Consider the following 115,343-nt stretch of genomic DNA (forward strand, 5'->3'; position numbering starts at 1 on the left):
GACCGTACCCCAAACCGACACAGGTGGACTGGTAGAGTATACCCAGGCGCTTGAGAGAATGGTGTTGAAGGAACTCGGCAAATTGCCCTCGTAACTTCGGAAGAAGAGGGCCCCGTTTTGGCGCAAGCCAAGGCGGGGGGCACAGACCAGGGGGTAGCGACTGTTTACTAAAAACACAGGGCTCTGCGAAGCCACACAAGGCGACGTATAGGGTCTGACGCCTGCCCGGTGCCGGAAGGTTAAGAGGAGAGGTGCAAGCCTTGAATTGAAGCCCCGGTAAACGGCGGCCGTAACTATAACGGTCCTAAGGTAGCGAAATTCCTTGTCGGGTAAGTTCCGACCTGCACGAATGGCGTAACGACTTCCCCGCTGTCTCCAACACCAACTCAGCGAAATTGAACTCTCCGTGAAGATGCGGAGTTCCCGCGGTCAGACGGAAAGACCCCGTGCACCTTTACTACAGCTTTGCAGTGGTGCTAGGGACTTCATGTGTAGGATAGGTGGGAGGCTTGGAAGCCTGGGCGCCAGCCCGGGTGGAGCCAACCTTGAAATACCACCCTTGAAGTCTCTGGCATCTAACCGTGGCCCGTGATCCGGGTCCGGGACCCTGCATGGCGGGTAGTTTGACTGGGGCGGTCGCCTCCCAAAGTGTAACGGAGGCGCGCGATGGTGGGCTCAGAGCGGTCGGAAATCGCTCGTCGAGTGCAATGGCATAAGCCCGCCTGACTGCAAGACTGACAAGTCGAGCAGAGACGAAAGTCGGCCATAGTGATCCGGTGGCTCCACGTGGACGGGCCATCGCTCAACGGATAAAAGGTACGCCGGGGATAACAGGCTGATGACTCCCAAGAGTCCATATCGACGGAGTCGTTTGGCACCTCGATGTCGGCTCATCACATCCTGGGGCTGGAGCAGGTCCCAAGGGTTCGGCTGTTCGCCGATTAAAGTGGTACGTGAGCTGGGTTTAGAACGTCGTGAGACAGTTCGGTCCCTATCTGCCGTGGGTGTCGGAGTTTTGCGAGGATCTGTCCCTAGTACGAGAGGACCGGGATGGACATACCTCTGGTGCACCGGTTGTCACGCCAGTGGCATGGCCGGGTAGCTAAGTATGGACGGGATAACCGCTGAAAGCATCTAAGCGGGAAACCCACCTCTAAACCAGAGCTCCCTTGAGAGCCGTGACAGACCATCACGTCGATAGGAGGCATGTGGAAGGGCGGCGACGCCTGAAGCTAAGCCTTACTAATCGCTCGATCGGCTTGATCCCAACCCCACACAACCGCGCCATGCGCAGCAGCAAGTCTGCTTGACGCAAAAAAAGCCGGTTCGATACATCCTCATCCTCACTTGCACGTTCAAGCATATGCCTTGTTGGAAGGAGCGTCGGTCTTGTGCCTCGGTGACCTGGTGGTCATGGCGAGGTGTCAAACACCCGATCCCATCCCGAACTCGGCCGTGAAAAGCCTCCGCGCCAATGGTACTGCGTCTTAAGACGTGGGAGAGTAGGTCGCCGCCAGGTCGCTCAGGCACAAGAGACAATCTTTCCAAAAACAAGCCGCTTGCATCTTCACACTCCATCATCCAATAACGAGAGACATCCGCGGGGTGGAGCAGCCCGGTAGCTCGTCAGGCTCATAACCTGAAGGCCGCAGGTTCAAATCCTGCCCCCGCAACCACCATTAGCGAACGCACCTGTTCGCGAAGGCCGGCCGCTCCCGTAGCGCCGGCCTTCGCTGCGTTTGGGCTCAGCCCGAGGCTGAGCAACGCCACCAGATCGCCTTCCAGCTCGATCTCGACGCCGCGGGTATCGGCTGTGCAGAAACGCACCGCCACCCGCTCGATCAGCGGGCGCAGGCGATCGCGCGCTTCAATCCGGTGGTCCGGGTCCTCCAGTGTCGCCGCCAGATCGGCGATCCGCTCCCGATAGAGGGCCGCCAAATTGTCGGGCAGGACCACTGCCGGCGGGGGAGGGGAGGCCAGTGCCGCCTCCAGCGTCTCGAGCTTCACTTCCAAGTCGCGCATCAACCGGTGCAGCCGGTCGGTCAGCCGGCCCTGCCGCGCGGTCGCATCGAGCCCATCGAGATCCTGGCGCACCTTCCTCAGCTCGGCTTCCATCCGCCGCTGTTCAGCAGACTGTTCCTGTCCATCCGTCCGAACCGCCTCTCGGAAGGCAGCGATGAAGGCTGCCACCATGTCATCCTGCATCAGCCGGTCACACAGAGCGTCCATCACCAGCTTCTCCAGCACGCTCCGCCGGACGCTGCCCTGGTTGGAGCAGGAGGCCGACGACAGTTTGGCGGTGTTGCAGGTGAGATAATCGCGACCGGCGTTGCCGAGCGACGTTTTGCAGCCGGCGCAGACAGCGAGGCCGGTGAGCAGATGCTGGCGGCGGTGCTCCCACGGACGCACGTCGCGGATGGCGCTGGATGCTGCGCCGTTCCGGATGTTCTGCAGCCGCTGCTGGACCCGGTCCCACAGAGCCTGCGGGAGGATGGCCAGTTCCGGCCAGGGCACGCGCACCCAATCGGACTCGTCATTGAGGCTGGCGACGCGCTTGGCATCGTCCGCCGGGTTGCGGCTGAAGCTCTGGCGGTTGAACACCAACAGGCCTATGTAGAGCGCGTTGCGCAGGATACCGCTCGCCCGCTGGTGATGGCCGCGGATCGTGGTATCACGCCAAATGCCGCCGCGGGGACCGGGAACGCCGCGGTCGTTGAGGTCGCGAGCGATCTGCTTGGGGCTGTGGCCGCCGGCGAAAGCGGTGAAGATATCGCGGACCACCGCCGCCTGCTCCTCGACGATCTCCCAGTGCCGGTCGACCAGTGTGCCGTCCTCGGCATGGACCTTGACCACCCGGTACCCGTAGGCGAGGCCGGTGATGATCTCGCCCTTGCGGACCTTGTCGAGGATCGAGCGCCGGGTCTTGAAGGCGACCGCCTCCAGGTAGAGGGCGTTGGAGATGCCGCTGACGGCGACGTGGATGTTGCTGACCTCGCCTTCGGCCAGGGTGACGAGACGAACGCCCCGGTGCTTGAGCCGTTTGAAGAGGGCGTGGCTCTCCTCCGGATCGCGGGTCAGGCGGTCGAGCGCCTCGGCGAAAACGATGTCCGCCCCGCCGGCATCGACGGTGCGCAGCATGGCCTGGTAACCCTCCCGCGCCTTGGTCGCGCCACTGATCATTGCATCGGTGAACTCACCGGCCACCTCCCATCCCTTGGAAGCGGCGAAATCCTGGCAGAGTGCCAACTGGGCCTGGATGGAGGATGGGTCCTGCTTTTGATCGGAGTAACGGGCGTAGATGACCACCCGGTCACCGATGGTGCCGTTGGGCCGGCTGGATCTCGGCTTGCGTCTCATGAGGGCGTGTCCTTTCCGGGGCAAGGGGGGTCAGGAGAGGGACGCGGCGATGATGCCGATCGTGATGATCAGGCAGATCAGGGCGATCAGCAGCAGCAGCCGGAGGTCGGTGATGCCGCGGGAGGACCGCAGGAAGCGGCGGGCCTCGGTACGGGCGATCAGGCGCACCAAGTCCAGCAAGGTCTCTTCGACGCGCTGGAGGCGGTGGTCCACTTCCAAGGGCGAGGATTCGGCGGGCACGGGGATGGCCGGTTCGATTTTGCGGAGGGATACTGGCATGAAGAGCTCCTGCAGTAGTAGATCGGAGACGCTTCCGATCCGGCTGCAGAGCAGCGTGCCGCACCTGTGCTCCTCCTGGTCTCCGCGTTTGCCTCGGAGGAGATGCTCGTGGAAATAAAGTTCTTGACACGCGCAGCGTATGGCGGTGCCGGCATCGCCACATGTCCAAGCCGTGCTGCGGAGACGCAGGTGGAGCAGATCACGCTGGATACTGGCGGCCTCATGTCGCCGTCTGCCCAGCTACTCGCCGCTGATCTTGTTGGAATTTCCAGGGCAAATGCAGCTGATCTTCTCGGCACTCAAGATAATCGGCGCTACCTTTGCCGCGTGCTCGCCTTCATGCTCGAACACCAATCGAAAAGGTCTGGAAAGGTCCCGAAAGATCGTTATGAGATGCTGATATTTACGTCCTATTCATTCGAATTTCTTGTGATCAGATATCATCCTTGCGGTGCTTTGAAATCGCTGCGGCGTCACGCATAAGCTGATGGGCAGTCGCTTGTGGTGGTACCGGTGCTGGAACCCAATGCGTGACGTCATCATCTTTCACAAATGACTTAAAATCGTCCACCCAATAGCCGATCTGTTCGATCCAACGTACAAAGATGCAGTAATCGTCCTTTGGTTCGCCCCATGTCTGGTGCTTCATGTAGTCATCCGACATCGCGACGAGGATCCTCGACCCGTCGCGCGGAGCCGTTTCAATCGGTTGCCAGTCAGTCATTGAGTAATCTCCCAGGTGATGAGATTCCGGTTTAAAGGCCAGCAAGCGCCAACATCACCCTATCTCCAGCTCATATTGTTCAAAGGCGCAAGCGGAGCAGGTCATGCTGGATACTGGTAACGAGAAGAGCGAGCAGCATCGTCTCGGGGTCGGCCGTGGTGGCTGCCTGGCGCAGTCGAACGGACAAGATTATTAACTTCGCGTCAACATCGGCCCAGTTGTTGGCTGGCAGCTTCGTCAGGCTTTCCAAGGAATCGACTAGGCGGTCGCAACGGTCGGCGATTTCCTGTTCACTCTCGTGATGGTTACCTGGACCACTGTCGGTCAGCCATCGCCGGGCGAGGCGTCCGACCGGCGTTTCCGGCCGATCGGCGGGATCAGGGTGCGGCGTGGCAGGGTGGTCCATCATTTCGCCTCTTCCCCATCATTGACGCAGGCTGAGCGTGGTGGTCGATACCGCGGCCGCCCGGCCCTCCTCGTCACGACAGATCGATTGCTGGACATCGATCGTCATCGTCAGATTGACGCCACGGGCCAGGGGCATCGCCCAATCGAGGATTTCCGAGGCGTCGGTCAGAAGGCGGTGTATCTGCGTGTAGCAGTCATATTGGCTCACCAGCGGCTTCCATGGTTGCGGTGCGTTCCGCCGGGCCGCGACGACCAAGAGGTGGGCGTCGTCGAGTGCTTCGGCGATCGCTCCCAGAGCGCAGAGGACATGGTCGTCATCGACCTGATGTTGCCAGACCACGAGATCGGCGGTCACGACAGGGACAAGATCGGCTGTTTCAATCACCGCTTTTGGTCCGTCCGTGGGTGTCGTGGCGAAGAGCCGGACTTCGAAGGCATTGAGGGTGGCGGAGAGAGGATCGGTGGCCAGTGCGGCCTTGCCCGGCGGGAGCATGAGATCGGTCGAGGTCATGTGGAAATACCTCCAGGGCTGAAGGGGGATGGGAGTGTTGTGTCCGGCCTTCGCGGAACCGCAGATCAATTCAATGCTTGCGAGAACCGAGCGGCGATCGGTGTCTATCGAGGGACGCGGCCGTTACGAGGTCCGGTCGAGCCAGTCCAGTTGGCCGGCGATGGCCTCATCGTCCAGCCCGGCAGCGGCAAGCAATGCAGCCAGCTGCATGCGTCCATGAGCGCTGCGGGTCAGATCGAGGATCCGCTTGGCCTGCCGCTCTGCGGCCGTCTGCGACAGGCTGATGTCCACCTCTCCGAACCCGGCAGCCGCGAGTGCCGCGCGGATGTCCTGGAATACAGCAGCGACACGGGGCGGATAGGTCAGAGGGTCGGGGGCGGTGGTGCTGTAGGTCACGACGACATTACCGAAGCGGATGATCCGCCACGGTAGGATAGCGGGAAAGGGAGCATCATCGATCCGAACCCACAACCGGCCATTTTCGACATGCGAGCTGATGGCGACGACGAACCCCTGCGGGACCACGGCGCGGACGATGCGGAGGGCCGCGTCCCGATCCGTACCGCTGTAAGAGCGGGGCATGGGCTGGTGGCCTCCCGATATGAGTCGCCGTCCCCTGTTTGGCCATCGGGACGGCAGCAGGGTCAAATAGGTGTCGGGATCGAGAAATTGTGGCCGCCGTCGCATGAGTATGCTGCCGCAGCTGCTACACAGTGCAAAGGTTTCGGGGTCGCCAAGCGGCCCCACAAGGAGCCAGGTTTCGGGACCGGCGCGGTCCTGGTCGTGCCAGATGCCGCAGCGTGCACAGCGGCAGGTCTCGGCCGTCGATGGCACAGTCTTCATCCGAGATGGCTTCGTCCGCTGCTTCCTCATCAGATGTCCCCACTCTGTTTGCCGGAATTCACCGGGCGAGCCGCAGCGCCGAGGATGGGGAGCAAACGGAGAAGTGCCGTTGCCCTGTTGCTGACACCGAGCGTCCGATAGACCGCGGTGAGATGGATCTTGACCGTTCCCTCGGTCATCCCGAGCGTGGCAGCAATGACCTTGTTGCTGTGGCCGTGTACAAGCTCCGCCGCAACCTCCCGCTGCCTTGCGGTCAGGGCAAGCGCAGGGTCTAGGGCGCTTGGCAAAATCCTGTTCTCCTCTGGACCGATTGCTGCTGCGGGCCAGCAACTGCAGCCGGCAAGAGCCAGTTGGAATAGGCTGTTACACAACGCTGGTGTTTCCTTCCCGGTCAGGAGCCCGCATGCTCCTGCACTCCGCAGCGCTGCTAAGCCGCTGGCCCCGCCGTTCCCAGCAGCAAGGAGAGCTCCCGCCTGTCGGCGCCCGACCAGCGCCGTCACCCACGATGTATTCAAGCCAGCGGTCCCGGCATGCACGATGATGAGAGCCGCGGTCGGTCCGGCCATCGCCGTGTCGAGGCTGTCATGTGCCTCGACGGTGCCGATAGACGCGACCTGCCCAAGCAGCGTGACCATGCCCTGCAAGGCAAATTGATCACTGGCGACAATGATGGCGGTTCTTGGCGTGGGCAGCGGGCGATCCTCGAAAGCAAATGGCGTTTCGCTGGCTGGAACCGGGAGGCCAAGCAGGGGAGTGTGCATCGCGACCTCATCTTTGATCGGGAAGTATTTTGGTGACGGGTGTCGGGGAAACCGAGGCGGGTCAGCCGACGACATGCGAAGCGTCATCCGCGCCGTCGATGCGGGCGATCAGATCCCGGGCTTGGCGGATCAGCCACCCCGGCGCATATTCGGGGTCATCGTTGCCTCGATCGACGATCGTCTCCGCTTGCTCTCTCGCGATGTCGAGGTCACCGGCCGCATGGTGGTGCAGCGCCGCGCGCAGGAGCAAGTCGGGACGCCCGCCGTTGGCGGCACAGTCCCGTTCAGCACGTTCAGCAATCCGACGCAGCCGGGAAATGCGGGCTGCAGCGGATTCGACGGACGGTTGCATGGATTTCATAGCAATGGGTCCGGAGTGATCGATGGGTGGCGTCCGGCTGGACCGCGGCGCCGCAGAGCGCGGCCGCGGCCCAGCCGGACGCCACCTCCGCTCCACGCTACGGGTCGTTCATCCCAGGTTCGGGTGGTCGGATGGATTTTGGCTCTTATGCTTGCCGACCTGCCCGCCTCCGGGTGGGTGGGACAGCTGTGGTGGCCGGCTCCCGCCGGTCGTGGGGCATGGGACAGCGGCTGCGAGCGCAACCATCATGATCAGGGGCTTCCAGGGTCGGGGGCATGCCGTCGTTTATCGGCATTTGGATTTCCATATGGATTGGGAGCCTCTGATGCAGTTTGCCTTCGTCTCCAGGTTGCTGGTTGCAAGCCTCCCGTTCATCCTGCCGCTTTCGGCACGGGGCGGGAGCGTCTCCGCGCCGCGAGGCAGAGCAGCGACAACTGGCATGAGGTCTGGTCGAATCAGCCACATGCGCGTGACCCCTTACGAACCCCGATCAACGAGCGCTTGCTAAGGTGGAGTCCCGACATCCCCGCCGACAAGCAGCAGATCCATCGGTTCGAACCGGAGTAACACAACTCTGCAAGATAACATTGGCGATGTTATCTTGCAGAGTGACGTGAACGGACCGCCAGTGTGGGCGGTGCCCAGCGCCCTCGGCGTGCAAAAGCAAGCCAACCTCACTGTCGGGATCCGCCCCGATCAAATCTCTTTTGACAGGATCATCCGAAGAACGGCGCGTCTGAAGCCCCGCCCGATATTGTCCAACCGTCGGTTCCAGTCCGCCGCCAGCCACGGCGGGACGTCATTATTTTCCGCAAGCTCAAACAGGACGCGCCGCACGCGTGGAACCCCGTAGGCGCGGCAAAGGCGCACGACATCGCGGAACGTCGGGCGCGCCAGGGTGAGGGCGATCAGATGATCTGGAGCGTGTGCCGCACCCGGATTGCTCCAGGCCCGGTCAAAGGCGAGGCGGGGCGCCTGTTGCAAAAGCAACCGATAGAGACCGGGCCCGAGGGGCTCTAGCCTCTCCGCCTGCCCCAGTTCTTCCAACCGAATCCCGACTTCCGGCGTCATGGCGAAGCAGACAAAATCGCCCCTTATGGCAATGAGCATCCCAACTGGGCCGATCATGCCCAGCACAGCGGACCGATCCCCGACAATGATGACGGTAGTCACCGTGGCGGACGCATTATCCTGGGGATCAGCCGGCGTCTTTCGTGCCTGGGCGCAATGACCGGCCACGGACTCATGCCCCTCCGTCTTTAAGGTTCGGCGTAGGGGCTGCCGGATCGGTGGACCCATTCCGATGGGCCGGCCGCCGCGCCCTCTTGACGCGGTCGATAGCCGCCAGAGCGGCGGGGAGCGTCTCGACCAGCCTCTGGTGCGCCATGATCACGGTGTCCGCCGCCTCGGGCGACAGCGAGGTGATGGTCTCTTCCGCAAGGTTCCGCTGGCGCTCCGTCAGAGGTAGGCTATCGATCACGGCGCGCAATGCCTGGGTGCGGGTCGGGTCGAGCATGGGCCTCTCCTCGGAGTGAGCTGGTTCGATGGGCGGGTTCATGGCTTGGGTCATCCATCACAACCGACAGAGCGTTCAGCCCGTGCGCTGTTGGAGATGTTGGTCGGGTGCTGCGCGGGCAGGTCGAGGCTTGGCATGCCGAAGAGACGGTTCCATGGACGGTCAGCCAGGCCATCGAGGTCGCGCAGACAGACGTCCTCCCCGCTCGGGCGGATACCGACCAGCTGCCCAAAGAACATGGCAGCCGAATAGAGGCAGGCGCGATCGGTGACGACTGTCAGGATGGCGAGGTATGGGTGTGGCTCTTCGCCGAGGTCGATGGGCCGCATCCTTGGGCTCGTGTCCGGGTCCACGACATCCTCCGTCTCCCACCGGCCTTGGCGGCGGTACAGCCGGCCATCAGGGCTGAGCCTGTAGCGGCCATCTCCGGATTCCAGCGTCAGCGACTTGGCTTGGCATGTGCCCGGCGCCAAGCCATCCGGGAGCGGCACCTGGACGATGATCGTATCGCAAAGGCCCACAGCAGGCTCATCTCCGTCCGTCGGCGGTCGGTATTCCATCGGCCTGAGGTGTTCGGGAAGTTCTGGCGGAGGCAACATGCCGCAGCTTCGCACCCGAAAGTGATTCCGGCTTCAGCGAATGTTGTATAAATAAACTCCGTGTATCCGGCGTCAACCCGGAATGCAGGCGCCCGTCCACCGGATGCTCCCGCGCGGGCTCCGTCCTGCTGCCGGCATCTCCGGACGCTGATGTGCCGGGAGTGCTGGATGTGCCTGTGCCGGCTCCATTCCTTCAGAAGGACCCTTCCATGACCGTGACTGGTTACGGCCAGACCTATGCCGAAGCATTGGCCGATGCGGAATCGAAACTCCAGGCCGAGCGCGATGCCGAAACCGTCGGACAGATCGGCGGCGGCATCTTCGGCCTGCTGGTCGCCGCCATCCTCAGCACAGGCTGGCTGCTGGCCAACGCCGCGTTGCGCCCCATCGCCGGCGCCGCCTATCTGGTGTTGGCCGGGGCGATGATCTGGCTGGTCAACGCCGTGGCCGACCTCATCCTAGGCGGGGTCGAGACTGGCCTGATCGGCCTGCTCCTCCTTGTGATGGTCAAGATCGCGCTTCTCGGTCTGTTCATCGGGCTCGCCTTCCAGTCGCGTTCGGCGATGCTCAGTCTGGAACTGGTCGAGGCCCGCCTGCTCCATGGCTGCTTCGCCGCCAGCCCGGCCATCGGCATGATTGTTCACATCCTGCTCTATGGTCTGACCGCTGTCGGTGGCTACCTCTTCGCCGCAGTCCTGATCCGGCGCGGTGCCTCGCTGATCCTGGAGCGGCAGGCCTTTGTCCAGTCCTTCGGCATCGAGGACACGCTGATGATGGTGGTCAATGGTCCCGCGCCGCCCTGGGCGATGGTGGCGGCCATCATCGCGGCGGTCGTCGCCCTGCTCCGCCGGCGCTATTCCCATCCCTTCGCCCGGCACTTTACCCTGTTGGGACGGCTGCGGCCGGCATAGGCGATCATCCGCGCGACGTCATCGGTCCGCCGGTGCCGGCTATGGCCGCTTGCCGTCCGGGCGCAGCAGGGTCAGGGCCTCGACCTGCCGGAGCGCCACCTCGGCCTCCCGGTCGCTCAGGCCGCGCAACACCTCGCGCAGCCGCATGTCGGTGGCGGCCCGGGCCGGTGACACCACCGCCTCGCCGTCGTCGAAGAAGTCGACCAACGGCACGTCCAGGCGGCGCGACAGGCGGTCGAGCGTCTCCAGCGCCGCAAGCACCCGGCCCCGCTCGATGTTGCTCACCGTCTCGACGCTGCGGTCGATCGCCGCAGCCACATCCTCCTGGCTGAGGGCCCGGCTCTCGCGCAAGGCCCGCAACCGTTTTCCTATCCTGCGTTTCAGGTCATCGCTCATGAGCCGGAGTTTCGTTCCGGGTGAGTGGCTTGACCACGAAACGGATTCCTATTATGCAACGATCACTTGAAATCAGGTCGAGGCTGAAGCCGAACCGCGACGGCGACCGGCCCGGACCTGCCACTGCCGGGGACCCATCATGCCGTCCGTCTTCTCTGCCGCTGTTCGGATCGGCGCCATCCTGTTCACCGCGGCGCCGGCGTTCGCAGCTTCCGTGACGATGCTAGGGGTTTCGCCGCTCCAGGCCCAATCCTATGGCTTCGCCGTCGGCGATCGGCTGCCCGTCTTCCGCTATCACGGCGAGGACGGCGTCGCCCATCGCACCGACGAGTTCCGGGGCCGCTGGTTCCTGTTCAAGCGCGGTGCCGACTGGTGCGTGCCCTGTCTGGCGGAGCGCCCGGGGCTGGACGCCTTCATGCGGGTCCATCCCGAGGTCCCCGTGGTGATGATAGTGGCGGTCAGCCGGGCCAGCCCCGCCGGTGCCGACCCGCAGCGGCAGATGCAGCGCGACGTCGCCCACCAGCGTAGCCACGGCTTCGACCCACGCATCGTCGCGGTCCAGGACGGCCGCCAACCAAGCCAGGACGAGCTGCCGGCGCCCAAGGAGATCGAACCGGTGCCGTTGACCGCCGTCATCGATCCCAATGGCGTCATCGCCGCGCTGTGGACCACGACCCACCGCTACGAGCGCTTCCACGAGCGCAAGGGCATCGCCGGCCGGCGGGAGCCTCGCTTCGGCGACTATGTCGAGGCGGTGCTGCTCTGCAAGGGAGCCGCCCTGTCCACCGTCGGCGAGGAGTCCCGGACGCTCGCCCGCAGCCTCGACGCCTCTTGTTCCTGATCCTGCGTTTCCGGAAAGCCACCGCCATGGTGAACATTTACACTCCCACCGCCCAGGACGGCCTGAGCAGCGCCGAGATCGTCCTCTACGACCAGTTGATGGACTACCGGGCCCAGTTGGGGTTGCCGGCCATCCCGCTGTCGAAGGCCCTGACCACCACCGCGGCCCGCCACGTCGTCGACATCGCCGACAATCTCGGCACCGCCGTGCCCGACCAATCGCCGGGCGAGAGCCGTGCCCACAGCTGGAGCGATGCCGCGTACAACGCCAAGGACGCGACCAGCTATGGCGCGATGTGGGGGGCGCCGGCGCGTCTGGGCACCGGCTATGCCGGCTATGGCTTCGAGAATCTCATCACCGGGACCGGCAGCGTCGTGCGTGGCACGCCGGAGCAGACGGCCTCCGTGCTCCTCACTGCCTGGAAGATGAGCCCCAGCCACAACGCCGTCATGACGAACCAGGGCGATTGGAAGCCCTACAGCTGGAACGCGGTCGGCGTCGCCGTCTATAAGAACTCGGCGGCGATCTGGTTCGGCCGCGAGGCCGATCCCACCGGGGGTCCCGCCATCGACGGCTTCGACCCGCTGCGCTACCTCGCCGGCAATGCCGACCTCGCCCGGGTGATCGGCACCGACAGCGCCGCCGCGCGGTCGCATTACATCCAATCCGGTGCCCGCGAAGGCCGGTCGACGACCGCTTTCAACCCCTACCAGTATCTTGCCGGCTATGGCGACCTGATGGCCGCCTTCGGCAGCGACGCCCAGGCGGCCGGGATCCATTACATCCAGTCCGGCCTGCGGGAGGGACGCAGCGCGACGGCGTTCAATGCGGACGCCTATCTCGCCTCGAACCCCGACCTTTTGGCCGCCTTCGGCTCCGACCGCAATGCCGCCTCCCGGCATTACATTGATTCCGGCCGGGCAGAGCAGCGCCGTCTCGATGGCTTCGACGCCACGGCATACGAGCGGGCCAATCCCGACATTGCCGCCGCCTTCGGCGCCGACCTGACGGCGGCGACGCGCCATTATGTCGAGTACGGCTACCGCGAGCACCGCAGGACCGCCGTCCAGCCGGTCGCTGCCCAGGGGGCTCCGTTGGCCGGACCGGGTGCCGACAGCTTGCAGTCCTCGGCTCCGGTGGAGGAGAGCGACCCGATGATCGGACGGCTGGGCGAGGCGCCCGTCGACCTCACCTGGACAGCTGGGATGCTCGCCGCTCCCTTGGCGGCCCCGTTGTCGGGGATCGGGATGGGAGCGTTCCCCCGCTCCGATGCACAGGGCCTGACGCTCGCCTTCGCCGGGCCGGTCTGATCGGCATGAGCATTCCACACCGTTCTCCCATATTCACGAGGGCCGTATGACCAGATTGAAGTGGGCTGCCGTTACGCTGTGTGCCGCCACCTTGTCGCTGGCGGCATGCCAGACCTCCCGTCCCGTCGACCGCTCCCAGCTTGCGGGCATCGCCCTGGCCGACAGGGCGTATGCCGATGAGGCGGCCGACTGGGGCATTTCGCCGCGCGGCACGCTGCTGGTCGGCGGCTATCACGCCCGCACGCCGACGGCGGTTCCGGGCGCGCGGACCATCGCGACCGCGGACCTCTTGCGGCTGCTCACCACCGACCCGTCGGTGGTGCTGGTCGACGTGTTGGGCGGGTCCGCCCATCCCGGTCTGCCGCAGTCGGTCTGGCTGGTGGACGCCGGGCTGGGCAAGGGCTTCGACGATCCGCTGCAGGCCAAGCTCGGTGAGCGGCTGGCCCAGCTCACCGGCGGCGACCGGCAGCGGCCGGTCGTCTTCTACTGCCTGTCGGCGGAATGCTGGCTGTCCTACAACGCCTCGCTGCGGGCCGTGGCGCTCGGCTACCGCTCCGTCCTCTGGTACCGCGGTGGCATCGAGGCGTGGAGGGCGGCCGGACTGCCGATGGCGCCGGCTATTGGCGGCTGGTAGGCGACCAGCGAGAGAAACCAACCATCAAGGAGACGGGGATAATGCGACGGATTGGAGGCGCGATGTTGCTGCTCGGCACGCTGACAGGGCAAGCGGTTGCCGCCGACACGCGGCATGACGGCACCTGGACCGGCACCTATCATCCGGTGCAGGCGCTTGGAGCGAAGTGCAACACCAATACAACCAAACGCAGCATGGTTGTGAAGGATGGCGTGGCGACGATGCGCACCACCAGTGCCCGGAACGGGGCCGAGCGCATCTATACCGGCACCGTCAACGGTGACTTGCTGGATATGGTGTCGGACGATGAGCTGATCTATTCCGGCACCTTCACCGGGAATCACTACCGGGCCACAACCGGACGTGGGCTGTGCACCAATGGGATCGATCTGGATCGCGTGCAATGATGCGCGACGGGCGCGACCGATCAGGCAAGCACCAGGGAGGGTGCCTCGTTTACTAGCCGCCTTTATTCACCAGGGTGGCGAGCGGTCTGGTCGCCGCGTTGAGATGATCAACGTTGGGCTGTATGGGCGCGCGTCGTCGGCCGCCGCGCTGACGGCGGCGTGACGGTGTCGGAGTTGGTGGTGGAGGGGATTGGGTGACGGCTGGGGCACGCTGCCCCGGTGCTCAGCAGATGAGCCGGGGCATGCGGCCGAGGGCGAGGTGGATGATCGCCTGATCAGGCGCGCTGGTCGGCAGGTGCACCTTGATCTGCGTCTTCATCTCCACGATACGCGCGGCGGTCTTCACCAAGCGCAGCCGCAAGGTGTCGAATTGCACCGTGCGCCAGCGGGAGCGTTTCGGCATCAGCGAGCGCAGGCTCCACAGCAGCCAGTACGCCCCGGCGTGCAGGAACAGGCGGAACTGGTTGGCCGTCGCCTTGGTGCAGGAGGTCCGGTCTGCGGCAAGGTGGGATTTCCAGGCTTTTATATGATTTTCCGCCTGTCCCCTCGCGCAATACAGGCCGGCATACAGCCAGCGACCCGTGCCGTGGCGTAGGTTGGTGACGATGAAGCGGCTGTCGGTGCCCTGGTCTCCTGCCTCGACGCGCGCGACGATGCGGCGGACCCGGCTCCAGGTGCTGGCCCCGTCATAGAATTCCTTGAAGCGGCGCACCTTGTCGGCTCCGGGCATGGCCTGGAAGCGCGCCGCGGTGCTGGCCTCCAGCGTGGTGACGTGACGGCGCAGTGTGCTGCTGGTCGGCAGACCGAGCACGTAGTCGAGCCCCTCCGCCTCGCACCAGTCCAGCACCTCCGGGCAGGCGTAATGGCCGTCGGCGCGCAGCAGGATCTCGGTCTTGGGCCAGTTTGCCCGAATGGCGCGGAGCAGGCGACGCAGGAAGGTCCGGATCTCCGTCCCCTTGGGCCGCTTGGCTGGGCGCAGCACAGCGGTGACAAAGCGGCCGTTGCCGTCGAAGACAACGATGGGCTGGAAGCCGTACTCGTCATAATGGGCGTTGAACAGGCGCAACTGCTGACCGCCATGCACCGTGTCGAAGGTGTCGTCTACATCCAGCACGATGCGCTTGGGCACCTGGCGAAAGGACGCGCAGTAGAGATCGACCATGGCTCGGCCCATGCGCAGCAGTGCGCGGGTATCCGGCAGGTTCTCCAGGCGCGAGATGGTGGCTTGCGAGCAAAGGTCACGCTCGGACGGCAGGCGTTCCAGGGCCATCTTGAACAGCGGGTCGGAGCGTAGGCTGCCGGCGTCGTTGCCGTCCTCGTAGCCCGCCGCGATGGCCAGCAGGCGAAAGCCGATGATGTCGGCCAGCGAATGCACGGTGCGCGTTGGATCGCGCGGGTCCTCAATACAGGCGGCCAGCCGATCGGCAATCCGCAGCCGCTTCGCCACCTCCCGCAGCACCAGCAGCCCGCCATCGGAGGACAGGCGGCCGCCATCAAAGCGCCCGATCACCGGCTTTCCAGCAACGGGTGACAGGCCGGGCAGCGGCAGGGTATGATCAACCATGGCGGGTGGGCGCTCCGGAAACGGCAGGAGTTGGCGTCAGCACCCAAATCCTACGGCCGCTCAACGGATGCCGCTACACCCGCCAACCCTCATGAATTTTCCCGGCTAGGAATGAGGGTAGGTGTCCGCACAGCGATCCTGCGCAAAACTCTGTTCAGCGCAACATCACACCGGGTGGCCGGAGTTAAGGCACCCCCTGTCCATCCCATCCGTCCGTGCGCCTCAATTCGCCACAGGGTCCGAGTCAGCATGTCGCCTGCGTGATGCCTGTCACCCTCGTGTGGTCGCTGTGCATCACCCCCTGTGATCCCCAGGGGAATCGGTTAAGAATAACACCTGACTGCAAATTAACATTCATGCTGTTATCTTGCATTCTGATGTTATCCACGGATCCTACAATGGACCCCCTTCTCCAAGCCTTCGGACGATACGTCGGCCGCATGGCCGGTTCCGAGCCATCCATCGATCCACGACCCACCGCAGGCCTGCCCATGTTCTTACGCCAGCGTTTCGGACTCTATGTCGTACGCTTCGGACAGAACGAAAGCACCGGCCTCGTACTGCGCGACCCCGACGACTTCTCCCCGGCCGCCTTCGAGAAGCAGGTACGCCAGTGCCCAGCGTCCGTTCAAGACAGCTACGTTCTGATTGCCGAACAACTGCCGGGATATGTGCGGAACCGCTTGGTTGAGCGCCGCATCCCCTTTGTTGTGCCAGATGTTCAACTCCATTGGCCAGACCTTGGTATCGCTGCGCGCACACGGGGCGGGCGCAAGTCTTCCTCTGTCGGCGAACACCTGAGTCCGGCGACGCAAGCCGCGGTGATGGCGGCCCTTGCCCGTCGTGTCCAAGATGGCCTCGCCGCTCGGGACATGGCCAAGTTCCTCGGGTACACGCAAATGACCATGACCAGGGTCTTCGACGAACTCGAAGGCGTCGGCTTGGCCAAGACGGCGCGGCACGGCCATGAGCGACGCCTGCACTTCAGCTGCCAGGGGCAACAACTGTGGCATGCGGCACATCCGAGACTGCGCAACCCGGTGCGCAAGACATTGCGCTTCCATGCCGAGGACATTTCAACTGCGGATCTCTTTCTTGCTGGCGAAAGCGCCCTGGCGAAGATGAGTATGCTTGTTGCCCCGGCGCAACCTGTCTATGCCGTCGGCCCGAAGGGATGGTCAATGATCCGCACCACCGCTCCCGAGGTGATCCCGGTAGAGGAGACCGGCACCTGTCTGCTGCAGATTTGGGCATACAACCCCGCTATCGCCGGCCGCGAGGGGCAAGTTGATCCCTTTTCGCTTGCCCTCAATCTTGCAGGGATCGAGGACGAGCGTGTCGCCATGGCTTTGGAAGAAATGATGGAGAAGATTCTATGGTGAAAGGACTTGACCGCTTCGCCGGCCAATTCAAGGTGCGCATCGGTAGGGAGTGAGGGCTTTTTTGGAAATTTTCATGATCAATTAATAGTTAAATACGTTACGCGAAATGGACAGAATAGGCAAGATTTTTCGGGAAATGTAGCGTTCTATATGAGAGGAAGTGCATCGTAGACACAGTTTCTTCTTTGAATACCTGCTTGTGTTCGATTGACTTTCTCCCTGATCTTTGCATCCTCGACCATAGCCTCCCTCGCATCACGCTGTGCACGCACCAGAGGGCGTCGTTGGGCCGTTGCACCGCATGCGGGACGTTTGCCCGGCGAGTCCATGGCTCCTGCTGGCGCAGCCTCGGCAACCTCGCAAGATTTGGCTGTCCAGCCGTCCCGCTGGTTCGGGGCTGCCGTTTACGTTGTATGCACCGGACTGACCCTGGCGCACCTTTGACGAGCCGCTGGCGGGCATCGCGCAACGATGGGCTCACTCATATCCAGATCATCACGCTTTTTGAGATGCCCGATTGATCGGCGATGATATTGGTGACCGTGGGCCAACATCCAGTGCGCACGCTTCCACCTTGACGGATCCAAGCACGTCGCTGAATCAGCTCTTTGCTGGGTTTTAGATCAATATACACCTTTCACAGATCTCCAAAGACAATCCAGCCCAGATAAGGTAGTTGATGACCGCCGTTTACTACTTATTAGTGATGTAGGTGCCCTATCGCTCGTAGTGGGTTGAATCTTCTGACGATGCACTTGCCAATGACTCCCGACCAATCAAACACCGCGCTGACAATCCTCGACTATTGGCAGGCCATCGAGGCGCTGTCTCCAGGAGCGCCGCCAAAGAATGACCGCAAGGATCATGTCTGGACGGCGGGCGACGAGACGACGCTGCCCTGGCATGAGCGGATGCGCGCCACCTACGTCGAAACCCGTGAGCGCCGCTGGCGTTTTTTGGTCCATATCGGTCTGTTCGAGATGGAGGGGGTGGTCCTTGAACTGCGGGATCGGCTGGGCGTGGACGATGACGAGGAGCGGCCGCGCGGTGGCGAGGCGGCGTTGGTTTGTCTGTGCGTCACCGCCGATGGCCACCCCTTCGGTGCTCCTGCTGTGTCGGCGGTGCCCTGGGCGATGAATGAAATCGCTGCCGCCCGTGGTGAATTGCGCTTCGGCGATTTTGGCGTGGTCGAGGAGCGAGTGGTCACGCGCATCACCGATTATCTTGCTGAACGTGAAATCCTGGTGCCGGAGGAGGGGAACGATGCTTTCAGCGATGCTCAGCCGCTGACGCTGGCCGATTGCGATGCCATCGCCGCGATTGTTGCCAAGGAAACCGGCTGGACACCACGGGCTGGTCTCACGGCGCGGGCCCGCTTCAAGGGTGTGGAACTGAAGTCTCGCAAGGATGGGCGTTTCGGGGAGATCGAACCCGATCTGCTCAACAGCTTTTTCCTGCGCGATCTGGGGCGGGTGTCCGACGCCATCCGACGCGGTGACTATGGTCCCGGCTTGGTCCGCTACCTGTTCGGCCACAGCGGTGGGCGCACCGATGTGGTGCGCGACGCCGGCTTTGCCGAACGGCTGCTGCACCCGTCCAATCTGCCGTCGGGCTGCTGGCCGACGCCCGGTGGGCATCCTTTGGTGATGGCTCAGCAGACGGCGGTGAATGCCGCCTTGGAAACGCTGAAAGATGGCCGTGGCGTGTTTTCCGTCAATGGCCCGCCAGGAACCGGCAAGACGACGCTGCTGCGGGACCTGATCGTTGGAGTGATCGTCGAGCGCGCGATGGTGCTCGCCCAATTCACCCAGCCCAACGACGCCTTCGATGAGAAACGGGCCATCCGGCACAGCGATTATCATGTTTGGGAGATCGACGAGCGGCTGCGTGGCTTCGAAATGGTCGTCGCCTCATCCAACAACAGCGCTGTGGAGAACGTCACCCGCGAGGTCCCAGCCCTGAAGGCGATCGATCCACGTTGGCTGGACCAGGCAGACCATTTCCGAGCCGCCGCCGACACGCTGTTCGCGCCTGATGGAAATCCGGGCAAGGCCGGCACCTGCTGGGGCATGATGGCGGCGGTGCTGGGGAACAAGGAAAAACGCTCGACCTTCGTCAACCGATTCTGGTTCGGCCGTTTTGACCGGGTGAAGGTTCCGCCCACCCTGTTCAAGAACGCCTTCCAAGAAGGGGCGCCGTCGTGGCATGAGGCACGCGCCGCTTTCCGCCAAGCCATCGCTCGTTTCGAGGATCGGCGTGACGCCCTGGCTGCGCTGTCCGACGCCTTGACCGAGCATGACGAGGCCCTGTCGGCGCTGTCGGCGGCGGAGGATGCGGTGCGGCGGGACGAGGCTTCGGAACAGCAACGCACTCTCGAGGCGGCTGCGGCACGGGAGGATTTGGCAAAGCTATCCGCCTGGGGAGAGATCCTCGACCGCTGCCAGGAGGCATCAGCGCGTGAGCGCAGCTGTCGTGATGCGTTGAACCGCCTGGACAACCTCATGGCGGTGTCACGTCAGAGTGAAGTGCTCCTGGTGACAGACCTTGCCGAGGCCGAAGCGGCGATCGCCGCCTGCGAAGCCCGTCTCGCCGTGGAGCGCGAGGTTTACGAGCGCCTGGACCGGGAGCGGCCATCTTTCTTCAGCACTCTGTTCGGCACGAAGCATCAGCGCGATTGGCAAGCGCGTCGACGTGAGGCGGGCGACATCGTCACCCGACTGCAGCGGGAGCGGGTGGAGGCCGATCTTCGCCGATCAAAGGCGCACACCGCGCTGGAGGTCTTGGAGCGGGAGCGGGCGGCGGCTCCGGCGGATCGGGACAAGCTGTTGATGGATCGGGACACCGCGCGGCGGACATTGGCCGAATTGTTGAGGTCAGACGCGGGCTTGACCGAACCGGCGCTTTTGCAGGAGGTCGGCGATTGGCAGGGTGTCGGCGATGCGCTGCATACTCTGGCATCGACCGCCACCGCCACAAGCCGGACGGTGAAGGAGGAGGCCCGGCGTCGGATGGTGGCGGTGGAGGAGGCACGCCGACAGCTCGCTGCTTCTCAAGCCTTGTGGGAGAGCCAGCGGACCGCGTCCGCGGCGCTCGCGGACCGGCTCGACGCACTGGGCGGCGGTTTCGCCGGCACCCTGATCGACGTTTCGTGGCGGGCGCTTTCGGAAGAAGAGCGGCAGAAGACTTCCCCTTGGATGGATCGTGAATTGCACGATCTGCGTGTCGCTTGCTTCTTGCGGGCGCTCGACCTGCACCGTGCCTTCCTGGCCGGCGCCTCGAAGAAGGTGTGGACCAACCTCAACCGGTTCATGGATCTGCTGACCGGTAAGATTGCCGGAGATGCTGTTGAGGGTGGCCCGGCGTCGCTGTGGGCGACCTTTGGGTTGGCGGTGCCGTTGGTGTCAACGACCTTTGCCTCCTTTGACCGACTGTTCGACGGTATGGGGAGGGAAAGCATCGGCTGGTTGTTCGTGGATGAGGCCGGGCAGGCGACGCCCCAGGCAGCGACCGGCGCGGTATGGCGAGCGCGGCGAGCGGTGATCATCGGCGACCCCCTGCAACTGGAACCGGTCGTCACGCTGCCGATGCAGGCGGTCGAGGCGATCCGGCGCCGTTGCGCACTGGCCGACCGCTGGCATCCGGTTCGGGCCTCGGCCCAGGTTCTGGCCGACCGGGCCAATCCGCTGGGCACCGCCTTGCCGCAGGAAGACGGCGACCCATTGTGGGTGGGCAGCCCTTTGCGCGTGCATCGCCGTTGTCTGGATCCGATGTTCTCGGTGGCGAACCGCATCGCCTATGACGGGCTGATGGTGCAGGGCCGCGTCGGCACGCCCGATCCGGGCGGACTGTTCGGGGAGAGCCGCTGGATCGATATTCCGGCGGAAGGAGCGGAAGGGCATCTGATTCCCATCCAGCGTGACCTCGCATGCGCGCTGGTCACCGCCGCGTGGCACGAGGCGAAGCGTGTGGACCGCCGACCCGGCCTTTATGTGATCTCGCCTTTCCGCAAAGTGGCCCAGGGGTTGCGTGAGAGGCTGGAGCGGGACGGGTGGGATCCCAACTGGATCAAGGAAGCCGTCGGCACCGTCCACACCTTTCAGGGTAAGGAGGCCGAGTTGGTGCTGCTGGTGCTGGGCGGAAATCCCGCCAAGCCGGGTGGCATGGACTGGGCGGCGCTGACGCCGAATCTGCTGAACGTCGCCCTGACCCGTGCCCGTGACCGTATCCTCGTGATCGGGGACCGTGACCGGTGGAAGACGCGCCGGTACTTCGATGCCCTGGCCAACGGCCTTCCCGTTGTGGATGAAGCGTCCATCCGCGCGGAAACCAATGGAATTCGGTTCGTCACCTCACAGGAAGAGGAGTTTGCCGAAGGTTAGATGGTGGGTTCGGACGCCTCTTTGGGCGCTACCATCTTCCAAGGTGGAGATTGTGGATATGAGACAACCCAAGATCTATGATGCGTCTCTCTTCCGCCAACGGGCCTTCCGACATGTCCCTCTGCCAGCCGCCGATACCTTCCCGAATTCCGCGGCAATGGCGATTGGTGGCGTGTCGGTCGGTGCTGACAGCTCTGGTCCTGCTGAACACGACTGCGATGAACACCGTTTTGGCAAAGCCGGTCAGCGCGGAGGTTCGACAGGCGCAGGAAGCGCTTCGGGGCAAAGGCTTTGATGTCGGTTCGTCGGATGGACAGCCGGGAGAGCGGACACAACGTGCCGTTCGCGCCTTTCAGCGCGGCCAAGGCTTGACCCCAACAGGTACGCTGGATGCCGAGACCCTGCGCCGGTTGGGGATCGGAGACTCGGCACCGGCATCCCAGCCGGCACCTGGGCCTGTGCCGGAACCGTCTCCAGCGACGCCAGCTCCATCGGTCGTCGCTCCAGCTTGGAAGCCGCCGTCCGACATCTTGCCTTCGGCAGAAGTCGACCCTACCGCACTGCATTCCGTTTCCGAACCGCCGCTGTCCGGTCCGAGCGATACGTCAAAACCCGGCGCCTCTTGGCCGGTCGCGGCATGGCCGCTGCTGGCGTTGATCGGAGGCATAGCGTTGTTGGTGGCTCGGCGGCGCGCCAAACGTTCACGGGCGCTTCCAATTCCACCGCAGTTCGCGCCGGTTACTGAGGTCATGAACCCGGATGGGCAGAGGCCGGTAACGTCAACGATGCCGTTGCCGAGGGTGGCGCTTTCCAGCGCCGCCGATGAGAACGCTCGTGTCGCTCTCTTGAAGGTTGTCCAACCGGTTGTGGAGACGACAGCGTTGATATCGGTTGACAATGCGTGTGGCAGTTCGGGGGCTCCAGAACCGGACCCCGAAGGGCAGGCTGCTGTGCTTGAAGCGTTCAGACTTCGATCTGACGATGCTCCTTCTCCATCGCCTGGTGAGCTTAACCGCCGTCGTGTGGCTGAAATTCTCGCGCGCAAAGCGGCACTGTCTCCGTTACCTCTGCCATCCCCACCACCACCACCATCGCCCGGTGAACTGAACCGCCACCGTTTGGTTGAAATCCTCGCCCAAAAGGCAGCGCTGTCTCCGCCTCCTCCGCCATTGCCACCGCCACCGCCATCGCCCGGTGAACTGAACCGTCGCCGTGTGGCTGAGATCCTGGCTCAAAAGGCAGCGCTGTCTCCGTTGCCTCCGTCAACGCCGTCACCTCCTCCCTCGTCGTCGCCGTTACCGCTGGCGAAACCTCCATCCTTGTTCGGCAAGCTGGCTGACACCATCGACTGGGGCAATCTTGGCCTTGGGCGGTCTCAAGCCGCCTCACCCCCACCGCCGCCTCCCGCCGTTCCGGATGTCGGGGGGTGGGTGTCGGCGGGGCAATCGGTGACGGTGGCCGGCATCACGATCAATGATGGGATGCTCTATGTCGGCCGACGCCTGCCCCGGTTGGACGGCGCGGGAACCGAGAATTGTCTGATCGACCCCTCGCTGCCGGTGCGTTCAGGAACGACGCAATGGCGAATCGGCTATTTTCCGTCCTACGCGGGGCTCGACCCGGTCTACCGTCACGCCTACCTGCGCTGGCTCGCCGAAGGGCGCTCGGAGCGGGGCGTGGATATGGGCCTTGTCTTTTTGTATTTTTACGGGCTTGAGCGACGTTTGATCGGTGACCGTAGCCAGGACGATGCCCCTGCGATCATCGCCGAAGTGGAACGCCTGCGCCGGGTCTATGGCGCCAACGCCTCGTTCATGCGTTACTCCGGCCAGTTTCTGATCATGGCGCGGCTGATGCTCCACGGTGTTCCAAGCGAGCCGCCGGACCTTCAAGACCGCAATTGGGAAATACCGCTCGACCTCAAGATTGGCTTGGGTCATCGCGTCGCGACGGGGGAAGCGATAAAGGGCGACTGGATGCTGGCGTGGCTGCATTGCGACCCCGATCTGGTTTGGCGCACCCCGGCGATGCGCGCGCCGGACCAGTTCCGCGTCTTGTTCCTGCGCCGTTTCGCCGAACGTTTCCCCAATGGCATCACAGTCAAACCACCGCAACGCAAGCTGCGTCCCACCTATCAGGCGTGCAGCGGAACTTTCCGCGCGTCGGTGTCCATCGAGAGCGCCGGGGCGGAATTGCCCGACGTGGCGGCGCTCAGCGCCCCTCTTACCAAGGCGCGGCCTTTGGCGGAATCCTGCATGGATGCTCTGGACGCCTACAGCCGCTTTCTCGGCCGCAGTCCGGATCGGCGCGACAGCCTGGAGGCTTTCGCGTTGCTGCCGGTCGAACTGCGCGAGACTCCGCCTCCGGCGGTCGAAGCGTTGCGCGGGTGGCTCGACGGGCTTGCCGCTGACCGTCCGGCGCTGGTTCCCTGGCCCGAAGTGTTGCGGCGGGTGAACGGCGCTGCTCCCGACAAGCCGGTCAAGCGCGACATGCAAGGGGTGGCGGCCTCGTTGGCGGTTCTGGGCTATGGGATGGAGCCAGACCCGGCATTTGGCGGGCGGTTGCCACGTCAGGATGAACCCCTCGCCCTGTTCCGGAACGACGGGGCCGGCGGGCTATCGGTTGGGGTGCCGGATGGACCTCCGTCCGACACCTACCGCAACGCGCTGCTGCGGTTGACGCTGGCGGTGATGGTCGCTGGGGTGGACGGCAGCATCGCTGATGAGGAGCGGGTGCTCCTCGCCGCGCACATCGCCGACGCGCCCGACCTGTCCGAGGGGGAGCAGCGTCGTCTTGCCGCCCATGTCCACTGGCTGGAGGCCTGCCCGCCCGATCGCAGCGCGCTGAAAGCCCGTGCCGCAGCCTTACCGGTCGAGGCGCGGGACAATGTCGGCCGGCTCGCCATTGCCATGGCCGCCGCCGATGGGCGAGTGGATGCCGAGGAAATCAAGCTCCTCCAGAAGCTTTACAAATTCTTGGGCCTCGATCCCGCCACGCTGTTTTCCGATCTGCACGCTCTCGGGGCGGAAGACCGGCCAGGCACCGATTTTGCCAACGACCCCGCTCACGCCATGCCTGACCCGTCCGGTGGGCTGAGCCTGGATCCCGAACGCATCCGCCGCATCCAGGCGGACACCGCTCGCGTGTCCAGCGTGCTGGGGTCGGTGTTCGTCGACGAGGTCGTGGTGCCGGAGGCCACGCTGCCCGCCGCTGCCGCCGAAGGCACCGGAGACGCGGACGATGACGATCCGTTCGACGGATTGGATTCCCAGCACCGTACCCTGTTGCGCGAACTCTGCGCCGCCGAACGTTGGACTCGCGACGATTACAAGGCGCTCGCCCGTTCGCTCGACCTGATGCCGGACGGCGCGATCGAAACCATCAACGAATGGGCCTTCGACCGCTTCGACGAGGCCGTCCTCGACGATGACGATCCGATCACCGTCACCTTGTCCCTTCTGCAACCGCCCATGCCGGAGCCCGCTGCGCATGTCTGAGTCGACCGCCAAGATCAAGCCCAAAGACCGCGATGCCATTCTTCAGGCGCTGCGCGCCGGCGTCGTGCCGCGCCTGGGCCTGCAACACGTCCAGGTCGGCCGTATCCGCGAGGTCGAGGAGATGATCCGCGATGTCGAGCGGATCGCCCAGGGCGGTGCCTCCATCCGCTTCATCATCGGCGAATATGGGGCGGGCAAGACCTTCTTCCTCAACCTCGCCCGGTTGATCGGGCTGGAAAAGAAGCTGGTGGTGGTCGGCGCCGACCTCGCGCCCGACCGCCGTCTGCACGCCAGCGGTGGGCAGGCGCGTAACCTCTACGCCGAACTGCTGCGTAATCTGGCAACGCGTACCAAACCGGAGGGTGGGGCGCTCGCCAGCGTGGTGGAACGCTTCATCGGTGACGCCCATAAGACGGCCAAGGCGTCGGGCCGGGAGGTCGAGGAGGTGGTTCACCAGCGCCTTGCCCCATTGGAGGATTTGGTTTCCGGGTTCGACTTCACCACCGTCCTGACCCGCTATTGGCAGGCGTCGGAAGAGGGCAACGATGCGGGCAAGGCCGCGGCCCTGCGCTGGCTGCGCGCTGAATACTCTACCCGGACGGAAGCCCGCCAAGCGTTGGGCGTGCGCGACATCATCGACGATGCCAGCTTCTACGATTACCTGAAGCTGTTGGCGAAGTTCGTGGTGATCGCCGGCTACGACGGGTTGCTGGTGGTGCTGGATGAGATGGTCAACCTCTACAAGCTGACCAGCGTCCAGGCCCGTTCGGCCAATTACGAACAGATCCTGCGGATCCTGAACGATGCGCTGCAAGGCTCGGCGGCCAACATCGGCTTTCTGTTCGGTGGCACGCCGGAATTCCTGATGGACCCGCGGCGTGGCCTTTACAGCTACCCGGCGCTGCAATCGCGTCTGGCCGAGAACAGCTTCGCGCAAGGCGGGCTGGTCGATCTGTCCGGTCCAGTGATCCGCTTGCAGAACCTGACGCCGGAGGATTTGTACGTCCTTCTGCGCAATCTGCGGAATGTCCATGCCGGCGGAGACCCAGCCCGCAACGCGGTCCCGGACGAAGCGTTGGGCGCCTTCATGGAGCATTGCGGCAAGCGGATCGGAGACGCCTATTTCCGGACGCCGCGCAATTCGGTGACCGCCTTCATCAATTTGTTGGCGGTGCTGGAGCAGAACCCCGGCACGCCGTGGCAAACGCTGCTGGGTGGCATCGCAGTGTCCAGCGAAACCGCCACCAGTGAGGGAATTGTGACCGAGGCTGATGGCGATGACGAGCTTGCTTCCTTCACCCTCTGACCCGTTCGACCAGCTTCACCCCGGCATCCGGCGTTGGGTGTGGCGACAGGGATGGGGCGATTTGCGTCCGGTCCAGCGTGCCGCGATACCGCCCATCGTCGCCGGTGGGCGGGACGTCATCGTTGCGGCGCAAACGGCGGGTGGCAAGACCGAGGCGGCATTCCTGCCGCTGATTTCGCGCGTTATCGACGAACCGGGCGGCGGATTCCGTCTGCTCTATGTCAGTCCGCTGAAGGCACTGATCAACGACCAGTTTCGCCGGCTCGATGCGTTATGCGAGGCGCTGGAGGTGCCGGTGTACCGCTGGCATGGCGATGTCTCCGCCAGCCAGAAGCAGAGGGCACGTCAGCGTCCGGCCGGCGTGCTGCTGATGACGCCGGAATCGCTGGAGGCCACCTTCGTCCGGCGCGGGTTGGAGATTCCCCGCCTGTTCGGTGCGCTCGATGCCGTGGTGATCGATGAACTGCATGCCTTCATTGGGGCCGAGCGTGGGCGGCAACTGCAGTCGTTGCTGCATCGGCTTGAAGTGTCGATCGACCGCCGGATCACCCGCATCGGCCTGTCGGCAACGCTGGGAAACATGGAACTGGCCGCCGGCTTCCTGCGTCCCGGCGAAGCGGAGCGGGTGGCGCTGGTGGAGGATGCGGCATCGGACCAGAGCCTGCGTCTGCAATTGCGGGGCTTTACGCGGACGACCCAAGCGGCCCCGGCTCAACCGCCCGCCGTTGAAGCGGACGCAGAGGTTGAGGAGGATGCGGACGAGGCGGTGCAACGCGCCATGGCCGAGCATCTGTACAAGACCCTACGCGGTGACCGCCACTTGGTGTTTGCCGGACGGCGTGGCACGGTAGAGGAGTTGTCGGACCTGCTGCGCCGGATCTCCGAGCGCGACCATGTCCCCAACGAGTTCTTTCCGCATCACGCCAACCTGTCGCGCGACCACCGTGCCTTCGTTGAAGAGCGCTTGCGCGAAGGGCCACTGCCGACCACGGCGGTCTGCACGGCGACGCTGGAACTCGGCATCGACATCGGTGACATCGCCAGTGTGGTGCAGATCGGTCCGCCCTGGTCGGTGGCCAGCTTGCGTCAGCGGATGGGCCGCTCCGGCCGCCGCGCCGGCCATCCCGCCACGTTGCGGCTTCTCGTGGCGGAGCAGGAACTGCGCGCCGGCATGCCACCGCCGGACACGCTGCGTTTCGATCTGACGCAGGGGGTCGCCATGGTGTCGCTGCTGCTGCGCCATTGGGTGGAACCGCCCCGTCCGGCATCCGTCGATCTTTCGACCCTGACGCATCAGACCCTGGCCCTGATCGCCGAGCGTGGCGGCGTTCCCGCCAAGTTCGCTTGGGAAACCCTGTGTCGCAACGGTCCCTTCGGACTGGTTCCGCCGACGCTCTATGCGGAGCTGCTCCGTGCCATGGGACGTCCGGAGGTGGGGCTGATCGAACAGGCGGCGGACGGCACGCTGTTGCTTGGCCAAGCGGGGGAACGGCTGGTCGATCACTACGACTTCTACAGCGTCTTCCAGACCAGTACGGAATACCGCGTCGTCCATGGCGGCACAACGCTCGGCACCTTGCCGGTGGTGACGCCGCTGGCCGCCGGGATGACCATCATCTTCTCCGGCCGGCGCTGGACGGTCATGGCGGTGGTGGATCGGGAAAAGCTGATCGAAGTGACGCCGTCTTCTGCCGGACGTCCCCCGTCCTTTGGTGGTGGCGGCGGTGATCTTCATGACACTGTGGTCGAAACGATGCAGGCGGTCTACGCCGCGGTCGAGGTGCCGGCCTTTCTGGACGGTACGGCAAAGGCTCTACTGGCCGAGGCTCGGATGGCCTATACCCGCTACGGCTTGGCCGGCAGCGGGGTGATCGACGACGAGGGGCATGTCTGGCTGTTCCCCTGGGTGGGAACTGTGAAGCTCGGCACGCTGGCCCTGGCCCTGCGCGCCCGCGGTATCGATGCCAACATGCGAGGTGTCGCACTGGAGATCATCGGCACGACCAAGGACGCTGTCGTTATGGCGCTGGACGCCATCGCGTCTGCCCCAATGCCCAACTCCCTGGCTCTCGCGGCAACCGTCGCGAACAGGAGCATCGGCAAATACGACACCTTTCTGACTGACGACCTGCTGTTGCATTCCTTCGCCAGTCAGAGATTGGAACCGGCGGCATTGCCTGGAATCGCGCGCCGATTGATGAAGGCCGCGCCATTATGAACGCTGACTGACGCGCCGTCATGTCGATGAATGAGCGCGCCGCCGATCGGCTGAAGGCCTGGATCGCGGAGGCGGCGGTCGGTGCATTTCCAGGCTTCGCCGCCAGCCTGGATCGGGACTTCGACGCCGTGCGAGCGGCGCTGAGAGAACTGTGGAGCACCGGGCCGGTCGAGGGGCACGTCACAAGGCGTCGCTCGAACCACGCACCGTATTCCATTCCCCGATAGCCCAACAGCGCACCCCCCAACAACGTTCCGCAACCGAACAACTTAGCGGTCGTGTCCGTGCGGGCGACCGGCGGATCGGGTCCGCTCAGACTGTTCGGTGAGTGACGGGTTATTCCCCACCGCCGTGACCTGATGTTCCTGAACCAATGCAAGCACCGCTGTATGGGTCTCGAGCAGGCCGGGATCGATCCTGATCAGGATCGCGACCACAAAGGCATCCACCAACTCTGGCCCGTCGGTTGCCGACGAGGCGAGCCCGCGCTCTTCCACCGCTTTACGCACCAATGGCAGCGACTGGATCACCGCGGCTGCCGAGGCACGCCGCAGCTTTCGGTCACGCCATTGCCCCAGGTGCTTGATGTACTGGCTGAAAATCCATGGGGGCTGGAACTTCGGCTCCAAGGTAGGCAACGGCCGTGCCGGAAGCGCAGGCAAGGCTGCTGCCGGTTCAGTCATTCCCGTGATTGCAGGAGCGACAGGGTAACGGTCAGGCTCGCGTTCTGACGGTCCACGCTCGCGGCGAGCTGCATCAGCACTTCGCCGATCTGGTCCAGCCGCTGCAGGATCGCGTCCGCGGCGCTGTCCGGTGATGGGGGGGACGTCAGATGCCGGGTCAGGGCGGCAATCTGCCGCTCCATCCGGTCGATCCGCTTGCTGACGGTCGCCGGCTCCTGTCCGGTCGTCATCTGTTCCGTTGCCGTGCTCATGAATACTCTCCCTTGTTGGGGCCGCCTGCATCTGCCTGGCTTGTGCAAGCCATGTCTCAATGTGTATCTGGGTGCGCGACGGCGGAGGCGCCGGCCTCCGAAGCTGGGCATCCAGTGGTGCGTTCACCGGCCCGAGCGGCAGGTGTTTTTTGCCGAGAACGGCATCACGCAGCCTCTCGATCGCCGTGCGAGTGCGGCTTTTGGCATCGACCGGGTCGACGATGGAAGCCGGCAGTCTCTGGCTGGAGACCGGGGGCGGAGGCGAGGTTTTAGTGCCGACTTGTGGCGGATCGGCTTCGAGTTCCTCGTTGCCCAATATGGAATCCCAAGCTACAGCGTTCGGGATCGCTGTTGTCTCTAGGACCTCCGGTGCCGGCTCAACCGGCTCGGACATGTCCATTGGTGGCGAAGGAAGGGGGGGGCGGGAGCTTGGCTCATCGGGCCGGGCTGCCGCCGGAGCCATTTTCGGCTGCTGGCCTTCAGGCCAGTTCAGGATGCCGGCGGCATCCAGTGCGCTGGTGGCGGCGGCAATCCATTCGTCGCTGCCGAAGAGCTCGACTGCCGGCCATTTGGCAGCCTGAACCATAGCGACGAAGACGGTGACGGCATCACCGGTCAAGGTGTCGGGCGAGACGACGGTGATCAGATCGCCATGGTCGGTCAGGACTTCATCGGAGGTGAGCCTCACCTGCAGCGGCTCATCCTGCGATCGCGGCAGCCTGACGTAATGGATCACCTCGCCGATGGCGCGGTCGATGGCATGGCCGTAATGGTCGTCGAGAATCTGACATTTGTACCGCGCCGTGCGGCTCAGTGGAGGAGCAGAGGGCAGCGGACGGGCTTCGAGCGGAGGATGAAGGATGGCGTCGATACGCCGCGCGCCGTTCCGGACCGGCTCCGGGTCGCGTCGGGATGGCTTGGCGCGGACGGCCCCTTCCGGCTGTACGGCGTCGGTCTGCGTCGGCTGCGGAGAGGGATCGGGGGCCGTGGTTATCGCCGGATCTGCACGGCGCGTCCGGTACCGGATGCCGCGCAGCGCCGCCTGCGCCGCCCTGTCCCCAGCCGCTGCGCGTTCCTGCAGGAAATCGGTCCATCCGGTGCGCTGAAGGGCGCCGAACCGGTGCCGTAGCGCCTGGCGCTCACCCTGGAAGGTTGCCGTCAGGGCGGCGCATTCCTCGGCGGCGACCGCCGCCAGCATCTCGGTCCAGGCCTGCCGCTTCACCAGCGGCAAGTGGATACCCCTGAGTTCGAGGCGACGATCCTGCTGATCTGTCTGTAGGGCGGCTCGGCGCGCGCGTTCTGAAGCCCGCTGTGCCTCCCAGGCCATCCGGCGATCACTGCGGAGCCGCTCCTCCTGATCGGCCACGCTGGCCCGGTAGAGATCGTACAGCGCCAAGCGCTCGTCCTTCCGCTCCGCTCGGCGCCGGTCTCGCTGTGCGGCATCCCGCGTTCTGCGCTTCTCGGACGGATGCGGTCGGTCCATCTCAGAGACGGTATCGGCAGCTGCATATTTCGGCGGAAAGCACCCAGCGGGAACGGCGGAAAGCGCCCGGGCAGAACGGTGAAAGCGCCCAGCCGTTTCGGTGAATTCGCCCACCCGTAGGAGTGGTGGTATCGGGGTCCGAACCAGCCTTTGGCATCCCCATGATCTTTCCACGGCACAGGCCAAGGAGGATCGGGATGCCCCGAGCGAGGTCGGACATGCGGCGGATCAGAGAAGTCCTTCGTCTGCGGGATGAGTTTGGCGCCAGCCAACGGCAGATTGCCGATGCCTGCCGGCTGCCGCGCAGCACCGTGCGCGATTACCTGGAGCGGCTACGGGCCTCCGGGCTGCAGTACGCGGATGTGCTGGGCTGGACGGACGTCGAGCTGGAGGAGCGGCTGTTCCCGCCTCCGGTCACGTCGGCGCGCCCGGTGCCCGACTGGCGGCACATCAGCCGGGAACTCGGCCGCCGTGGCGTAACGCTGCGGCTGCTGTGGGAGGAATACCTGGAGGTCCATCCCGGCGGCTATCGCTACACCCAATTCGTCCAGCATTTCCGGGCATGGCAGGGTGCTCATGCCGAGCCGCGTCTGCGCCGGGAACATCGGCCGGGGGCGGCGATCGAGGTTGATTACGCTGGGATGACGCTGACCGTCGGGCTCGGCGCTGAGGCGCGGCAGGCCCAGGTGTTTGTCGCCTGCCTGCCGTATTCGGGCTACGTCTATGCCGAGGCGACCTGGACCCAGCAGGCGGAGGAGTGGCTGGCCTCCCACGCCCGGCTGTTCGAACATCTGGGCGGCGTGCCGGGCAAGCTGGTGCCGGATAACCTCAAGGTCGGCGTCAGCCACGCCTCCTTCTACGATCCGGCGATCAACCCGGCTTATCACGATCTCGCCCGGCACTACCGCACCGCCGTCCTGCCGGCCCGGGTGCGGCGCCCGCGCGACAAGCCCAGCGCCGAGAACGGCGTGCAGCAGGTCGAGCGGCGGGTGCTGGCCCCGCTGCGCGATACGCCCTTCGCCACGCTGGACGCCGCCAACGCGGCCTTGCGCGACAAGCTGGCCACCCTCAATGCCGCTCCCTTGAGCCGCCGGCCGCAGGACACGCGCGCCGGCCTGTTCGCCGCCGAGGAGCAGCCGACCCTGCGCCCCTTGCCGCCGGACCGCTTCGTGCCGGGCACCTGGGCGCGCCACAAGGTCCCGCCCGACTATCATCTCGCTCTCGACGGCGGCGTCTACTCGGTGCCCCACACGCTGATCGGCAAGACGGTCGACGTGCACAGCACCGCCGGCGTGATCAGCGTCTTCCTGCGCGGCAAGCGGATGGCCTGCCATGTCCGCCGGCAGGACGGCGCCACCGTGACGCTGGACGCCCATCGCCCCGCCAACCACCGGGCCGTCGCCCGCTTCACCCCCGATGCCATCCAGACCGAACTGGCCGCCATCGGCCCGGCCGCCGCGCTGCTGTTCGAACGCATCCTGGCCGGCGCCGATCACCCCGAACAGGCGGTGCGGGCCGGGATCGGCCTGATCCGCTTGGCGGCCACCCACGGCACCAGCCGGCTGGAGCAAGCCTGCCAGGCGGCGCTGGAGGCCAACGTCGGATCCTACCGCTACGTCCAGCGCTGGTTGACCGCTCCCCCGGCCACAACGGCGGACGCGGCCGGTGCCGGCGAGCACACCAATCTGCGCGGCCCTTCCTACTATCACTGACGGAGATACGATGATGAAGCACGTCAACCACGAGCGGCTGCGCCAGTTGCGGCTGTACGGCATGGCCAAGGGGTTGGAGGCGCTGGAACGCCTGCCCGATCGCGGCCAACTGGCCTTCGACGAGCAGTTGGGCACGCTGATCGAGCGGGAAGCGGCAGAGCGCGCCAACACCGCACTCGCCAGCCGACTGAAACGTGCCCGGCTGCGCCAGACGGCCTGCCTGGAGGACCTCGACCTGCGCACCCCGCGTGGGCTCGATCGCGGTGTTGTGCGCGAGCTGGCCACCGGGCGCTGGGTGAAGGAGAACCGGCCGGTTCTGATCACCGGCCCGACCGGGATCGGCAAGACCTGGCTGGCCTGTGCACTCGGCAACCAGGCGGCGCGGGAAGGCCACAGCGTACTCTACACCCGGCTGACCCGCCTGCTGGACGATCTGGCCACCGCCCGCCTGGACGGTTCGCTCGCCCGGCTGCTGCGACGGATCGCCCGGCTCGACCTGCTGATCCTGGATGACTGGGCGATGACCGAGCTGACCGCGCCTCAGCGCCTGGACCTGATGGAGGTGATCGATGACCGCCACGACCGGGCCGCAACCATGCTGGCCACCCAAGTTCCCGTGGCCAACTGGCATCGGCTCATCGGCGATGCCACCTACGCCGACGCCATCCTCGACCGCCTCGTGCATCGGGCCTACCGCATCGACCTGCATGGCGACTCCATGCGCCGCACCAAGGCCGATGCCGCCAGCGAAACCCCCGACACCTAAGGCCGGTGCTTGGCAACCAAACCCACAACCTTCATAACGTAAATCCAGGGTTCGGCCCCGGCTCCCACCAGCTTGCAATTCGGGTGGGCGCTTTCGCCGAAACGGTGGGCGCTTTCAACCGAAACGCCTGGGCGAATTCGCCGAAATACGCAGGCAGCGAGGCGAGAGTCGTCCGGCAGGTGGTGAGGCGGTGTCGGATCGGGCGGTGCGTATGTCTCCCCCAGCCGTGCCTTGATCTTTCTCAGACCGCCAAGGCCCATGTGGGAGAGCTTCGCGACCGTGGTGGGATCGGCAAGATCGACGATGACATGGCCGCTGCCCTTGCGCCGGATGGCGATGCCCAATTCGTGGAATGCGCCATGCACCTCCGCCCAATCCGCTGCGTCGCGCACGATGTCCGCTGGCTGCGTCGCCACCCAGCTTTGAAAGCTCATCCGGCCGGTTGCGCGCTCGTACCGCAGCGCCGGGTCGGACAGACGCGGCGGCGTGTCGGCGGCGCGGGGCCGATCTTCGATGGCCAGATGATCGCCGGTCATCACCACCACATGGCGGCCACGGTCGTGGCTCCATTCCTGTGCCAGTTCCACCTCGCGGCAGGCGCGGTCCAGCGTGACCCAGTCGCGGTGAGGGTAATGAGCCCGTCCCGTAATTGGATGGACACGGCAGATCAGGATGTGGACATGAACGGACGCTGTGTTGCGATGAACGGCCAGCACCCATTGATGGTCGTCAAAGCCGATGCGGCGCAGCAGATGCCGGGCTGCCTCTTCCACCTCGTCGTCGGTTGGGGTTTCATCCTCTGGCCAGCTCACGACGAGATGATAGAGAGGATCGCGGCACCGCGGACAGGCGTCCGAGATGAAGCGCATCTGAGCCGCCGCAAGGTCGAGGCTCAGGATCTCGTGCAGCGCCAGATGCGAGGCCTTTCCTGGGGCCGCGACGTAGGCGATGGCGGCGGCGAAGCAGGATCGCCCATCGCGCCGCCGCTTGCAGACCTTAGCGATCATCGCCGTCCTCGACCGCGTCGGCCTCGGCGGCGTAGCCCCAGTCCTCCTCGTCCATGTGATCGTCGGTGCTGGTGATCACCCGCAGAACGGCGCGCTTGAGGTCGTGTAGGATATCGGTGATCGTCGGCACATGTTCCGGCGGTGCCTTGCCGCGGATGTGGCGGTCGCCGTCCTTGCCCTTGCCGTCGGTCAGCCACCACTTGAGCAGGCCGCCCAGCCGGTTCAGGTCCGCCATCGCCTTGCGGTCGGCGACGGACCGGACCTCCCGGTTCAGCGCGGCCTGTCGGATGAACTCCGACATCGTCACGCCTGCCTGCCGCGCCTTCCCTTCGATGAGCCTACGCTCCTGTGGGGTCACACGCAGCCTGACGCTATCGTCCTTCAGGCGCTTATCGGATCCTGACCGTCTCGCCATGCCACCCTCCGTTCCCGAGCCGGGGCTCGGCGCATGCAGCGCGTCCGGGCGGTGCCGGTGGGGGTGTCGGGGGCTTAGCCCCTGACCAGGATGCGAAAGGCAGGACCGCCGAGAAGCCGCCCTGCGGCGCCGAGGCGGTCCTGCCGGTGTCCCATTGCGGCCTCCGGGCGCGGTGGGACATTCGCCTACCCTGTCCCCTCCGGCGGACCTCCAGGCCGCCCCACCGGGGACCTGGGAGAATCGGATGGAGCGCGCAACAGGCCGCTCGACCACGGGACGAAGTTTTTGTGTGCCGGCTCTGGTGCGGTACCATGGTGGCGGACATCCTCGGTGCTCCGAGGATGCATGGACGAGGAGGGCATGCCATGCCCAGGACGCGCACCTACACCCCGGACTTCCTCAACAACCTGCGCCAGAAGCTGGAAACCGCGCCGGTCCCGACGAGGAACCTGTGCTCCCGCGAAGCCATCGACATTCTCAAGAACGAGCTGACCAAGAAGCGAAACGCGGGCTGGACCTTGAAAGAGCTGGCAACGTGGCTGACGGAGCAGGACCTCGTGATCGATGCGGGCAGCCTGAGCGGTTACCTGCAGGACGGTCGCAGAACGAAGATGCGCAAGACGGAGAAGGCGAAGAACACCAAGACCGCCATGGCGGTGGAGACGATCAGGAAAGTCCCCAGCACGGAGATCGCCCCGCCCGCCGCTACGGCGACGAACAGAACCGGCACCATCCCCAGGCGGGTGCCAAAGGCGAAGGATAATGGAGATCAGAAGAAGCTGGACTTCGCGAACCCGGACAGCGCTGAATCGAATTGATCCCGCGCGGCACAGAGCACCGGCTCTGGCCTACAAAAACAACGGGGTGGGCGCCGTGACCGGCGCCCACCCCGCTTGTTCGTCTCTCACAAGGCCGAGGCTCTTGCGGTGATCCCTATCAGCAGGGACCGCCATGTCATTGATGTTGCACCGGTGGGGCATGACCACCGGCCTGTGCATGTCGCCGGTGTGATCGAGCCGTATCGACAGGGAAAATTACGGTCCTGCCGCATCCAACGGAAAGGCGAATGGTGATGGTCCCCCGCAGGGGTGTGCCAGGAATTCCGTGCTGGGCGCGTTTATCATGAAATCTTGATCATCTGCTGGTTGGAGCTGACGCCAAGACGGCATTCGATCAGAACGGCTTGCTCGACCAGCTGAGGAATGAGTTGATGGGGTCGGTACTGAAGGAGGAGCTGGGTCTAATGAAGAGCGGCAATCCTTCAACGGCTACGGCCACAAGACGGTGAGGGCCGATGGTGACTCGATGGACCTGTGCATCCCACGCGACCGGACGGGAACGTTCGATCAGATGCTGATCGGCAACTACAAGCGTCGGTTCCCTGGCTTCGACGAGAAGATCATTTCGACGTACGCCCGAGGCATGAGTCACAGGGTACCTGCGGGAGCAGCTCTACAGTATCGAGGTCCCAGCCGACCTGATCTCAACGGTGACGGACGCGGTGATCAAGGAGGTAACGACCTGGCAGAATCGGCCCTTGGAGGCGATCTACCCGCTGGTGTTCCTGGAGGATGCCATTCGGATCAAGATCCGCAACGACGGTTTGGTGAGCAATAAGACCATCCATGTGACCATCGGCATGCGGGCCGGCGGCGCAAAGGAAGTCCATGCCCTGCGGAAAGAGCGGAACGAAGGTGCTAAGTTCTGGCAGCGCGTTTTGTACGAGTTGAAGAACCGCGATGTGAAGGACGTCCTCCTGGCTGTCATTGATAGGCTGATGGATCCCCCGGTGTGATCGCCACTGAACCGCCCCGGAACTTTGCAGGATCATGGGTGCCAAAGCGTTGGGTCCGGCGGCGCCGCGTCGATCACCACCACCGACAGCAGCTCGCGCGCGCTGCCCGTCAGTCGGTTCGCGAGCGCCATCTTCAGGGCATTCGCCGATGCCGGTGGCGGCGAGCCGTCGGGTGGAGGCGTGAGGTCGACCGTGGGGCCGGACCAGAACACAAGATACACGCCACGTCCGCCCGCCAGCGGATCGGCCGTGTAGAGCCGCTGCAACTGCCCTTCCGCCGCCGTCCACAGCGCATCATGCTTCTGCAGTTTGATCTCGATGGGCAGGACGAGCGTGCCGGCGGTGACGTCGATGTCGGCGCGTTTGCTCCCGGCGTAGTGGCCCTCAGGCTTCGCCACAGCGCCGTGGCGGATGAGGCGGGATTTCAACAGGCCGAGCAGCGCGTTGCGGCAGATGTTCTCTGCCTTGGGTTTGACGGGCTTCTCCACCTCGGTGTTCCAGAAGGTCTTCCAGCCGTCACCGGAGCCGGTGCGGATTTCTTCGGCGATGTCCTCCAGATGCTGGACGACGAGCGCCTGCAAATCCGCGGCGTTGGCCGGCATTCCGCCATCGAGCGCCACCACCACCTGCTCGACGTCGGCGTGCTGGAACAAGGCTTCGCGGCGGACCCGCAGCTGTCGCGCCGTGGCATGGGCGAAGGCATCACGCCAGGAGGCACGCTGGGGATCGTCGCGCCAAGCGGCAAGGAAGTCGGCCGCGTCCGTCGAGGGTTCGGCGGCGAGATGATCGATGCAGGCACGGATAAGGCGTGCGAACTCGGACTCCCCACGAACCCGACGCCCGTTCTCGACGTTGTACGCAGTGTCTTCGAAATGTGGAGCCAGCGACCGGATCAGCACCATCGCCTGATGCGCGGAAAAGCTGTAAGCGGTTCGAGCGCACCCTTCACCGATTCCCCGGGATCACCGCATGGATCTGTTGCGGCGGGCCTTGAAGTGTTCGCGCAGGTCGAGGATGGCCTTAGCGAGGGCGGGGATGTCGGCGTCGGCGATGGGTGCCGTGCTGATCAGAAGAGGATGCAGGGCCTGGAACGTGGCGTGCTCTGGTTTGTCCGGGTTGGCCATGCTCTTCCAGGCGCGCGGTGCCAGCCGGGTTGCCATCAGGAAGCCGAGGGACCAGAAGATCGGGTCCAAGCCCCCGGCATGGTGTGTTGGTAACTGCGGCCGGTACAGATACGGGAACTGCGCCATCGTCTCCGATAGGCGATTGTGGTGATGCACCACGGCTTGGATGGCCAGGTACTCCCGGGTTTCCTCCGTGGCGAGCAAGGCGCGCTCGCCCAGAAGTTGGCCGAGCCAAAGCTGAGGATCGATGAACTTCGGCCCAATCAGAACAGCGGTCAGGTAGCCGTCGAGCCCGTCAAGGCACGACACCGGGGCCGCCCGACCGCGAGCCCGCAGATAGGCTTCAAGTTCGCCAGCACTCAGCATCGGTTTGGCCGCCGTCGTGGTGGCGTTTGCGCCAGACTTGCTCATGCCGCCCGGACCTCGACAGCGAGCGCGGTGTCCCGCTCCGCCTTCCACGCCCAGGGCAGCAGGCGGTCGAGATCGTTGACCTTCACCGCGCCGGATACGATGCGCTCCAGCGCGTCGGCAAGGTAGGTGAACGGGTCGAGCCCCATCAACTTTGCGCTGTTGATCAGAGAGGCCAGGATCGCCCAATCCCGGCCACCGGCTGCCGAGCCGGCGAATAATGCGTTCTTCCGGCTCACTCCGATCGGGCGCATGGTGCGTTCCACGGCATTCGTATCGACATCGATGCGACCATCGTCGAGGAAGGCGACCAGCCCATCCCAGTGGCCCAGCGTGTAGGCGATCGCCTTGGCCAGGCTCGATTGGCCGGAGATTTCGCTCCGCACCTCCATCAGCCGAGCCCTCAGCGCCGCCATGATCGGCCGGGTTTCGGCCTGCCGGACCAGCCGGCGGGTGTCCGCTGCGGTGCCGCGGATACGCTCCTCGATGGCGTACACCGCGCCGATGCGGGCGATCACGTCACGCGCCACGTCCGACTTGGTGGTCTTGAACACCGCCACAAACTTGCGACGTGCATGCGCCAGGCAGAAGACGAGGCGGATACCAGCTCGCTTACGGCGGCGGACCAGCGCCTTGTAGGCGGCGTAGCCGTCGACCTGGAGAATGCCGTCGAAGCCCGCCAACTGCTCCTGGACAGCGGCCGTATCCCGCCCCTCGGCGTAGACGTAGCCGACCGCCGGCATGGCGGGGCCTTGCCAGGGACGGTCGTCCACCGCCTGGGCCCACAACTGGCAGACCTTGGTCCGCCCGCGTCCCGGATCGAGCCGGGGGAGCGGCGTCTCGTCACAATAAACCCGCTGCTGAGAGCGGATGTAGAGCAGCAGCCGATCATAGAGCGGCCTCAGCCACCAGGCGGCTCGGCGAACCCAGAACACAAGCGTGCTCCGGTCCAACACGATGCCTTGGCCGGCAAACATCTGCGCCTGTCGGTACAGCGGCAGGTGCCAAGCAAACTTCGCCACCACGACGTGGGCGACCAGCGCGGTGGTCGCCATGCCGCCGTCGACCACCCGCGGTTTGGCCGCGGCCTGGACCACGGTGCCGGCGCAGCACCGGCAAGCGTACTTCGGCCGAACGGTGCGCAGGACGCGCACGATGGCCGGGATCACATCCAGCGCTTCGGCGACGTCCTCACCGATCCGGTGCATCGGCCCCGCGCAGCATGGGCAAGCGGTGTTGTCCGGCTCGATGGTTGTTTCCACCCGCGGCAGATGCCGGGGCAGCGCCCCGACATTGCGGGCTGCCGGGCGGCGAGGTTGCTGTTTCGCCTTTCCCGCTGTCCGGTCCGCATTGTCGTTGGCAACAGGAGTGAGCTGGCCCCCATTTCCCGGACAGATTTTAGGCTAAAATAAGCTTGGTTCCGGTTCGTGTTATGCCGCCATTCTGCTTTGGTCCGGAGAGCCCTCGTATGCCTCTGCCGGGGTTCTGCCGCCGAGCGCCGAGTGCGGGCGGTCGGCGTTGTAGTAATCGATCCAGCGGTCGATCCCGGCTCTGGCCTCGCTGCCGGTCTCAAAGGCGTGGAGATAGACGCACTCGTACTTCATCGATCGCCACAGCCGTTCGATGAAGACGTTGTCCATCCAACGGCCGCGCCCGTCCTCGATACCCGGATGCCGGCCGCGGTCAAGAGGCCGGTGAAGCGCGGGCTGGTGAACTGGCTGCCCTGATCGGTGTTGAAGATGTCCGGCCGGCCGTGCCGCGCCATCGCCTCCTCGACGGCCTCGATGCAGAACTCGACGTCCATGGTGTTCGACAGCCGCCAGCTCAAGACCTTGCGCGTTGCCCAGTCCATCACCGCTACCAGATACAGGAAGCCCCGACGCATCGGAATGTATGTGATGTCAGCGCACCAGACCTGGTTGGGTCGGTCGATGGTCATGTCACGCAGCAAGTACGGCCAGATCTTGTGCTCGGGATGCGGCACGGTCGTCTTCGGGCGCTGGTAGACCGCCTGCAACCCCATCCGCGCCATCAGGCGGCGAACCCGCTTGCGGTTGATCTCATGGCCATGACGGCGCAGATGCCGGGTCATCTGCCGGCTGCCGTACCAGGGCGTTTCCAGGAACTGTCCGTCGATCAGCCGCATCAAGTCCAGGTTCACGGCCGGTTCGCCCTTGGCCGGCCCGTAGTAGCTGGACCGGCTGATGGAAACCAGCTCGCACTGTCGGGTGATCGACAGCTGCGGATGCTCCGGCTCGATCAGTTTCCGCCTCCGGCCGACGCTCATCGACCGGAGGCCTTGCGCAAAAAATCGCGCTCCACCACCAACTGGCCGATCATCGTGTGGAGCTTTTCCACCTCGCCCTGATGGCTGGTTTCGGCGGCTTCCGCCTTGCCGGAGAACACACCTGCCATCCCATCCATCGCCTGCTTCTTCCAAGCGTTGATCAGCGTCTGATGCACGCCGTGCTTGGCCACCAGTTGCGACACCGTCAACTCGCCCCGGATCGCCTCCAGCGCAACCTTCGCCTTGAACTCCGCCGAATACCGCTTCCGTTTCCCCGTCATCGGGTCCGTCCTTCCTGATAGGCGAACCAAGCTTATCCGACTGTCCGGGAAACGGGGACCAGCTCAGTTGCTATCCGGTACACCGAGCGCCTCACCGAGGCCGGCGTCGAGCCCTCCATCGGCAGCGTTGGCGACTCCTACGATAACGCGTTGGCCGAGACCATCAACGGCCTCTACAAGACCGAGGTGATCCGCCGCCGCGGGCCGTGGCGCACCCTGGAGGCTGTCGAGTTCGCCACCCTGGAGTGGGTGGACTGGTTCAACCACCGCCGCCTGCTCGAACCCATCGGCAACATTCCTCCCGCCGAGGCCGAAGCCCGCTACTATGCTCAAATCGAGGACGTCGCCATCGCGGCGTGCTCAAGCCAAATGGCCTCCGACAAACCCGGCGCGGTTCAATCGGGCGGACTATTCTTGGAATCCATTGTACATGGTTTTGCGGCGCAAGGGTCCATATGTCGGAATCGCCACAATATCGACCCGGCTTCATCACCATTTCCTCGATAGGCGACATCGCAAACGTTGAAGCGCGGCGCAACAAGGAGGAAGCCATCGCGGCATCCTTGGTTCGAGCCGCCGAACATTTGGAGCATGACAATGCACCTTCCCCCGACAGACATCGGCTCTTTATCCTTATGGAATGCCGTGAAAGCATATTTCGTGCCACCGGTGGTGATTCCGGTCGCCGTCGTGCTGACAGTCTTGCTTTTCGTCCTGATACACGGCTCTGTTGTGTAAGTTGTAGGGTTCGTCGCGTTCAAGGGCCTCGGTCGGAAGCCCTTTTAACGATGCATTGCACACATGCCGCTGTACCCAAAGGATTTTAGCATGAAAGGCCGAACTGGGGCTCGCATCTTCAAGGGCGGGACGGCCCAATGTCATTCCCTCACAGTGACCTACGCGCCAACCCGAACCTCACAGAGCTGTTGATCGGCGCTCCCATGCGCGACGATCGGATAGTCCGCAACCCTCATCAAAAGAATGAGTTGACGGCATCCCACGCCGTGACACTCACAGAATTTCTGCCTTCGGCCCCCGCGCCAACAAAGATAGCCCGAATAAAATGGTGCGGCGGCCGCACTCGATGCCTACAGCGACGATCACACCACTGTTTGGCACGCATCTCTCTTGATCGCGGTCGCGCGCTGATGCTGGCCGGAAAGGCACTGATGAATGCGATCCTCCGCCATGCTTTCGGGCATCGTCTGCCACCGTCCCTCTGGAGCGATCAGGCACCGGTGCGCGAGGAACTCTTCGGTTTGGACCGGCTCGAGCGGCATGCGGAGAGTCTCGCCGCCGCGCAGCCGGTGACACGCAAGCCGCTTGCCGTCCTGTCCCTGCACACCCGCCTCGCCGACAACGCCACGGTGCTGCTCGCCGCCTATCGGGCGAGTGCGGCGGAATTGGAGCGCGGTCGCAGCGTGGATCCCGCCGCGGAATGGCTGCTCGACAATTACCATGTTGTCGAAGAGCAGATTCGGGAAATCCACGTCGACTTGCCGCCGGGTTATTACCGTCAATTGCCAAAGCTCGCAGACGGTCCGTTCGCCGGGTATCCTCGAGTGTTTGGACTGGCCTGGGCCTTCGTTGCCCACACTGACAGCCACCTCGATCCCGCCATCCTGCGTTGTTTCATCACCGCCTATCAGCGGGTCCAGCCGCTGACCATCGGTGAGCTGTGGGCGGTCGCGATTACGCTTCGCATCGTCCTCATCGAGAACCTGCGCCGGCTCGCCGACCAGATCACCGCCGGACGCGCGGCACGGGCGGACGCCGACGCGCTGGCCGACCGGCTTCTCGCGTCGGGGGACAGCCGTTCCGTCCTCGAAGCCGACATGGCCACGCGCTCTTCCGGTTCCTTGTCCGACGTGTTCGCCGCGGAACTGGCGAAGCGGCTGCGGGACCAGGATCCGCGAACGACGCCGGCCCTCGGGTGGCTGGAGGAGCGGCTCAACCGTCAGGGCGCAACGGTCGACGGTGTGGTCCAGCACGCCCAGCAGAGGTTGGGCGCCTCCAACGTCACCGTGCGCAATGTCATCACCAGCATGCGGCTGATCTCCGACATCGACTGGGCGGATCTGTTCGAGAGCGTGAGCCTCGTCGACGCGCAACTGCGCGCGGCGAGCGGCTTCGCCGCCATGGATTTCCCCACGCGCAACCTCTACCGGAGCGCCATCGAGGAACTGGCCCGCGGTTCGTCATTCCCGGAACTCGCCATCGCCGGTCTGGCGCTGTCGGCATCACGCGCGGCGGCGGCTGAGGCAGCCGGCGGCGCGGACGCCGCGCGTGTCGGCGATCCCGGCTATCATCTGATCGCGGAAGGGCGAGGCGCACTTGAGCGGTCCATCGGCTTTCGACCACCGGCCCGCCTGCGGATCAGCCGTTTCAGCGTTCATCTGGGAATCGGCGGCTATGTCGGCGCGATCCTGTTCGTGACGGCGCTGTTGCTGGGTCTCGCGGTGTGGGTGGCTTGGCTTCCCGGTATGGGCGGCTGGCTCGTCCTGTTCGCCCTTGCCGGCGTCCTGCCGGCTTCCGAAGTGGCGACGGCGCTGGTCAACCGCGTGGTCACCGCGCTGTTCGGAGCGATCACCCTGCCGGGGCTCGAACTGGCGGACGGCGTGCCCCCGTCACAGCGCACGCTTGTCGCCGTTCCGACGCTGCTGACCGGTGAGGTCGACCTCCTGGAGCAGATCGAGCGGCTGGAGGTTCACCACCTCGCCGGGGCCAGCGGCGAGCTTGTCTTCGCCCTGTTGTCGGATGGTCCCGACGCCGACCGGGAGGTGGTGGCTGACGACGACGCTCTCCTGGCGGTGGCCGCCGCGGCCATCGAGCGGCTGAATCTGCGCCATGGCCCCGGTCCTGACGGCGGAGACCGTTTTTTGCTGCTGCATCGCCGCCGGCTCTACAATGACGGCGAGGGCAAGTGGATGGGCTGGGAGCGCAAGCGCGGCAAGCTGCACGAACTCAACCGGCTGTTGCGCGGCGCCACCGACACCAGCTTCATGCCCATTGCCGGTCGCGCGCCGCAGGTGCCGGCCGACGTGCGCTATGTCATCACGCTTGACGCCGACACGCGACTGCCGCGGGACGCCGCACTCCGGCTGGTCGGCAAGATGAGCCACCCGCTGAACCGGCCGACGTTCGACGCGGCCGGGCGGCGCGTCATCAACGGCTATGCCATTCTTCAGCCCCGCATCACGCCGTCGCTGTCGCTCGGCGGCGAGGGCTCGCTCTATCAGCGGATCGTCTCCGGCCCCGGCGGCATCGACCCCTATGCGTCGGCCGTCTCCGACGTTTACCAGGATCTTTTCGGCGAGGGATCCTTCACCGGGAAGGGCATCTACGACGTCGACGCTTTCGAAGCGGCGCTGGACGGCCGGGTTCCGCACAATGCCCTACTCAGCCACGACCTGTTCGAAGGTGTTTTCGCCCGCGCCGGTCTCGCTTCCGACATCGAACTCGTCGAGGAGTTCCCCTCGCGCTACAACGTCGCTGCCAAGCGTCAGCACCGCTGGACTCGTGGCGACTGGCAACTGCTCCCCTGGATCCTCGGCCATAGGACAGGTCCCCAGGCGGCTCCGCCGGTCGGTCGCTGGAAGATGCTGGATAACCTGCGCCGCTCGCTGCTGGCGCCGTTCACCCTGGCGACGCTGGCCGTGAGCTGGCTGCTGCCTCTGCCGTCCGCCTTGGCGGGAGTCCTGCTCGTGCTCGCCGTCAGCGCGGTTCCGGCGTTCCTGCCGGCGGTGTCCTCGGTGCTGCCGGGCCGGCCGGGTACCCGCCTCGGCAGCCATGTCGGCTCGCTCATGCAGGATCTGCGGATGGCGGCGATGCGGACCGTGATGTCGGTTGCCTTCCTGGCAGACCAGGCGTGGCGGATGGCCGATGCCATCGCTAGGACATTGACCCGGCTGTTCGTCACGCACCGCCACCTTCTCGAATGGACGACGGCGGCGCAGACAGGCGGCCGGCCGCGGCTGGATCTCGGCGGCTTCTATCGAGACATGGCGGGTGGCACCGCGCTTGGGCTCGTCGTGGCGGCCGGTACCGTTGCCGTGACGCCATCGTCCTGGCCGCTGGCCCTGCCTTTCGCCCTGCTGTGGCTGACGGCCCCCGCACTCGCCGCGTGGACCAGCCGGTCGCCGGCCATACGTCGGCAGGCGGCGTTCTCCGATCCGGATGCCCGCGACCTGCGCCTTACCGCGCGGCGCACCTGGCGCTTTTTCGAGACGTTCGTCACACCGGCCGAAAACATGCTGCCGCCGGACAATTTCCAGGAGGACCCGAAGCCGGTGGTCGCCCACCGGACATCGCCGACCAACATCGGTCTCTACCTGCTCTCCACCGTCGCCGCCCGCGACTTCGGCTGGTCAGGAACGACGGAAACCATCGAGCGGCTGGAGGCGACGTTCGATTCCATGCGAAAGCTCTCCCGGTTCAGGGGGCATTTCTACAATTGGTATGGAACACAGGATCTGAGGGTGTTGGAACCGGCCTATGTCTCGTCGGTCGACAGCGGGAACCTTGCCGGTCATCTGATCGCGCTCGCGAACGCCTGCGAGGAATGGATGGACTGTGCTCCGGCGGCGGACGCCCGGCTTGGCATGATGGATACCCTCGTCCTGGCGCGAGAGGCCGCAGACGCCCTGCCCACAGCGGGCGGTGCGCAAATACGCCGGCTTGGCGCCGTTCTTGACGAAATCGCCGCACAACTGAACGAAGGGCAATCCATCGAGGTCCAGTTGCCGTCGCTGAAGCGGCTGTCCGACAAGGCTGTTGAGGTGGCCCGTGACATCATCCCGGCGGGTGGGCCGTCGGCCGGTGGTGGCGGTCCGGTGGATCTGATGTTCTGGATAGTGGCATTGCGGACCGCAGTGATCGAGCATGGCCGTGACCGGTTCCCCATCACCGGGACGCCGGACATGCTGAGGGGCCGGTTGCGTGCCCTCGCCGATACGGCACGCGCCATGGCGCTCGCGATGGATTTCTCCTTCCTTCTCGATCCCGAACGCAAACTGCTGTCGATCGGCTACGCTCTCCCCGACAACAGCCTGGATCCGAGCTGCTATGACCTGCTTGCCTCGGAAGCCCGGCTCGCCAGCCTGTTCGCCATCGCCAAGGGCGACGTCGCGACGCGGCACTGGTTCCGCCTCGGCCGTGCGGCGACACCGGTCGGCAACGGCTCCGCGCTGATCTCCTGGTCCGGCTCCATGTTCGAATATCTGATGCCGGCGCTGGTGATGCGCGCGCCGGTCGGCAGCCTTCTGGAGCAAACGAACCGTCTGGTGGTGGAGCGTCAGCAAGCCTACGGCAGAATGCTGGGTGTGCCATGGGGCATCTCGGAATCCGCCTACAGTGCCCGCGATCTGGAGCTCACGTACCAGTACTCGAACTTCGGTGTTCCCGGCCTCGGCCTCAAGCGCGGCCTCTCCGAGAATCTCGTCATCGCGCCCTACGCCACCGGGCTGGCCGCAATGGTGGATCCGTACGGAGCACGGCTGAACTACGACCGCCTCGCCGCGATGGGCGCATGCGGACGCTATGGCTTCTACGACGCCCTCGACTTCACCCGCTCCAGGCTTCCCGAAGGCGCGGAGATGGCCATTGTGCGCAACGTCATGGCCCATCACCAGGGCATGACCATCGTCGCCATCGCCAACGCCCTGCAGGACGGCCGGATGCGCGACCGTTTCCACCGCGAACCCATGATCATGGCCAGCGAACTGCTGCTCCAGGAACGCATGCCGCGCGATGTCGTCGTCGGGCATCCTCGGGCCGAGGAGGTGAAGACCTCCGCAATGGGCGTCGCCATCGCATCGCCGACGGTGCGCCGCCTTACCGCGCCGCCCTCCACCGCAGCCCCGGTCACCCACCTGCTCTCCAACGGGCGCTACACAGTGATGCTGACCGCGGCGGGGGCGGGCTACAGCCTGTGGCGTGACATCGCCGTGACCCGTTGGCGCGAGGATGCCACCCGGGACGACTGGGGGACCTTTATTTTCCTGCGCGACACGCAGACCGGCGAGCTCTGGTCTGCCAGCGCGCAGCCAGTCGGGCGTGCAGCGGACCATACCGAGGTGGTGTTCGCCGAGGATCACGTCGAATTCATCCGCCATGACGGGACTTTGACCACCACCATGGACGTCCTGGTTTCCGGCGAGGCCGATGGGGAAGTCCGCCGCGTCTCGCTGACCAATGGCGGGCGGCGACCGCGCGTGATCGAAATGACGTCCTATGCCGAGTTGGTCCTGACCACGCCGGCCGCCGACGCCGCCCATCCGGCCTTCGCCAAGATGTTCGTACAGACCGAGTTTCACGCCGAGCTCGGCGCGCTGGTCGCCACCCGCCGCCCGCGCTCGCTGCGCGAGCCGCCGGTCTGGGCCGCCCATTTCGCCGTCGTCGATGGCGGGATTGCGGCCGATCCACAATACGAGACCGACCGGGCCCGTTTCATCGGGCGTGGCCGCACCGCCGGCACGGCCGCCGCGATCACCGACGGCCAGCCGCTGTCGAACAGCCTCGGGACGGTTCTCGACCCGATTTTCGCGATCAGGCAACGCGTGACGATCCCGCCCGGCGGGGTCGCGCGGGTTGCCTTCTGGACCTTGGTCGCGTCATCTCAGGCAGCGCTTCTTGACCTTGTCGATCAGCATGCCGACCGGAATGCCTTCGACCGGGCGAAAACCCTGGCATGGACGCAGGCCCAGGTCCAGCTTCACCATCTGGCCATCGTAGCCGACGAGGCCGCCGACTTCCAGCGCTTGGCCGCGCCGATCTTGTACGCCGATGCCCGCTTCCGGGCTCCCTCCGCAACAATAGCCGGTGGCGCCGGAGCCCAGTCGGGCCTGTGGCCGCACGCGATTTCAGGGGATCTGCCCATCGTCGTACTGCGCATCGACGACGTCGAGGACATCGCCCAGGTCCGCCAGTTGCTGCGTGCCCACGAATACTGGCGCATGAAGCGTCTGGCCGTCGACCTGGTGATCGTAAACGAGCGTGCCTCATCCTATGTTCAGGATCTTCAGGTCGCCATCGAGACTGCGGTGCGCAGCAGCCATTCGCGGCCACGGTTCGGCGAGGAACCGGCGCAAGGCTCGGTCTACGCGTTGCGTTCCGACTTGATGCGTGCCGATGCATGCACTCTGCTCCATTCGGTCGCCCGTGTCGTGCTGATCGCCCGGCGCGGCTCCATCGCCGAACAGATCGCCCGCCTGCAGCAGCAATTGTCCCCATCGGCACCCGCCGGCACTACCGTATCACTCCAATCCGCATCCCAGCCCATGTCGGACCAGGTGCCAGTGCCGGGATCCCTCGAATTTTTCAACGGTCTGGGCGGCTTCGACAAGGACGGGCAGGAGTATGTGATCATCCTCGACGCTGGCCGCATGACGCCAGCTCCCTGGATCAACGTGATCGCCAACCCCGATTTCGGTTTCCAGGTGGTGGCGGAGGGCGGCGGTTTCACCTGGGCCGGGAACAGCCGGGAGAACCAGCTTACGCCGTGGTCCAATGATCCGGTCGGCAATCCGGCCGGGGAAGCGATCTATCTCCGCGATGAGGTGACCGGGGACCTGTGGAGCGCCACCGCGCAGCCGATCCGCAACGGCGGGACCTATATCGCCCGCCATGGTCGCGGTTACAGCCGCTTCGAACATCGGGCGCACGGCATCGCGATGGAGCTTCTGCAATATGTGCCGCTGGCCGATCCGATCAAGATTTCCCGCCTGACCCTGCGCAACCATTCGCCCGGTCCGCGCACGCTGTCCGTCACCGCCTATGCGGAGTGGGTGCTTGGCACGGCACGTGGCGCTTCGGCTCCGTTCATCGCAACGGAGATCGACGCGGCCACTGGAGCCATGCTGGCCCGCAACCGCTGGAGCCCGACCTTCGGCGAAAATGTCGCCTTCGCCGATCTCGACGGCCGGCAGACGGCATGGACGGCCGACCGCACCGAGTTCCTCGGCCGCAACGGCGGCCCCTCGGCGCCCGCGGCGCTCGTCGAGCGGTCACCGCTGTCCGGGGCGACCGGGGCCGGCCTTGATCCCTGCACGGCCTTGCAGGGCGTTGTCGAGTTGGAGGCTGGCGAGACGGTCGAAATCGTCTGGTTCCTCGGGCAATGCGCCTCGGCGGAGGCCGCCCGCTTGCTGATTGCGCGCTACCGCGACGCCGATCTCGACGCCGTTCTCGAAGCGGTTGCCGATCACTGGACTTCCGTGCTCGGCGCCGTTCAGGTCAAGACGCCGGACCGGGCGATGGACATCATGCTGAACGGTTGGTTGCTCTACCAGACGCTGGCCTGCCGCATCTGGGCACGCTCGGCCTTCTATCAGGCGAGCGGCGCCTACGGCTTCCGGGACCAGTTGCAGGACGGCATGGCGCTGAGCTTCGCCATGCCCAATGAGGCGCGGCGCCATCTGCTGCGCGCCGCCGGCCGGCAGTTCGTCGAAGGCGACGTCCAACACTGGTGGCTGCCGCAGTCCGGGCAAGGGGTACGGACGCGGATCTCGGACGATCGCGTGTGGCTTGCCTTCGCCACCGCCACCTACATCGCCAGTTCGGGTGACGCAGCGATCCTGGAGGAGAGCGTGCCGTTCCTCGACGGTCCGCCCTTGCGTCCCGGCGAGCACGACGCCTTCTTCCAGCCGGCGACTGCCGACGAGTGCGCCTCGCTGTTCGAACACTGCGCCCGCGGCCTCGACCAAAGCCTCGTCCTGACCGGCGAGCACGGGCTGCCGCTCATCGGCACCGGCGACTGGAACGACGGCATGAACCGCGTCGGCCAGGACGGCAAGGGGGAAAGCGTCTGGCTTGGCTGGCTGCTGCTCCGCGCCATCGCGCTGTTCGCGCCGCTGGCGGATGGTCGCGACGCCGACCGTGCCCGCCGCTGGCGTGACCATGCCGAGGCGTTGCGCCAGTCGCTGGAGCGCGAGGCTTGGGATGGCGCGTGGTACCGCCGGGCGACATTCGACGACGGCACATGGCTTGGCTCCGCCGCGTGTGAGGAGTGCCGCATCGACTCCATCGCCCAATCTTGGGCTGTGCTCTCGGGTGCCGCCGATCCCGAGCGCGCCGCGACGGCGATGGCGTCGCTGGAAAGACTGCTGATCCGACCCGACGACGGCCTGGCGCTGCTGTTCACGCCGCCGTTCGATGGGACGACGTTCGATCCCGGCTATATCCGCGGCTATCCGCCGGGCCTGCGCGAGAATGGCGGGCAATATAGCCACGCCGCCATGTGGGCGATACTGGCGTTCGCCAAGCTGGGTGACGGCAGCAGGGCGACCACCCTGTTCGACCTGCTCAATCCAATCAACCACGCCCGCACGCCGGCGGAGGCCGAGCGCTACAAGGTTGAACCCTACGTTGTCGCCGCCGATGTCTATTCGGTGGCGCCACATGAAGGGCGCGGCGGTTGGAGCTGGTATACGGGTGCGGCGGGGTGGATGTACCGTGCCGGCACAGAGGGCATCCTCGGCATCCGCCGCGAGGGCGCATTCCTGGTCGTCGATCCGTGTCTTCCGGCTTCATGGACAGGCTTCGAAGCCACGGTAACCGTGGATTCGACCTACTACCACATCCTTGTGGAGGCGACGTCGCACGGTGATCGCGACGTATCGGACGCGGTCCTCGACGGCTCGCGTTTCGACCGGACCGGCAAAGCGGTTCGCCTGCCGCTCGATGGCGGGAGGCATAGGCTGGTCCTGCCGCTGCGGGTCCGGCTGCCATCCTGAGGATTGCAAACGGACCCGTCCCAGCGCTCGTGGCGGTTGGCGCCAGCCTGAAATGGGCGGCATCAGATCCCGGCGATCTCCAGCGTGCCATAAAGCAGGCTGAAGGGTTGCGCGGTGGCGAGCTTCGTCACCGCCTCCCCCTCGGCATCCAGACGGAACAGCGCGCCGCCTTGGCCAGCGCTGGTCGCGCTGAAATAGAGGCTGTCGCCGACCGCGTGAAGGTTGCCGGGCGCTGTCCAGCTCACGTCGTGGGACCTGTCCGCCACCATGCGTGTCCCAGCCTCGGTACCGTCGCTCATCCACAGACTGCGTCCGCGCATTCCGTCGTCCGCGGTGAAGAACACCCTGTCGTCCAGAACGGCGAAGTCCCCGATGTCGGCACCGGCGCTGCCAGGGGCGATATCCTTCACCATGCGCGTTCCCTGCTCCGTCCCGTCCGACATCCAGAGTTCAAAGCCGTGCTGCCCATCGCTGGCCACAAAGGCAATTTGGTCGTCGAAGGCGACATACTGGTTGGGCAGGGAGAGGCCGACCGGCGGAAAATTCTTCACCAGCATCGTGCCTTCCGGGGTTCCGTCGCTGGTCCACAAATCCTCGCCGTGGTTATAGAACAGCCTGTCTCCCACTGCGGTCAGGACCTCCAGGCGCCCGGCCCTTGGGTCCTCGCCAATGCCGCCATCCAGCTTGACCGTGCCCTCGTCCGTCCCGTCGCTGACCCAAAGCTGGCCATAGCCGCCGGTCCCGTCCCAGGCGGTCAGGAACAGCCGGTCGCCGACCGCCGTCAGATGCGTGGGCAGGATCGGCAGGGGAACCGGGGGGTCGAAGCTGCCGGGGAAGAAATCCTTGACCAGTTCCGTCCCGGCCGCCGTGCCATCCGACCGCCACAGTGCCCTGCCATGGTCGCTGTCGTTGGCGGTGAAGAACAGCTCATCCCCAATCGCCGTCAGGTTGGAGGGAAAGGACGGCCGTCCGCCGGCATTCACGTCCTTTACCATTTGCGTCCCGCCCGCCGTCCCGTCGCTGACCCAAAGCTCCCCTCCATGCTGGCCGTCGTCCGCCTCGAAATAGAGGCGGCCGTCCGCTATGGTCAGGGCCGTGGGCGCCGACGATGCGACGCCTGGATTGAGGTCCATCAGCAGGCGGGTTCCACTTGGTGTTCCGTCGGTGGACCACAATTCACGCCCATGGACGCCGTCGTCGGCGCTGAAATAAACACGCCCATGGAGTTCGATAAAGCCCTGCGGTTCCGATGAAGCCGCCCCCGGAGCGATGTCCCGCAGCAGGGTGGCCCGGCGCCCGTCCGTTCCCCACAGCTCGTTCCCTCTCGCGTTGTCCGTCGCCGCGAACACGGCGCTGGCTTTCATCGGCTCGGCTTTCAGACGCAGATTGTCGGCAGTGAGATCCTTGCGTGACAGGCCCATCAGCTTCACGCCGTCACGTGGTCCAAAATCGAGGACCAGCCCGTCGCTGTCCTGGTAGGAGCGGGCCAGCACATCCTCCAGGCTGCCAATCCCACTCCACGCTCGCAGGTCCAGCAGATCCCCGTTGTCCCCGCCCTGGAAGTCGCCGATGCAGTCCCAACCGTCACCGGGCTTGAGAATGAAACGGTCGCCGCCGCCGCCGCCTTCCATGTAGTCGTTGCCACGATTGTCGGCGATGATGTCGTTCCCGTCGCCGCCGAACAGAAAGTCGCGGCGCCCGCTGCCCATGATTGTCCGCCCGGACGTGCTGTGATGCTTTTCATGATCCTGTCCCATGCCGGCGCCCTTTCGATGGTAGCAGCGGGTCAGGGCAGAAATGCTCTTATAAGTTGCTGTTGCGAATGACGCATCGGGCCGGGGCTCTATCGGCCCATCCGTCTACTCCGGTTCAGCGGCGTTATCTTTCGCAGTGTCCAACCGAAAGGGTGCCGGCAGTGAAAATCCGGAGCGTCAGCCCATGGTCGCCGTTTTCGAATCCGGCCGTGAGGCGCCAAGTCGCAACCGTGAAATTGCGGGATATCATTCGCGCCGTTTCTCTTTCCTCGGCCGGCGCCTACACTCATTCAACTGCCGAGGACACGAGCTTTGGACCAAGGCGCCATCGCTGACGGGATCTGGAAACAACCGATCTCCGTCGTGCTCAAAAACCTGGATGCGACGCCCGCCGGGCTGGGACGAACCGAGGCGGAGGCCCGTCGGCGTAGATACGGCCTGAACCAGCCGCTGGCGCGCCGCCGCCGGCCGTTGTGGCTGCAATTCCTGACCCGTTTTCTCAATCCCCTGGTGCTGATCCTGCTGTTCGCCAGCGGCCTGTCGGCAGCCACCGGGAACATCACCAGCTTCGTCATCGTGATCGTCATGGTCGTGCTCAGCGTCACCCTGGACTTCGTCCAGGAGATGCGGGCCGAGAACGCCGTGGAGGCGCTGCGCCGCACCGTCGCCGTGCGTGTGCAGGTGCGCCGGGACGGTGTGGAGGTATCGGAGCCGGTGGATCAACTGGTTCCAGGCGATGTGGTCCGTCTGGCCGCCGGCGATCTGGTTCCAGCCGACTGCCGCCTCCTCGAAGCGCGCGATCTGTTCGTCAACCAGGCCATGCTGACTGGGGAGCCCTACCCGGCGGAAAAGCGCATCGATGCCGTCGCGATCTCCGCCGAAGATGCGGAGAAGGCGCTCGACGCCCTATTCATGGGGACCTCGGTCATCAGCGGCAGCGCCACCGCCGTGGTCTGCCGGACCGGCGACGCGACGGCGTTCGGTCAGTTGAGCGGCACCCTGCAGGCGCCTCCACCTCCCACCGCCTTCGAACTGGGCATCCGCCAGTTCGGTTTCCTCATACTGCGCCTGACGATTTTCCTGGTGTTGTTCGTGCTGGCGGTGAATGTGCTGTTCCACCGGCCCTGGCTGGAGTCCCTGATGTTCGCCCTGGCCCTGGCGGTCGGGCTGACGCCGGAACTGCTGCCGATGATCGTCACCGTCACGTTGGCGCGCGGTGCGATGCGACTGGCGGAGCGCCGTGTCATCGTCAAACGGCTGGCGGCCATGCACAACATCGGCGCCATGGACGTGCTGTGCACCGACAAGACCGGGACGCTGACGGAGGCGACGATCCGGATGGTCAGGCACCTGGATTTCCGTGGTGCGGAGAGCGAGCGCGTCTTTCGGCTGGCCTACCTGAACAGCCATTTTGAAAGCGGCATCAAGAGCCCGCTCGACGAGGCCATCATCGCCTTCCGCAGCCTCGACGTGACCGGCTGGCAGAAGATCGACGAGGTGCCCTTCGATTTTGAGCGGCGGCGCGTCTCGGTTCTCGTTACCGATGGCACCGAGCGGCTGCTGGTGGTCAAGGGGGCGCCGGAAGACGTTCTGCGGCAGTCCACCCATTACGAAGGCGAAGGGGGCGTCGAGAGGCCGCTCGACCCGGTGGCGCGGGCAGAACTGGATACCCTGTTCCAGAAACTGGGAGAGGATGGATTCCGGGTGCTGGCGATCGCCTCCAAGGCGATGGGACAGGATCATACCTCAGCCGCGCTGGGAGACGAAAGCGAACTGGCCTTCGCTGGCTACGCGGTTTTCCTCGATCCCCCCAAGGCGAGCGCCATGGCGGCGATCCGCGATCTGACCGGGGCCGGGGTGGCTGTGCGCCTTCTGACCGGCGACAACGAGCGGGTGACGCGGCATGTCTGTGCCGAACTCGGCCTGCCCGTCGTCGGCCTGATCACCGGCGACGATCTGCGGGCGATGAGCGAAGAGGCGTTGCGGGCCCGCCTCCCCAAGGTCAACGTGTTCTGCCGGGTGACGCCGGCTCAGAAGGAACGCGTGCTGCTGGCGTACAAGCGCTCCGGCCGGGTGGTGGGTTTCCTGGGCGACGGGATCAACGACGCCTCGGCTCTCCATGCCGCCGACGTCGGCATCTCGGTCGACAGCGCCGCCGACGTTGCAAAGGAGGCAGCCGGCCTGATCCTGCTCGACCACGATCTGTCGGTGGTGCATGAGGCGGTGATGGAGGGGCGCCGGACGGTGCAGAACGTCACCAAGTACATCCTGATGGGAAGCAGTTCGAATTTCGGCAACATGTTCAGCATGGCGGGTGCGTCGCTGTTCCTGCCCTTCCTGCCGATGCTGCCGACCCAGGTGCTGCTCAACAACCTGCTCTACGATGCGTCGGAGGCCGGCGTTCCGCTCGACAACGTGGAGGCGGAGGCGTTGGCCCTGCCGGTGCAGTGGGATCTGCGGCTGATCCAGCGCTTCATGCTGGTGCTGGGCCCAGTCAGCTCCCTGTTCGATTTCCTGACCTTCTACGCCTTGCTTCACCTGTTCAGCGCCGATGAGGCGCTCTTCCAGACCGGATGGTTCGTAGAGAGCCTTGCCACCCAGGTGCTGGTCATCTTCGTGATCCGCACCCGCCGCAGACCCTGGCTCAGCCGACCCAACGCAATTCTGGCCGGGTTGTCGCTGGGAGCCGCCGCCGTCGGCGCGCTGCTGCCGCTGACGCCGCTGGCATCCTTCTTCGGCTTCGTGGTTCCTCCAGCCTCCTTCTATCTGTTCCTGGTGGCCGCCGTAGTCACCTATCTGGTCCTCGTGGAGATCATCAAGCGGGTGTTCTTCCACTACATCGCTCCACGACAGTGATGCGGAACTCAGGGCGTCGGCGGACTCGATCCTGAGAAGTTGGCGTTCAGGCGACCCTGCGGGAGACTGGCATCCCGAGGCCGGTCATGATGTTGAAACGGACTCCCCATCAGCGGGCATAGGCATTGCTTTTGTCCAACTATAAATCGATGGCCAAAAGCTTATGCTTTATGGGAAACCTGATTAAGGGGAGCGGCGGATGTCCAAAAAGTTGCTGAATAACCGTCGTGTCCTCATCGTTGAGGACGAGTTCCTCGTCACCGTCGTTCTAGAGGCGGCGGTCCAAGAAGCAGGCGCCAGTGTGGTTCGGCTTGCCGCTTCGACCGTGGATGCTCTTGCGTTGATTGAAGCCGAACCCTTCGATGTTGCGCTTCTGGACGCCCGATTGGATGAAGAACCGGTCGTTGACGTTGCCGACGCTTTGGACAAACGAGGCATTCCATTCGTTTTCCATTCGGGATATGGTCCGGAACATCTCCCAAGCAGCCATCGTCATTGCCCCCTGCTTCGTAAGCCATCTCTTTCATCCAGCGTCGTCCAGGCACTGTACGAGGCGATGAATTAACTGGAACCGAGTGGAGGACAAACGGCAGTCACCCGCTCATCGTCGAGCCGGACATCCAGGATGGCGGCATCGAAATCTTCCCGTTCGATCAGCGCCAGGGCATCCGCCACGCAGCTGGCCATGCCGACGATGGTGGCTCCCGCATCCTGCAGGATTTCCTCCAACGCCATGGCGATCAGCAATTCGTCCTCGACGATCATGATCCGGCAGCCTTCCAGATGCTTTCCGGTCATGAAGCATTCTCAAGGGGGGGCGGGGCTTTCGTCGTCGCTCCTCGTCTGGGCGACCGGTACGGTGAACGTCGCCTGGAGACCGGTCGGATCGTAATCCACCATGACATCGCCGCGCAGTTCATAGCGGATTTGCTGGGTGATCAGCTTGGAGCCGAAGCCATGATGGGTGGGAGGCGACACGGGGGGACCGTCCATCTCGCGCCAATGGACAAGCAGCACCGCATCGGCATCACTTTGCCCGAATTCCCAGGTCACGACGACGCGCCCTTCCGCCACGGACAGTGCGCCGTATTTCAGCGCGTTGGTCACCAACTCGTGGATCACCATGCCGAGCGCCAACGCGGCCTTGGGCCGGAGTTGAACGGCAGGTCCGTCAACGGCAAAGCGTCCTTCGCTGGTGGCATAAGGCTTCACTTCATTGAGCACGACGTCGCTGAGGAGAACGTTTCCCCAACCGTCACGGGTCAGCAGATCGTAGGTGCTGGCGACCGCCTGCAGGCGCCCGAGAAACGCCGTGCATTCCGGTGCCTCGGCAATCGCCTTCAGCGTCTGCTGGGCCAGGGCGGTGACGACGGCCAGCATGTTCTTGACGCGGTGGTCGAGTTCACCGATGAGCTGGCGCTGCTGCTCCTCGGCCTCCTTGAGCGACGTCACGTCCACAAAGGTCAACAACAGGCCTTCCAGATCGTTGCGGGCTTTCCGGTAAGGCAGGATGCGCATCATGTAGTGTCTGGTCCCGTCCCTTGACCGAACCGCCTTTTCCACGGTCGCCGGGTCGGTTAGCGCATGTCTCAGATCCCGATCCAGATCGACCTGGTCGAGATGGCTGACGATATCGGTCAGCGGACGACCACGGTCGGTCGCGATCAGATTGAAAATCTGGGTGATCGCCGGCGTGAAACTCCGGATCAGCAGGGATCGGTCCAGGAAGATGATCCCGATCTGGGTGCTGTTGAACAGATTCTGGAGATCGCTGTTGGACTGGTCCAGCTCCTCGACCTTGCTGTTGAGTTCGATATTGACAGCGTGAAGCTCCTCATTGACGGATTGCGTTTCCTCTTTGGCGGTTTCCAATTCCTCATTGGTCGATTGCAGTTCCTCGTTGACAGAGATGAGTTCCTCGTTGGCGGATTTCAGTTCCTCCAATGAGGTTTCATACTCTTCGATCGTGCTCTGGAGACGCTCCTTGGTATCGCGAAGTTCGCGTTCCAGCTGCTCCACCGCAACAGGATCCTGGCCCCAGTGACGCTCCTTGCCGTAGATTTCCTCCGCAGGACTTGGCTCTCCGACATCGGAAAACAGGACCAGGAAGAAGGGTTCCCCTTCGCGGTCGAACGGCTCGATCGTCAGATCGAGCATTTGGACACGATCGTCCACTTCCACCGCCAGGTGCTTGCGGGTTACCGGCTTGTGGGTCTGCATCGCCTCGTGCAGGGCGCCGCGAAGATCGAGCCGAAGTCCCTTGCGGGCCATCGCCAGAAGCTGGCGGTTCGGGGCGCCGGGCGGCGCCTGAAGGTATTTGCCGGTGTTGGCGGAATAATAGACCACCTCACTGTTTTGATTGACGACGACATGGGCCGGAGCGAAACGCTCCAGCACGCGCGCCTCCACATGCCCACGCAGATTGGCGGCGTTGGACTGGATCGAGCGGGGGGTCTCGGCCGATCCGCGAGGCGTGCGGCCGCCATGCTCCGCCATGGCGAAGGGAATGGTCACGGAAACCGCATCCTGCCGGCGGAACAGGCGATGTTTTTTGTCTATGGGCACGAACAGCGTCTGATGTTGCCCGATGGTCTCGGCCACGCCGAGGAAAAGATAGCCGCTGGGGCGCAATGCATAGTGGAACATTGGGATCACCTGATCCTGAAGTCCCATCCCCAGGTAAATGAGCAGATTGCGGCACGAAATCAGGTCGATGCGTGAAAATGGCGGGTCACGGACGACGCTGTGCGACGAGAAGATGCACAGGTCGCGCACCTCCTTGCGAACGAGATAGCTGGTGCCGTCCTCAGTGAAATGGCGTTTGAGCCGGTCCGCCCGCACATCCCGCACCAGATTGGCGGGATAGCGCCCGGTGCGTGCCACTTCCAGGGCATGCTCGTCGATGTCGGTGGCGAAGACCTGGATCTTCGGCACGCTGTGGAGGGTTCCCGCATATTCGGACAGCAGCATGGCGATGGAGTACACCTCCTCGCCGGTGGCGCAGCCCGGCACCCAGACGCGCACCGCATCGCCGACGCTTTTCCCGGCGAACAGATGCGGGATGACGAGTTCCTCCAGCGCCCGGAAGGTCTCGCCGTCGCGGAAGAAGGTGGTGACACCGATCAGCAGATCGCGAAACAGTGCCGCGGCTTCGGTACGGTCCTCACGCAGGTGTTCGACATAGCTGTCGATGTCCGTCAGCCGCAGGGCCTGCATCCTGCGTTGGACACGGCGCAGGAAAGTGTTGTGCTTGTAGCCCTGGAAATCGTGCCCGATCTGATTGCGCAGAATGGTGGTGATGCTTCTGCGTGCCGCTTCCAGCCGCGCATCCTCTTGAACATCCTTCTCACTCGTCAGATCGCCCAGCGACGTGGCGGTTCGCGCGAAGTCCACCAGCGTCGCCGCCATCGTTTCGACCGGCGCGACAAGGTCGACGCCGCCGGTGGCGATGGCGCTGTTCGGCATGCCGTCATGGCGGGGAATTCCGTCATGCCCCTGGGCGATGGTGAAGCCGCCCCGTTCCTTGATCGCCTTGACGCCCAGGGTGCCGTCGCTGCCGCCGCCCGACAGGATGATGCCCACCGCTCTTTCACCGCAGTCGCTGGCGAGCGAACTGAGGAAGAGGTCGATCGGGTTGCGCTCGCGGCGGGAGGCGCTGTCCGGCCGGACATGCAGCCGGCCGCTGTCGATGGTCAGCAGGGTTCCTGGCTGCAGGGTGTAGATGCGGTTTGGCTCGACCAAATCCCCGTCGCGGGCCTGATGCGCCGGCGTGGGCGTGCATCGGCCGATGATGTCGGCCAGCAGGCTTTCGTGTTCCGGTGACAGATGCGTCACGACCACGAAGGCCATGCCGCTGTCGGCAGGAACGGCGCCGAACAGCCCCTCCAAGGCCTCCACCCCGCCAGCGGACGCGCCGATCCCGACGATTGGGAAGGATGCCTTGTCGCTCATGCTGCTGCCCTTCCACAGATCCTGACGATCCGGATCGATGTCGTTTGAGGATGCCGGGGATGGCGCTCTTGTCGGCGATGAGCTTTTCTACAGTTCAACTGGAGCACCCCCTCGGGACGATGGCCGGCCGTCCCTGGTGGCGTTCTTCCTCACAGTCGATGCCAAATTCTGACGCGGACGGTAAACTCACTCTCTAGCACCTTCCTTTGGTTGGGCACCACCGTCATCGTCCCAGTTGCGAAGCGGAGTGCTACGCTCCCGCTGGAGTAGACGCTCATCGCCGATCCTTGCGGTCACCGGTGGCACGGACGCGGTTTCAATGAACATTTTCCCGTTCAGGAAATGGACTGACGACGAACGATGTTTCAGTTGTACAGTTTGCATGACGACACCTCCTCTGCGGTAAACTTCGGTGCGGAACGGCTTTCCGCGATAGACGGAGCATTGCTCCGCCCGGTCCTCGCAACAATGTTCATCCGGGCAGGAGAGTTCCGTTTCCCGCCGGTTCCAGGAGCCGGTCCAACTCATCGGGGTCGATGAGCACCGTCTGCTCCATGGCCATTCCGCGATTGGACTGCGGAAGACGGAGCCAGGTCGCGCTGCGCCGATACACAGGGAAGGAGAGCGAGTCGATCAACTCCTCGTCGGTCTCCACGATGTAGCTTCCCGCCGGTTGCACCCCGTCGACGCCGCTCAAGGCAAAAGGATGGGCGAACGTTACGGTCCTGCTGGTGGTGCGGGTGAATGCGGTGGTCATCGAAGGGTGCTCCCATTCATGTCCGGCGGATTTCCTTGAAAGCAGCTGTCTATCCGCCCGAACTGGAGAACAGCAGCCCGGCAAGAAAGCCGACTGAGACGCCAAGTGTCAGATAAGCCATGTTCTTCCATTTCGGCGCGGACAAAGCCCAGGCTGCACGCTCTGAAACCATCCACTCCGACAACGTTCCGTGCGTGAGCGACATGGCGATCTCCTTCCGGATATTTGCTTCGAAATATGGTGCCGCCAAATTTTATTACAATGGAGAGAGGCAAATAATCACATTGATGCTTATTTGATTTTGGCGGCCGCCAGCCTCCGCTGGACAGGATCCTCTACCTAGATGATTCTTGAGCGTCCCTCATGCTGCCTTCTCACCATTTGGTGCGATGGAGCAACGACTTGCATGCCAACGCACGCGGCAAAAACCTGCCATACGCGGCCCTGACCGATGTGAGCCACGGCTCAAAAAAACATGGAACGGACCGCCTCGACCGACTGCCAGACGGTGATCGCCGTGGCGATGAGAACGGCGGCGGCTATCGCCAACGACACTGCCAGCAACACCCCGTCCTCTTCCAGATAGGCCAAGGCGATCAGCATGATCGTCACCGCCGGGACGACATTGCTCAGCGGAATGGGAACGAAGAAGACGCCTGCCAGCACGAGGACGACCAATCCGACCACGCGCGTCGTCGTCTCGAACGGCATCTTCCAGCGCGGGCGTATGACCGTCTCCATGCGCCTCAAAACCGGCACGGTACGATCGACCATACGGACCAGGCGCTGTGTCGAGAAACGCCGCGACATGATCGTCCTGGGAAAGGCCGGAGTTTCCCGCGCGAGGATCATCTGGAACGCGGGAATGGTCAGCAGCAGCCCGACGACCGGCGATGTTCCCGGAGTCAGCCCGATCAGTGCCAGCAACAGCAGAACGACGCCGAAGGAGCGCTTGTGCAGCCTGTCCAGCAGCCAGCCGAATGTAACGCCCTCGGCCGGAGCTTCTGCGAGCAGGCCACGCAAAACCTCGGATGTCGGGATATGCGGGGGCAAGACCGCGGTCATGACCGCATCGCTCCGGCAGTTTCGGTGGGGCGACACCTGCCTGTCATGCCGGGATCGACACCGTAACGGTCGTGCCGGCGCCGGACCCGACGGTCAGACCGCCTTTGACCTGCTCGGCCAGCAACTCCATCAAGGTGAGGCCGAGCGACCCCGTGCGTCGTTCGTCGGCCATGCCGATGCCATCGTCACTGATGCTCATGCGCAGGACTTCGTACGAGATTTCCCGGAACGAGACGGCGATGCGGCCGGATCGCCCGTCCGGGAAAGCGTATTTCAGCGCATTGATCATCGCCTCGTTGGCGATGAGGGCCAGCGGGATGGCCCGATCCGGTTTCAGGAACACCTCGTCGGCGTCGACATCCAGCACCACCCGCAAACTCTGTGCAGGCTCGAAGGACATCAGCAGGTCGCGGCACAGCATCCGCAGATATCCCCCGAATTCGATCTCCTGCAGCCCCTGCGTCCGGTAGAGCGTCTCGTGGATCTCGGCCATGCGGTCCAGCCTTTCCACGGCGCTGTGCAGCGCCTCCTGCACGGCCGGCTCCCGGCCATGTGTGAGGTCCAACTGGATGCGCAGGAAGGACGAGGCCATCTGGAGGGTGTTTTTGACGCGGTGGTTCACCTCCTTCATCAGGTTGTCCTTGTCGCGCAGCAGCAGGTCCTTGTCGGCAAGGGTGTTGCGCAGCACACGCTCCACCTCGGTGCGGCGCTCAACTTCGGCGGCAAGTTGGCGATTGAGTTCATCCAGCCGCCCGGTACGCACCGCGACACGGTGATCGAGTTCTTCGTTGAGTTGGCGCAATCCGTCTTCCGCCGCCTTGCGCTCGGTGATGTCGACAAAGGACACGAAATGGTGGCGGATACGGTCTTCTTCGAAAACGGGTGCGACATGCTGGAGCACCCATAGCGGCTTTCCGTCCCTCCGATAGAGCCGGACCTGGCGCACGATGGCCTCGCCGGCGCGTAGGGCAAGGCCAATGGCGTGCGCCACCTCCGGGTCGGTGCCGGAGCCTGACAGCAGATGATAGTTCTTGCCCAGAATCTCTTCGCGCGCATAGCCGCTGAGCCTGGTGAATGCGGCATTGGCGAAGACGATCGGGATATCCGGCAGGGTGGGATCGGCGATCAGCATGGGCATCAGGGTCGATTCCGCGGCCACCACGAAGGGGCCACCGCGCGCGGCCTCCATCCTGACCATTCTCTCTGCATCCTGTTGGTCGCGGGGATTATCGGGCATGCAGCGCTCCTTCGTCCGATCCATTATTTGAAAAGGATATAGCCGCTGAACGCAGCCTTCCCAGGCGAAGAAGTGGCGGAGTCCATTCGCCAATTTGGCGCCAATTGGCAAAATATATTGATTGATCCATGGCAAAAAACTCCCGAACTTCTTGCGTATGAAAAATATAGCTTTGCGAATACCAAAAGAACATCTCCTTTATATTCGGAAATTTATAGTTCTTAATTTCAGATTATATTTTCAAAGCCATTGATATTTTGCGGTGCGACATAATATAGGATTAAGTCATCGAGGTAGAGCACAGCGCTCCCTTTCAGCTCTCGCACCCCAAACAGTTATGGAGACGTCATGGACGACGGCACTCATCCCACATCCACCATTCGCCCGACCATTCGCAGTGCCAGCGACGAAGCCGCGGCGGGTAACGACGCGCCGAAGGGCGCCGGCATCCGCAGCGCCAGCGAGGAGCACATGGTGAAACCTGCCCGCGAGCTTGGTCAGCAGCCGAGGCCCTGGCCGCCGAGGCTGCCCGGCGCTTCAGGCAACCAGGGCTTTCCGGAAACCGTCCGGACCGCCGGCCAGAGATTTGACCGTGCTCTCAAAGACAGTCTCGACGAGGGTGGCGGTCGGGCCACGGCACTCGGCGGTGCCCTGATGGCAGGCTATGGAACGGCCATTTCAGAAGCGGTCACCTTCATGGGCCAAGCCGCGGAACGCCAGAACGAGCTGTTGAGCAGCATGCTTCAGGCCCGCGGCCCGCAGGACATCATGACGGCGGGACAACGCTACCTGCTCGGCGGATGGCTGGCCTTCTTCGAGGTCAATGTCCGCGTCGTCCAGGCCGCGTCCCGGCTGTCGCAGGACACCGCGCACAGCCCGCCCCAGCCTGGCGCCTGAGGCCGCCGGCCCTCTTCAAAGCCGCATGGACAGTATTTCGGGAGGATCTCCGTTGACCGGTCCAGAAAAGGAGACGCAGACGCTTCTCACCGTCGAAGAGCAGGTGGGCGTCCGCAAACGCCGACAGGTCACCGGGACCGTCCGCGCCAGCACCTTCAGCCATGAGCGGGAACAGGCGGTCGAAGCCGACCTGTCGATGGAAACACTGGAGGTCGAGCGGGTTCCCATCGGACGGTTCGTCGATGGCCCGATCCCCGACCGCCAGGACGGCGACACCACCGTCATCTCGGTGATCGAAGAGGTGGCGACGGTGGAGATTCGCCTGAAGCTGGTGGAGGAGGTCCGGATCACCCGCCGCACCGCGAGCCGCAAGATGACCGACACCGTCATGCTGCGCCGTCAGGAGGTCGTCATCGAACAGGATCCGTCTTTGGACACCCCCGTGACCTGAGCGGCCTGACTTACCTCAAGAAATTGAAATACTTTAAATCCTACTGGAGACTATCATGAGCACGATCATCGTTGGCCTTTACAAGGAAAGCGGTTCCGCCAAGAAGGCCTTCCAGGCCTTGGTCGCGGCGGGCTGCCAGGAAGCGGACATCGAGACCTTCGGCGGCGCCGATAGCGCCGACAAGGCCGCCCAGGGCCTGCTGGGACACGGTTTCGACAAGGAACTGGCCGAGCAGTACGGTGCAGCCATCCGCCAGGGCCACACCCTGGTTGCGGCCGACATCGCCGACCAGGATGCCGACGCGGCGGAAGCCATCCTCGATGAAAACGGGTCCGTTGACCTGCCCGAGCCCCCTGCGGTGCGGAAGCCGGCCCAGAAGGCGGGCAATGGCGGCAGCGTCGAGCAGGAAATTCTCCTTTCGGTGAAGGAGGAGGTCGAGATCGGCAAGCGCCGGGTCGCCAAAGGCGGATTGAAAGCCGTGTCGGAGATCACGGAAACCCCAATTCAGGAGACCGTAACGCTGCGCGACGAGGCGGTGGGCGTGGAACATCGCAAGGTCGATCGGCCTCTCCGCCCTGACGAGGAGAAGGCTGCGTTCGGCGAGAAGACCGTCGAGCTGACGGCGACCTCCGAAACGCCGGAAATCACCAAGGAGGCCCGCGTGGTCGGGGAGGTCGTGTTGTCCAAGACCGCTTCCGAACAGGAAAAGACCGTGGGAACCGTCGCCCGACGCAGCGATGTCAAGGTGGAGCCTGCCGGAAACAAGCCCGGCAACAAGCGCTGATCTGAAGCGTGCACACTACGATGGGGCGGCCGTCCGGCCGCCTCCCGCCGCAGCGGATATAACCTACGGCGGAGCGATTGAAGGTCAATCGAAGTGACATCCAGATTCAATTTTCGCTTGCCAGGAGATTTATATCAATAGAAACACAAAAGCGATTTCAAGACGTTGAATGTACACTGATGTATTTCGGCAATATCCCATTGCGGAAAACTCAGCGAACCCCCACTTTAATTATTCTAAATCCACCCCACGCCTGCTCATTTTTACCGAGGATCGCAAATCCGAGGTGTTTCCTGGCGTGACTCGATCCGGATGGCATGGCTGCCGCCATTGCCGACAAACCGGTCCACATCGGAGACACTTCATGAATGCCCGGACAAGGCTGGCCTTCTTCATTCTTAAAACCCACGCCGGATGGATCGTCCGTGCGGACGGCTTCGTCTATCCGCCCTGCGCCGACCAGATCGATGCGCTCACCAAAGCCATTCGGGAAGCGCAAGCAGCGGAACGTCTCGGCTTCGCCAGCGTCGTGCTGGCGCAATCGGCGGCAGGGGAACCCTGCCATGTCCGCTGGTGCAGTGCCGGCAATGACGGAGCGGCACAGGCGGTTATGGAGCCTCCATATCCGATAATTCCGGCCATGGCTGACATCCTGACGCCGACATCCGTATCGGAGGAACGTCCATGACTCCCCTTCTCCATTCCATCGAGGGGCGATGCCCCCGTGGCGCCGATGCGTTGCGTGAACAGCTGCGCTGGATGAATGCCGAGCGCCGCTGGCATCCAACTGTCTATGGCGCATCGCCGGACCAGTTTCCCCCCGCCTTTACACCACCGAGCCACGTCAGCCTGCCGCAGGGTGCCACGCTGACCCGCCTTACCAGAGCCTGTGCCGCGATTGGTGCGGCCGCCATCAAGGAACGGGTGATCTCATGAGCCTATCAGCCCATTATACCGTGTCGTGCCGTACAGACGGGTGGTTCGTCGGGCTTGAGGGGGAACGCTACGGCCCCTTTCCCAACGGACAGGTCGGTGCCCTGATCGCCGCTGTACAGGCCGCCAACCACGCTGGCAAGGACGGCCATGATGCCCGCGTGCTGTTGCGTATGGCGGATGGCCGGACCGACGCTGTCTGGATATTCGGCGTGGACAGCTACCCATCGCCTTGGGTGGAGGAATTGCATCGGATTGCACAACTGCCGCGGCGCGCACGCGCACGTGCACCGATCCCGTCCATTCTTTCAACAGATCTGCAAGCCATGATTCCGGATTCTGCGGTTGCTGGCCAGGCGTGACTGGGCCGGCCGGGATTTTCCTCGTTTGTTCAGGCGCGAATTCCAGAATTTTCCCTTATTAGAAGCTGAAAAAATCTCCAAAGAGTGGGTCGCCATTCCAATATTTTGAGCGCAAGACTGCCAGATTATTTTAGAAAGCCGGAGTATCTGGTGATGTCTCTTGTTTCCATATCCGTGATAGACGCGAACAATCTGTTTCGCCAGGGGTTGAAAGCCATGTTCGAGGAGCAGGGCTTTCACGTCGCCAATGAGACCTCGTCTCTCAAGGCGGCGCTCCAGATCGTCCAGGAGGGCGACGCATCACAGGTCATTTTGATCGATCCCGTCGGCATCGGCGACTTCACGGATCTTGTCCGGGCACTGAAGGTGGCCTGTCCGGACACGCATGTGGTGGTGCTTACCAGCACGCTGGACGCGGAAATCATGACGAAGGCCATCCAGGCCGGAGCGGACGGGTTCTTGATGAAGGACATGTCCATGGAGGCGCTGGCGCAATCGTTGCGGCTTGTCATGATCGGCGAAACAGTCTTCCCCAGCGCCTTGGCCGCACTGCTGATCGGCAGTCGCCTGAACGGCGTCGCCGATCTGGCGGTACTGCACAAAGGTGTTTCCAAGCGCGAGGCGCAGGTTCTGCGCTGCCTGCAGAATGGCAGTTCCAACAAGACGATCGCCAACCATCTCCGAATCACCGAGGCGACCGTCAAGCTTCACCTCAAGAGTTTGCTGCGCAAGATCAACGTCTCGAACCGCACGCAGGCCGCCCTTTGGGGCCTCAACAACGGCTTTGCGGATGCAGAGTGACCGGACTTTCTTTGACGGCATGATGGGAAGGCCGCCGTGCCGGCCATGGACGGAAGCGTGAAGCCGGCGACGTGACCACTGACCGCAAGGGGCTTGACGTCCTCCAGCCCATTGCGAAGCGGTTGGCCGCAACCGGACAGATCAGCCGGTTATCCCGTTGGTCCAGGCACAGGTTCTGCCAACCTGTTGTTATAGAAGGTGTGGCTGAGCTGCATATTTGCTGCATCGCATCGATGCGCAGTCAATATTTTTCCCGTTCCGAGTAGCGCTTCTGTGCAGGATAACACATATATCTTTGCATAACTCAACGCCGATCAAAAATATTGAAGTTATATTAATTATTGATTGACATATTGCAACTTGCACACTAGCTTTATGGTTATTGTTTGATGGGCCTGAAACTGCTGCGGAGTTGTTGGTGCAATTGTTTTAATTTCTTGTCTATTTCAGATCATGCATAAATTCATCAGTGCTCTAATTGTTTAGTATCTGTACGTTAACTCCATGCTCTCCTTCCATGAAACCCGGCGGGGCGAGGCTTGGCTAAAAGTTTCGCTGGCTGGGATCATCGTATTGGGAGGAGGCGATCATGATGTCGGCGGATGAAGGCACGGATCGTCATTGTCAGGACATTCCCCGTATGGATCAGGATGAACAGCAGCGCATACGGCCCGGCCCTTTGGCGATCGTCGGTATCGGTGCCTCGGCTGGCGGCCTCAAAGCCATCACGGCCCTGCTCAGAGCGATACCGGCTGACAGCGGCTTGACCTTTGTGGTGATTCAGCACCGGATTCCGAACAATGAACGATTGCTTGCCGACCTGTTGAAAAATGTGACGGTGCTGTCGGTCCATACGGCTCATGACGGGATTCCGCTGGAGGCCGATCACATCTATATCGCTCCGGCGGGTCGGTTGCCGACCATGGAGGCTGGCCAACTGCGCATCCGAGAATCGCAGCAGTCTGTCGACGCGACCCTGCCCATCGACATCTTCTTCCGCACACTGGCGACCGACCAGCAGGAGAAGGCGATCTGCGTCGTGCTGTCCGGTACCGGCGCCGACGGCACCAATGGACTGCGTTCGATCAAGGAATGCGGTGGACTTGTGGTCGTACAGGATCCGACGACCGCCGACTTCGACGACATGCCGGGCAGCGCCATCGCCACCGGCATGGCCGACTATATCCTGCCGCCGGAGCGCATGCCTGGCGCCATCGTCGATTTCGTTCACCAACCCTATATCGGGCCGGCAACGGCTCAGAAGACTGATGCGCCGGACGGCGCACTGGACGGCATCCTCGATCTGCTGAGTGCACACACCAAGCGCGATCACAAGGCTTACAAGCCGCGGTCGCTGACCCGCCGCATCGAGCGGCGGATGGGGATTCACCATATCGCCGATATGACGGAATACCGGGCCTTTCTGGGCACCCACCCGGCCGAAATCGAACTGCTGTCCCGCGACATCCTGATCAGCGTGACGCGCTTTTTCCGCGATGGTCCGGCGTTCGACATCCTGGCCGGAGAATACATCGTCCCGCTGGTGCGGAACCAGCCGGCGGGCAAGCCGATCCGCGTCTGGGTCCCAGCCTGCGCCACGGGGGAAGAGGCTTACTCCATCGCAATCCTGTTGATGGAGGCCTGCACACGGTGCGGCGTATCCCCCGGCTTCCGGGTCTTCGCAACCGACGTGGACAATCGGGCGCTGACCGTCGCCCGCACCGGTCTGTATCCCGAAACCATCACGGTCGACGTGTCGGTCGAACGGCTCGCCCGCTTCTTCACCAAGGCCGAGGACGGCTACAAGGTCGCCAAGCCATTGCGCGATGTGGTTTCCTTCTCCCAGCACGATCTGCTCAGCGATCCGCCTTTTTCCAAGCTCGACCTGATCAGTTGCCGCAACATGCTGATCTATATCGAGCCGGACGTGCAGAAGGCCATCTTCGCCCTGTTCCATTTCGCCTTGTTGGATAATGGCGGCCTGTTCCTCGGGACAGCGGAGAACCTTGACACGCTCTCCGACCTGTTCGCACCTCTTTCAAAAAAATGGCGCCTCTACCGGAAGATCGGTACGACGCGCAGCAGTGCGATGGCGGTCCCGCTGACGGGCGGACGGTCTGCGGTCCCGGTACCGGCACTGCCAACCCCTTTGCGCGGCACCAGCCCGGCGGACATCATCCGACAGGCCCTGCTGCTTGAATACGCGCCGGCGGCAGTTCTGATCGACGGGCTGCATCGCATCCAGTATCTCTTCGGTCCGACCGGCGATTTCCTCGACCTGCCGACGGGAGAACCGCCCTGGGATCTGACGGCGATGGCACGCGGGGAATTGCGCCTGCAACTCCGCCGCGCCGTCGCACAGGCGCTCGCCGTGCATGGCCGGGTTCAAATCTCCGGAATTCGGCACAAGCGTCACGGTGTTGTGGTGCCGGTGACCGTTCTGGTCATCCCGGTGCGTTTCCCACGGACCGGCAGCGACTTGCTTCTGGTGACATTCACGGCGGACCACGCTGTACCAAGCACGCCGGTCGCCGAGACCGCGCCGCTGCCGATGGAAATTGACGGAGTCGAACAGCTCGAAAACGAACTGCGCATGACCCGTGAGGAGTTGAACGACACCATCGAAGAACTCAGCGCCACCAGCGAGGCGCTGCGGGTCGCCAACGAGGAGATCCTGTCGATCGGGGAGGAGTCCCAGTCGACCACGGAGGAACTGGAGACATCCAAGGAAGAGCTGCAATCCCTCAACGAGGAACTCAGCACGCTGAACTCCCAGCTGCATGAAAAGGTCGACGAGCTGGAGGCGACCACCAACGATCTGGGCAATCTGCTGAGCAGCACCGACATCGCCACGGTCTTCCTGTCGTCAGACCTGCGGATCAAGCGTTTCACGCCGTCGGCGACCCGGCTGTTCGCTCTGCTGCCGCAGGACGCCGGCCGCCTGATCACCGACATCGCCCGACATTTCTCCGATCCTTGCCTGCTCCCCGACATCCGGTCGGTGCTGTCATCCCTGATGCCGTCGGAACGCGAAGTGTCGACGGACGACGATGCGACCTTCCTTCGCCGCATCCAGCCCTACCGGACGCAGCAAGGCCGGGGGGAGGGGGTCGTGATCACCTTCAGCGACGTGACGCCGCTGAAGCGCACCAGCCTGGCCATGGCTCTGCAGGCCCGCCAGTACAAGCTGATCGCCGATCTCGGGCGCAAGGACCTCATCGGAGCGGAGGGCTCGGAGACACTGACGGAAGCGGCCCGTCTGATTGCCGAAGGGCTGGGTGCGGACGGCGTCGCCATCCTCGGTCCCAGCGAGGATCCATCGGGCCGGCGCACCGGGGACGCTGACGATCTGGTCCTGCTCGGCAGTGCCGGCCTCTCCGTTCCACAGGAGCCTGCCGTCCAGATCCCCAGCGACATGTCGACACTGGTCGGACGGGTGTTCCGGTCCCGGCAGCCGTCGATCGTCGAGGATTTCGCCACCGATCAACGTGTCCGCTCCTCCATGGCGCTGTCGGGCAGCAACTTCGTCAGCGGTCTGTCGGTTCCCTTCGGCGCCGCCGCACGCGGACCATCCATTCTCGCGGTTCTGAGCCGCAAGGCCGGACGGTTCAACGATGCCGACCTGGAATTCGTCCAGGCCATCGCCAGCGTGCTGGGGCTGGTCATCGAACGGGCGGGGGTGCTGCGCACGGCGCGGGCTGAGCGCGATTTCGCCCAGGCCATCGTCGACACGGTCCGCGAACCGCTGCTGGTGCTGGACGAGATGCTGCGGGTGGTCGGCGCGAGTGCGGCCTTTCACCAATCCTTCGCCACCACGCCGGACGGCGTGCTCGGCATTCAACTGGCCGAGACGGCCGGCGGTCTGCTGGCCGATCCCGAACTGCGCCGGGCACTGGAACGGATCGTACCCGATGGCACGGTCATCGATGCGCTGGAACTGACCATCGGTCAGGGTGTCGGCGACCAAGGCGCCGAGGGACGCCGCACCCTGCTGCTGAACGCCCGCCGGCTCAATCAGGCGGGAGGGCTGATCCTGTTGGCGATGGAAGACGTCACAGAGCAGGTGCGCGTGCGAGAAGCCCTCGCCGCCGCCAAGGCTGCCGCCGAACTGGCAAGCGCCAGCAAAACCCGATTTCTTGCCGCTGCCAGCCACGACCTGCGTCAACCGGTCCAGGCCCTGCTGATGTTCCATCATCTGGTGGCGATGCAACCGCAGGGCGAGGCGGCGGCAAAGCTGCTGGTCAGCATGGGCAACGCACTGGGCGCCATGACCGCCATGCTCGACGACATCCTGGATGTGTCGCGCCTCGACGCCGGCATCATCCATGTGACGCTCCGGTCATGTCCGGTCCAGACGGTGATCGATTCGCTGTGCGCCGAGTTATCGCCGTTGGCCGAGGCTGCCGAACTGACATTGCACAGCGTTCGGACCAGCCTGTCGGTGCGGAGCGATCCCAAGCTGCTGGAGCGCATCCTGCGGAACTTCATTGCCAACGCGATCAAATACACCGACCAGGGTCGTATCCTGGTGGGTTGCCGCCGTGCCGGGCCGAACCTGCGCATCCAGGTTTGGGACACCGGACGCGGCATTCCGCCGAACCAGTTGGCGTCGATCTTCGAGGAGTTCCATCAGGTCGACAATCCGGAGCGTGACCGGCGGCAGGGGCTGGGGCTGGGACTCTCCATCGTGGATCGCCTCGCCGCGCTGCTCCATCACCCGATACGGGTCAAATCGGCGCCAGGGCGGGGATCGGTGTTCGAAATCCTGGTTCCGTTGGCCAGTCCGGACGATTCCCTTCCGAAGGACGAGGAGATGGCCGTATCCGACGGCGGCAACGGCGAGCGGGTGGTGGTGATCGACGACGACCCGACCGTTCTCGACGGGGTCGCCGCCTTCCTCCATGAATTGGGCTACGATGTGGTGGCTGCATCCGATGGCGACACGGCGGTGGAGCGGTTGGGGAACGGGGTGCCGGATTTGGTCATCGCCGATTTCCGGCTGAAGGGCACGGAAACCGGATCGGAGGCAATCCGCCGGCTGGAGCGGCATTTCGCCGCCCGGCTGCCCGGAATCCTTCTGACCGGAGACACTTCGCCCGCGCGCATCCGGGAGGCGAGCGCCAGCGGCTTCCTGTTGCTGCACAAGCCACTGAGCCCGGAGCCTCTGCTGACTGCCATACGACACGCCCTGACGGACCGGTCCGTGGAGCCGGGAACCGCCTGATGATCCTCTACCCGGATCCTCTGCCAAGGCTGGTCAAGCAACTCAGGGTCCCACCTTATCCGTCCAGATTTGGAACCCTGTCAGCAGATTGGGGCCGAAGGTGTGGGTGAGCGGCACGTCGGCCGCATCGCGACCCTGCGCAATCAGGATTCGTCCGATGCGGGGAGTGTTGTTTCGTGGGTCGAAGACATGCCAGCGGCCACCGAGATACACCTCCATCCAAGCCGCAAAATCCATCGGCGCATAGGGTGGTGGCTCGCCGATGTCGCTGATGTAGCCAGTGCAGTAGCGCGCGGGAATGTTCATGGCGCGGCAAAAGGCGATGGCGAGATGGGCGTGTGCAACGACAATTTCGATGTCCGGCGGACGTCAATTACCTTGTCCTGCCGAAAGTGGATCGGTCAGTCGTAGCGCAAGAGTGCCGCTCGACGTTTTGCGGATCGAACGGCAGCTCGAACAGCACGATCGGGATGCCATCGCCAGTGTCTTTCCGCAGGTCGAGGAGATGGTGGCTGACGACCGTTCCAAACGGTGGCGGATTCCCAAAAGCACGGTGAACGGCCTGATCGACGTCAGCGTCGAGGAACTTGCGGCGCTGGAGTCGGGCGTCCGTCTGATGCAGCAGCAGAATCGTGCTGTCGAGGCTGCCGAATTGACCGGATTGATGGCGAAACTGAAGGCCACGATGCGTCCGGATGCCATTCGCCGGGTTGAGCCCGATCTTGACGCGCTGCTCGAATCCGAAGGGCTGGCGATGCGTCCCGGCCCGCGGCCACGCATAGCGATGGGCGTCGTCACCATCCTCCGCGAGGCGATCAAATCCTGCCGCAAGGTGCGCATCGGCTACCGCAACCGGAAGACCCGTCAGACGAACGAACGGATCGTTCATCCCTATGGCTTTCTGCATGGCCACAGGCATTATCTGGTGGCTTGGCATGAGCATCCGAAAGCGGAGAAATTCGTCCTGTTCAGTTTGCCGGGCATCGAAACGGTGGACCTGTTGACGGAGAGCTTCGTTCGGGATCCCGTCTTCAATCTGCAGGGTTTCGCCGCCCGCTCCTTTGGGCTGTTTCAAGAGGAGCCATTCGATGTCGTGTGGCGGTTCGCTCCCGATGCGGCCGATATCGCCGCCGACTTTGTGTTCCACCCGACCCAGACGCTCGAACGGCAGGAGGATGGCTCCTTGATTGTGCGGTTCCGTGCTGGCGGCGATCTGGAGATGGCTTGGCATCTCTGCATCTGGGGCGACAAGGTTGAGGTTCTCGAACCGGCACGACTGGCGGAATTGGTAAACGGTCAAAGACGGGCGTGGCCGGCCTTGCCATGAAAAGACGTGGGATCGATTCTCCGATCAACACCTTCATGCACTCATCGCGCCTTTGAAAGATCGAGTGTCTGGGGAGTCAACCATCCGATCCGTCGCCGTAGAACATCAGTTCGGTAAAGGCCAAATCCTGCCCCCGCAACCAACGACAGTTGACAGCCCGCCTCCCACGAGGCGGGCTGTCGGCGTTTCGGGTCCGCCTCGGCGCATGCCTCCAGGATCGTACGCATCCGGTGAGTGACGCGGGTGCGGATCGAAACGTTCAGCGTGCTGCTCGGTGGATTTGGAGTAAGCGTCGTCTGGCGACTGCGGCGGAATTGGGTTGACGGCTCCGCTTCCGTTCACCCGTGGTCGGGAATCGTGAGGTTCCAGGGCAGGAGATCGGCGATTCGGTTGATCGGGTGATCCGCGATGCGGTCGAGCACATGTCGCAGGTAGGCCTGGGGATCGAGGCCGTTGAGTTTGGCGGATTCCACGATGGTATAAATCGCCGCGGCACGCTCCCCGCCGGCGTCGGAACCGGCGAACATCCAGTTGCGTCTTCCGATGGCCAGCGGCCTGATCGCTCGTTCGGCGGCGTTGTTGGAGTTCTCCAGCCGGCCGTCGTCCACGTAGCGCGTCAGTGCCGTCCAGCGCGAGCGGGCGTAGCGGATCGCCTTGGCCAGGTCGCCCTTGCCGGGGATGCGCACCAAGGCGGCGTCGAGGAAGGTGGCCAGTTCATCGAGAACGGGCCGGGCTTCCGCTTGGCGAATCCGGCGGCGGTCCTCGGCGGGCTGGCCGGTCAGGGGGCGTTCGATGTCAAACAGCCTGCCGATCCGTTTCAGCGCGTCGGCGGCCAGGGGCGAGCCGGTTTCGGTGTGCTCGTCGAAGAATTTCCGGCGCACGTGAGCCATACAGGCCACTTCGACGACAGCGGCCGGTTTGCCGCCCTTGGCTTCGTACAGAGCATCGAACCCGCCATAGCGGTCGGCATGCAGGTGCCCACGGAAGCCAGCCAGCTCCCGTTGCGGATGTTCGCCTTTGCGGTCGGGGGTATAGCGGTACAGCACCGCCGGCGGCCCTTGTCCGGCGTGCGGGCGTTCATCGCGCAGATAGACCCACAGTCGCCCCGTCTTGGTCGTGCCACGCCCGGGATCGAGCACCGGCACCGGCGTGTCGTCCGCGTGTAGAACCGAACCGGCCAGCACGTGCCGGCCAATGGCCTCGGCCAGCGGCGCCATCAGCGCCGCCGCCTTGCCGACCCAGTCAGCCAGCAGCGAGCGTTCCAATTCCACGCCTTCGCGGGCGTAGATGGCCGATTGCCGATAGAGCGGCAGGTGATCGCAATATTTGGCGATCAGCACATGCGCCAGCAGCCCGGCCGAGGGCAGGCCGCGCTCGATGGGCAGCGACGGCATCGGCGCCTGCACCATGCCCTCGCAGCACCGGCACGACAGCGCCGGGCGGACGTGGCGGATCACGGTGAAACGCGCCGGGATGTAGTCCAGAACCTCGCGGACATCCTCGCCCACCGGACGCAGGGCGCCGCCGCAGGAGGGGCAGGCCTCAAACGGGGCGTGCACGATCTCGGTGCGCGGCAGATGCTCCGGCAGCTTGCGCCGGCCGGCTTGGGCACGGCTCTCCGCCGAGGGCGCCCGCGGCTCGGCGGGATCGGCCGGCATCCCTTCGGCCGCCGCGGCAGCCTCCAGATCCTCCAGCGCCAGTTCGAGCTGGTCGATCTCGCGGTCGATCTTCTCGGAGGAACGCCCGAATTGCATGCGCCGCAGCCGAGCCAACTGGATCTTGAGCTTCTCCACCTCCAGCGCTTTGGCCACCAGGCCGGCCTTGGCGGCGGCCAATTCGGCCTCGCTGGCCTCACGACACCGACGCTCGGCCGCCAACTCCGCGGCCTGCGCCGCGATGATCGCGCGCAACGTCTCGATGTCGGTGGGCAGCGGCTCGGCGGTAGCGGGCATGGCCGGAGTCTACCCGATCGGCGGCTCCCGGAGGAGGAGCGATCACCACCCCGGCGCCGATCATCGGCGGGCGTGGCGGCCGGGACTCACCCCGCCATCTCCGGGCGCCATGTGCGCTGCGGGGCGCGCCAATCCATGCCCTCGATGAGCATCGCCAACTGGGCCGGAGTGAGCACCGCCACGCCCTCGCGGCTGATCGGCCACACGAAGCGCCCCTTCTCCAGGCGCTTGGTGAACAGGCAGAAGCCCTGGCCATCCCAGTAAAGAACCTTCACCAGATGACCTTGCCGACCCCGGAAAACAAACAAATGGCCGGCGAACGGGTCCTGCTGAAGGACCTGCTGGGCGAGCATGGCCAACCCGTCCATGCCCTTGCGCATGTCGGTGGCGCCCATCGCCAGATAGACCCGCACCCCGGCGGGAACCGAGATCATGGCGAATCCAACGCGCCGACCAGTCGGCGCAGCGTGGCCGGGGCGATGTCCTCGGCGACGCGCAGCACGCGGCCGTTGGCGAGAACCACCTCGACCAGGGCGGCACGGCGCTCGGCTGAGGGTGCCGGCTCCGGCGCCGACGGCGTCTTGGTGGGAGAGAGCAGGCCGGCGGACGGCGGCCCCTCCAACACATGAACCGGCACGAAGGAGGGCGCCGCGGCAGACAGTTCTCCGCTCTTGAACTGTCGGCGCCAGCGGTAGATCAGGCTGGTGCACACGCCGTGGCGGCGGGCCACCGCGACGACGGCGCCGCGCCCGCCGTGGGCCTCGCCGACCAAGCGGATCTTCTCCTCGGCCGAGTAGGTGCGCCGCCCGCCGGCGCCGGTGATGACCTCGATACGTTGGACTGCCACAGTGCAAACCACGCTGCTTGCCACGATGCCAAGCCAGCCACACCCACCGGTGCCGCCGACGTCCAGCTTTCAGCACGCGGCACACTCCTCCCGCAAGGCAGCACTCAGACGACGCTTACGAGCTACACGGCTTCGGAGAAGGCCCGGATGGTGGAGGAGGCGTTCCGCCCCGGCGTTGTGGTGACGGAAGCGGCCCGCCGACTGGGCGTGCACGAAAGTCGGGACCTGTTCGCCTACATCGAAGGCGACTATAATCGCCAACGCTTGCACTCGGCGATCGGCTACATCACCCCTGAGCAGGCCGAGCGACAGCCCGCATAACCCGCTGTCCACCGCTTCAGGGGAGGCTCAATCGCCCGCATCGCTGATCACAAGAGCAGCCGCATCGACGAGCTGCTGCCCTGGAACTGGACCAAGACCGCCGACGTTACCGGAAACGCCGACGCCGCGTAGCTCGGCGGACGCTTACGCAAGAACCACCGAAACAGGGCAAGATCATTGGCTGGTTGTCGGTCTGGGCAGATCCAGTATGATGTTGGTGCCGTCCGGACCGGAGACGATGTCAAGCCGGGCACCAATGGTCCGTGCCCGTCGCCGCATGTTGGCAAGCCCGTAGCCGCCGGGGCGGTCCGCCGCGCCGCCGCATCCCTTGTCGGCGACCACCACGCGGACTCCGTCGTCGGTCGGCCGGATCTCGATCGTCACCCGATCCGCCCCCGAATGCCTGGCGGCGTTCATCGTCGCCTCCTGAAGCAGGCGGAACAGCTCCAGCGCGGTCGAAGACGACCAGCCGGCCCCTTCCGGCAGGGCGTGCATCTGCCAGTCCAGGGCGATGCCGAGCGTGCGGAGCTGGGGTTGGATGTGATCCCGGAAATTCGCCAGCATCATGCCGGGATCGTCCCCGACCTCGGCCATCGAGGCGATGACCAGACGCAGATCGACCAGCGCCCTGCGCGCCGCGGTGCCGAAGTCACGCACCTCGGCATCCGTCCGGCGGCTGAGCGCCACCATCGACACCAGCTGGCCGGCGATGCCGTCATGGAGATCGCGGGTCAGGCGCGACCGTTCGGCTTCGAGCGCGATCGCCCTTTCCTGGGCCTGCTCGCGGGCCAGGCTGATGCGCAGCGCCGCCTCCGCATCGGCGATCTCCCGGCGCAGTTTGGCGTTGAACTGGTCCACAGCATTCAGCGCCGCCGCGAAGCGCCACATCAGGACGGTGCTGATAAGGCTGAGAAGCATGAAGATGGGGATGGAAAACGGGTTGATGAACAGCCGCTTGCCAACGGAGCCGTAGAGGATCGGCGCTTCGTGGAGGATCATCAGCAAGGACAGCAGCGTGGCGCCCAGGACCATATGGGCACTGTTGCTGCCTCGCCGGAAGGCCGCGTAGGACATCACGCCGACCGCCCAGCAGGACAGGCCCCAGGCGACCGGTGCCGCGACGTACCAGTTCAGGACATGGACGATCTCGGGAGGCAGCAGCAAAAATGCCGAGGTGACTCCCACCGGAAAGGCCGCGAACAGGATGCTGGCCCGCGGCGGGCGGCGGTTCACGAAGCTGAAGGCGAACGGCACCAGCATCGCCGTCACCCAGGAGAAGGTCAGGTTCGTAAGCTGCATGACCAGCGGTGAAGCCAGAGGCTCCGGTATGACGACGACGAGATTGCTGATCGAGTTGAAGAACAGGATGCCGGCATACAGGATATAGGACCATTCCGAGCGGCGAACCGCCCAGACGATCAGCAGCATCACACTGAAGGCGAACTGCCAGGCGAACAGCAGCTGCGGCAGGATGACCAGAAGGAAATGATGCTGCTGGTACACCGGTCGCAGCAGGCTGTCGGGTCCGGCATGGATGACGCTGAGATAGTTCTTCCGGCCGAACAGCATCACCGCGCTGATCTCCACGGTGTTGGTGCCGACCTTCAGCAGCGGGGCCGGGATCGCGATGATGTCCGGCCAGATCAGGGTGACGATCTGGCCCGAATGCGTCCAATCGCTGTCGTACAGCAAGGCATCGTTGACCCGGACCAGAATGCGGCCGGAATAGTTTGGAATCAGCACGGACCATTGCTCCGGGCCGTCCGGGGAGTGATCGAACTCCAACCGGTAGAGCCCCCCGCCGAACCGGCCCGCGCCGGGTACCCTGAAGCTGTGGGGCAGGGATACGGCGGCCTCCGGAACATCTGCCGGCCGGTCGAGGGTTTCCAGCGGCCGGAACATGGCGCGATCGAGCTCGATGCCGCCCTCCGGGGGAGACAGGGTGAACAGCGGCGAGCCGATACCCACCGCCAGAACGGTCAGGTAGAACAGGCCGATGACCGGGCGGCGCAACAGGCGCAGCCATCCGCGGCCTTCGAGGGCCTCGACGAGGCGTACGGCCACGGCCTCACTCTCCAAGCTGGATCAGCTTGCGTCCGATTGCCTCATAGACCGCCTCCGACCGCGAATTCACCTCCAGCTTGCGGTAGATGTTCTTGATGTAGGACGGCACCGTCTGCCGCGACAGGCCCAAGCGGTCGGCGATGTCGTTGTAGGTGAAGCCTTTCGCGATCCCCCAGAGGATGTCTGTCTCGCGCGGGGTCAGCAGCGGCGCCGGCTTGCGGTCCTTGAACGAGCCGTCCTGGACCCGCCTTATGATGTAGCGGGCGATGGAGGCGGAGATGGGCGAACGCCCCTCGATCAGGCCACGGACGGCCTCCACCATGTCCACCGGCTCGGAATCCTTGAGGATGTAGCCGGACGCTCCGGCGCGGATCGCCGTCACCACGCTGTCCTCGTCGCCCAGAACCGAGATCACCATGATCTCGGTGGCCGGAAAGCGGTCCCGAACCTCGCGGATCAGGTCGGTGCCGTGGCCGTCCGGCAATTGCAGGTCGGTGATCAGAACGGTGGGGAGGAAGCGTTCGCAGGCAGCCCGTGCCGCCTCCAGCGTATCGGCCGTGGCCAGAAGCGCGATGCCGTTGCAGGCGGTCAGGGTTTCCGCCAGATGATCGCGCGTCGGTGGGTCGTCCTCAACCAGAACGATCGTGAGCTGATGGGAACCGGCAAGCGGTCGGTCGTCCGGGCACGATGACATGAATTCCCTGCTGTCCTCGAACGGCATGGCTCGGGCCGGCGACCGCCGCGGCCGCCATGCGCGGGATGAACATACCGATCGACGATAATCGGCGTTCTCCGGGCCAACAACCCCTTATCGGTGAGCGCCCCGCCCCTTCCCCCATATTCATGGGGATGCGCCGACGCCCCCATGATCATGGGGTGCCGCACCGCCGGGCACCCCCTTATGGTCCGCAACATTGGGTGTTCCGAAGCGACGCGCTGCAACCGCTCGTGACCGTCCCGCATCGTCAGGACGATCCCGCAGTGAGTGCAGCCGGTACAGGTGCGCCACCAAGCGGAACGACAGGGGTGCGTTGTGAGCGCGATGACGTGTCTTGCCAAGACTGTCCGTATTCCGATACCGACGGCATTCCACGATGCCATCCCCGGCCGGGGATCGTCCCGAGCACCATGGCACCCGGTGCCCCGGTGTTCCGGACGATCCATCGCCAAACTGTCGCTGTGGCTGATCGCCAGTGTCGCCCTGATGGAAAGCGCCATCGCACCGGCCTCGGCCCAGACCCTGCCGGCCGGTCCGTCGGTCGCCGCCGGGGCAGTGTCCATCGCCACCCCGTCGGGCACCAGCGTCATCATCGACCAGACCTCCCGGAACGCCGTCATCAACTGGAACAGCTTCTCCATCGGGTCGGGGAACAGCGTCGTCATCAACAATGGTGGCGGCGCGACGCTGAACCGCGTCACCGGCAACATCCCGTCGCGCATCGACGGTTCGCTGACCGCGACCGGATCGGTCTATCTGATCAACCCGGCCGGTGTGGCTGTGGGACCGGGCGGAAAGGTGCTCACCGGTGGGTCCTTCACTGCCTCCACCCTCGACATTCCGGACGCGGCCTTCCTGAACGGCGGGGACAAGAACTTTTCCGGCACGTCCAAGGCGACGGTGACCAATGCCGGGTCGATCGGTTCGCTGGGCGGCGACGTGGCGCTGATCGCGCGGGAGGTGACCAACACCGGCACCCTGACCGCCCCCAACGGCACAGTGGGCCTGGCCGCCGGCTATGAGGTGCTGGTGAAGGATAGCGCGGTCGAGGGTGGCAAGTTCCAGGTCAAGGTCGGCGGGAGCGACACCGCAGCCACGACCTCCGGGCGGATCGCCGCGGCGGCGGCGGAGATCCGCGCCAATGGCGGCAACGTCTATGCGCTGGCCGGGAACACCGGCGGCGTGATCGCCGCCACCGGCACCGCCAGCAGCGGGGGACGCATCTTCCTGACCGCCGGTGACGGCGGCACGGTGGAGGCGGGCGGGACCCTCGCCGCGACCCGGAGGACGGAAACCGGTGCGGTCGAGGGTGGCGACATCCGGGTGTCCGGCGGCACGGCCACGGTGACCGGCACGCTGTCGGCCAGGGGATCGGCCGGCAAAGGCAAGGAGGGAAAAGGCAAGGATGGAAAGAGCGCCGCGGGCAAGGGCGGCACGGTGGCGGTCACCGGCACGGCGGTGAAAGTGGCCGGCACGGCCACGGTGGATGTCTCCGGCAGCCGCGGCGGGGCGATCGCGGTGGGCGGCGACTATCAGGGCGGCAAGGACGCCGCCCGCAAGACGCTGAAGGAGACTGTGGCGAACGCCAAGACGACCGCCGTCGCCGCCGGGGCACGGCTGTCCGCCGACGGTACCGACGGCGATGGCGGCAGCGTGGTTGTTTGGTCGGACGAGCATACCGACTTCGCCGGTGCGATCAAGGCGCGGGGGACCGGTGCGGGCGGCAAGGGCGGCGACGCCGAGGTGTCGGGCAAGGCAACCCTGTCCTTCCGCGGCACCGCGGACCTGAGCGCGGCGGAGGGCGCGTTCGGCACGCTGCTGCTCGACCCCTACAACGTGACGATCTCCGCGGGATCGGACAGCAACGTCTCCGACCTCTCCGGCGTGCTGACCGCCGGCGGCAATGACAGCGTGCTCAGCGTCGCCACCCTGAACGGCGCCCTGACATGGGCCAACGTCGCGGTGTCCACCGGGGCGGGCGGCAGCCAGGACGGCACCATCACCGTGGCGGCACCCGTGACATGGTCTACCGGCGCCGCGCTGACGCTCGCCGCGGCCGGCGACATCGTCGTCAACGCCCCGATCACCGCGACGGGAAACGGTGCCGGGTTGAACCTGCAATACGGCGTGGGCCGGGTCTATACGATCGCAAACAATGCGTCGGTCACGATGTCGGGTTCCAGCCCGACTCTGCGGATCGGCGAGGCGGGAACGTTCCAGTACTACCAGACGATTTCCAGCTTGGCGGATCTGGCTTCCATCGACAGCAGCGGGGCGACGGGGCGTTACGCGCTGGTCAAGAACCTGGACGCGGCGGGAACCACCTACACCAACGCGTTGGTATCCCGAAGCTTCTCCGGCACCTTTGCCGGGCTGGGCAACACCATTTCCAACCTGACGGTCAGCGCCCCCGGGACGGACAATGTCGGTCTGTTCGCGACGATCGGCAGCAGCGGCACGGTGAGGGATCTCACCCTGACCGGCGCCACCCTGAGCGGCAAGAGCTTTGTCGGCGGTCTGGTCGGCAGCAACGCCGGCACCGTCACCCGAACCCACGTTGTCGGGAGCGTGACCGGGGCCGGCGACAAAGTCGGCGGTCTGGCCGGTGCCAACACCGGGGCCATCGGCCAGTCCCATGCCACGGTGGTTGTGACGGCATCCGGTACCAACATCGGCGGTCTGGTCGGCTACAACATCGGGACCGTCACCCAATCCTATGTCACGGGCAGCGTGACGGGCGGCGCCGGCTCGACCGGCGGTTTTGTCGGCTTCAACCATGGGGGCGGCTCCATTGCGGATTCCTACACCACGGCAAGCGTCACCCAAGGCTCGTCCGTCGGCGGTTTTGCCGGGGCGAACGGCGGCGTAGCCACCATTGCGCGATCCTACGCCACGGGATCGATCGTGGGGCAGGGGAGAAACTACACGGGTGGATTCGTCGGCGCTAGATCCGGCGGCACGATCTCCTCCTCCTACTGGGACAGGGGCACGACAGGCCAGGACGCCAGCATGTTTGGCACTGGCTTGACCACAACGGACGCCTTTTCCTCCGCGTCCTATGCCGGCTTCGACTTCACCAACACCTGGTATATGGTCGAGGGGTATACGCGGCCATTCCTGCGGTCCGAATACTCCACCATCATCGGCAACACCCATCAGCTTCAATTGATGGGGATGGCCCCGTCCGCCGCCTATACGCTGGCCACCGACATCGATGCCCGGGACACCGGCGCCAGCAGCGCCGCCGGTATGTGGCGCATCAGCGGAAACCAGAGCGGTTTCGCACCGGTCGGGAATTCCCAGCAGCCCTTCACCGGCTCGCTCGACGGCCAGGGCCATGTCATCCGGGGGCTGACCTTCGCCTCCACGGATGGGAGCGCGAAGCTGGGGCTGTTCGGCGTCGTCGGCACGGCGGGCAGCATCCGCGACATCGGCCTGACCGATGTCAGCATCACCGGCTCCGGGGCGCAGGCCGGCAGCCTTGCCAGCGAGAACAGCGGCACCATCGTCAACGCCTATGCGACGGGAACCGTGACGGGAGGGACCGGGGTCGGCGGTCTGGTCGGCCGCAACACCGGCACCATCACGCAATCCCATGCGGCCGTCACCGTGATCGGAGACAGCAATGTCGGCGGTCTTGTCGGCGAATCCGAGGCCGGAACCGTCAACACCGTTTATGCGACCGGCGCGGTTCATGGGACCAATAGCGTCGGCGGTCTCATCGGCGACAGCTCCGCGGACAGCGTGACGAAGGCCTATGCGACCGGAGCGGTGAGCGGGAACGCAACCGTCGGCGGCCTGATCGGTGCCCTGCGGAACGGCGCAGGATCTCTTTCGGAGAGCTACGCCACCGGCGCCGTCACGGCGACGGACAACAAGGCCGGCGGTCTGCTCGGCGGGGTCGAGGACGCCACCGTCACCAACGTCTACGCCACCGGATCGGTCACCGGCACCATCGACAACAGCGATGGAGAGCATTTCATCGGCGGCCTGGTGGGCGACAATTATTATGGCACCATCACCAACGCCTATGCGACGGGACTGGTGACCCTGGCCAACACCTGCACCTCCGGCGACTGCAAGGCGGGCGGGCTGGCCGGCCGGAACGCCGAGGGCAGCATCAACGCCAGCTATTGGGACAAGGGCACGACGGGGCAGGCGGACGCAGCCGGTACTGGCAACGGCGCCAGAAACACCGTCACCGGCATCGAGACGGCGGACGCTTTCAGCACCGCCACCTATGGCAACTTCGACCTGACGAACACTTGGTATCTCGTCGACGGCCAGACCCGGCCCTTCCTGCGCTCGGAACACGCCACATCCATCGTCAACGCCCACCAGCTTCAATTGATGGCGCTGGACCCCACCGCCGCCTACACGCTGGCCGCCGACGTGGACGCCGGCGAAACCGGCGGCGGCAGCGCGGCCGGCATGTGGAGCATCGGCGGAAGCAAGCACGGGTTCGTGCCGGTCGGGAACAGTTCGACCCCGTTCACCGGCTCGCTCGACGGCCAGGGGCACGTCATCCAGCGGCTGGCGATCAGACCGGAAGATTATTCCGGGACGAATCAGGGGCTGTTCGGCGTCATCGGTGCCGCCGGCAACGTCCATGACGTCGGCCTGACCGATATCGCCATCACCGGCGCCGGCTATACCGTCGGCGGTCTTGCCGGCCAGAACGACGGTACCATCACCAACGCCTATGTCACCGGGAGCGTCCAGGGGTCTGCGCTCGGCGGTCTCGTCGGCAAGAACACTGGCACGATCACCCGATCCTACGTTACGGCAATGGTGTCGCACCCCACGGTCGGCGGCGATGAGATCGGCGGTCTGGTCAGCGAGAACACCGGCACGATCACCCAGTCCTATGCGACCGGGGACGTCACCGGCCGTGGCACGGTCGGCGGCTTTGCCGCCAAGAATTCCGGCACGATCACCCAGTCCTACGCCACGGGGGCGCTGACCGGCACCATCGGCACCGATTTCGGCGGTTTCGTCGGCAACAACACGGGCAGCATTTCCCAATCCTACGCAACCGGCGGCGCGGTATCCGCCAACATGTCGGTCGGCGGCTTCGTCGGGATGAACACCGGCGCCATCAGTCAATCCTATGCGGCGAAATCCGTGTCGGGATCCTCGATGGTCGGCGGATTCTTTGGCTTTTATGCCGGCGGTACCATCACATCCTCCTATTTCGACACCACCGTCGCCGGGACGACCGAACATGCCGGTTCGGCGTCCACGGTGGCTGGAATGACCGGCCTGACGACGGCGCAGTTCCAGGACACGGCGTCGTTCATGACGGGGGCCTCCGGCTGGGATTTCGACAGCGTTTGGGTACCGCCCAGCAGCGGCTATTATCCCGTTCTCTACGCCATGGCGCCCGTGACCTGGGTCAAGGCCCTATCGGCCGACACGGTCTATAGCAGCGGTTCGGGCACGGTGACCGCGATTGGCACGCAGAGCAGCCTCAGCAACTACATCTTCGGCAAGGCCGGCGACAGCCTGACCCTGACCGGCGCCACGATCGCCACCGACCCGACCGCCGCCGTTTCGGCAACGCCGACCACCGCCAGCCAACCCGCGTCGAACGCGACGGTCACCAGCGCCAAGGGCACGGACTATCGGGTGTTCTATTACGGCAGTGCCGCGCTGACCGTGACTCCGGCGGCGCTGACGATCACCGCCGGCAACGCCACCAAGACCTATGGCGATACGGCGACGCTGAGCGGCTACACGGTCACGGGCCTGAAGAACAGCGACAGCGTGACCGGGGTGACTCTGTCCAGCACCGGCACCGCTGCAACCGCCGGGGTCGGCAGCTACAGCATCAGCGGCTCCAGCGCACAGGGCACGGGGCTGTCGAACTACACGGTGAGCTACACCGACGGCACGCTGACGGTGAACCCGGCAACGCTGACGATCGCCGCCGACGACGTGACCAAGACCTACGGCGACACGGCGACCCTGACCGGCTTCACGGCCACCGGGCTGAAGAACAGCGACAGGGTGACCGGGGTTTCCCTGTCCAGCACCGGCGGCACGGCGGTGACCGATGGAGTCGGCAGCTACGCCATTACGGCGTCGTCGGCCCGAGGCACCGGACTGTCGAACTACACGGTGAGCTACACCGGCGGCACGCTGACGGTTAACCCGGCAACGCTAACGATCGCCGCCGACGGCGTTACCAAGACCTACGGCGATACGGCGAGCGTGAGCGGCTATGCGGTCACGGGCCTGAAGGACAGCGACAGGGTGACCGGGGTTTCCCTGTCCAGCACCGGCGGCACGGCGGCGACCGACGGAGTCGGCAGCTACGCCATTACGGCGTCGGCGGCCCAGGGCAGCGGCCTCTCGAACTACACCATCACCTATGCCGACGGCACGCTGACGGTGAACCCGGCAACGCTGACCGTCACCGCCGACGCGGTGCGCAAGACCTACGGCGACAGCACCACGCTGACCGGCTTCACCGCCACCGGCCTGAAGAACAGCGACAGCGTGACCGGGGTCAACCTGTCCAGCAGCGGCACGGCGGCCACCGCCGGGGTCGGCAGCTACAGCATCGCCGCCGCGTCGGCCCAGGGCAGCGGCCTCTCGAACTACACCATCACCTATGCCAACGGCACGCTGACGGTCGATCCCGCCGCGCTGACCGTCACCGCCGACGCGGCGCGCAAGACCTACGGCGACAGCGCCACGCTGACCGGCTTCACCGCCACCGGCCTGAAGAACAGCGACAGCGTGACCGGGGTCAGCCTGTCCAGCAGCGGCACGGCGGCCACCGCCGGGGTTGGCAGCTACAGCATCGCCGCCGCGTCGGCCCAGGGCAGCGGCCTCTCGAACTACACCATCACCTATGCCAACGGCACGCTGACGGTCGATCCCGCCGCGCTGACCGTCACCGCCGACGCGGCGCGCAAGACCTACGGCGACAGCGCCACGCTGACCGGCTTCACCGCCACCGGCCTGAAGAACAGCGACAGCGTGACCGGGGTCAGCCTGTCCAGCAGCGGCACGGCGGCCACCGCCGGGGTCGGCAGCTACAGCATCGCCGCCGCGGCGGCCCAGGGCAGTGGCCTCTCGAACTACACCGTCACCTATGCCGACGGCACGCTGACGGTGAACCCGGCGGCGCTGACCGTCACCGCCGACGCGGCGCGCAAGACCTACGGCGACAGCGCCACGCTGACCGGCTTCACCGCCACCGGCCTGAAGAACAGCGACAGCGTGACCGGGGTCAGCCTGTCCAGCAGCGGCACGGTGGCCACCGCCGGGGTCGGCAGCTACGCCATTACGGCGTCGGCGGCCCAGGGCAGCGGCCTGTCGAACTACACCGTCACCTATGCCAACGGCACGCTGACGGTCGATCCCGCCGCGCTGACCGTCACCGCCGACGCGGCGCGCAAGACCTACGGCGACAGCGCCACGCTGACCGGCTTCACCGCCACCGGCCTGAAGAACAGCGACAGCGTGACCGGGGTCAACCTGTCCAGCAGCGGCACGGCGGCCACCGCCGGGGTCGGCAGCTACGCCATTACGGCGTCGGCGGCCCAGGGCAGCGGCCTGTCGAACTACACCGTCACCTATGCCAACGGCACGCTGACGGTCGATCCCGCCGCGCTGACCGTCACCGCCGACGCGGCGCGCAAGACCTACGGCGACAGCGCCACGCTGACCGGCTTCACCGCCACCGGCCTGAAGAACAGCGACAGCGTGACCGGGGTCAGCCTGTCCAGCAGCGGCACGGCGGCCACCGCCGGGGTCGGCAGCTACGCCATTACGGCGTCGGCGGCCCAGGGCAGCGGCCTCTCGAACTACACCATCACCTATGCCGACGGCACGCTGACGGTGAACCCGGCGGCGCTGACCGTCACGGCCGACGCGGCGCGCAAAACCTACGGCGACAGCGCCACGCTGACCGGCTTCACCGCCACCGGCCTGAAGAACAGCGACAGCGTGACCGGGGTCAGCCTGTCCAGCAGCGGCACGGCGGCCACCGCCGGGGTCGGCAGCTACGCCATTACGGCGTCGGCGGCCCAGGGCAGCGGCCTGTCGAACTACACCATCACCTATGCCGACGGCACGCTGACGGTGAACCCGGCGGCGCTGACCGTCACCGCCGACGCGGCGCGCAAGACCTACGGCGACAGCGCCACGCTGACCGGCTTCACCGCCACCGGCCTGAAGAACAGCGACAGCGTGACCGGGGTCAGCCTGTCCAGCAGCGGCACGGTGGCCACCGCCGGGGTCGGCAGCTACGCCATTACGGCGTCGGCGGCCCAGGGCAGCGGCCTCTCGAACTACACCATCACCTACGTCGATGGAGCCTTGACGGTAACCCCCCGCTCGATCCTGGTGACGGCGGACAGCCTCAGCCGTCCCATCGGCACCGGCAACCCGGCCTTGACCTACACTGTTGGCGGACAGGGGCTGGCCAACGGCGACACGCTCGACGGGACTCTGAGCACGGCCGCCGGCACAGCCTCGCCGGCCGGTTCCTACACCATCGAGCAGGGCATGCTGGCCGCTTCCGCCAATTATGGCCTCACCTTCCTGCCCGGGGTGCTGACGGTAACCGCCACCGGGGAAACCATGACTCCGCAGCCCCCATCGGGGCCGGTGCAGGTTGAGGAGCTGACGCAGGTTCTCGCCGTTGCGGCCCTGCCGCGAAATCTGGTGGTGGTGACGGCTTCGCCGACGACCCAACCCTTCCGGAACGACGATGCTCCGGTGTCCTTCCCGACCGCCGGTCCCCAAGCAGCATCTGGCGATGCAAGAGCCGCCGTCGACGGCGCGTCTGGAGGCTCCTCGGGCGGCTCCGGTTCCCAGGAAACCGCCGGCGGTGCCGCGGCCTGTATCGGCGGTGCCGCGGCCAGCGGCGACTGCACAGCGGCCCCCCATCCGGAGAACACGCTTTTCGGCCGGTTCCTCCGCTTCTCCATGCCCTGACGAACAGAACGGTTCCGGCCCATGATCGTCGCACGCCCCACTGCCAACAACCCGACCTTCCACCGCGACGCTACGGCGTTCGCCCGGCTGGCCGAACCGTCACGATGGCTTGCCGCTCCGGCAGTCCTGCTCGTCCTGCTGCAAATACTGTCCCCGGACGCGGCGTCGGCGCAGGCTCCGGTACCGGTGGAGCGCAACCTGCCGCCAGCGGTCGCAGGCGAGGGCGGCGGCCTGCGCTATGGCAGCGGCCCGGCAGTCGATGTCGACGACACCCCGCTCGGCGTCGACCTCAAGGGCATCCGGCTCATCGGGCTGACCGATCCGGTGATGCCGGATCCCCCGGCGGGCATCACGTCATCGGGGGTGGAGGGGCTGGACCGGCAGCGCATCGCCGACGCGCTCGGCCCGTTCCTCGGCCAGCCCCTTTCGCGCAGGCGGTTGGCGGAGGCCCAGGCGGCCCTGGCCAAAGCATATCGCGAGACCGGGCGGCCGTTCGTCTCGATCACCGCCCCGCCCCAGGAGATCACCGCTGGTGTGCTGCAACTCCGTGCCCTGCTCTTCCGGACAGGGAATGTCCGCGTCAGGGAGGTGGACGGCACCGTGGCAGCCGACGGTCTCGCCGCCTCCATCCGCGCACCGGCCGGCGGGCTGATCGAGGCCGAGCGCATTTCGGAGGATCTGGACTGGCTCAACCGCTTTCCCTACCGCCAGCTCAACGGGGTATTCGAACCGGGCTCCGATCCGGGTTCCAGCGACCTGACTCTGGAGGTCACCCGACAACGGCCGTGGCAGGCTTATGCCGGAGCGTCCAACACCGGCAGCCTGCGCAACCGGGGGCTCGACCGGGTCTTCATTGGCTTCGCCGCCGGCCTTGAGTCTCTCAACGATCTCATCCTGTCGTACCAGTTGACCGGCAGCCGCGACGTGGTGTCCGATCCCGGCTCCCTGAGGCTGTCGGGAAGCAACCGGCCGTCCTATGCCAGTCATGCCGGGCGCATCATCCTCCCGACCTTTCCACGGCAGGCGCTCAGCCTGACCCCCAACTTCGTCGTCACCTCCCAGGACAGCGCCGGCGGGCTTCTCACCGTCCGCAACACCACCATCGAACTGCCGATCCTCTACCGCTCGGCGCTGTCCAACATCGATGCCGGCCTTGCCGGATGGGGTGACCTTTACGGGGGTGTGACGCCCAAGTGGCTGTCGCGCAAGGTGCTGAGCCAGGGAACCGGGTTGGCCAACGGGGCTGCGGGGGTGTTCGATTTCACCGTCGGCTGGGGCGGCTCCTGGCCCCAAGCGAGCGGTTCGACCGCTGTCGACCTCCGTGCCGTGGTCAATCGGGCCGGCGTGGTGCCTGGAAACAGCCGTGCGGCATGGAACAGCTTTTCCAACGGTCGCGTCGAGGAGGCTGATTACGCCTATCTCTATGGGGTGTTCAGCCGGGAGACTCCGTTGACCGGCGTGTCATGGCTGGACGGCGTCTCCTGGAACACCGAGTTCACGGGCCAGATGGCGGGCAAGGCACTGCCGGAAACCGAGCAGCTTGCCATCGGCGGGCTGTACGCCACCCGCGGCTATACGCTGAACGACGGCAGTGTCGATGCCGGTTTCGTTCTACGTAACGAAATGAGGCTGCAGTCGTTCGCCGCCCTGGGTCGTCTCGGCGGTGCCGGGATCGGCCCGGTGGAGGACGCCGTTTCGCCCTTTGCCTTTCTCGATGTCGGTCATGGCCACACCTACAATATCGGTGCCCTTCGGAGCATCGGTGAACGGGCCGATACCACGCTGGTAGGGCTGGGGGCCGGCGTCGATTATGCGCTGGCGCGGGTCCTACAGGCTGGCATGAACATCGGCGTGGCCCTAACCGACGGGCCGGAAACCAGCCGTGGCACCCTGACCGCCCAGGCCAGGGTTCAGGTCTCATTTTGATGGGCGTCTGTGCATACCACCGCCAGCCGGGGCCGGTCGGCGCGTCTGATGTGCCGCCATGGTATCCGGGGTTCCGCCACACGCCGGTTACGGCCAGTCACGACCGACGGCCGCCATGGCCTGCCGGTCGCTCCCGATCTGCTGGGACAGGCCTTCCATGTGGCCGAGTCCAACCGGGTCTGGCTGGCCGACAACACCCTCCTGCCCACCGCTGAAGGCTGGCTGTCAACCGGTTTTGAGGGCGCTTCCAGGCGCCGCCACCACTGCGGTGCTGGGGGCGGTCCAGCCCACGCAGGATTGCGGCCGCTTGGGCCGTCCTCGCCAAGGAAGTCGCTGTGTTGCAGCTCAGGCGGCAGACGTCGGCCGCGGCACCGGCAAGCCGCGCACCCGGATCACGCCGTCGCGGATCGCTGGCCAGCGGAACTGTCCGGCCTCCAATCTCTTCGCGATGGGAACCAGTCCGGTGCCGTCCCAGTGCAGGAGTTTGACCCGGTCGGTTTGCTTGGAGCGGAAGACGTAGACGACCCCGCTGAAGGGATCCGCCCCCAGTTACTGCTGCATCAGAGCGGTCAACCCATCCATGCCCTTGCGGAAATCGACCGGCTTGGCGGCGACCAGAACCCGCACTTCGCCCTCGATGCCGATCTGCACCCCGATGGCCGGGAGTTCCTTCGGTGCGACTGGCGGCGTCGTGGTGTCCAGCACCGCCGCCGCGACACCATGCCCTATTCCTCGAAGCGCTTGGTGGTACGTGCTTCCCGGCGCCAGGCACCGTCGCCCCAGACACCGCCACCTCGGCCAGGATCCCCGTCTTCTCCTCTAACGACAAGGTCCGGCGCCCCGCATCGCCCGTGATCACCTCCATGCGCCGCACCCGCACGGGCTCCTGGTCAAGTGCAAGGTCGAGCGTAGACACAAACCGTTCTCCCGATCATGCGATCCGGCAGATTCGCCCCGATCTGATCCCGCCGGAAGGTGGGGTCAGAACATCGCTTACGATGTGCCGCCCCGCCCCCGCCTAAAAGCCGATCATCCGTCCAGTCCGGGCTCACGTACGACGTAGGTGTAGAAACGCACCGATCCGTCGGCTTCCGTCTCACGGTACAGCCCCTGGATCTCGTTGTCGAAGCCGGGGAAGCGGTTGGCGCCCTCCTGGAAGACCTGGAGATACTCGATCATCGGCCGCGCATGCTCGTCCAGCCGTTCGCCCGGCACGATGGTGGCGATGCCCGGCGGATAGACCACCCACAGGGTGGTGGCGATCCGGCCGGCGATGCGGTCGATCGGCAGGTAATCCACATCGTTGCGCACCAGATGCCGCACCGCCTCGCGCGGCGGCATGACCATGGCGGGAAGATGGTCGGGGCGGAACATGCGGCGTTGCAGATCGTTGGTGTTGCGCTCGCGGTAATAGGCATGCATCTCCGCGCACAGGTCGCGCAGGCGGCGGCCGGTGTAGCGGGCCGGCCGGCGGGCGACGAATTCCGGGATGACGTCCTCCAGCAGCGCGTTGTCGTCGTGCAGCCGCTTGAACGCCACCAGCGCGCTGAGCAGCGTGCCGGCCTTGCTCGACTCCACGCCGGGCGTCAGCAGGAACAGGATCGAATTGAGGTCGTTCTTCTCCGGAACGATGCGGTTCTCGCGCAGATACTGAGCGACCACCGGGGCCGGGATGCCGTGATTCTCATAAGCCCCGCTGTGGCGGTCGAAGCCGGGAGTCAGCAGGGTGAGTTTGTTGGGGTCGGTCATCGCATAGCCGGCCGCCACATGGCGGAAGCCGTGCCAGTCGGCCCCCGGCGCGAATTCCCAATGGCGCACCTCGGAGGCGAGCGCGTCGGTCGGCACATCCTCCCACGCCATCATGGAGCCGGCCACCTCGACCCGATCCGGCACGAAGGGATCGAAGAACCAGCGGCGGGCCGGGTCGCTCTCGCGCTCCTCGAACTCGCGGCGGATGGCGCGGATCTTCTTGCGCAGCTCGATGCCCAGCCGGATCGTGTCGTCCCACAGCACTTCGCCCGAACGGCCCTTCATCATCTGCGCCCCGACATCCAGCGACGCGAACAGAGGGTAGAAGGGCGAGGTCGAGGCGTGCAGCAGGAAGGTCTCGTTGAAGCGGCGATGCTCGACCCGGCGGCGCTGGCCCTTGATGTGGCTGTCCTTGACGTGGATCTGCGAGGCCTGGGAGAAGCTGGCCAGCTGCTTGTGGGTGGATTGGGTGGCGATGATGCCGGGATGGCCGTCATGCAGCCCGTCCAGCCCCATGGCGAAGCGGCCCTTGAACAGCGGGTGGAATTTCAGGAAGCCGGCCCACGCCTCGTCGAACAGGATATAGTCGCAGAGGTGGCCGATCTTCGCCAGGATGGTCTCGGCGCTGTAGATGGTGCCGTCGTAGCTGCATTGCTGGATCACCGCGGCGCGGAAGGGCCGCTCGCGCTTCCAGGCCTCCGGGTCCTTGACCAGCGGGTTGTTGCGGATCTTCTCGCGGATGCGCTCCTCGTCCAGCGCCTCATGGTCGATCGGGCCGATCAGGCCGTAGGGGTTGCGGTCGGTCTCCAGGAAGATCGGGATGCCGCCGCCGAGGAACAGGCCGCCATGGTGGGCCGCCTTGTGGTTGTTGCGGTCGAACAGGACGAGGTCGTCCTCCGCCACCAGCGCCGACAGCACGATCTTGTTGGAGGCCGAGGTGCCGTTCAGCACGAAATAGGTGCGTTCGGCGCCGAAGATCTTCGCCGCTTCCTTCTGGGCCTTCAGCGCCGGTCCTTCATGGACCAGCAGGTCGCCCATCTCCAGCACCGAATTGTCGATGTCGTCGCGGAACACCGCCTCGCCGAGATGCTCGACGAAGATGCGGCCGATCGGGCTGCGGCTGTAGAAGATGCCGCCATTATGGCCGGGGCAGGTCCAGAGCTGGTTGCCCTCCTCGGCATAATCGACCAGTTCGCCGAAGAAGGGCGTCTTCAGCGTCTCGGCATATTGCTTGAGGCGGGAGACGAGGTTCTTGGCGATGAATTCAGGCGTCTCCTCGGCGAGGAAGACATAGCCGTCCACCTGGTTCAGCACGTCGACCGGGATGTTCTCCAGCCGCTGGCGGCGGACCAGCAGGATGATCGGCATCTCCAGACCGCGCTTGCGCGCCAGCGCGATCAGCGAGGCCGGCTTGCCTTCCATTCCGCGCTTGCCCCAATCGACGATCATGCAGCCGATGGCGGCGTCGGTGCGGATCGCCAGCTCGGCATCCTCCACCCGGCGCGTCCGCACAACCTCGAAGCCGATCCGCTCGACCTCCGCGACGATCTGCTGGACGCGCACGCCCTCCAGTTCGTCGGCGTCGAAGGCCGGGGCGCAGACCAGGAAGGAGAAGCGTCGAAAGAAATCCATGGGGAACTCCGGGGGGTGGAAAGCTGTCAGTCGCCGGCCTGGACGGTGCCGCCGCGATGGTCGTCGGGCAGTGCGCCGTCGGCGGAGCCGAGCGCGCGCTGAAGGAAGACGCTGTCGGTCCAGCGGCCGAACTTGAAGCCGACCGAGCGCAGCACGCCGGCCTGTATGAAGCCGCAGGCCTCATGCAGGCGCAGCGACGGGATGTTGGCGCTGTCCACCACGGCGACCATCTGGCGGCAGCCGGCGGCGGTGCAGGCGTCGATCAGGGTCGACAGCAGCTGGTGGCCGATCCGGCGGCCCTGGAAATCCTTGTGGATGTAGATCGAATGCTCGACCGTATAGCGGTAGGCCGGGCGCTTGCGGAACGGTGCTGCATAGGCGTAGCCGGCGATCGCGCCGCCGCTCTCCGCCACCAGATGCGGCAGCCGGCGCTTCAGCATCGCCTTGCGGCGGCGCTTCAACTCCTCGGGATGCAACGGCTCGATGTCGAAGGGACCGAGGCCATGCTGGATGTGGTAGCCGTAGATGTCGAGCATCGCCGGCACGTCCAGCTCGGTCGACTGGCGGATGATCACCGGCGGCAGCTGGTCGAGCACCGCCGGGACGGCAATGCCGGAGCGGATGATTTCGGAGACGGGGCGGATGAAGTCGGGGGCGTCCGCGTCGTGGGCGCCGGTGGCGGTCTCGGTCCTCACGGTCATGCCCCCTGTCCAAACGCCCCCTGTTCAAACCCTGGCGCCTGCGCGTTGATGCCGCATTCGCGCGACAGCTTGATGACAATATTGCTACGATCCTGTTGCAGTCGGTTTCCGGGCCGGTGAAGTCACCGGAGATATTTGCACCGCCGTTCCATTGACCTATTCTGTCGCCCGCCGGCAGTCCGCCGGAGAACAGGCAACGGAAGGGTCGCCGGGCATGGCAGGTCACATCAGGCTCGATACCGGCACCGACATGATCTGCGGCTATTTCCTGACCCCGGATGCGCCGCCGGTTCCGCTGTCCTTCGAAGAGATCGACGCGGCGGAGCGGCGCACCGACGGCGTGCTCTGGCTGCATTTCAACCTCGCCTCGGCGCGGGCGCGCGACTGGCTGGACCGGCGGAGCGGGCTCGACGAGTTCGCGCGCGAGATCTTGCTGGACGCCAACGACGACCGCACGCGTCTGGAGCCGTTCGATGACGGTTTCCTCGCCGTGCTGAGCGACATGCATTACGACTTCAACTTCGAGCCGTCGGACATCGGCGCCCTGCGGCTGTTCATGGACGAACGCCGGATCGTCAGCTGCCGGCGGCATCCGCTGAAGGCGATCGACCGCCTGCGCAAGTCGCTGCACGACCAGGGCCGCTACGGCAGCACCGCCGAACTGATGGCCGACCTTATCGACATGCTGGCCGACACGCTGGGCGATGTCGTGACGCGGGCCGAAGCCGATCTGGACAAGGTGGAGGACACCGTCCTCACCGAACGCTACCAGCTCGCCCGGCAGCGCCTTGGCCAGCTGCGCCAGTTGATCGTCCGGCTGCGGCGCCATGTGTCGCCGCAGCGGGTGGCGCTGGCCCGTCTCGCCAACAGCGGCGTGCCATGGATCAGCGATGACGACCGCGCCCGCCTGGGCCATGCGGTGGAGAAGTTCGCCGGCGTGCTCTATGACATCGAGGCGTTGCAGGACCGGGCCAAGGTGCTGCAGGACGAGCTTCTGGCCCGTGTCGCCGACCAGCAGAACCACAGCCTGCATGTGCTGGCGGTGGTGACGGTGATCTTCGCGCCGATGACGCTGATTTCCGGCATCTTCGGCATGAATGTGATGGGGGTGCCCGGCGTCGGTGGTCCCGAGGACCATGTGTCGCCGCATTCCTTCTGGTGGGTCATGCTGTCGATCCTGCTGTCCGGCCTCGCCATGCTGTTCTTCCTGCGTCCGCGCCGGTAACCGCATCGCGTGACGGCGGAACCACCTTCCCGACTCCACCATGAGCGGATGGGACGGTTTTGTCTCGAACCTGTTGCGCATGGTCGCCCGGTCGAAGGATAAGGTAAGCCAAGGCCGCCGGATGGGACGGCCATGGGGACCGCGATGGGCGATTCGGACGATCTCTTCGACATCTACCGCAAGGACCAGGGCAAGGCGGCCCTGACAGGGCCGGAGCTTGCGGCCGCTCTGGCCGACACCGTGCGGCGCAGCCTGACGCTGATCGAGGAGTTGTGCGCGGAGGTGACGCGGGCGCTTACCCAGGCCCGCTACGGCACGCGGCTGGCGCAGTCGGTGACGGATCGCTCCAGCTATGTGCGGCTGGACCGCCGGTCCGAGAGTTTCCGTGACTATCTTAGAACCTGGAGCCAGCAGCGGGCCGAGCGCGGTGGCGGCGGCATGCATTGGGAGGCCCAGATCCTGGTTACCGATCACCGGCGGACGACCAGGGAGATCGGCATCGGCATCGCCTTCGAATGGCCCGGCGCGGCCGGGATCGGGGGCGGAGAAGGGGCGGGAGACGGTGGCCTCGCCTTCGTCGAGTTCTGGCCGACCGGCGCCGGCGTGTCCCTGCCGTCCGACGCCCGCGGCTTCCAGCGGGCGCTGGTCGCCTGCATCATCAAGCTGGAGCAGGCCGGCGAGCTGGCGAGCGTGAAGGACCGCGGTTAGGCGTTACAGCGTCGCGTTCAGGCCGGAGGCCGAGAGTTCCACCGGACGCCGGGCCTGCCCGTCGCGGGCATAGGTGCCGTCGCTCGACGCCTTTTCCAGCGCCGCCAGCAGGTTGCGGTTGATGGTCAGCACCGCCTTGCGCAGGGCGACGAGCCCGCTGGCATTGACGGACACCGCGCGTTCCAGCCGGTCGATCCGCTCCAGCGTCATCGCCCGCAGATCGTCGGGCAGGCGGATCCCCTCGTCGCGCGCCCGTGTCACGGCGCCCTCCAGCTGTTCGGCCATCGCCGCCTTGCGGTGGGCGAAGGCCTCCAGCCGGTCGAGCATGCCGACGGCGATGCAGGCCGATTCCTCCTCCAGCACCGCCGCCAGCGCCTCCACCGCGTCGAGGAAGTCGCGCACCAGCAGCGCGGTCGCGCCGTCATAGCCGGGATCGGGGGCGGCCGGCCCCTCGGCCTCGGCCTGCTCGGGCCGGTGGTCGGGAGCGAATTCGTGGATCAGGTCCTTGAGGGTGACGCTCATGCTCCCCGCTCCATGCGCGTGGCCGCCTGGGCGGCGTAAAGGCGGGCGATCTCGTCATGCACCATCCGGCCGATGCCCAGCGTGCCGGACTGGGCGATGGCCTTGCCATATTCCTGCAACATCATGCTGCGCCATGGCTTTTCCGCCGGCCCGCCGCCGCCGAACAGCGGGCTTTCGCGCATGCCCGCGAACATGCTTTCCATCAGCTGGCCGACCAGCATCGCCTCGAACTCCTTCGCCGCCTTGTCGGCGGCGGCCGGGCTTGGAATGGCGGTGCCGGGGATGGCGTTACCGGGAATGGCCGGCGCCGGGCTGGTGGCGGCCGTGGAACGGAGGGGTGTCGCGGCGATGTCCATCGTCGTCTCCCGCGGTCAGATGATTTCCAGATCGGCGTGCAGGGCGCCGGCGGCCTTGATCGCCTGGAGGATGGCGACCATGTCGCGCGGCCCCACCCCCAGCGCGTTCAGCCCGTTGACCAGCTGTTGCAGGCTGACATTGCCGCCGACGGTCACGAATTGCCGGCCGTTGCCCTCCTGCACCTGCACGTCGGTGCGCGGCACCACCACGGTGGAGCCGTTGCTGAAGGGTTGCGGCTGCGACACCTGCGGCGTCTCGACGACGCGGACGGTCAGGTTGCCCTGGGTGATGGCGACGCGGCTGACCCGCACGTCGTCGCCGATGACGATGGTGCCGCTGCGCTCGTCCACCACCACGCGGGCGATGGCGTCGGGGCGGACCGGCAGCTGTTCGATCTCGCCGATCAGGCGGGAAACGTTGCCGACATAGGAGCCGGTGATCCGCACATCGACGGTGGTCAGGTCGACCACCCGGGCATTGCCGGCGCCGAGACGACTATTCACCGCGTCGGCGATGCGGATCGCCGTGGTGAAGTCGGGGTTGCGCAGGGCCATGCGCACCGCGCCGACGTCGTTCAGCGCGAATTTCAGCTCGCGCTCCACCGTGGCGCCGTTGGCGATGCGGGCGGTGGTCGGAACCCCCTTGGTCACCGTCGCCGCGGCGCCGCCGGCGGTGTAGCCGCTGACCGACAGCGGCCCCTGGGCCACCGCATAGGCCTCGCCATCCGCGCCCAGCAGCGGCGTCACCACCAGCGTGCCGCCCAGCAGGCTGGTGGCGTCGCCCAGCGCCGAGACGGTGACGTCCACATTGGTGCCCTGGCGTGGAAAGGGCGGCAGGCTGGCCGTCACCATCACCGCCGCGGCATTGCGGGTGCGCAGCGTCTCGCCGCGGGTGTTGATGCCCAGCCGCTCCATCATCCCCTTCAGGCTCTGTTCGGTGAAGGGTGTGTTGATCAGCCGGTCGCCGGTACCGTTCAGCCCGACCACCAGGCCGTAGCCGACCAGCTGGTTGCGGCGGACCCCGTCGAAGGTGACCAGATCCTTGACCCGCGTCTGCGCCGCCGCCGGGGCGGGCGGGAGCGCCAATGCCGCGGCGAGCGCCAGCAGCAATCCGGCGACCCGCGCGGGAACGCGGCTGCGGGCGGGCCGGAGCCGGCGCGGAACGGGGGCCTGGATGCCGGGGCTCATGGTGATGCGGCCTAGAGGTAGTTGGTCAGGCGCAGCTTGGCGATGCGCGCGGTGGCGCTGGAGGTGGCGTCGATCTGCGCCTCCAGCTGGGTGATCCGCGTGCTTGCCTCGTAGGGATCGACGCCTTCCAGCGTGTCGATCTGGAGGCTGAGGATCGATTTCTGCGTCTTGTGCTGTTCGGCGAGCGTCGCCACCTGGGCGCGCTGGATGCCGAGCTGGGCCGTCGCCTCCCGCAGCTTGCCGAGGCCGCCGGACAGCTTGTCCACCGCCGTTTTGATGTAGTCGGGATAGGCGTCGACATCCATCTTCGAGCTGTCGACCGCCGCCAGCATGTAGATGCCTTCCAGCATCTGCCGCATCATCGGGTCGTTGGCCTGCACGCCATAGGCGATGGCGGCGGAGTCCGCCGGCTGGCCGCTGACCCGCGGCGATGCGGTGCCGCCGGGCTGGAGCGCCGTGGTGCCGGTGTAGAAGCCGCCTTCGAAGGTATCGGTCAGCGGGGCGGGCGCCGGCGTCGCCGGATCGCGCACGGCGAACAGATCGTCGAGCCGGGCGACGACCGCCGCGGTCTCCGCCGCCGTGGTCGGCATCGCCGGGCCGCCGGTGGCCGACTGGATGGCGTCGCGGACGATCTGCATCGGCGCGCGCAGGCCCGACTTGTCGCCATCGACGTTGCGCATCGGCGGCTGGTCCAGCGCGGTGCCGGCGAAGAGGTAGACGTTGCCGGCCGAGGCGTTCAGCAGCCCGACCACCTGATCCAGCACGCCGCGCGCCCGGATCTGAAGCGAGCTGCCGGTCGGCGACTGCTGCCCCAGCCCGGTGGAGGCGGCGGCCAGCAGATCGGTGCCGGAGGTGAGGATGCTGGTCATCGCGCTGTCCATCATCTTCATCCGGCCGTCGAGCAGGTCGGTGGTCTTCACATACTCGTCGGTGCGGTCGAACAGGTTGCGCAGTGCTATGTCGCGGCCGGTGCCGGCGCCGATGGTGGCGGCGACGTCGGCATGGATTCCGGTCGCCACCTCCTCGTTGGCGCGGGTGAGATCGAGCTGCTGCCGGGTCATGGTGCTTTGCAGCGTCCGGCTCATCCCCAACGTGGACAGGGCATTGTACAGCATCGGCTTACCCCTTGATCTGGAGCAGGACGTCGATCATGCGGCCGGCGACCTGCACCACCTGGGCGCTGGCGCCATAGCTCTGCTCGATCAGCAGCAGTTTCTGCATCTCGTCGTCGATGTTGACGCCGTCGCGGTTGATGCGGGCGCTTTCCAGCGTGTCGGCGCTGATCTTGCGCGCGTTCATCTCCGACTCCGCACCGGTGCGGTAGCCCTGCTGGGCCGACACCATGGCGGTGGCGTAGCTGCCGAGCGTCGCCGAAGCCGGCATGTCGGTGGCGGTGAAGCCGCGGGCGGCGGTGAAGACGGCCTGGAACTTTTCGATCTGCGTCTGGTCGCCCGGCTTCAGCGCGGCGGCCGCCTGCACGCCGCTCTGGATTCGCCAGCTTTCCGTCTTCACCACGCCGTTGACGGCGATGCGCGAGGCCAGCCCGGCGGTGGCGCCATAGGCCGCACCGGCATCGGTGAACAGGCCGGGCTTGGTCGGATCGGCCTCCGCCCCCTGGAAGCCCTGGACCAGACCGGCGGCCAACTCGTCCAGCTGGGCCAGCGCGCGGGGCATGTCCTGTTTGATGGTCTGGACATAGCCCATGATGCGGCCGCTCTGGATCTCGCTGTCGGGCTTGGCCGACAGGGCGACGCCGTTGGCCGTCACCTCGCCGCCGACCAGCGTCAGCGGCTGTTCGCCCGGCGCCAGCGGGTGGTCGAGCAGGGTCTGGCCGTTGCGGGTCATCACCACCATCTGGCCGTCCTCGCGGCTGTAGGTGCGGATGCCGATCTCCTGCGAGACCTGATCGAGCAGACGGTCGCGCTCGTCGCGCAGGTCGCCGGCATCGCCGCCGCGCGTCTCCAGCGTCGCGATCCGGCCATTCAGCTCGCTGACGCGCTGGAGCGAGCCGTTCACCGCATCGACGGAGGTCTGCAACCGGTCCTTCGCGTCGGCCAGCACCGTTTGCGCCGCCTGCGCGTTGCGGTTCAGCCCGTCCGCCAGGGCCGACGCCTGCGACACCACGGCGTTGCGGGCGGCATCGTCGTTGGGCATGTCATGCAGGCGGGAGAAGGCCTGCTGCAACTTCGACAGTTGGGTCGAGACCGATTTCTCGTCCTGCGGCTGCCCCAGCACCAGCGCATAGTCGGCCAGCGCCGACGCCCGCGCCTGCTGGCCGGTGTAGCGGCTGGTCTCGAAGCGGGCGTCGCGGATCAGCAGCTCGTCGACCTTGCGGGCGACCGCGTCCACCCGGACCCCGGCGCCGCGGCCGGCGGTGGTGACCGCGCTCAGATCCAGCTCGCGCCGCACATAGCCGGCGGTGGTGGCGTTGGCGAGGTTGTGGGACAGCATCGCCGCCTGCTGCTGCGTCGTGCGCAGGCCGGACAGCGCGGCGGTGAGGGCGAGTTGAACGCTCATGGCCGGGATTCCCGCTTAAGGCTCAGCGTTTCAGGCGCGTGGTTTCTTCGACCATCTCGTCGGTCGTGCGCACCAGGGTGGCGCTGGACGAGTAGGCGCGCTGGGTCTCGATCAGCGAGACCAGTTCGGTCGCGATGTCGACGTTCGACTGCTCCAGCGCGCTGCCGACCACCGAGCCGGCCTTGCCGCTGTTGCCGGCCGACAGGGTCAGGGTGCCGCTGTCGCGGCCGAGCGTGAAGGTGTTGCCGGTCTGGGCGACCAGACCGTCCGGGTTGGTGACGTTGGCCACCGGCACCTGATAGAGCGCCTGCCGCGCCCCGTTGTCGTAGAGGGCCCACAGCTTGCCGGTCCCGTCGACATTGACCGAGGTGACGCGCCCCGCCTTGGCCCCGTCGGCCGTGATCTGCGGCACGTAGTCGCCGCGCAACTGTGTGATGTCGCTGACGTTCAGGGTGAAGCTGTCAGGCGTGGGCGAGGTCGTGCTGGTCTGCGAGGTGATGGTGAAGGGCAGCGAGCCCAGCGGATTGCCGGATCCGTCCACCATCATGCCGGCATTGGGACCGACCGACGCGAAGGTGATGCTCTGCGGGCCGGTCGGCGTCACCGTGTAGTTGCCGGGTGGTGTGACCGTCAGTTCCCATTTGCCGTCGATCGGGGTTGGCGTGGCGGCCGAATCGGGGGGCACGATCATCTTCCAGTTCAACTGGATATCCTTCGCCTCGCCCAGACTGTCGTAGAAGGTCGTGGTGGTGGTGAAGTTGGTCCCGGCCGTCGCCTGGGCCGGCAGATTGCCGGTCAGTCCCATCTTCGTGGTGCGGCTGCCGCCATAGGCGAGATTGCCGACATTGATGGTCTTCAGGTCGTCGAAACGGGTGGTGTTCACGGCCCCGAGATTGCCGTTCGGATCCAGTTTCCAGCCTTGCAGATACTGGCCGGCGGTGTTGCGCAGAAATCCGCCGTCGTCGGGCAGGAAGCTTCCGGCGCGGGTCAGGGCATAGTCGGGCGTGCCGGTGGCCCGGTTTCCGACGACGAAGAAGCCATCGCCGCTGATCGCCATGTCGGTGGAGGACCCGGTGCCGAGCAGGGTGCCATCCTGCTGCATCTGATAATGCAGGTTGGATTGAACGCCGCTGGCGGAATAGCTGGTGCGATCGCCGGGCGCGGTGACCAGGGTCGAGAAATCCACGGTGGCCCGCTTGTAGCCGACCGTCTGGGAATTGCTGATGTTGTCGGAGATGGCGGCGAGGCGCGAGCTTTGCGCCGCCATGCCGCTGACACCGGACCGCATTGCGCTGTACAGGCTCATCCTTGGAATCCTCTGGTCAACCGTCGAACGGGCCGTCGCAGTGACGGCGAACGGAGGGGGAGTTGCGCGTTCCGGGTTTCTCCGCGGATGACTGGCGGGGTTAACGGTAGCGAAGGGGTTTTAAAGGGGCTTTAAAGGAAAAGGTGAGGGGTTTTGTTAAAATGTATTTGGATTTCATTTTGCTGAGGTGCTGACTCCGATTGCCCCATCCCTAACCTTCCCCCGCGTTCCGCGAGGGAGGGGACTGCCGCCACTCCTTCGCGACATTTCCCCCTACCGCCGCAGCAATGTGATGCTGATCCGCCGGTTGCTGGGGTCGAGCGGGCCGCCGGCGCCGAAATGGTCGAGGTCGGCGCGCCCCTCGACGCGGACGATGCGGGTGTTGGGGATGCCGCTGGCGATCAGTTCACGCCGCGCGGCGTTGGCGCGGTCGCTCGACAATTCCCAATTGCCGTATTTCGCGTCCGCCGCGTAGCCCAGCCCGTCGGTGTGGCCGGTGATGCCGATCGGGTTGGGCACCGCCGCCAGCGCCGACGCCACCATGCGCATCAGCCGGCGGCCCTGGTCGTTCATCTGGGCCGAGCCGACCTTGAACATCGAGAAGCGGGCCTGGTCGGTCAGCTGGACGCGCAAGCCCTCCGGCACCTGCTGGATCACCAGGCTGCCTTGCAGGGCGTTCAGGTCCGGCGATGCGGCGATGCGCTGGCGCAGGTCGCGCTCCAGCGACTCCAGCGCCACCTTCTCGCCCAGTTCGGAGGATTGGCGTTCGAGCAGGGCCTCCAGCTCCGCACGGGTGGCCTGGGGAGCGGAGGCCTGGGGAGCCATCTGGGGAGCCATCTGGGGAGCCGGGGGTTCCGTCGCGGGTGCGCCCGGCGCGCTCTCGCTGGCCGGGCGCAGCAGATCCACCGGCGGAACCGTGCCGCCCGGCGGGTGCGGCATCGGGTCCTTGCGGCCGGCGGGCTGGCGGTCGCTGTCGCCGACCGACGCCACCACCGGCGGCGAGGCCACCGGGCTCGCCTGATCGCCGGCGGCGTTCGGGGTGGTCAGCGATCCGCTCTTGTCGACCGACCGGCCGGCGAGCATGCCGTCGGCGCCGGAATTGCTCTGCGACACCGCGACCGGATTGAAGTAATCGGCGATCCCCTTGCGCTGTTCGGTGGTGGTGATGTTCATCAGCCACATCACCAGGAAGAAGGTCATCATCGCCGTCACGAAGTCGGCATAGGCCAGCTTCCAGGTGCCGTTGTGCTCCTCCTCGTCATGGCTGCCGAGATGCCGCTTGACGATGATCGGGGGGAGGGCGGTCTTGCGCGGCATGGCCGGTCACGCCGCCTGACGGCCGTCGCGGGCCTTCGCCTGCGACGACAGGGAGGTGGCCACCTCGACCTCGGCCAGGCTGGGCTGGATGTCGGTGTACAGCACCTTGCGGGCATATTCGGCGCAGACCTGCGGCGGGCTGCCGCGCAGATAGGCGCACAGCGCCGCCTTGATGCAGAAATACATGTTCAGCTCCGATTCGCGGCGCTGGCGGGCGGCGCTGGCGATCGGGCCGACCATGCCGTAGGACAGCAGCACGCCGAGGAAGGTGCCGGTCAGCGCCCCGCCGATCATCCGGCCCAGCACCTCCGGCGCCTCGCTGATGGCGCCCATGGCGTTGATGACGCCCAGCACGGCGGCGACGATCCCCAGCGCCGGCAGCGCGTCGGCAAGGTTCTGCAAGGCCTTCGGCACCTGATTCAGCTCGCGGCCCAGCGTTTCCAGCTCTTCCGCCATCAGTGATTCCAGATCATGCGGGTTGTCCTGCCCGAGAGCGATCAGGCGCAGGTAATCGCACAGGAAGCTGATGCAGCGGTCATAGCGCAGGACGTTGGGATATTGGGTGAACAGCGGGCTTTCGGCCGGCTTGTCGATGTCGGCCTCGATCTGCGACATGCCCTTGGACTTGGCGACGCGCAGCAGGCCATAGACCAGGGCGATCATGTCGAGATAGTCGTTCTTGGGCGTCGCCCGGCCGCGGGCGATGGCGGCCACCGCGCGCAGCGTGTCGCGCAGCACCGCAGGGCTGTTGGCGATGGCGAAGCCGCCGATGCCGGCGCCGATGATGATGACGATCTCCACCGGCTGCCACAGCACCGCCATCCGCCCGCCCATGGCGTAGAACCCGCCGAGCACGCTGGCGAACACCGCGATCAACCCGAACATCAAGCGCATGTTGTCTTCTCCGGATGTGCACAGGCCATCGTGACCGGGGGCACGCCTCGCCGACGCTACAGCCCGCCGTTTAAAGCGGCTTTACGGTTCAGGTCCCAAAAGTCAGGGGCTCTTCCGCCACGCCCGCGCCAGCCGGTCGAGCGCGCCGGCGGTGGCGAGGTCGCGCTCCACCGCCTCCGCGCGCAGCGGTCCGTCGGCGGGCGGTGGCGCCAGCGCATCGACCAGCCCGGCCCAGCGGGTGCCGGCCAGACGCGCCCGCTGGGCGTCGCCGAAGCCGCGCAGGCCCTCGCCGTCCCCGGCCAGATAGGCTGACACCCCTTGCAGCGCCAGATCGTCCGCGCTCGGTTCGGCTCCGGCGGCGGCCAACTCGGCGGCCAACCCGGCGAAGGCGGTGCGCGCCGCCTGCCACTCGCCGGCGGAGAACAGCGCCTGGGCGCGCAGACGCGCCGCCTCGGCTCCACCCACCCCCCGCAGCGCGTCGAGCGCCCGCATCGTGTCGCCGTCGCCCAGCAAAGCGTCGGCGCGCAACAGCGCCCGGCGCTCGGCCAGGGCCGGCTCCAGCTCCGCGCCGCCGCTGCGGGCCAGCACATCCAGCGCCTCGCCCTCGCGCCCGCCGTCGATCAGGGCGCGGGCGAGCCTGGCGCCCAGCTCCGCCCGGCGCGAGCCGCTCGCCCGCTCCGTCAGCGCATGCAGGATGCGGGTCGCCTCCAGCCCATAGCCGTCACGTTGCAGCAGGCCGGCGAGGCGCAGACGCAGCCCGCCGTCGGCTGTGTCGGCCAGCGCCACCAGACGGCCATGCCGCGCTTGCAACGCCAGCGCATAGAGCCCGCCCGGCGGCGCCCGCTCCAGCCGGTCGAGCACCGCCGCCAGCAGGCCGCGCCCGGCGGTCAGGGCATCGCGCCCGCGCGCCGTGGCGCCAAAGCGCCGCCCCAGCAGGCCGAAGATGTCCAGCGCCGCGTCGGTCCTGCCGCTGCGGGCATAGGCGCTTCCCAGCGCCGCCAGCGCGTCGGTCTCGATATCGTCGCCGCGCCAGGCGAAGCGCAGGGCCTCCAGCGCGGCGATGGCGTCCTCCTCGTCCAGCCGGCCCAGGCCGCGGCGCAGTTCGATGGCGCGCACCTCCGCCCGGCGCGCGAAGGGGCCGCGACGCAAGGCCGCCGCCGCGTCATAGCGCTCCAGTGCCGCCTCGGGCGCGGTGCCGGGCGGCGCCTTCAGTTCCGCCAGCCGGCCGCGGAAATAGTCGAGCCGGCCATCGGCCATGCCTTTGGAATCGACGGTGATCATCTCCAGCACGATCAGGTTCAGCGCGGCGCCGTCCCCGGCCGCATCCGCCGCGGCGGCAAGGGTGGTCAGCAGCCGGCTGCGCAGGTCGGCGGGATAGTCCAGCAGCCGGCGGAGCGCGATCGGCAGCCCCTCCTTCGCCGCCGCCCAGCGGGTCGGCGCCAAGGCGACGCTGCGCCAGACATGATGGTCGGGCATGGTTCCGGCCGGCAACTGGACGAACAGATTGTCGTCCGGCGACTCCTCGCGGTCGAGGGCGCGGAAGGCGTCGCCCAGGATGCGCAGGCCATAGCGCTGGTCGGGGGCCGGCGCCATGCTGGCCGCCGTCTCCAGCGCCGCGCGCCCCTCCTCATCCATGGCATGGGCCAGCAGGAAGCGGACGAGCGCCGTCTGCGCATCGACCCGCGCCCGCCCCTGCGCGGTGGTCAGGGCGGATTGCAGCGCCTCGCGGGTGCGGTTGAAGTCCTCGCCGGCCCAGCCGGCGAGATCCATCGCCCCGATCGGCGGCGGAGCCGGGGGCTTGGGCGGCTCGGCGGCCTGGGGGGGCGGCTTGGCCGCGCGGTCGGGCATGCGCTCCAGTTGGCGCAGCGTCTGCTGGATGCTGTCGCGCACTTCGCCTTCCAGGCTGGCGACGGCGGGGAGAGGGTCGGGGGGAGGGAGTGTGACGGCCGCGGCACTCGCCGTGCCGATGGGGTTCAGCGCCTCCGCGACATCGGCCAGACTGGCGCTTCGGGCCGGAAGCGGACTCTTCCGCGGTTCGGGATCGGCGGCGATGACGGCCTCCCCCGGCGCCCCCGGCTTGACGCCCGGAACCGGCGGACCGCCGACATCGACGATCAGGGTCTGGCGTTCCAGGACGCTCGTGATGCGCGCGCCGCAGGGGATCGTCGCGGTCAGGCTGCGCCCGCCATCGGCCGCCACGAAGTCGGACAGCCGGCGGGAGAAGCCGTCGCGCAGGCTGGCCAGCGGCCAGCGCTGCGGATCGGGGACGCTGATGCGCAGGACGCAGCCGTCGACGACCGCCGCCGGCTCCACCCCCTTCGGCACCGTCAGCGCCAGCCGCGAAAACTCGTCATGGTCGCCGAGCTGGGCGCGGATGGCGGCCTGCGCCGGGCCGGGCGCCGACAGCAGGGCGAGGACCAGCGTCGAACCAAGCGTCAATCCAGCATCCGGGCGCCGTTTCATCACAGTCGTCTCGCATTTTATCGAAATGATCGCCAAACCCGATCCAGCCCCGGCAAGTAGCGTTGGGAGCGGCCCAGGTTGAAACCCGGCTTTAAACTGCCTCGTCCAGATTAAGGCGGAGTTCAAAACCGGAGTGTTCGGCGATGGAGAACCAGCTTTACATCGGACTGTCGCGCCAGATGGCGCTGCGGCGGCAGCTGGACGTCGTCGCGAACAATGTCGCCAATATGAATACCGCCGGATTCCGCGGCGAACGCACCCTGTTCGAAGCGGCGATGGAGGCCGGCGGGCGCAAGCCGACGGACCGCATCGCCTTCACCATCGACCGCGCCACCTATACGGATCTGCGCCCCGGCGCCCTGACCGAGACCGGCAACCCCTATGACGTGGCGCTGGACGGCGACGGCTTCCTGGCGGTGCAGACGCCGGACGGCGTGCGCTACACCCGCGACGGCCGGTTGCGCCGCGACGCCGACGGCACGCTGGTCGGCCCCAACGGCTATCCGGTGCTGGACGACGGCCGGCGGCCCATCGTCATTCCCTCCGAGTCCAGCAAGATCAGCATCGGGTCCGACGGGCTGCTGTCGGCCGACGGCACGGTCGTTTCCCGCATCGCCGTCTTCCGCTTCGACACCCCGCAGGCGTTGAAGCAGACCGGCGACCTGCTGTTCGATCCCCCCGCCGGCCTGGAACCCCGCCCCGCCCCCGACACCCGTCTGGTCGAGGGCAAGACCGAGCGCTCCAACGTGCAGGGCATCGTCGAGATCGGCCGGATGATGGACCTGACCCGCGATTATCAGGCGGTGACCAGGATGGTGGATGATGGGCAGGACCTGCTGCGTTCCGCCATCAACCGCCTCGGCAAATCCTCTTAACCCTCCGGAAGGGAGAGCCCGTCCATGCGCGTGCTCAGCATCGCGTCCACCGGCATGATGGCCCAGCAGTTGAACGTCGAGGTCATCTCCAACAACATCGCCAACATCAACACCACCGCCTACAAGCGTTCGCGCGCCGAATTCCAGGACCTGATGTATCAGGCGGAAAAGCGGCAGGGCAGCCAGTCCACCGATTCGGGCACCATCGTGCCGACCGGCGTCGAGGTCGGGCTGGGCGTGCGGCCGACCTCGGTCAACCGCATCAACACCACCGGCAACCTGACCTCCACCGGCAACGAGCTGGATCTGGCGATCGAGGGGCGCGGCTATTTCAACGTGACCCAGCCCGGCGGCGAGACCGTCTACACCCGCGCCGGCAGTTTCAAGCTGTCGCCGGAGGGAACCATCGTCACCGCCGACGGTTTCACCGTCGCCCCCGGCATCACCGTGCCGCAGGGCACGCGCGAGGTGGTGATCAACCGGTCCGGCGAGGTGCTGGCCTATGTCGACGGCAAGACCCAGCCGGTCAACCAGGGCCAGCTGGCGATGACGGTGTTCGTCAACGAATCGGGGCTGGAGGCGCTGGGCGACAACCTGTTCCGCGCCACCCCGGCATCCGGCGAACCGCAGGAGGGGCTGGCGGGGCAGGCCGGCTTCGGGACCATCCGCCAGAAATATCTGGAATCCTCCAATGTCAACGTCGTGCAGGAGATCACCGAGCTGATCTCCGCCCAGCGCGCCTACGAGATGAACGCCAAGGTGATCGAGGCCGGCGACCAGATGGCCTCCACCATGACCAACATGCGGTGATCATCGTGTCGACTTTCCTCCGCCGCCCGCTGGCCGTGGCGTTGCTCGGCGCCGCGCTGGCGCTTCCCATGCCCGCCATCGCCGGCCCCGCCATCGCCGGCCCCGCCATCGCCGGCCCCGTCGAGACGCGGCTGGCGGAGGAGCTGCTGGCCTCGCTCGGCCCGGCGGTGCCGCCCGATGCCCAGGTCGCGCTGACGCTCGGCCGCCCCTTCGACGGGCCGGTCGATGCCGTGCGCGACGTCAGTCTCGACCCCCGCACCGGTCTCTTCCAGGCCCGCATCCTCAGCAACGGCCACAGCGTCGATCTCAGCGGCCGGGCCGAGGTGGAGGTGACGATGCCGGTGCCGGTCCGCCGCATCCGGCCGGGCGAGGTGATCGAGGCGGCTGACCTGACCACCATCCGCCTGCCGCTGGAGCGCGCCGGGGCCGGCTTCATCACCTCCGCCGAGGCGCTGGTCGGCCAGTCGCCGCGCCGGCAGATCAGCGCCGGGCGGATGGTCCAGGTGGGATCGGTCGGCGCTCCCATCGTCGTGCAGCGCAACCGGCCGGTGACGCTCGTCTACGAGGACGGCGCGCTGATGCTGGCCGCCCGCGGGCGCGCCCTGCAGGAGGGCGGCGTCGGCGACACCGTGCGGGTGATGAACATCGCCAGCAGTACCATCGTCACCGGCACCGTCACCGGCGCCGAAACCGTGTCGGTCAACGGCCCGCGTCTTCCACAGGGCACACGGCCCTGAGCCATTCGATGAAGGGAGCTTCCGCCATGCGCAGCGCGCTCGTCCCCCTCCTGCTGCTTCCGCTTGCGACGGGCGGCTGCGCGCGGCTGGCCGACATCGGCAGCGCCCCCACCCTGTCGGAGATCAACAATCCGGCCCTCCAGCCGGAGGCGCGGGTGATCTCCCTGCCGATGCCGCAGCCGTCGATGGCGGAACAGATCCCGAGTTCGCTGTGGCGCACCGGGTCGCGTGATTTCTTCCGCGATCCCCGCGCCAAGTCGGTCGGCGACCTGCTGACCGTCGTCATCGACATCTCCGACCAGGCGCAGATGCGCAACAGCACCCAGCGCGGCCGCAGCAACAGCGAGAAGGAGGGGCTGCCCAACTTCCTCGGCCTGGAAAGCCGCCTGCCGGCGGTTCTGCCCGACGCGGTCGATCCGTCCAATCTGGTCAATCTCGACAGCACCAGCAACTCGACCGGCAACGGCACCATCCAGCGCAACGAGCGCATCGCCATGCGCGTCGCCGCCGTGGTGACCCAGGTGCTGCCCAACGGCAATTTCGTCATCGCCGGCCGGCAGGAGGTGCGGGTGAATTTCGAGCTGCGCGAAATGCGCATCGCCGGCGTCATCCGCCCCGAGGACATCAGCAACGCCAACACCATCGAGTATGACAAGATCGCCGAGGCGCGCATCACCTATGGCGGCCGCGGCCAGATCACCGACGTGCAGCAGCCGCGCTACGGCCAGCAGGTGCTGGACGTGATCCTGCCTTTCTGATGCTCCGGCCCGATCGGGAATCCGCGCCATGAAAGCCGTTCCGCTGTTCGTCCTGGCCGCCGCGCTCGCCTTCGCCGGCGGCTACGGCCTCGGCCGTTTCGAGGCGCCGCAGGAGGCATCCGCCGCCGCGTCGTCCGACTCCACCGGGGCGGCGTCGGGCGGCCCCTATTATGTGGAGGCGGGCCAACTGGTCGTGCCGATGCTGGAGCGCGGGCGGACCATCGCCTTCATCCTGACCCAGATCACGCTGGAGGCCTCCAACGCCGACGACGCGCTGTTGGTGCGCCGCCGTCTGCCGCATGCGCGCAGCGCCATGCTGGAGGCGCTGTTCGACCTGGCCGGCCACGGCCGCTTCAGCGGCCCGGCGGTCGATCCGCAGGGGGTCGCCACCGCGCTTCTGACCGGCGCCAACGGCTCCTTCACCGGCCGGGACGGCGCCCGGCCGGTTCGCGCGGTTCTGATCGACCGCCTGCTGCGCCAGGACAACACGCGCCAGGACAACACGCGTCTGTGAGGGAAACCCCCTCTCCGCCGTATGGAGAGGGGGTTTCCATTCACGACGCTGACAGCACCGCGCCCGAATCCACCGTGGCGCCGTTCTTCAGCACGAATTTGCTGGCGCCATCGACGCTGCGCACCTCGGCCACCGTATCGGTGACGACGGTGGCGGTCTTCAGCGCCTTGCCGTCCTTGTCCTTCGCCGTCACCCGCAGCGTATAGACGCCGTCGGGCGCCGCGCCGCCGCTGGCGGTCCTGCCGCTCCAATCGAAGACCTGCCGTCCGGTCTTCAGGGAACCCGGCGTGCTGTAGACGACGCCGCCGGCGGCGTTCAGCACCTCCAGCTTCACACTGGCCGGCGCGCCGTCGACGGTGTAGGCGGCCTCCGCCTTGCCGCCGGCCAGCGACATCTGGTCCGACGCCACCTCCACCTTGCGGCCGAGCAGGGCCATGTCCATGCGCATGCCGCTGCTCTTCAGCGTGTCGAGCACCTTGCCCAGCGTGTCGTTGGAGCGCATCGACTGCTCGACCGTCGACAGCTGCGCCAGCTGGGTCATGAACTGGGTGGCGTCCATCGGCGCCAGCGGGTCCTGGTTGCGCAGCTGGGCGGTCAGCAGCTTCAGGAAGGATTCGTAATCGACGGTGGCCTTCTTCGGCTCGTCGGTGGCGGCCGCCGTGTTGGTCTTGGCGGCGGTCATCAGGCCGGTGCCCGGCGTGGTGGTGCCGGGCGTGGTGCTGCTGGGCGTGCTGGTCATGGCGGGGGGCTTTCCTGTTCAGACGGTGACGTCGACCAGCCCGTCGATCGGGCGCATCGGTCGGTCCGCGATGGGTTCGGGGGTGGTTTCGGCCTGCACGCGCCAGCCCCGGGCGCCGCCGCCCCGGTCGGGAGCGGCGAAGCCGCCCGGCTGGCCGTCGCTCTGCATCGAGAAATGAAGGCTGGACCCGTCGAGCGACAGGCCGGCATCGCCGAGCGCCTGTTCAAGCCGCGTCAGGTCGCGGCGCAACAGGGCCAGCGTGTCGGCCTGTTCGGCCTGGACGGTCAGGGAGACCTTGCCGTCGCTGACATCGGCGACGACGCGGATCCGGCCAAGCTCCGCCGGGGCGAGGTCGATGTGGAAGGCGCCGCCGCCGGACTCCAGCACGCGGACCAGCGGCGCCGCCAGCTGCGCCATCGCCGGGCTGTGCGCGGTGGCGGTCCGGCCGGAGGCCGCGGCGGCGGCATATTGCGTGGCCGCCTGGGCGGGCAGGGTCGGCACCGCTTCGAACCCGGTGGCGGGCGCGTCGCCGCCGCCCGTGGCGGGGGATGCGGTGACGGGCGGGGCAGGGTCCCGGCCGGCGGGCACCGGCGTCGGGTCGGTGGCGGGCGGGCCTGCTTTCGGTATCGCGCCTGCGGTCGGTTCGGCCTTGCCGGCATCGCCGGTCTGGCGCGCCGCACCCCGCGCGCCGCGCAGTGCGGTGCGGGGATCGGTGCCGTCACCATCCTGCTGCCGGGCTTCGCGCCTGTCGGGGACGACTTCGGCGGTCGCGTCCGATGGCGCGGGTGCCGCTGGAGATGCCGCCAGCGATGGCGGAACGGTTGGCGGAACGGATGGCGGGGGTGCTTGTCCGGGCTGCCCGGCTGTCGTGGCAATGATTGGCTGGCCGGCATCGCCCTGCGGTGTGGGGTCGGTCGGCGCCGCATGTGACGCGCCCGTCCGTTCGGACCCCGCATGGGGGGCTTCCGGGCCGGACGCCGGCTGGGGAACGATGGCCGAAGCCGGGGGGGAGGCGGTGCCTGGGGTGGCTGTCGGGATGGCTGGGCTGCTGGGTGTCGCAGGGAACGCGGGAATGGCAGGGGTGGCAGGGGTGGCAGGGGTGGCGGCTTGCCCGGCGTTGCCGCCCGCCGGTTGTCCGGCCTCCGGCGCGGCGGGTCCCGCGATCGCCGGGGCTGCGGCGTTTCCCGCCTGGACCGCCGCCGGATCGGCGGTGGGTGTCTTCACGCCCTCCATGCCGCCTCCGGCCTGTGCCGTCGGTACGGCTGTCTGTAAAACCGCCTGGACGATGGCCCCCTGCGCTGCGGCGGGGGAGTCGGTCTTCGGCTCCTTGCGCTTGCGCAACTGGTCGGGGCGTGCCGGACCGCCGGGCTCCGCCGCCGCCTCGTCGACCAGGCTGGCGAAACCGCCGTCACGCCCGTCATCCTCGGACGGTCCACCGCCTCGGGGTTGGGCGGAGGCCGGACGGGGTGGCGGCGCGCCGCCTATGGCGGCGGCATCGGGCATGCTGGTCATGGCGCTCAATTGGTCAGGGTGGGGCGCGGCATGGCGGTGACGGGAACCGCAGCCCCGATCACGGCGGTGGCGGGCTTGCGGTCGCCGGGCAGGGCGCGGCGTTGCAGGATCAGCCGCGTCACCTCGCGCGCCTTGGCGTCGGCCATCTCGGCCAGGATCGGCGCGGCGCGCCGTTCGGAAATGCGGTCCAGCACATCGACGACGATGTCGGTTTCCATGTCGGTCAGGATGCGGGCGGCGTCGCGCGGCTTCATCGCCTCGTAGATCGCCACCATCCGTTTCAGATCCTCCTGCGCCAGGTTGGAGCGCTGGGTCATCAGCGCCTCGACCTCGCGTTTCACCCCGTTCAGCCGCTGGATCTGGGTGCCGACCCGCGCCTCGGTGGCGGCGAGCACCGCCTCGGTTTCGCGCAGGCGGTTCTGCCGGCCGGCGCTGTCGGCCTTCTGCTCGTCGATGGCGGCGCGCAGCAGCGGATCGGCGCAGCTCGGCGGCGCCAGCGCCACCGACGGCGGAGCCTCCGCGACCGGCATGGACACCGCCAGCGGAACCGGCAGTTGAACCGGCGCCGGGATGGTGGCCGGAACTGGGGCCGCCTCCGCCTGCTTGCCGTCGGCGGCCTTCGGATCGGCGGTCTTCAGATCGGTGGCCCAGGGGCGTTCATGGGCGCCGAATTCGCGGTCGAACTGCTGGGCGATGACCGGGAAGCCGTCCACCAGGGCGCCGAGCTTCAGCGGCAGCACCATCAGCACGGCGACCAGGGTGATGGGCAGGATGCGCGGGATCATGCCGACGCCTCCGACCCGACGGTGCGCAGCCGGGCATAGAAGGCGCTGGCCGCCGCCTTCGCCGGGCTGGCGGCGGGAGCCGCCGCTTCGGCGGGCTGGCCGCTCACCGCGCGCAGCGCCGTTTCGATCGCCTGGAACTCACCCTTGTCCAGCTCCGCCGCCTTCAGCGCCGACAGCAGCGGCGAGGCCGGTCCCGCCTCCACGCCACCCGCACCCGGCTTTTCCCCGTTCCCGGCCTCCTCGGCCCCTTCCGGCCGTTGCCGGTTGCGGGTGGCGCGCGCCGCGCTCCCCATGGCGCCCTCATCCAGGCGGCGCAGCAGGGCGCGGGCATGCTGCACCGACTCCTCCATGCGCGCGGTGGCGCGCTCGCAGGATCCCAGGATCACCGCCATGTCCTCCTTCATGCCCTTGGCGCGGTCGAGATCGTCGGACAGCCGGGCGGCGATCTCCGTCGCCGAGGCCACCATGCGCTTCATCGAGGCGTCGGTGTCGTCGATCGACTTGGAGAAGGTCGACACCAGGGCGTTGATCTCGGACTGGCCGGTGCGCAGCAGCTTCAGCCGCTTGTTGACGATGACCAGATAGGCGGTCGCCGTGACCAGCATCACCGCCAGGGCCGCGTCAATGAGAAAGGAGACCATCGATCAGCTCCTGCTTGGTGTCGAGATCGGTGTCGATCTTCACCGCGATGTTGTCGTTGCGCTGCCCCATATGGCCGGCGAACAGCGGGATCGTCTTGCTGAAGACCATGACGGTGGAGTCCGGGCTGATGCGCAGCTTCAGCGACTGGCCCTTCTGCCAGGCCAGAACCTCGCCCAGCGGCACCTTGGTCTCCGCCAGCACGGCGACCAGCTCCAGCTTGGAGCGCATCAGTTCGTTCTTCAGGTGGCTTTCCCACACCGTGTCATGGCCGAACTTCTCGCCCATGAACATCTGCACCAGCTTGCCGCGGATCGGCTCCAGCGTGGCGTAGGGGATGACGATGTCGATGTGGCCGGTCCGCCGCTCCACCTCCACGGCGATGCGCACGCGGATGATGGCGTTTGTGGCGCGCGTGATGGTGGCGAACTGCGGGTTCACCTCCAGCCGGTCGAAGACGAAATCGACCTGGGCCAGCGGATCGAAGGACTGCCCCAGATCCTGAAGCACCACCTTCATCATCCGCTCGGTCATCTTGCGTTCGATGGAGGTGTAGGCCCGCCCGTCGATCCGCCCCGGCCTGGACCGCCGGCCGCCCAGCAGCACGTCCATCATGCAATAGATCAGCGCGCTGTCGATGGTCACCAGCATCTGGTTGTCCCACGGCTCGGCGCGGGCGACGCCGATCAGGGCCGGCAGTTCGATGGCGTCCTGGAAGTCGGTGTAGCGCAGCCATTCGATCTTAGACAGCGACGCCTCCACATTGGTCGAGGCGAACTGGCGCAGCGAGGTGTTCAGCATCCGCACCATGCGGTCGAACACCACGTCCAGCATCGGCAGCCGGTCCTTGTTGACCGTGGTCGAGCTGACCAGCCGCTGGATGGCGCTCAGCGCCGGGCCGCCGCCGTCGGGTGCCGCGAAATTCAGCAGCCGGTCGATCTCCTCCTGGCTCAGCGTCTTCGTCTCGCCGGTCGGGCCGACCGGCGCCTCCCGCACCGCCTGGGCCTCCGCCGCGCCCGGCGGAGCGGCCTGCTGCGTCGCCGCCAGTTCCCACGCGGCGTCGGACCAGTCGGCGGCATCGTCCGGAGCGGCCGTGGAGGGGGGCATGGATGTGGAATGCTGGGCGGGTGTGTCGGTCATCCGGTGCCTCTGGGGATCGCTATTGCGTGAGCAGGCTGCGCAGCAGCACGTCGGTTACGACGTCGCGCCGGCCGGCGGGGTCGGACAGGATCAGGTTGAAGCGGCGCTTGATCTCGCTGCGCAGGCGGTGCAGCCCGGCCGACCCTTCGAGGTCGTCCTGGTCCAGATTGCGCAGGAACTCCTGCAAGCTGTCGGTCAGCTGCGGCATCGCCTGCTCGACCCGCTGGCGGTCGCGGGGGGAGACGGTCAGCGACAGGCCGATCTTCAGGAAGCGGGAGGGGGTGTCGCGGCGCAGATTGACGACCAGTTCCGGCATCTCGGCCACGGCGTCGGCCGGAACGCTCTCCGCCGCCGGCGCCCACAGCCGTTCAACCGCCGGGGTGCCCGCCGCCAGCCAATAGCCGCCGAGCCCCGCCGCCGCCACCGCGCCCAGCATCAGGACGCCGGCCAGCAGCCGGGCGATCGGCAGGGCGATCACCAGGATCCGTCCCGATCCGCGCAGCCGGTTCAGGATCTCATCCCGTCCCGCGGCCGTTCCCGCCATCCCCATCCGTGTAATCATCGCTCCATCCCGCCAGACATTGCCGAAAATTTTAGTCAATCGAGAGGCTAGTAAAGTTTTAGAAGCTTTGTTCTTGGGGATTGCGCCGTTTTTTACTCCGCTTAAAAGTCGCGCCGTTAGCGTGACGGGGTGCGCAGGGCGAAGACTAGGCCCGCCGATTTTCAGAAACTTTAAAGGTGCGGGGAACCGTGGACAGTCTGATCGACACGTTGCGGTCGTTGGGGCGCGGTCGGCTGCTCGTGCTGGCGGGGACCGGGCTCGGCATCGTCCTGGCCGTCGCCGGCATGGCGCTCCTGCTGTCCCAGCCACACATGACCGCCCTTTACAGCGGCCTGGAACCGGCGGAGGCCGGGCGCATCGCCAAGGCGGTG

At 65.9% G+C, this 115,343-nt stretch carries 81 protein-coding genes, 1 tRNA gene, 2 rRNA genes and 8 pseudogenes (2 of these 92 cut by a window edge); 42 read left to right on the forward strand and 50 right to left on the reverse strand.

Going from position 1 to position 115,343, the window contains the following annotated elements; all coding sequences use genetic code 11:
- From AZL_RS30125 to AZL_RS30135, 3 genes are all read left to right on the forward strand, one after another.
- Nucleotides 1-1,267, forward strand: a 23S ribosomal RNA gene (locus tag AZL_RS30125); it begins 1,478 nt to the left of the window's first position.
- Nucleotides 1,268-1,403: 136 nt separating this feature from the next.
- Nucleotides 1,404-1,519: ribosomal RNA gene (rrf, locus tag AZL_RS30130) — 5S ribosomal RNA — on the forward strand.
- An 80-nt stretch (nucleotides 1,520-1,599) separates the two neighbouring features.
- Nucleotides 1,600-1,676, forward strand: a tRNA-Met gene (locus AZL_RS30135).
- Here AZL_RS30135 and AZL_RS37735 read toward each other — a convergent pair.
- The 10 genes from AZL_RS37735 to AZL_RS37290 form a co-directional block, all read right to left on the reverse strand.
- A complete protein-coding gene (locus AZL_RS37735) occupies nucleotides 1,633-3,357 on the reverse strand; it encodes a recombinase family protein (protein WP_012978161.1) in 1,725 nt (574 codons plus the stop codon). The two genes, AZL_RS30135 and AZL_RS37735, sit on opposite strands and share 44 nt — an antisense overlap.
- Nucleotides 3,358-4,069: 712 nt before the next feature.
- On the reverse strand, nucleotides 4,070-4,360 hold the full coding sequence (locus AZL_RS34975; protein WP_086935501.1) for a hypothetical protein: 291 nt from the start codon (nucleotides 4,358-4,360) through the stop codon (nucleotides 4,070-4,072).
- A 79-nt stretch (nucleotides 4,361-4,439) separates the two neighbouring features.
- Nucleotides 4,440-4,769 (reverse strand): hypothetical protein, encoded by a 330-nt coding sequence (locus tag AZL_RS34980; RefSeq protein WP_247894562.1) that lies wholly within the window; start codon nucleotides 4,767-4,769, stop codon nucleotides 4,440-4,442.
- Nucleotides 4,770-4,784: 15 nt separating this feature from the next.
- On the reverse strand, nucleotides 4,785-5,279 hold the full coding sequence (locus AZL_RS30145; RefSeq protein ID WP_012978162.1) for a hypothetical protein: 495 nt from the start codon (nucleotides 5,277-5,279) through the stop codon (nucleotides 4,785-4,787).
- 123 nt (nucleotides 5,280-5,402) lie between these two features.
- Nucleotides 5,403-5,861 carry a hypothetical protein gene (locus AZL_RS36005; protein WP_042446483.1) on the reverse strand — a complete coding sequence of 153 codons (459 nt, stop codon included), beginning with the start codon at nucleotides 5,859-5,861 and terminating at the stop codon, nucleotides 5,403-5,405.
- A gap of 290 nt (nucleotides 5,862-6,151) precedes the next feature.
- Nucleotides 6,152-6,958, reverse strand: a complete 807-nt coding sequence (locus tag AZL_RS33715) for a helix-turn-helix transcriptional regulator (RefSeq protein WP_247894563.1) — start codon at nucleotides 6,956-6,958, stop codon at nucleotides 6,152-6,154.
- Nucleotides 6,945-7,244 carry a hypothetical protein gene (locus tag AZL_RS34990; protein WP_086935502.1) on the reverse strand — a complete coding sequence of 100 codons (300 nt, stop codon included), beginning with the start codon at nucleotides 7,242-7,244 and terminating at the stop codon, nucleotides 6,945-6,947. Before AZL_RS34990 ends, AZL_RS33715 begins: the two co-directional genes overlap by 14 nt.
- Before the next feature lie 696 nt (nucleotides 7,245-7,940).
- A complete protein-coding gene (locus AZL_RS30165) occupies nucleotides 7,941-8,483 on the reverse strand; it encodes a hypothetical protein (RefSeq protein ID WP_148219761.1) in 543 nt (180 codons plus the stop codon).
- 4 nt (nucleotides 8,484-8,487) lie between these two features.
- Nucleotides 8,488-8,760 carry a hypothetical protein gene (locus tag AZL_RS30170; RefSeq protein WP_148219762.1) on the reverse strand — a complete coding sequence of 91 codons (273 nt, stop codon included), beginning with the start codon at nucleotides 8,758-8,760 and terminating at the stop codon, nucleotides 8,488-8,490.
- A gap of 50 nt (nucleotides 8,761-8,810) precedes the next feature.
- Nucleotides 8,811-9,089, reverse strand: coding sequence for a hypothetical protein (locus tag AZL_RS37290; RefSeq protein WP_247894564.1), 279 nt, complete (start codon nucleotides 9,087-9,089; stop codon nucleotides 8,811-8,813).
- A gap of 479 nt (nucleotides 9,090-9,568) precedes the next feature.
- Here AZL_RS37290 and AZL_RS37295 point away from each other — a divergent pair, with 479 nt between their 5' ends.
- Entirely contained in the window at nucleotides 9,569-10,270 is a 702-nt protein-coding gene (locus AZL_RS37295; protein ID WP_042446496.1) for a hypothetical protein, read from the forward strand.
- Nucleotides 10,271-10,309: 39 nt separating this feature from the next.
- Here the strand turns inward: AZL_RS37295 and AZL_RS30185 are convergent, their stop codons facing one another.
- Nucleotides 10,310-10,666 carry a helix-turn-helix domain-containing protein gene (locus AZL_RS30185; protein ID WP_012978168.1) on the reverse strand — a complete coding sequence of 119 codons (357 nt, stop codon included), beginning with the start codon at nucleotides 10,664-10,666 and terminating at the stop codon, nucleotides 10,310-10,312.
- Nucleotides 10,667-10,805: 139 nt separating this feature from the next.
- Between AZL_RS30185 and AZL_RS30190 the strand changes: the two genes are divergently transcribed.
- The 4 genes from AZL_RS30190 to AZL_RS30205 all read left to right on the forward strand — a co-directional run bounded on the left by AZL_RS30190 (nucleotide 10,806) and on the right by AZL_RS30205 (nucleotide 13,858).
- Nucleotides 10,806-11,507 (forward strand): thioredoxin family protein, encoded by a 702-nt coding sequence (locus AZL_RS30190; protein WP_012975487.1) that lies wholly within the window; start codon nucleotides 10,806-10,808, stop codon nucleotides 11,505-11,507.
- 26 nt (nucleotides 11,508-11,533) lie between these two features.
- Nucleotides 11,534-12,817: a CAP domain-containing protein gene (locus AZL_RS30195; RefSeq protein WP_012975488.1), complete on the forward strand. Its 1,284-nt coding sequence runs from the start codon at nucleotides 11,534-11,536 to the stop codon at nucleotides 12,815-12,817.
- A 46-nt stretch (nucleotides 12,818-12,863) separates the two neighbouring features.
- Nucleotides 12,864-13,451 (forward strand): rhodanese-like domain-containing protein, encoded by a 588-nt coding sequence (locus tag AZL_RS30200; RefSeq protein WP_012975489.1) that lies wholly within the window; start codon nucleotides 12,864-12,866, stop codon nucleotides 13,449-13,451.
- Between the two features lie 62 nt (nucleotides 13,452-13,513).
- Complete coding sequence (locus tag AZL_RS30205) at nucleotides 13,514-13,858, forward strand: hypothetical protein (RefSeq protein ID WP_042446505.1); 345 nt, start codon at nucleotides 13,514-13,516, stop codon at nucleotides 13,856-13,858.
- 223 nt (nucleotides 13,859-14,081) lie between these two features.
- Here AZL_RS30205 and AZL_RS30210 read toward each other — a convergent pair whose 3' ends face one another.
- Nucleotides 14,082-15,422, reverse strand: coding sequence for an IS1380-like element ISAzs3 family transposase (locus AZL_RS30210; protein ID WP_012973088.1), 1,341 nt, complete (start codon nucleotides 15,420-15,422; stop codon nucleotides 14,082-14,084).
- 440 nt (nucleotides 15,423-15,862) lie between these two features.
- Between AZL_RS30210 and AZL_RS33910 the strand changes: the two genes are divergently transcribed.
- The 6 genes and pseudogenes from AZL_RS33910 (at nucleotide 15,863) to AZL_RS30235 (ending at nucleotide 28,204) form a co-directional block, all read left to right on the forward strand.
- Complete coding sequence (locus AZL_RS33910; RefSeq protein ID WP_148219763.1) at nucleotides 15,863-16,804, forward strand: MarR family winged helix-turn-helix transcriptional regulator; 942 nt, start codon at nucleotides 15,863-15,865, stop codon at nucleotides 16,802-16,804.
- Nucleotides 16,805-17,565: 761 nt separating this feature from the next.
- Nucleotides 17,566-21,183 carry a DEAD/DEAH box helicase gene (locus AZL_RS33730; protein ID WP_052293816.1) on the forward strand — a complete coding sequence of 1,206 codons (3,618 nt, stop codon included), beginning with the start codon at nucleotides 17,566-17,568 and terminating at the stop codon, nucleotides 21,181-21,183.
- A 218-nt stretch (nucleotides 21,184-21,401) separates the two neighbouring features.
- Nucleotides 21,402-21,584, forward strand: a pseudogene (locus AZL_RS37740) (peptidoglycan-binding protein); the annotation flags it as partial.
- A gap of 918 nt (nucleotides 21,585-22,502) precedes the next feature.
- A complete protein-coding gene (locus AZL_RS35000; RefSeq protein WP_247894565.1) occupies nucleotides 22,503-24,680 on the forward strand; it encodes a TerB N-terminal domain-containing protein in 2,178 nt (725 codons plus the stop codon).
- Nucleotides 24,673-25,986 carry an ATP-binding protein gene (locus tag AZL_RS30230; protein WP_012978173.1) on the forward strand — a complete coding sequence of 438 codons (1,314 nt, stop codon included), beginning with the start codon at nucleotides 24,673-24,675 and terminating at the stop codon, nucleotides 25,984-25,986. Before AZL_RS35000 ends, AZL_RS30230 begins: the two co-directional genes overlap by 8 nt.
- On the forward strand, nucleotides 25,958-28,204 hold the full coding sequence (locus AZL_RS30235) for a DEAD/DEAH box helicase (RefSeq protein WP_148219764.1): 2,247 nt from the start codon (nucleotides 25,958-25,960) through the stop codon (nucleotides 28,202-28,204). The genes AZL_RS30230 and AZL_RS30235 overlap by 29 nt, the downstream gene beginning before the upstream one ends.
- A 269-nt stretch (nucleotides 28,205-28,473) precedes the next feature.
- On the opposite strand, the gene AZL_RS35005 is transcribed toward AZL_RS30235, so the two are convergent.
- On the reverse strand, nucleotides 28,474-30,534 hold the full coding sequence (locus tag AZL_RS35005; RefSeq protein WP_148219766.1) for a hypothetical protein: 2,061 nt from the start codon (nucleotides 30,532-30,534) through the stop codon (nucleotides 28,474-28,476).
- Nucleotides 30,535-30,818: 284 nt separating this feature from the next.
- On the opposite strand from AZL_RS35005, the gene istA reads away from it, so the two are divergent.
- Both istA and istB read left to right on the forward strand, forming a co-directional pair.
- Nucleotides 30,819-32,333, forward strand: a complete 1,515-nt coding sequence (gene istA, locus AZL_RS30255; protein ID WP_012973785.1) for an IS21-like element ISAzs2 family transposase — start codon at nucleotides 30,819-30,821, stop codon at nucleotides 32,331-32,333.
- A 10-nt stretch (nucleotides 32,334-32,343) separates the two neighbouring features.
- The gene (gene istB, locus AZL_RS30260) at nucleotides 32,344-33,099 is read left to right on the forward strand and encodes an IS21-like element ISAzs2 family helper ATPase IstB (protein WP_012972684.1); all 756 of its coding nucleotides are present in this window, start codon (nucleotides 32,344-32,346) and stop codon (nucleotides 33,097-33,099) included.
- Here istB and AZL_RS30265 read toward each other — a convergent pair.
- The gene (locus AZL_RS30265) at nucleotides 33,096-34,106 is read right to left on the reverse strand and encodes a relaxase/mobilization nuclease domain-containing protein (protein WP_012978177.1); all 1,011 of its coding nucleotides are present in this window, start codon (nucleotides 34,104-34,106) and stop codon (nucleotides 33,096-33,098) included. The two genes, istB and AZL_RS30265, sit on opposite strands and share 4 nt — an antisense overlap.
- The gene (locus AZL_RS36030) at nucleotides 34,096-34,521 is read right to left on the reverse strand and encodes a plasmid mobilization protein (protein ID WP_371304264.1); all 426 of its coding nucleotides are present in this window, start codon (nucleotides 34,519-34,521) and stop codon (nucleotides 34,096-34,098) included. The genes AZL_RS30265 and AZL_RS36030 overlap by 11 nt, the downstream gene beginning before the upstream one ends.
- A gap of 365 nt (nucleotides 34,522-34,886) precedes the next feature.
- Here AZL_RS36030 and AZL_RS30275 point away from each other — a divergent pair, with 365 nt between their 5' ends.
- Nucleotides 34,887-35,339 (forward strand): hypothetical protein, encoded by a 453-nt coding sequence (locus AZL_RS30275; RefSeq protein ID WP_042446522.1) that lies wholly within the window; start codon nucleotides 34,887-34,889, stop codon nucleotides 35,337-35,339.
- 320 nt (nucleotides 35,340-35,659) lie between these two features.
- Nucleotides 35,660-36,310: pseudogene (locus AZL_RS35015) on the forward strand (transposase); the annotation flags it as partial.
- Nucleotides 36,311-36,348: 38 nt separating this feature from the next.
- On the opposite strand, the gene AZL_RS30285 reads toward AZL_RS35015, so the two are convergent.
- The 4 genes and pseudogenes from AZL_RS30285 to AZL_RS30300 form a co-directional block, all read right to left on the reverse strand.
- Complete coding sequence (locus AZL_RS30285) at nucleotides 36,349-37,218, reverse strand: hypothetical protein (RefSeq protein WP_012978180.1); 870 nt, start codon at nucleotides 37,216-37,218, stop codon at nucleotides 36,349-36,351.
- Between the two features lie 60 nt (nucleotides 37,219-37,278).
- Nucleotides 37,279-37,851 carry a YecA family protein gene (locus AZL_RS30290; RefSeq protein WP_052293819.1) on the reverse strand — a complete coding sequence of 191 codons (573 nt, stop codon included), beginning with the start codon at nucleotides 37,849-37,851 and terminating at the stop codon, nucleotides 37,279-37,281.
- Nucleotides 37,848-39,215, reverse strand: a pseudogene (locus AZL_RS30295) (IS66 family transposase); the annotation flags it as partial. The gene AZL_RS30290 and the pseudogene AZL_RS30295, both read right to left, overlap by 4 nt.
- A gap of 63 nt (nucleotides 39,216-39,278) precedes the next feature.
- Nucleotides 39,279-40,416: pseudogene (locus AZL_RS30300) on the reverse strand (IS3-like element ISAzs33 family transposase).
- A 48-nt stretch (nucleotides 40,417-40,464) separates the two neighbouring features.
- Between AZL_RS30300 and AZL_RS30310 the strand changes: the two are divergent.
- Together AZL_RS30310 and AZL_RS30315 are read left to right on the forward strand one after the other, a co-directional pair.
- A pseudogene (locus AZL_RS30310) lies at nucleotides 40,465-40,923 on the forward strand (integrase core domain-containing protein); the annotation flags it as partial.
- Nucleotides 40,924-41,585: 662 nt separating this feature from the next.
- A complete protein-coding gene (locus AZL_RS30315; protein WP_012978187.1) occupies nucleotides 41,586-50,144 on the forward strand; it encodes a GH36-type glycosyl hydrolase domain-containing protein in 8,559 nt (2,852 codons plus the stop codon).
- A gap of 62 nt (nucleotides 50,145-50,206) precedes the next feature.
- Here the strand turns inward: AZL_RS30315 and AZL_RS30320 are convergent, their stop codons facing one another.
- Nucleotides 50,207-51,853, reverse strand: a complete 1,647-nt coding sequence (locus tag AZL_RS30320; RefSeq protein ID WP_158306029.1) for an ELWxxDGT repeat protein — start codon at nucleotides 51,851-51,853, stop codon at nucleotides 50,207-50,209.
- 384 nt (nucleotides 51,854-52,237) lie between these two features.
- Here AZL_RS30320 and mgtA point away from each other — a divergent pair, with 384 nt between their 5' ends.
- Nucleotides 52,238-54,754 (forward strand): magnesium-translocating P-type ATPase, encoded by a 2,517-nt coding sequence (gene mgtA / locus AZL_RS30325; RefSeq protein ID WP_371304267.1) that lies wholly within the window; start codon nucleotides 52,238-52,240, stop codon nucleotides 54,752-54,754.
- A 199-nt stretch (nucleotides 54,755-54,953) separates the two neighbouring features.
- Nucleotides 54,954-55,319, forward strand: coding sequence for a response regulator (locus AZL_RS35020; protein ID WP_012978190.1), 366 nt, complete (start codon nucleotides 54,954-54,956; stop codon nucleotides 55,317-55,319).
- Here AZL_RS35020 and AZL_RS30335 read toward each other — a convergent pair.
- From AZL_RS30335 to AZL_RS30360, 6 genes are all read right to left on the reverse strand, one after another.
- Complete coding sequence (locus tag AZL_RS30335; protein ID WP_012978191.1) at nucleotides 55,316-55,552, reverse strand: response regulator; 237 nt, start codon at nucleotides 55,550-55,552, stop codon at nucleotides 55,316-55,318. The two genes, AZL_RS35020 and AZL_RS30335, sit on opposite strands and share 4 nt — an antisense overlap.
- 9 nt (nucleotides 55,553-55,561) lie before the next feature.
- Nucleotides 55,562-58,705 carry a chemotaxis protein CheB gene (locus AZL_RS30340; protein WP_012978192.1) on the reverse strand — a complete coding sequence of 1,048 codons (3,144 nt, stop codon included), beginning with the start codon at nucleotides 58,703-58,705 and terminating at the stop codon, nucleotides 55,562-55,564.
- A 472-nt stretch (nucleotides 58,706-59,177) separates the two neighbouring features.
- Nucleotides 59,178-59,462 (reverse strand): hypothetical protein, encoded by a 285-nt coding sequence (locus tag AZL_RS30345; protein ID WP_012978193.1) that lies wholly within the window; start codon nucleotides 59,460-59,462, stop codon nucleotides 59,178-59,180.
- A 49-nt stretch (nucleotides 59,463-59,511) separates the two neighbouring features.
- On the reverse strand, nucleotides 59,512-59,667 hold the full coding sequence (locus AZL_RS36455) for a hypothetical protein (protein ID WP_158279295.1): 156 nt from the start codon (nucleotides 59,665-59,667) through the stop codon (nucleotides 59,512-59,514).
- 260 nt (nucleotides 59,668-59,927) lie between these two features.
- A complete protein-coding gene (locus tag AZL_RS30355; RefSeq protein WP_042446535.1) occupies nucleotides 59,928-60,527 on the reverse strand; it encodes an exopolysaccharide biosynthesis protein in 600 nt (199 codons plus the stop codon).
- A 43-nt stretch (nucleotides 60,528-60,570) separates the two neighbouring features.
- On the reverse strand, nucleotides 60,571-61,764 hold the full coding sequence (locus tag AZL_RS30360) for a sensor histidine kinase (RefSeq protein ID WP_247871411.1): 1,194 nt from the start codon (nucleotides 61,762-61,764) through the stop codon (nucleotides 60,571-60,573).
- A 348-nt stretch (nucleotides 61,765-62,112) separates the two neighbouring features.
- On the opposite strand from AZL_RS30360, the gene AZL_RS30365 reads away from it, so the two are divergent.
- The 8 genes from AZL_RS30365 (at nucleotide 62,113) to AZL_RS33745 (ending at nucleotide 71,216) form a co-directional block, all read left to right on the forward strand.
- Nucleotides 62,113-62,661 carry a hypothetical protein gene (locus AZL_RS30365; RefSeq protein WP_012978196.1) on the forward strand — a complete coding sequence of 183 codons (549 nt, stop codon included), beginning with the start codon at nucleotides 62,113-62,115 and terminating at the stop codon, nucleotides 62,659-62,661.
- A gap of 52 nt (nucleotides 62,662-62,713) precedes the next feature.
- Nucleotides 62,714-63,112, forward strand: a complete 399-nt coding sequence (locus AZL_RS30370) for a YsnF/AvaK domain-containing protein (protein ID WP_247894566.1) — start codon at nucleotides 62,714-62,716, stop codon at nucleotides 63,110-63,112.
- A gap of 55 nt (nucleotides 63,113-63,167) precedes the next feature.
- Nucleotides 63,168-63,896 (forward strand): YsnF/AvaK domain-containing protein, encoded by a 729-nt coding sequence (locus AZL_RS30375; protein ID WP_012978198.1) that lies wholly within the window; start codon nucleotides 63,168-63,170, stop codon nucleotides 63,894-63,896.
- 364 nt (nucleotides 63,897-64,260) lie between these two features.
- Nucleotides 64,261-64,584 carry a hypothetical protein gene (locus AZL_RS36035; protein ID WP_042446543.1) on the forward strand — a complete coding sequence of 108 codons (324 nt, stop codon included), beginning with the start codon at nucleotides 64,261-64,263 and terminating at the stop codon, nucleotides 64,582-64,584.
- On the forward strand, nucleotides 64,581-64,832 hold the full coding sequence (locus AZL_RS35030; protein ID WP_086935506.1) for a hypothetical protein: 252 nt from the start codon (nucleotides 64,581-64,583) through the stop codon (nucleotides 64,830-64,832). Before AZL_RS36035 ends, AZL_RS35030 begins: the two co-directional genes overlap by 4 nt.
- Entirely contained in the window at nucleotides 64,829-65,191 is a 363-nt protein-coding gene (locus AZL_RS35035; protein WP_086935507.1) for a hypothetical protein, read from the forward strand. Before AZL_RS35030 ends, AZL_RS35035 begins: the two co-directional genes overlap by 4 nt.
- A gap of 153 nt (nucleotides 65,192-65,344) precedes the next feature.
- A complete protein-coding gene (locus AZL_RS30385) occupies nucleotides 65,345-65,992 on the forward strand; it encodes a LuxR C-terminal-related transcriptional regulator (protein ID WP_042446545.1) in 648 nt (215 codons plus the stop codon).
- Nucleotides 65,993-66,632: 640 nt separating this feature from the next.
- On the forward strand, nucleotides 66,633-71,216 hold the full coding sequence (locus AZL_RS33745; protein ID WP_052293821.1) for a chemotaxis protein CheB: 4,584 nt from the start codon (nucleotides 66,633-66,635) through the stop codon (nucleotides 71,214-71,216).
- A 42-nt stretch (nucleotides 71,217-71,258) separates the two neighbouring features.
- Here AZL_RS33745 and AZL_RS30395 read toward each other — a convergent pair.
- A pseudogene (locus tag AZL_RS30395) lies at nucleotides 71,259-71,552 on the reverse strand (transglutaminase family protein); the annotation flags it as partial.
- On the opposite strand from AZL_RS30395, the gene AZL_RS30400 reads away from it, so the two are divergent.
- Nucleotides 71,521-72,543 carry a helix-turn-helix transcriptional regulator gene (locus AZL_RS30400; RefSeq protein ID WP_247894567.1) on the forward strand — a complete coding sequence of 341 codons (1,023 nt, stop codon included), beginning with the start codon at nucleotides 71,521-71,523 and terminating at the stop codon, nucleotides 72,541-72,543. The pseudogene AZL_RS30395 and the gene AZL_RS30400 overlap by 32 nt on opposite strands.
- A 338-nt stretch (nucleotides 72,544-72,881) precedes the next feature.
- On the opposite strand, the gene AZL_RS30405 is transcribed toward AZL_RS30400, so the two are convergent.
- From AZL_RS30405 to AZL_RS30415, 3 genes are all read right to left on the reverse strand, one after another.
- A complete protein-coding gene (locus AZL_RS30405) occupies nucleotides 72,882-74,495 on the reverse strand; it encodes an IS66-like element ISAzs18 family transposase (RefSeq protein ID WP_012978204.1) in 1,614 nt (537 codons plus the stop codon).
- A gap of 86 nt (nucleotides 74,496-74,581) precedes the next feature.
- Nucleotides 74,582-74,929 carry an IS66 family insertion sequence element accessory protein TnpB gene (gene tnpB / locus AZL_RS30410; RefSeq protein WP_012976042.1) on the reverse strand — a complete coding sequence of 116 codons (348 nt, stop codon included), beginning with the start codon at nucleotides 74,927-74,929 and terminating at the stop codon, nucleotides 74,582-74,584.
- Nucleotides 74,926-75,342: an IS66-like element accessory protein TnpA gene (locus tag AZL_RS30415; protein WP_042443257.1), complete on the reverse strand. Its 417-nt coding sequence runs from the start codon at nucleotides 75,340-75,342 to the stop codon at nucleotides 74,926-74,928. Before AZL_RS30415 ends, tnpB (AZL_RS30410) begins: the two co-directional genes overlap by 4 nt.
- Here AZL_RS30415 and AZL_RS37460 point away from each other — a divergent pair.
- Nucleotides 75,250-75,549: pseudogene (locus AZL_RS37460) on the forward strand (hypothetical protein); the annotation flags it as partial. The gene AZL_RS30415 and the pseudogene AZL_RS37460 overlap by 93 nt on opposite strands.
- A 288-nt stretch (nucleotides 75,550-75,837) precedes the next feature.
- Here the strand turns inward: AZL_RS37460 and AZL_RS30420 are convergent.
- Both AZL_RS30420 and AZL_RS30425 read right to left on the reverse strand, forming a co-directional pair.
- Nucleotides 75,838-77,727 (reverse strand): sensor histidine kinase, encoded by a 1,890-nt coding sequence (locus tag AZL_RS30420; RefSeq protein ID WP_012978205.1) that lies wholly within the window; start codon nucleotides 77,725-77,727, stop codon nucleotides 75,838-75,840.
- Nucleotides 77,728-77,731: 4 nt separating this feature from the next.
- On the reverse strand, nucleotides 77,732-78,421 hold the full coding sequence (locus AZL_RS30425) for a response regulator (protein ID WP_012978206.1): 690 nt from the start codon (nucleotides 78,419-78,421) through the stop codon (nucleotides 77,732-77,734).
- A 444-nt stretch (nucleotides 78,422-78,865) separates the two neighbouring features.
- Between AZL_RS30425 and AZL_RS30430 the strand changes: the two genes are divergently transcribed.
- Together AZL_RS30430 and AZL_RS30435 are read left to right on the forward strand one after the other, a co-directional pair.
- On the forward strand, nucleotides 78,866-87,397 hold the full coding sequence (locus AZL_RS30430; protein WP_042446548.1) for a beta strand repeat-containing protein: 8,532 nt from the start codon (nucleotides 78,866-78,868) through the stop codon (nucleotides 87,395-87,397).
- Nucleotides 87,398-87,418: 21 nt separating this feature from the next.
- Nucleotides 87,419-89,323 (forward strand): ShlB/FhaC/HecB family hemolysin secretion/activation protein, encoded by a 1,905-nt coding sequence (locus AZL_RS30435; protein ID WP_012978208.1) that lies wholly within the window; start codon nucleotides 87,419-87,421, stop codon nucleotides 89,321-89,323.
- A 345-nt stretch (nucleotides 89,324-89,668) separates the two neighbouring features.
- Here AZL_RS30435 and tnpB (AZL_RS37745) read toward each other — a convergent pair.
- From tnpB (AZL_RS37745) to AZL_RS30450, 3 genes and pseudogenes are all read right to left on the reverse strand, one after another.
- Nucleotides 89,669-89,974: pseudogene (gene tnpB, locus AZL_RS37745) on the reverse strand (IS66 family insertion sequence element accessory protein TnpB).
- Between the two features lie 378 nt (nucleotides 89,975-90,352).
- Nucleotides 90,353-92,704 (reverse strand): Orn/Lys/Arg decarboxylase N-terminal domain-containing protein, encoded by a 2,352-nt coding sequence (locus AZL_RS30445; RefSeq protein WP_012978210.1) that lies wholly within the window; start codon nucleotides 92,702-92,704, stop codon nucleotides 90,353-90,355.
- Nucleotides 92,705-92,730: 26 nt separating this feature from the next.
- Nucleotides 92,731-93,300, reverse strand: a complete 570-nt coding sequence (locus AZL_RS30450) for a GNAT family N-acetyltransferase (RefSeq protein ID WP_012978211.1) — start codon at nucleotides 93,298-93,300, stop codon at nucleotides 92,731-92,733.
- 319 nt (nucleotides 93,301-93,619) lie between these two features.
- On the opposite strand from AZL_RS30450, the gene AZL_RS30455 reads away from it, so the two are divergent.
- Both AZL_RS30455 and AZL_RS30460 read left to right on the forward strand, forming a co-directional pair.
- Nucleotides 93,620-94,630 carry a CorA family divalent cation transporter gene (locus tag AZL_RS30455; protein ID WP_012978212.1) on the forward strand — a complete coding sequence of 337 codons (1,011 nt, stop codon included), beginning with the start codon at nucleotides 93,620-93,622 and terminating at the stop codon, nucleotides 94,628-94,630.
- A gap of 132 nt (nucleotides 94,631-94,762) precedes the next feature.
- Nucleotides 94,763-95,338: a hypothetical protein gene (locus AZL_RS30460; RefSeq protein ID WP_012978213.1), complete on the forward strand. Its 576-nt coding sequence runs from the start codon at nucleotides 94,763-94,765 to the stop codon at nucleotides 95,336-95,338.
- 3 nt (nucleotides 95,339-95,341) lie between these two features.
- Here the strand turns inward: AZL_RS30460 and AZL_RS30465 are convergent, their stop codons facing one another.
- From AZL_RS30465 to AZL_RS30505, 9 genes are all read right to left on the reverse strand, one after another.
- Nucleotides 95,342-95,860, reverse strand: coding sequence for a hypothetical protein (locus AZL_RS30465; RefSeq protein ID WP_012978214.1), 519 nt, complete (start codon nucleotides 95,858-95,860; stop codon nucleotides 95,342-95,344).
- Nucleotides 95,857-96,216, reverse strand: coding sequence for a rod-binding protein (locus AZL_RS30470; RefSeq protein WP_012978215.1), 360 nt, complete (start codon nucleotides 96,214-96,216; stop codon nucleotides 95,857-95,859). The genes AZL_RS30465 and AZL_RS30470 overlap by 4 nt, the downstream gene beginning before the upstream one ends.
- 15 nt (nucleotides 96,217-96,231) lie before the next feature.
- Complete coding sequence (locus AZL_RS30475; protein WP_012978216.1) at nucleotides 96,232-97,404, reverse strand: flagellar basal body P-ring protein FlgI; 1,173 nt, start codon at nucleotides 97,402-97,404, stop codon at nucleotides 96,232-96,234.
- Nucleotides 97,405-97,415: 11 nt separating this feature from the next.
- The gene (locus tag AZL_RS30480; protein WP_012978217.1) at nucleotides 97,416-98,519 is read right to left on the reverse strand and encodes a flagellin; all 1,104 of its coding nucleotides are present in this window, start codon (nucleotides 98,517-98,519) and stop codon (nucleotides 97,416-97,418) included.
- A 4-nt stretch (nucleotides 98,520-98,523) separates the two neighbouring features.
- Nucleotides 98,524-99,921 carry a flagellar hook-associated protein FlgK gene (gene flgK / locus AZL_RS30485; protein WP_012978218.1) on the reverse strand — a complete coding sequence of 466 codons (1,398 nt, stop codon included), beginning with the start codon at nucleotides 99,919-99,921 and terminating at the stop codon, nucleotides 98,524-98,526.
- 22 nt (nucleotides 99,922-99,943) lie between these two features.
- The gene (locus tag AZL_RS30490) at nucleotides 99,944-101,227 is read right to left on the reverse strand and encodes a flagellar hook protein FlgE (protein ID WP_012978219.1); all 1,284 of its coding nucleotides are present in this window, start codon (nucleotides 101,225-101,227) and stop codon (nucleotides 99,944-99,946) included.
- A 273-nt stretch (nucleotides 101,228-101,500) separates the two neighbouring features.
- On the reverse strand, nucleotides 101,501-102,544 hold the full coding sequence (locus tag AZL_RS30495) for a flagellar motor protein MotB (protein ID WP_012978220.1): 1,044 nt from the start codon (nucleotides 102,542-102,544) through the stop codon (nucleotides 101,501-101,503).
- A gap of 6 nt (nucleotides 102,545-102,550) precedes the next feature.
- Nucleotides 102,551-103,438: a flagellar motor stator protein MotA gene (gene motA, locus AZL_RS30500; protein WP_012978221.1), complete on the reverse strand. Its 888-nt coding sequence runs from the start codon at nucleotides 103,436-103,438 to the stop codon at nucleotides 102,551-102,553.
- 102 nt (nucleotides 103,439-103,540) lie between these two features.
- On the reverse strand, nucleotides 103,541-105,877 hold the full coding sequence (locus AZL_RS30505) for a hypothetical protein (protein ID WP_247894568.1): 2,337 nt from the start codon (nucleotides 105,875-105,877) through the stop codon (nucleotides 103,541-103,543).
- Between the two features lie 167 nt (nucleotides 105,878-106,044).
- On the opposite strand from AZL_RS30505, the gene flgF reads away from it, so the two are divergent.
- The 5 genes from flgF to AZL_RS30530 are packed head-to-tail and all read left to right on the forward strand — an operon-like array spanning nucleotide 106,045 to nucleotide 109,595.
- Nucleotides 106,045-106,776, forward strand: coding sequence for a flagellar basal-body rod protein FlgF (flgF, locus tag AZL_RS30510; protein WP_012978223.1), 732 nt, complete (start codon nucleotides 106,045-106,047; stop codon nucleotides 106,774-106,776).
- A 24-nt stretch (nucleotides 106,777-106,800) separates the two neighbouring features.
- Nucleotides 106,801-107,586 (forward strand): flagellar basal-body rod protein FlgG, encoded by a 786-nt coding sequence (flgG, locus tag AZL_RS30515; protein WP_012978224.1) that lies wholly within the window; start codon nucleotides 106,801-106,803, stop codon nucleotides 107,584-107,586.
- A 5-nt stretch (nucleotides 107,587-107,591) separates the two neighbouring features.
- The gene (gene flgA, locus AZL_RS30520; RefSeq protein WP_247894569.1) at nucleotides 107,592-108,323 is read left to right on the forward strand and encodes a flagellar basal body P-ring formation chaperone FlgA; all 732 of its coding nucleotides are present in this window, start codon (nucleotides 107,592-107,594) and stop codon (nucleotides 108,321-108,323) included.
- A gap of 26 nt (nucleotides 108,324-108,349) precedes the next feature.
- Nucleotides 108,350-109,081 carry a flagellar basal body L-ring protein FlgH gene (gene flgH / locus AZL_RS30525; protein ID WP_148219769.1) on the forward strand — a complete coding sequence of 244 codons (732 nt, stop codon included), beginning with the start codon at nucleotides 108,350-108,352 and terminating at the stop codon, nucleotides 109,079-109,081.
- A 28-nt stretch (nucleotides 109,082-109,109) separates the two neighbouring features.
- Entirely contained in the window at nucleotides 109,110-109,595 is a 486-nt protein-coding gene (locus AZL_RS30530) for a hypothetical protein (RefSeq protein ID WP_012978227.1), read from the forward strand.
- A 40-nt stretch (nucleotides 109,596-109,635) separates the two neighbouring features.
- On the opposite strand, the gene AZL_RS30535 is transcribed toward AZL_RS30530, so the two are convergent.
- Genes AZL_RS30535 through fliL form a run of 6 tightly spaced genes read right to left on the reverse strand, consistent with a single transcriptional unit; the run spans nucleotide 109,636 to nucleotide 114,954 of the window.
- Complete coding sequence (locus tag AZL_RS30535) at nucleotides 109,636-110,334, reverse strand: flagellar hook assembly protein FlgD (protein WP_012978228.1); 699 nt, start codon at nucleotides 110,332-110,334, stop codon at nucleotides 109,636-109,638.
- 18 nt (nucleotides 110,335-110,352) lie between these two features.
- On the reverse strand, nucleotides 110,353-111,846 hold the full coding sequence (locus AZL_RS35055; protein WP_012978229.1) for a flagellar hook-length control protein FliK: 1,494 nt from the start codon (nucleotides 111,844-111,846) through the stop codon (nucleotides 110,353-110,355).
- A 5-nt stretch (nucleotides 111,847-111,851) separates the two neighbouring features.
- Nucleotides 111,852-112,631, reverse strand: coding sequence for a magnesium transporter MgtE N-terminal domain-containing protein (locus AZL_RS30545; RefSeq protein ID WP_012978230.1), 780 nt, complete (start codon nucleotides 112,629-112,631; stop codon nucleotides 111,852-111,854).
- Nucleotides 112,628-113,272, reverse strand: coding sequence for a DUF6468 domain-containing protein (locus AZL_RS30550; RefSeq protein WP_012978231.1), 645 nt, complete (start codon nucleotides 113,270-113,272; stop codon nucleotides 112,628-112,630). The genes AZL_RS30545 and AZL_RS30550 overlap by 4 nt, the downstream gene beginning before the upstream one ends.
- Nucleotides 113,253-114,410, reverse strand: a complete 1,158-nt coding sequence (fliM, locus tag AZL_RS30555; protein ID WP_148219770.1) for a flagellar motor switch protein FliM — start codon at nucleotides 114,408-114,410, stop codon at nucleotides 113,253-113,255. Before fliM ends, AZL_RS30550 begins: the two co-directional genes overlap by 20 nt.
- Before the next feature lie 19 nt (nucleotides 114,411-114,429).
- Nucleotides 114,430-114,954, reverse strand: a complete 525-nt coding sequence (gene fliL, locus AZL_RS30560; RefSeq protein WP_042446556.1) for a flagellar basal body-associated FliL family protein — start codon at nucleotides 114,952-114,954, stop codon at nucleotides 114,430-114,432.
- 206 nt (nucleotides 114,955-115,160) lie between these two features.
- Between fliL and fliF the strand changes: the two genes are divergently transcribed.
- Nucleotides 115,161-115,343, forward strand: the 5' end (the start) of a protein-coding gene (gene fliF / locus AZL_RS30565; RefSeq protein ID WP_042446558.1) for a flagellar basal-body MS-ring/collar protein FliF. 1,545 nt of this gene lie beyond the right edge of the window; 183 of the gene's 1,728 nt are visible here — the first part of the coding sequence; it begins with the start codon at nucleotides 115,161-115,163; its stop codon lies off the right edge, out of view.

This window comes from Azospirillum sp. B510, assembly GCF_000010725.1.
GTDB lineage: Bacteria > Pseudomonadota > Alphaproteobacteria > Azospirillales > Azospirillaceae > Azospirillum > Azospirillum lipoferum_B.

Bases quoted from the DNA above. Each gene is read 5' to 3' on its own strand.
- AZL_RS37295 (WP_042446496.1), top strand. From the start codon at position 9,569: ATGACCGTGACTGGTTACGGCCAGACCTATGCCGAAGCATTGGCCGAT.
- AZL_RS33745 (WP_052293821.1), top strand. From the start codon at position 66,633: ATGGATCAGGATGAACAGCAGCGCATACGGCCCGGCCCTTTGGCGATC.
- motA (WP_012978221.1), bottom strand. From the start codon at position 103,438: ATGCGCTTGATGTTCGGGTTGATCGCGGTGTTCGCCAGCGTGCTCGGC.
- AZL_RS30230 (WP_012978173.1), top strand. From the start codon at position 24,673: ATGTCTGAGTCGACCGCCAAGATCAAGCCCAAAGACCGCGATGCCATT.
- tnpB (WP_012976042.1), bottom strand. From the start codon at position 74,929: ATGATCTCGGTTCCCGCCGGGGTGCGGGTCTATCTGGCGATGGGCGCC.
- AZL_RS36455 (WP_158279295.1), bottom strand. From the start codon at position 59,667: ATGTCGCTCACGCACGGAACGTTGTCGGAGTGGATGGTTTCAGAGCGT.
- AZL_RS35055 (WP_012978229.1), bottom strand. From the start codon at position 111,846: ATGACCAGCATGCCCGATGCCGCCGCCATAGGCGGCGCGCCGCCACCC.
- AZL_RS30185 (WP_012978168.1), bottom strand. From the start codon at position 10,666: ATGAGCGATGACCTGAAACGCAGGATAGGAAAACGGTTGCGGGCCTTG.
- istB (WP_012972684.1), top strand. From the start codon at position 32,344: ATGATGAAGCACGTCAACCACGAGCGGCTGCGCCAGTTGCGGCTGTAC.
- AZL_RS34975 (WP_086935501.1), bottom strand. From the start codon at position 4,360: ATGACTGACTGGCAACCGATTGAAACGGCTCCGCGCGACGGGTCGAGG.
- AZL_RS30385 (WP_042446545.1), top strand. From the start codon at position 65,345: ATGTCTCTTGTTTCCATATCCGTGATAGACGCGAACAATCTGTTTCGC.
- AZL_RS36035 (WP_042446543.1), top strand. From the start codon at position 64,261: ATGAATGCCCGGACAAGGCTGGCCTTCTTCATTCTTAAAACCCACGCC.
- AZL_RS30360 (WP_247871411.1), bottom strand. From the start codon at position 61,764: ATGCCCGATAATCCCCGCGACCAACAGGATGCAGAGAGAATGGTCAGG.
- AZL_RS30460 (WP_012978213.1), top strand. From the start codon at position 94,763: ATGGGGACCGCGATGGGCGATTCGGACGATCTCTTCGACATCTACCGC.
- flgG (WP_012978224.1), top strand. From the start codon at position 106,801: ATGCGCGTGCTCAGCATCGCGTCCACCGGCATGATGGCCCAGCAGTTG.
- AZL_RS30530 (WP_012978227.1), top strand. From the start codon at position 109,110: ATGAAAGCCGTTCCGCTGTTCGTCCTGGCCGCCGCGCTCGCCTTCGCC.
- AZL_RS30335 (WP_012978191.1), bottom strand. From the start codon at position 55,552: ATGACCGGAAAGCATCTGGAAGGCTGCCGGATCATGATCGTCGAGGAC.
- AZL_RS35030 (WP_086935506.1), top strand. From the start codon at position 64,581: ATGACTCCCCTTCTCCATTCCATCGAGGGGCGATGCCCCCGTGGCGCC.
- AZL_RS30200 (WP_012975489.1), top strand. From the start codon at position 12,864: ATGACCAGATTGAAGTGGGCTGCCGTTACGCTGTGTGCCGCCACCTTG.
- AZL_RS35020 (WP_012978190.1), top strand. From the start codon at position 54,954: ATGTCCAAAAAGTTGCTGAATAACCGTCGTGTCCTCATCGTTGAGGAC.
- AZL_RS30320 (WP_158306029.1), bottom strand. From the start codon at position 51,853: ATGGGCAGCGGGCGCCGCGACTTTCTGTTCGGCGGCGACGGGAACGAC.
- AZL_RS37290 (WP_247894564.1), bottom strand. From the start codon at position 9,089: ATGCGGCCCATCGACCTCGGCGAAGAGCCACACCCATACCTCGCCATC.
- AZL_RS35035 (WP_086935507.1), top strand. From the start codon at position 64,829: ATGAGCCTATCAGCCCATTATACCGTGTCGTGCCGTACAGACGGGTGG.
- AZL_RS30315 (WP_012978187.1), top strand. From the start codon at position 41,586: ATGAATGCGATCCTCCGCCATGCTTTCGGGCATCGTCTGCCACCGTCC.
- AZL_RS30465 (WP_012978214.1), bottom strand. From the start codon at position 95,860: ATGAGCGTCACCCTCAAGGACCTGATCCACGAATTCGCTCCCGACCAC.
- AZL_RS30210 (WP_012973088.1), bottom strand. From the start codon at position 15,422: ATGGTTGATCATACCCTGCCGCTGCCCGGCCTGTCACCCGTTGCTGGA.
- fliM (WP_148219770.1), bottom strand. From the start codon at position 114,410: ATGACCGACACACCCGCCCAGCATTCCACATCCATGCCCCCCTCCACG.
- flgH (WP_148219769.1), top strand. From the start codon at position 108,350: ATGCGCAGCGCGCTCGTCCCCCTCCTGCTGCTTCCGCTTGCGACGGGC.
- AZL_RS30445 (WP_012978210.1), bottom strand. From the start codon at position 92,704: ATGGATTTCTTTCGACGCTTCTCCTTCCTGGTCTGCGCCCCGGCCTTC.
- AZL_RS30365 (WP_012978196.1), top strand. From the start codon at position 62,113: ATGGACGACGGCACTCATCCCACATCCACCATTCGCCCGACCATTCGC.
- fliL (WP_042446556.1), bottom strand. From the start codon at position 114,954: ATGGCGGGAACGGCCGCGGGACGGGATGAGATCCTGAACCGGCTGCGC.
- AZL_RS30235 (WP_148219764.1), top strand. From the start codon at position 25,958: ATGACGAGCTTGCTTCCTTCACCCTCTGACCCGTTCGACCAGCTTCAC.
- AZL_RS34990 (WP_086935502.1), bottom strand. From the start codon at position 7,244: ATGAAATCCATGCAACCGTCCGTCGAATCCGCTGCAGCCCGCATTTCC.
- AZL_RS33730 (WP_052293816.1), top strand. From the start codon at position 17,566: ATGACTCCCGACCAATCAAACACCGCGCTGACAATCCTCGACTATTGG.
- AZL_RS30190 (WP_012975487.1), top strand. From the start codon at position 10,806: ATGCCGTCCGTCTTCTCTGCCGCTGTTCGGATCGGCGCCATCCTGTTC.
- AZL_RS30425 (WP_012978206.1), bottom strand. From the start codon at position 78,421: ATGTCATCGTGCCCGGACGACCGACCGCTTGCCGGTTCCCATCAGCTC.
- AZL_RS33910 (WP_148219763.1), top strand. From the start codon at position 15,863: ATGGCCGGTTCCGAGCCATCCATCGATCCACGACCCACCGCAGGCCTG.
- AZL_RS30475 (WP_012978216.1), bottom strand. From the start codon at position 97,404: ATGAGCCCCGGCATCCAGGCCCCCGTTCCGCGCCGGCTCCGGCCCGCC.
- AZL_RS30375 (WP_012978198.1), top strand. From the start codon at position 63,168: ATGAGCACGATCATCGTTGGCCTTTACAAGGAAAGCGGTTCCGCCAAG.
- istA (WP_012973785.1), top strand. From the start codon at position 30,819: ATGCCCCGAGCGAGGTCGGACATGCGGCGGATCAGAGAAGTCCTTCGT.
- AZL_RS30145 (WP_012978162.1), bottom strand. From the start codon at position 5,279: ATGACCTCGACCGATCTCATGCTCCCGCCGGGCAAGGCCGCACTGGCC.
- AZL_RS30480 (WP_012978217.1), bottom strand. From the start codon at position 98,519: ATGCTGTACAATGCCCTGTCCACGTTGGGGATGAGCCGGACGCTGCAA.
- AZL_RS30455 (WP_012978212.1), top strand. From the start codon at position 93,620: ATGGCAGGTCACATCAGGCTCGATACCGGCACCGACATGATCTGCGGC.
- AZL_RS30285 (WP_012978180.1), bottom strand. From the start codon at position 37,218: ATGGTGCTGATCCGGTCGCTGGCTCCACATTTCGAAGACACTGCGTAC.
- AZL_RS30170 (WP_148219762.1), bottom strand. From the start codon at position 8,760: ATGCTCGACCCGACCCGCACCCAGGCATTGCGCGCCGTGATCGATAGC.
- AZL_RS30340 (WP_012978192.1), bottom strand. From the start codon at position 58,705: ATGAGCGACAAGGCATCCTTCCCAATCGTCGGGATCGGCGCGTCCGCT.
- flgK (WP_012978218.1), bottom strand. From the start codon at position 99,921: ATGAGCGTTCAACTCGCCCTCACCGCCGCGCTGTCCGGCCTGCGCACG.
- AZL_RS33715 (WP_247894563.1), bottom strand. From the start codon at position 6,958: ATGTCGTCGGCTGACCCGCCTCGGTTTCCCCGACACCCGTCACCAAAA.
- AZL_RS30355 (WP_042446535.1), bottom strand. From the start codon at position 60,527: ATGACCGCGGTCTTGCCCCCGCATATCCCGACATCCGAGGTTTTGCGT.
- AZL_RS30290 (WP_052293819.1), bottom strand. From the start codon at position 37,851: ATGAGCAAGTCTGGCGCAAACGCCACCACGACGGCGGCCAAACCGATG.
- AZL_RS30275 (WP_042446522.1), top strand. From the start codon at position 34,887: ATGCCCAGGACGCGCACCTACACCCCGGACTTCCTCAACAACCTGCGC.
- AZL_RS30490 (WP_012978219.1), bottom strand. From the start codon at position 101,227: ATGAGCCTGTACAGCGCAATGCGGTCCGGTGTCAGCGGCATGGCGGCG.
- AZL_RS30435 (WP_012978208.1), top strand. From the start codon at position 87,419: ATGATCGTCGCACGCCCCACTGCCAACAACCCGACCTTCCACCGCGAC.
- AZL_RS30405 (WP_012978204.1), bottom strand. From the start codon at position 74,495: ATGCCCGCTACCGCCGAGCCGCTGCCCACCGACATCGAGACGTTGCGC.
- AZL_RS30400 (WP_247894567.1), top strand. From the start codon at position 71,521: ATGGCGCGGCAAAAGGCGATGGCGAGATGGGCGTGTGCAACGACAATT.
- AZL_RS36030 (WP_371304264.1), bottom strand. From the start codon at position 34,521: ATGGCGAGACGGTCAGGATCCGATAAGCGCCTGAAGGACGATAGCGTC.
- AZL_RS30495 (WP_012978220.1), bottom strand. From the start codon at position 102,544: ATGCCGCGCAAGACCGCCCTCCCCCCGATCATCGTCAAGCGGCATCTC.
- AZL_RS30265 (WP_012978177.1), bottom strand. From the start codon at position 34,106: ATGATCGCTAAGGTCTGCAAGCGGCGGCGCGATGGGCGATCCTGCTTC.
- AZL_RS30195 (WP_012975488.1), top strand. From the start codon at position 11,534: ATGGTGAACATTTACACTCCCACCGCCCAGGACGGCCTGAGCAGCGCC.
- AZL_RS30205 (WP_042446505.1), top strand. From the start codon at position 13,514: ATGTTGCTGCTCGGCACGCTGACAGGGCAAGCGGTTGCCGCCGACACG.
- AZL_RS30470 (WP_012978215.1), bottom strand. From the start codon at position 96,216: ATGGACATCGCCGCGACACCCCTCCGTTCCACGGCCGCCACCAGCCCG.
- AZL_RS30550 (WP_012978231.1), bottom strand. From the start codon at position 113,272: ATGGTCTCCTTTCTCATTGACGCGGCCCTGGCGGTGATGCTGGTCACG.
- AZL_RS34980 (WP_247894562.1), bottom strand. From the start codon at position 4,769: ATGATGGACCACCCTGCCACGCCGCACCCTGATCCCGCCGATCGGCCG.
- AZL_RS36005 (WP_042446483.1), bottom strand. From the start codon at position 5,861: ATGCCCCGCTCTTACAGCGGTACGGATCGGGACGCGGCCCTCCGCATC.
- flgF (WP_012978223.1), top strand. From the start codon at position 106,045: ATGGAGAACCAGCTTTACATCGGACTGTCGCGCCAGATGGCGCTGCGG.
- AZL_RS37735 (WP_012978161.1), bottom strand. From the start codon at position 3,357: ATGAGACGCAAGCCGAGATCCAGCCGGCCCAACGGCACCATCGGTGAC.
- AZL_RS30345 (WP_012978193.1), bottom strand. From the start codon at position 59,462: ATGACCACCGCATTCACCCGCACCACCAGCAGGACCGTAACGTTCGCC.
- AZL_RS30535 (WP_012978228.1), bottom strand. From the start codon at position 110,334: ATGACCAGCACGCCCAGCAGCACCACGCCCGGCACCACCACGCCGGGC.
- AZL_RS30545 (WP_012978230.1), bottom strand. From the start codon at position 112,631: ATGATCCCGCGCATCCTGCCCATCACCCTGGTCGCCGTGCTGATGGTG.